This is a genomic window from Lactobacillus pasteurii DSM 23907 = CRBIP 24.76 (assembly GCF_000297025.1).
GTDB lineage: Bacteria > Bacillota > Bacilli > Lactobacillales > Lactobacillaceae > Lactobacillus > Lactobacillus pasteurii.
On record NZ_CAKD01000023.1, the window covers coordinates 173,014 to 288,356 of the forward strand.

At 38.3% G+C, this 115,343-nt stretch carries 118 protein-coding genes, 1 tRNA gene and 3 other annotated features (2 of these 122 only partly in view); of the genes, 11 read left to right on the forward strand and 108 right to left on the reverse strand.

The annotated features are described in order from the left end of the window. From pyrH to BN53_RS07025, 4 genes are all read right to left on the reverse strand, one after another. On the reverse strand, positions 1–417 hold the 5' portion of the coding sequence (gene pyrH / locus BN53_RS07010; protein ID WP_009560250.1) for a UMP kinase. The gene continues 312 nt to the left of window position 1, outside the view; only the first 417 of its 729 coding nucleotides appear in the window; it begins with the start codon at positions 415–417; its stop codon lies off the left edge, out of view. Between the two features lie 139 nt (positions 418–556). Beyond that, positions 557–1,432: a translation elongation factor Ts gene (gene tsf / locus BN53_RS07015; protein ID WP_009560251.1), complete on the reverse strand. Its 876-nt coding sequence runs from the start codon at positions 1,430–1,432 to the stop codon at positions 557–559. 37 nt (positions 1,433–1,469) lie between these two features. Continuing rightward, positions 1,470–2,243: a 30S ribosomal protein S2 gene (rpsB, locus tag BN53_RS07020; RefSeq protein WP_009560252.1), complete on the reverse strand. Its 774-nt coding sequence runs from the start codon at positions 2,241–2,243 to the stop codon at positions 1,470–1,472. Between the two features lie 145 nt (positions 2,244–2,388). Next, positions 2,389–3,429 (reverse strand): GIY-YIG nuclease family protein, encoded by a 1,041-nt coding sequence (locus BN53_RS07025; protein WP_009560253.1) that lies wholly within the window; start codon positions 3,427–3,429, stop codon positions 2,389–2,391. A 60-nt stretch (positions 3,430–3,489) separates the two neighbouring features. Here BN53_RS07025 and BN53_RS07030 point away from each other — a divergent pair, with 60 nt between their 5' ends. Further along, complete coding sequence (locus BN53_RS07030) at positions 3,490–4,104, forward strand: lysophospholipid acyltransferase family protein (RefSeq protein WP_009560254.1); 615 nt, start codon at positions 3,490–3,492, stop codon at positions 4,102–4,104. 32 nt (positions 4,105–4,136) lie between these two features. On the opposite strand, the gene BN53_RS07035 is transcribed toward BN53_RS07030, so the two are convergent. From BN53_RS07035 to ylxM, 15 genes are all read right to left on the reverse strand, one after another. Further along, positions 4,137–6,080 carry a M13 family metallopeptidase gene (locus BN53_RS07035; protein WP_009560255.1) on the reverse strand — a complete coding sequence of 648 codons (1,944 nt, stop codon included), beginning with the start codon at positions 6,078–6,080 and terminating at the stop codon, positions 4,137–4,139. A gap of 1 nt (position 6,081) precedes the next feature. After that, complete coding sequence (locus BN53_RS07040) at positions 6,082–7,881, reverse strand: ABC transporter ATP-binding protein (RefSeq protein ID WP_009560256.1); 1,800 nt, start codon at positions 7,879–7,881, stop codon at positions 6,082–6,084. Continuing rightward, positions 7,882–9,636, reverse strand: a complete 1,755-nt coding sequence (locus BN53_RS07045) for an ABC transporter ATP-binding protein (RefSeq protein ID WP_009560257.1) — start codon at positions 9,634–9,636, stop codon at positions 7,882–7,884. 76 nt (positions 9,637–9,712) lie between these two features. After that, a complete protein-coding gene (locus tag BN53_RS07050; RefSeq protein WP_009560258.1) occupies positions 9,713–9,934 on the reverse strand; it encodes a YneF family protein in 222 nt (73 codons plus the stop codon). Positions 9,935–10,004: 70 nt separating this feature from the next. Then, positions 10,005–10,253, reverse strand: coding sequence for a DUF896 domain-containing protein (locus tag BN53_RS07055; RefSeq protein WP_009560260.1), 249 nt, complete (start codon positions 10,251–10,253; stop codon positions 10,005–10,007). 62 nt (positions 10,254–10,315) lie between these two features. Then, entirely contained in the window at positions 10,316–11,101 is a 786-nt protein-coding gene (locus tag BN53_RS07060; RefSeq protein ID WP_009560262.1) for an SGNH/GDSL hydrolase family protein, read from the reverse strand. Then, positions 11,101–11,964 carry an NAD(P)-dependent oxidoreductase gene (locus tag BN53_RS07065; RefSeq protein ID WP_040537380.1) on the reverse strand — a complete coding sequence of 288 codons (864 nt, stop codon included), beginning with the start codon at positions 11,962–11,964 and terminating at the stop codon, positions 11,101–11,103. The genes BN53_RS07060 and BN53_RS07065 overlap by 1 nt, the downstream gene beginning before the upstream one ends. A gap of 107 nt (positions 11,965–12,071) precedes the next feature. Continuing rightward, positions 12,072–12,416 carry a 50S ribosomal protein L19 gene (gene rplS / locus BN53_RS07070; RefSeq protein ID WP_009560264.1) on the reverse strand — a complete coding sequence of 115 codons (345 nt, stop codon included), beginning with the start codon at positions 12,414–12,416 and terminating at the stop codon, positions 12,072–12,074. Positions 12,417–12,524: 108 nt separating this feature from the next. Beyond that, positions 12,525–13,931: a PH domain-containing protein gene (locus BN53_RS07075; protein WP_009560265.1), complete on the reverse strand. Its 1,407-nt coding sequence runs from the start codon at positions 13,929–13,931 to the stop codon at positions 12,525–12,527. Continuing rightward, the gene (locus tag BN53_RS07080; RefSeq protein ID WP_009560266.1) at positions 13,924–14,424 is read right to left on the reverse strand and encodes a PH domain-containing protein; all 501 of its coding nucleotides are present in this window, start codon (positions 14,422–14,424) and stop codon (positions 13,924–13,926) included. The genes BN53_RS07075 and BN53_RS07080 overlap by 8 nt, the downstream gene beginning before the upstream one ends. After that, positions 14,405–15,130 carry a tRNA (guanosine(37)-N1)-methyltransferase TrmD gene (gene trmD / locus BN53_RS07085; RefSeq protein WP_009560267.1) on the reverse strand — a complete coding sequence of 242 codons (726 nt, stop codon included), beginning with the start codon at positions 15,128–15,130 and terminating at the stop codon, positions 14,405–14,407. The genes BN53_RS07080 and trmD overlap by 20 nt, the downstream gene beginning before the upstream one ends. After that, positions 15,120–15,632 (reverse strand): ribosome maturation factor RimM, encoded by a 513-nt coding sequence (gene rimM, locus BN53_RS07090; RefSeq protein ID WP_009560268.1) that lies wholly within the window; start codon positions 15,630–15,632, stop codon positions 15,120–15,122. Before rimM ends, trmD begins: the two co-directional genes overlap by 11 nt. Before the next feature lie 65 nt (positions 15,633–15,697). Next, positions 15,698–15,970 carry a 30S ribosomal protein S16 gene (rpsP, locus tag BN53_RS07095; RefSeq protein ID WP_009560269.1) on the reverse strand — a complete coding sequence of 91 codons (273 nt, stop codon included), beginning with the start codon at positions 15,968–15,970 and terminating at the stop codon, positions 15,698–15,700. Positions 15,971–16,059: 89 nt separating this feature from the next. Further along, the gene (gene ffh / locus BN53_RS07100) at positions 16,060–17,490 is read right to left on the reverse strand and encodes a signal recognition particle protein (RefSeq protein ID WP_009560270.1); all 1,431 of its coding nucleotides are present in this window, start codon (positions 17,488–17,490) and stop codon (positions 16,060–16,062) included. Positions 17,491–17,492: 2 nt separating this feature from the next. Further along, positions 17,493–17,834: a YlxM family DNA-binding protein gene (gene ylxM / locus BN53_RS07105; RefSeq protein ID WP_009560271.1), complete on the reverse strand. Its 342-nt coding sequence runs from the start codon at positions 17,832–17,834 to the stop codon at positions 17,493–17,495. A gap of 145 nt (positions 17,835–17,979) precedes the next feature. Between ylxM and BN53_RS07110 the strand changes: the two genes are divergently transcribed. Beyond that, entirely contained in the window at positions 17,980–19,398 is a 1,419-nt protein-coding gene (locus BN53_RS07110; RefSeq protein WP_009560272.1) for an APC family permease, read from the forward strand. Between the two features lie 65 nt (positions 19,399–19,463). Here BN53_RS07110 and BN53_RS07115 read toward each other — a convergent pair whose 3' ends face one another. The 15 genes from BN53_RS07115 to BN53_RS07185 form a co-directional block, all read right to left on the reverse strand. Next, positions 19,464–20,888, reverse strand: a complete 1,425-nt coding sequence (locus tag BN53_RS07115; RefSeq protein WP_009560273.1) for a C69 family dipeptidase — start codon at positions 20,886–20,888, stop codon at positions 19,464–19,466. Positions 20,889–20,926: 38 nt separating this feature from the next. Continuing rightward, positions 20,927–22,144 carry a signal recognition particle-docking protein FtsY gene (ftsY, locus tag BN53_RS07120; RefSeq protein WP_009560274.1) on the reverse strand — a complete coding sequence of 406 codons (1,218 nt, stop codon included), beginning with the start codon at positions 22,142–22,144 and terminating at the stop codon, positions 20,927–20,929. After that, positions 22,145–25,705: a chromosome segregation protein SMC gene (gene smc / locus BN53_RS07125; protein WP_009560275.1), complete on the reverse strand. Its 3,561-nt coding sequence runs from the start codon at positions 25,703–25,705 to the stop codon at positions 22,145–22,147. Between the two features lie 10 nt (positions 25,706–25,715). Beyond that, complete coding sequence (gene rnc, locus BN53_RS07130) at positions 25,716–26,399, reverse strand: ribonuclease III (protein WP_009560276.1); 684 nt, start codon at positions 26,397–26,399, stop codon at positions 25,716–25,718. 155 nt (positions 26,400–26,554) lie between these two features. Further along, on the reverse strand, positions 26,555–28,327 hold the full coding sequence (locus BN53_RS07135; RefSeq protein WP_009560277.1) for an oligopeptide ABC transporter substrate-binding protein: 1,773 nt from the start codon (positions 28,325–28,327) through the stop codon (positions 26,555–26,557). A gap of 217 nt (positions 28,328–28,544) precedes the next feature. Continuing rightward, complete coding sequence (locus BN53_RS07140; RefSeq protein ID WP_009560278.1) at positions 28,545–30,308, reverse strand: oligopeptide ABC transporter substrate-binding protein; 1,764 nt, start codon at positions 30,306–30,308, stop codon at positions 28,545–28,547. A 279-nt stretch (positions 30,309–30,587) separates the two neighbouring features. Beyond that, positions 30,588–31,511, reverse strand: a complete 924-nt coding sequence (locus tag BN53_RS07145) for an ABC transporter permease (RefSeq protein WP_009560279.1) — start codon at positions 31,509–31,511, stop codon at positions 30,588–30,590. 14 nt (positions 31,512–31,525) lie between these two features. Beyond that, positions 31,526–32,485 carry an oligopeptide ABC transporter permease gene (gene opp4B, locus BN53_RS07150; protein ID WP_009560280.1) on the reverse strand — a complete coding sequence of 320 codons (960 nt, stop codon included), beginning with the start codon at positions 32,483–32,485 and terminating at the stop codon, positions 31,526–31,528. Between the two features lie 2 nt (positions 32,486–32,487). Further along, positions 32,488–33,474, reverse strand: coding sequence for an ATP-binding cassette domain-containing protein (locus BN53_RS07155; RefSeq protein WP_009560281.1), 987 nt, complete (start codon positions 33,472–33,474; stop codon positions 32,488–32,490). 14 nt (positions 33,475–33,488) lie between these two features. After that, positions 33,489–34,505 carry an ABC transporter ATP-binding protein gene (locus BN53_RS07160; protein WP_009560282.1) on the reverse strand — a complete coding sequence of 339 codons (1,017 nt, stop codon included), beginning with the start codon at positions 34,503–34,505 and terminating at the stop codon, positions 33,489–33,491. 125 nt (positions 34,506–34,630) lie between these two features. After that, the gene (acpP, locus tag BN53_RS07165) at positions 34,631–34,873 is read right to left on the reverse strand and encodes an acyl carrier protein (RefSeq protein WP_009560283.1); all 243 of its coding nucleotides are present in this window, start codon (positions 34,871–34,873) and stop codon (positions 34,631–34,633) included. Between the two features lies 1 nt (position 34,874). Then, positions 34,875–35,888, reverse strand: a complete 1,014-nt coding sequence (gene plsX, locus BN53_RS07170; RefSeq protein WP_009560284.1) for a phosphate acyltransferase PlsX — start codon at positions 35,886–35,888, stop codon at positions 34,875–34,877. Positions 35,889–35,909: 21 nt separating this feature from the next. Then, a complete protein-coding gene (recG, locus tag BN53_RS07175; protein WP_009560285.1) occupies positions 35,910–37,949 on the reverse strand; it encodes an ATP-dependent DNA helicase RecG in 2,040 nt (679 codons plus the stop codon). Then, a complete protein-coding gene (locus BN53_RS07180) occupies positions 37,949–39,607 on the reverse strand; it encodes a DAK2 domain-containing protein (RefSeq protein ID WP_009560286.1) in 1,659 nt (552 codons plus the stop codon). Before BN53_RS07180 ends, recG begins: the two co-directional genes overlap by 1 nt. 20 nt (positions 39,608–39,627) lie before the next feature. Beyond that, on the reverse strand, positions 39,628–39,990 hold the full coding sequence (locus BN53_RS07185; RefSeq protein WP_009560287.1) for an Asp23/Gls24 family envelope stress response protein: 363 nt from the start codon (positions 39,988–39,990) through the stop codon (positions 39,628–39,630). A 164-nt stretch (positions 39,991–40,154) separates the two neighbouring features. Here BN53_RS07185 and rpmB point away from each other — a divergent pair, with 164 nt between their 5' ends. Further along, entirely contained in the window at positions 40,155–40,340 is a 186-nt protein-coding gene (gene rpmB / locus BN53_RS07190) for a 50S ribosomal protein L28 (protein ID WP_009560288.1), read from the forward strand. A 150-nt stretch (positions 40,341–40,490) separates the two neighbouring features. On the opposite strand, the gene BN53_RS07195 is transcribed toward rpmB, so the two are convergent. The 28 genes from BN53_RS07195 to BN53_RS07330 all read right to left on the reverse strand — a co-directional run bounded on the left by BN53_RS07195 (position 40,491) and on the right by BN53_RS07330 (position 66,155). Next, positions 40,491–41,180, reverse strand: coding sequence for a thiamine diphosphokinase (locus BN53_RS07195; protein ID WP_009560289.1), 690 nt, complete (start codon positions 41,178–41,180; stop codon positions 40,491–40,493). Next, complete coding sequence (gene rpe, locus BN53_RS07200; RefSeq protein WP_009560290.1) at positions 41,177–41,836, reverse strand: ribulose-phosphate 3-epimerase; 660 nt, start codon at positions 41,834–41,836, stop codon at positions 41,177–41,179. Before rpe ends, BN53_RS07195 begins: the two co-directional genes overlap by 4 nt. A gap of 12 nt (positions 41,837–41,848) precedes the next feature. After that, entirely contained in the window at positions 41,849–42,745 is an 897-nt protein-coding gene (rsgA, locus tag BN53_RS07205; RefSeq protein WP_009560292.1) for a ribosome small subunit-dependent GTPase A, read from the reverse strand. Further along, entirely contained in the window at positions 42,742–44,730 is a 1,989-nt protein-coding gene (gene pknB / locus BN53_RS07210) for a Stk1 family PASTA domain-containing Ser/Thr kinase (protein ID WP_009560294.1), read from the reverse strand. The genes rsgA and pknB overlap by 4 nt, the downstream gene beginning before the upstream one ends. Next, positions 44,727–45,476 (reverse strand): Stp1/IreP family PP2C-type Ser/Thr phosphatase, encoded by a 750-nt coding sequence (locus tag BN53_RS07215; protein ID WP_009560295.1) that lies wholly within the window; start codon positions 45,474–45,476, stop codon positions 44,727–44,729. The genes pknB and BN53_RS07215 overlap by 4 nt, the downstream gene beginning before the upstream one ends. Positions 45,477–45,479: 3 nt before the next feature. Then, the gene (rsmB, locus tag BN53_RS07220; RefSeq protein ID WP_009560296.1) at positions 45,480–46,802 is read right to left on the reverse strand and encodes a 16S rRNA (cytosine(967)-C(5))-methyltransferase RsmB; all 1,323 of its coding nucleotides are present in this window, start codon (positions 46,800–46,802) and stop codon (positions 45,480–45,482) included. Beyond that, complete coding sequence (gene fmt, locus BN53_RS07225; RefSeq protein WP_040537381.1) at positions 46,795–47,736, reverse strand: methionyl-tRNA formyltransferase; 942 nt, start codon at positions 47,734–47,736, stop codon at positions 46,795–46,797. The genes rsmB and fmt overlap by 8 nt, the downstream gene beginning before the upstream one ends. An 11-nt stretch (positions 47,737–47,747) precedes the next feature. Continuing rightward, the gene (gene priA, locus BN53_RS07230; RefSeq protein ID WP_009560298.1) at positions 47,748–50,141 is read right to left on the reverse strand and encodes a primosomal protein N'; all 2,394 of its coding nucleotides are present in this window, start codon (positions 50,139–50,141) and stop codon (positions 47,748–47,750) included. A gap of 78 nt (positions 50,142–50,219) precedes the next feature. After that, on the reverse strand, positions 50,220–50,429 hold the full coding sequence (gene rpoZ, locus BN53_RS07235) for a DNA-directed RNA polymerase subunit omega (RefSeq protein ID WP_009560299.1): 210 nt from the start codon (positions 50,427–50,429) through the stop codon (positions 50,220–50,222). A gap of 2 nt (positions 50,430–50,431) precedes the next feature. Then, positions 50,432–51,046, reverse strand: a complete 615-nt coding sequence (gmk, locus tag BN53_RS07240; protein ID WP_009560300.1) for a guanylate kinase — start codon at positions 51,044–51,046, stop codon at positions 50,432–50,434. A gap of 84 nt (positions 51,047–51,130) precedes the next feature. Further along, positions 51,131–52,828: a DNA repair protein RecN gene (gene recN / locus BN53_RS07245; RefSeq protein WP_009560301.1), complete on the reverse strand. Its 1,698-nt coding sequence runs from the start codon at positions 52,826–52,828 to the stop codon at positions 51,131–51,133. Positions 52,829–52,842: 14 nt separating this feature from the next. Further along, entirely contained in the window at positions 52,843–53,655 is an 813-nt protein-coding gene (locus BN53_RS07250; RefSeq protein ID WP_009560302.1) for a TlyA family RNA methyltransferase, read from the reverse strand. Further along, positions 53,655–54,524, reverse strand: a complete 870-nt coding sequence (locus BN53_RS07255; protein WP_009560303.1) for a polyprenyl synthetase family protein — start codon at positions 54,522–54,524, stop codon at positions 53,655–53,657. Before BN53_RS07255 ends, BN53_RS07250 begins: the two co-directional genes overlap by 1 nt. A 1-nt stretch (position 54,525) precedes the next feature. Continuing rightward, positions 54,526–54,768, reverse strand: a complete 243-nt coding sequence (locus tag BN53_RS07260; protein ID WP_009560304.1) for an exodeoxyribonuclease VII small subunit — start codon at positions 54,766–54,768, stop codon at positions 54,526–54,528. Then, positions 54,749–56,116 carry an exodeoxyribonuclease VII large subunit gene (gene xseA, locus BN53_RS07265; protein WP_009560306.1) on the reverse strand — a complete coding sequence of 456 codons (1,368 nt, stop codon included), beginning with the start codon at positions 56,114–56,116 and terminating at the stop codon, positions 54,749–54,751. Before xseA ends, BN53_RS07260 begins: the two co-directional genes overlap by 20 nt. After that, positions 56,103–56,954 carry a bifunctional methylenetetrahydrofolate dehydrogenase/methenyltetrahydrofolate cyclohydrolase gene (locus BN53_RS07270; RefSeq protein WP_009560307.1) on the reverse strand — a complete coding sequence of 284 codons (852 nt, stop codon included), beginning with the start codon at positions 56,952–56,954 and terminating at the stop codon, positions 56,103–56,105. The genes xseA and BN53_RS07270 overlap by 14 nt, the downstream gene beginning before the upstream one ends. Positions 56,955–57,007: 53 nt before the next feature. Next, a complete protein-coding gene (gene nusB, locus BN53_RS07275) occupies positions 57,008–57,403 on the reverse strand; it encodes a transcription antitermination factor NusB (protein ID WP_009560308.1) in 396 nt (131 codons plus the stop codon). A 5-nt stretch (positions 57,404–57,408) separates the two neighbouring features. After that, positions 57,409–57,837, reverse strand: a complete 429-nt coding sequence (locus tag BN53_RS07280; RefSeq protein WP_009560309.1) for an Asp23/Gls24 family envelope stress response protein — start codon at positions 57,835–57,837, stop codon at positions 57,409–57,411. Positions 57,838–57,855: 18 nt separating this feature from the next. After that, positions 57,856–58,425: an elongation factor P gene (efp, locus tag BN53_RS07285; RefSeq protein ID WP_009560310.1), complete on the reverse strand. Its 570-nt coding sequence runs from the start codon at positions 58,423–58,425 to the stop codon at positions 57,856–57,858. A 52-nt stretch (positions 58,426–58,477) separates the two neighbouring features. Continuing rightward, positions 58,478–59,587 (reverse strand): aminopeptidase P family protein, encoded by a 1,110-nt coding sequence (locus BN53_RS07290; RefSeq protein WP_009560311.1) that lies wholly within the window; start codon positions 59,585–59,587, stop codon positions 58,478–58,480. A 120-nt stretch (positions 59,588–59,707) separates the two neighbouring features. Then, positions 59,708–59,998: a 50S ribosomal protein L27 gene (rpmA, locus tag BN53_RS07295; protein ID WP_009560312.1), complete on the reverse strand. Its 291-nt coding sequence runs from the start codon at positions 59,996–59,998 to the stop codon at positions 59,708–59,710. A gap of 18 nt (positions 59,999–60,016) precedes the next feature. Continuing rightward, complete coding sequence (gene rplU / locus BN53_RS07300; protein ID WP_009560313.1) at positions 60,017–60,328, reverse strand: 50S ribosomal protein L21; 312 nt, start codon at positions 60,326–60,328, stop codon at positions 60,017–60,019. Between the two features lie 14 nt (positions 60,329–60,342). Beyond that, positions 60,343–60,422: a sequence feature (ribosomal protein L21 leader region), on the reverse strand. 77 nt (positions 60,423–60,499) lie between these two features. Beyond that, positions 60,500–61,813, reverse strand: a complete 1,314-nt coding sequence (locus BN53_RS07305; RefSeq protein WP_009560314.1) for a DUF2325 domain-containing protein — start codon at positions 61,811–61,813, stop codon at positions 60,500–60,502. 59 nt (positions 61,814–61,872) lie between these two features. Next, positions 61,873–62,052, reverse strand: coding sequence for a 2-hydroxymuconate tautomerase (locus tag BN53_RS07310; protein ID WP_009560315.1), 180 nt, complete (start codon positions 62,050–62,052; stop codon positions 61,873–61,875). Positions 62,053–62,089: 37 nt separating this feature from the next. Then, positions 62,090–62,689 carry an ECF transporter S component gene (locus tag BN53_RS07315; protein WP_009560316.1) on the reverse strand — a complete coding sequence of 200 codons (600 nt, stop codon included), beginning with the start codon at positions 62,687–62,689 and terminating at the stop codon, positions 62,090–62,092. A gap of 125 nt (positions 62,690–62,814) precedes the next feature. Continuing rightward, the gene (locus BN53_RS07320) at positions 62,815–63,384 is read right to left on the reverse strand and encodes a uracil-DNA glycosylase family protein (RefSeq protein ID WP_009560317.1); all 570 of its coding nucleotides are present in this window, start codon (positions 63,382–63,384) and stop codon (positions 62,815–62,817) included. Positions 63,385–63,402: 18 nt separating this feature from the next. Beyond that, the gene (locus tag BN53_RS07325; RefSeq protein WP_009560318.1) at positions 63,403–65,784 is read right to left on the reverse strand and encodes a Xaa-Pro dipeptidyl-peptidase; all 2,382 of its coding nucleotides are present in this window, start codon (positions 65,782–65,784) and stop codon (positions 63,403–63,405) included. A 14-nt stretch (positions 65,785–65,798) separates the two neighbouring features. Continuing rightward, positions 65,799–66,155 (reverse strand): arsenate reductase family protein, encoded by a 357-nt coding sequence (locus BN53_RS07330; protein WP_009560320.1) that lies wholly within the window; start codon positions 66,153–66,155, stop codon positions 65,799–65,801. 211 nt (positions 66,156–66,366) lie between these two features. Between BN53_RS07330 and BN53_RS07335 the strand changes: the two genes are divergently transcribed. Beyond that, positions 66,367–66,440: transfer RNA gene (locus BN53_RS07335), tRNA-Arg, on the forward strand. Positions 66,441–66,558: 118 nt separating this feature from the next. On the opposite strand, the gene BN53_RS07340 is transcribed toward BN53_RS07335, so the two are convergent. From BN53_RS07340 to BN53_RS07405, 14 genes are all read right to left on the reverse strand, one after another. Beyond that, a complete protein-coding gene (locus BN53_RS07340) occupies positions 66,559–66,960 on the reverse strand; it encodes an OsmC family protein (RefSeq protein WP_009560321.1) in 402 nt (133 codons plus the stop codon). 11 nt (positions 66,961–66,971) lie between these two features. Further along, positions 66,972–68,252, reverse strand: a complete 1,281-nt coding sequence (locus BN53_RS07345) for a sensor histidine kinase (RefSeq protein WP_009560322.1) — start codon at positions 68,250–68,252, stop codon at positions 66,972–66,974. Between the two features lie 12 nt (positions 68,253–68,264). Next, a complete protein-coding gene (locus tag BN53_RS07350) occupies positions 68,265–68,930 on the reverse strand; it encodes a response regulator transcription factor (protein ID WP_009560323.1) in 666 nt (221 codons plus the stop codon). 5 nt (positions 68,931–68,935) lie between these two features. Next, the gene (locus BN53_RS07355) at positions 68,936–69,547 is read right to left on the reverse strand and encodes a GTP pyrophosphokinase (protein WP_009560324.1); all 612 of its coding nucleotides are present in this window, start codon (positions 69,545–69,547) and stop codon (positions 68,936–68,938) included. A 103-nt stretch (positions 69,548–69,650) separates the two neighbouring features. Then, positions 69,651–70,109, reverse strand: a complete 459-nt coding sequence (locus BN53_RS07360) for a hypothetical protein (RefSeq protein ID WP_009560325.1) — start codon at positions 70,107–70,109, stop codon at positions 69,651–69,653. A gap of 124 nt (positions 70,110–70,233) precedes the next feature. Beyond that, complete coding sequence (glnA, locus tag BN53_RS07365) at positions 70,234–71,571, reverse strand: type I glutamate--ammonia ligase (protein ID WP_009560327.1); 1,338 nt, start codon at positions 71,569–71,571, stop codon at positions 70,234–70,236. A 182-nt stretch (positions 71,572–71,753) separates the two neighbouring features. Then, a complete protein-coding gene (locus tag BN53_RS07370; protein WP_009560328.1) occupies positions 71,754–73,001 on the reverse strand; it encodes a methionine gamma-lyase family protein in 1,248 nt (415 codons plus the stop codon). Next, on the reverse strand, positions 72,994–73,914 hold the full coding sequence (gene miaA, locus BN53_RS07375; RefSeq protein ID WP_009560329.1) for a tRNA (adenosine(37)-N6)-dimethylallyltransferase MiaA: 921 nt from the start codon (positions 73,912–73,914) through the stop codon (positions 72,994–72,996). Before miaA ends, BN53_RS07370 begins: the two co-directional genes overlap by 8 nt. Before the next feature lie 45 nt (positions 73,915–73,959). Beyond that, entirely contained in the window at positions 73,960–74,361 is a 402-nt protein-coding gene (locus tag BN53_RS07380; RefSeq protein ID WP_009560331.1) for a rhodanese-like domain-containing protein, read from the reverse strand. Between the two features lie 54 nt (positions 74,362–74,415). Continuing rightward, a complete protein-coding gene (locus BN53_RS07385; RefSeq protein WP_009560333.1) occupies positions 74,416–74,640 on the reverse strand; it encodes a YqgQ family protein in 225 nt (74 codons plus the stop codon). Continuing rightward, entirely contained in the window at positions 74,640–75,362 is a 723-nt protein-coding gene (locus BN53_RS07390; RefSeq protein WP_009560334.1) for a rhomboid family intramembrane serine protease, read from the reverse strand. The genes BN53_RS07385 and BN53_RS07390 overlap by 1 nt, the downstream gene beginning before the upstream one ends. 25 nt (positions 75,363–75,387) lie before the next feature. Beyond that, on the reverse strand, positions 75,388–75,933 hold the full coding sequence (locus tag BN53_RS07395) for a 5-formyltetrahydrofolate cyclo-ligase (protein ID WP_009560335.1): 546 nt from the start codon (positions 75,931–75,933) through the stop codon (positions 75,388–75,390). Between the two features lie 53 nt (positions 75,934–75,986). Continuing rightward, positions 75,987–76,136 (reverse strand): 50S ribosomal protein L33, encoded by a 150-nt coding sequence (gene rpmG / locus BN53_RS07400; RefSeq protein WP_009560336.1) that lies wholly within the window; start codon positions 76,134–76,136, stop codon positions 75,987–75,989. A gap of 72 nt (positions 76,137–76,208) precedes the next feature. Continuing rightward, the gene (locus tag BN53_RS07405; protein ID WP_009560337.1) at positions 76,209–78,290 is read right to left on the reverse strand and encodes a peptidoglycan D,D-transpeptidase FtsI family protein; all 2,082 of its coding nucleotides are present in this window, start codon (positions 78,288–78,290) and stop codon (positions 76,209–76,211) included. Positions 78,291–78,359: 69 nt separating this feature from the next. On the opposite strand from BN53_RS07405, the gene BN53_RS07410 reads away from it, so the two are divergent. Beyond that, entirely contained in the window at positions 78,360–80,933 is a 2,574-nt protein-coding gene (locus tag BN53_RS07410) for a YfhO family protein (RefSeq protein ID WP_040537382.1), read from the forward strand. A gap of 71 nt (positions 80,934–81,004) precedes the next feature. Next, entirely contained in the window at positions 81,005–81,928 is a 924-nt protein-coding gene (locus BN53_RS07415; protein WP_009560339.1) for an N-acetylglucosamine kinase, read from the forward strand. An 81-nt stretch (positions 81,929–82,009) separates the two neighbouring features. Here BN53_RS07415 and greA read toward each other — a convergent pair whose 3' ends face one another. The 5 genes from greA to BN53_RS07440 all read right to left on the reverse strand — a co-directional run bounded on the left by greA (position 82,010) and on the right by BN53_RS07440 (position 87,508). Then, the gene (gene greA, locus BN53_RS07420) at positions 82,010–82,486 is read right to left on the reverse strand and encodes a transcription elongation factor GreA (protein WP_009560340.1); all 477 of its coding nucleotides are present in this window, start codon (positions 82,484–82,486) and stop codon (positions 82,010–82,012) included. A 70-nt stretch (positions 82,487–82,556) separates the two neighbouring features. Further along, complete coding sequence (gene pheT / locus BN53_RS07425) at positions 82,557–84,971, reverse strand: phenylalanine--tRNA ligase subunit beta (protein ID WP_009560341.1); 2,415 nt, start codon at positions 84,969–84,971, stop codon at positions 82,557–82,559. After that, a complete protein-coding gene (locus BN53_RS07430; protein WP_009560342.1) occupies positions 84,971–86,020 on the reverse strand; it encodes a phenylalanine--tRNA ligase subunit alpha in 1,050 nt (349 codons plus the stop codon). Before BN53_RS07430 ends, pheT begins: the two co-directional genes overlap by 1 nt. Before the next feature lie 37 nt (positions 86,021–86,057). Beyond that, positions 86,058–86,264 (reverse strand) — a binding site (T-box leader). A 44-nt stretch (positions 86,265–86,308) separates the two neighbouring features. Then, positions 86,309–86,659, reverse strand: coding sequence for a winged helix-turn-helix transcriptional regulator (locus BN53_RS07435; RefSeq protein WP_009560344.1), 351 nt, complete (start codon positions 86,657–86,659; stop codon positions 86,309–86,311). Between the two features lie 81 nt (positions 86,660–86,740). Continuing rightward, entirely contained in the window at positions 86,741–87,508 is a 768-nt protein-coding gene (locus tag BN53_RS07440; RefSeq protein WP_009560346.1) for a TrmH family RNA methyltransferase, read from the reverse strand. A 94-nt stretch (positions 87,509–87,602) separates the two neighbouring features. Here BN53_RS07440 and BN53_RS07445 point away from each other — a divergent pair, with 94 nt between their 5' ends. Then, positions 87,603–87,938, forward strand: coding sequence for an acylphosphatase (locus tag BN53_RS07445; RefSeq protein WP_009560348.1), 336 nt, complete (start codon positions 87,603–87,605; stop codon positions 87,936–87,938). Between the two features lie 27 nt (positions 87,939–87,965). After that, entirely contained in the window at positions 87,966–88,946 is a 981-nt protein-coding gene (gene yidC / locus BN53_RS07450; RefSeq protein WP_009560349.1) for a membrane protein insertase YidC, read from the forward strand. Positions 88,947–89,000: 54 nt separating this feature from the next. On the opposite strand, the gene BN53_RS07455 is transcribed toward yidC, so the two are convergent. The 26 genes from BN53_RS07455 to BN53_RS07580 form a co-directional block, all read right to left on the reverse strand. Then, positions 89,001–90,596, reverse strand: a complete 1,596-nt coding sequence (locus tag BN53_RS07455) for a HAMP domain-containing sensor histidine kinase (protein WP_133286440.1) — start codon at positions 90,594–90,596, stop codon at positions 89,001–89,003. Then, positions 90,574–91,296 (reverse strand): response regulator transcription factor, encoded by a 723-nt coding sequence (locus BN53_RS07460; RefSeq protein WP_009560351.1) that lies wholly within the window; start codon positions 91,294–91,296, stop codon positions 90,574–90,576. The genes BN53_RS07455 and BN53_RS07460 overlap by 23 nt, the downstream gene beginning before the upstream one ends. A gap of 134 nt (positions 91,297–91,430) precedes the next feature. Next, positions 91,431–91,979, reverse strand: a complete 549-nt coding sequence (locus tag BN53_RS07465; protein ID WP_009560352.1) for a DUF177 domain-containing protein — start codon at positions 91,977–91,979, stop codon at positions 91,431–91,433. 1 nt (position 91,980) lies between these two features. Next, positions 91,981–93,132 (reverse strand): nucleotidyltransferase, encoded by a 1,152-nt coding sequence (locus tag BN53_RS07470; RefSeq protein ID WP_009560353.1) that lies wholly within the window; start codon positions 93,130–93,132, stop codon positions 91,981–91,983. Between the two features lie 4 nt (positions 93,133–93,136). Beyond that, positions 93,137–93,484 carry a ribosome silencing factor gene (rsfS, locus tag BN53_RS07475; protein ID WP_009560354.1) on the reverse strand — a complete coding sequence of 116 codons (348 nt, stop codon included), beginning with the start codon at positions 93,482–93,484 and terminating at the stop codon, positions 93,137–93,139. 12 nt (positions 93,485–93,496) lie between these two features. Continuing rightward, positions 93,497–94,093, reverse strand: coding sequence for a bis(5'-nucleosyl)-tetraphosphatase (symmetrical) YqeK (gene yqeK, locus BN53_RS07480; protein WP_009560355.1), 597 nt, complete (start codon positions 94,091–94,093; stop codon positions 93,497–93,499). Next, complete coding sequence (locus BN53_RS07485; RefSeq protein ID WP_009560357.1) at positions 94,086–94,724, reverse strand: nicotinate-nucleotide adenylyltransferase; 639 nt, start codon at positions 94,722–94,724, stop codon at positions 94,086–94,088. Before BN53_RS07485 ends, yqeK begins: the two co-directional genes overlap by 8 nt. An 8-nt stretch (positions 94,725–94,732) precedes the next feature. Continuing rightward, positions 94,733–95,842: a ribosome biogenesis GTPase YqeH gene (gene yqeH / locus BN53_RS07490; protein WP_009560358.1), complete on the reverse strand. Its 1,110-nt coding sequence runs from the start codon at positions 95,840–95,842 to the stop codon at positions 94,733–94,735. Beyond that, positions 95,832–96,359, reverse strand: a complete 528-nt coding sequence (locus tag BN53_RS07495; protein WP_009560359.1) for a YqeG family HAD IIIA-type phosphatase — start codon at positions 96,357–96,359, stop codon at positions 95,832–95,834. The genes yqeH and BN53_RS07495 overlap by 11 nt, the downstream gene beginning before the upstream one ends. 96 nt (positions 96,360–96,455) lie before the next feature. Then, positions 96,456–96,812 (reverse strand): 50S ribosomal protein L20, encoded by a 357-nt coding sequence (gene rplT / locus BN53_RS07500; protein ID WP_009560360.1) that lies wholly within the window; start codon positions 96,810–96,812, stop codon positions 96,456–96,458. Positions 96,813–96,846: 34 nt separating this feature from the next. Continuing rightward, the gene (rpmI, locus tag BN53_RS07505) at positions 96,847–97,047 is read right to left on the reverse strand and encodes a 50S ribosomal protein L35 (protein WP_008471945.1); all 201 of its coding nucleotides are present in this window, start codon (positions 97,045–97,047) and stop codon (positions 96,847–96,849) included. A 20-nt stretch (positions 97,048–97,067) separates the two neighbouring features. Further along, a complete protein-coding gene (gene infC / locus BN53_RS07510; protein WP_081495933.1) occupies positions 97,068–97,601 on the reverse strand; it encodes a translation initiation factor IF-3 in 534 nt (177 codons plus the stop codon). 25 nt (positions 97,602–97,626) lie between these two features. After that, positions 97,627–97,741: a sequence feature (ribosomal protein L20 leader region), on the reverse strand. Between the two features lie 51 nt (positions 97,742–97,792). Continuing rightward, complete coding sequence (locus tag BN53_RS07515) at positions 97,793–98,107, reverse strand: heavy metal-binding domain-containing protein (protein WP_009560362.1); 315 nt, start codon at positions 98,105–98,107, stop codon at positions 97,793–97,795. Positions 98,108–98,240: 133 nt separating this feature from the next. Then, positions 98,241–100,172 carry a threonine--tRNA ligase gene (gene thrS, locus BN53_RS07520; RefSeq protein WP_009560363.1) on the reverse strand — a complete coding sequence of 644 codons (1,932 nt, stop codon included), beginning with the start codon at positions 100,170–100,172 and terminating at the stop codon, positions 98,241–98,243. 272 nt (positions 100,173–100,444) lie between these two features. Continuing rightward, positions 100,445–101,350 carry a primosomal protein DnaI gene (gene dnaI / locus BN53_RS07525; protein ID WP_009560364.1) on the reverse strand — a complete coding sequence of 302 codons (906 nt, stop codon included), beginning with the start codon at positions 101,348–101,350 and terminating at the stop codon, positions 100,445–100,447. 10 nt (positions 101,351–101,360) lie between these two features. Next, on the reverse strand, positions 101,361–102,704 hold the full coding sequence (locus BN53_RS07530) for a DnaD domain protein (RefSeq protein WP_009560365.1): 1,344 nt from the start codon (positions 102,702–102,704) through the stop codon (positions 101,361–101,363). Beyond that, positions 102,704–103,174, reverse strand: coding sequence for a transcriptional regulator NrdR (gene nrdR, locus BN53_RS07535; protein WP_009560366.1), 471 nt, complete (start codon positions 103,172–103,174; stop codon positions 102,704–102,706). The genes BN53_RS07530 and nrdR overlap by 1 nt, the downstream gene beginning before the upstream one ends. 2 nt (positions 103,175–103,176) lie before the next feature. Beyond that, positions 103,177–103,773: a dephospho-CoA kinase gene (gene coaE, locus BN53_RS07540; protein WP_009560368.1), complete on the reverse strand. Its 597-nt coding sequence runs from the start codon at positions 103,771–103,773 to the stop codon at positions 103,177–103,179. Beyond that, positions 103,770–104,600 (reverse strand): bifunctional DNA-formamidopyrimidine glycosylase/DNA-(apurinic or apyrimidinic site) lyase, encoded by an 831-nt coding sequence (gene mutM / locus BN53_RS07545; RefSeq protein WP_009560369.1) that lies wholly within the window; start codon positions 104,598–104,600, stop codon positions 103,770–103,772. Before mutM ends, coaE begins: the two co-directional genes overlap by 4 nt. Before the next feature lie 8 nt (positions 104,601–104,608). Beyond that, positions 104,609–107,269, reverse strand: coding sequence for a DNA polymerase I (gene polA, locus BN53_RS07550; protein ID WP_009560370.1), 2,661 nt, complete (start codon positions 107,267–107,269; stop codon positions 104,609–104,611). Positions 107,270–107,372: 103 nt separating this feature from the next. Further along, the gene (murC, locus tag BN53_RS07555; RefSeq protein ID WP_009560371.1) at positions 107,373–108,680 is read right to left on the reverse strand and encodes a UDP-N-acetylmuramate--L-alanine ligase; all 1,308 of its coding nucleotides are present in this window, start codon (positions 108,678–108,680) and stop codon (positions 107,373–107,375) included. Positions 108,681–108,774: 94 nt separating this feature from the next. After that, positions 108,775–109,422 carry a YtpR family tRNA-binding protein gene (gene ytpR / locus BN53_RS07560; RefSeq protein WP_009560372.1) on the reverse strand — a complete coding sequence of 216 codons (648 nt, stop codon included), beginning with the start codon at positions 109,420–109,422 and terminating at the stop codon, positions 108,775–108,777. A gap of 19 nt (positions 109,423–109,441) precedes the next feature. Further along, the gene (locus tag BN53_RS07565; protein ID WP_009560373.1) at positions 109,442–109,762 is read right to left on the reverse strand and encodes a thioredoxin family protein; all 321 of its coding nucleotides are present in this window, start codon (positions 109,760–109,762) and stop codon (positions 109,442–109,444) included. A 62-nt stretch (positions 109,763–109,824) separates the two neighbouring features. Then, on the reverse strand, positions 109,825–110,490 hold the full coding sequence (trmB, locus tag BN53_RS07570; RefSeq protein WP_009560374.1) for a tRNA (guanosine(46)-N7)-methyltransferase TrmB: 666 nt from the start codon (positions 110,488–110,490) through the stop codon (positions 109,825–109,827). Between the two features lie 8 nt (positions 110,491–110,498). Further along, positions 110,499–111,674, reverse strand: a complete 1,176-nt coding sequence (locus BN53_RS07575; protein WP_009560375.1) for an ABC transporter permease — start codon at positions 111,672–111,674, stop codon at positions 110,499–110,501. Continuing rightward, positions 111,667–112,407: an ABC transporter ATP-binding protein gene (locus tag BN53_RS07580; protein WP_009560376.1), complete on the reverse strand. Its 741-nt coding sequence runs from the start codon at positions 112,405–112,407 to the stop codon at positions 111,667–111,669. Before BN53_RS07580 ends, BN53_RS07575 begins: the two co-directional genes overlap by 8 nt. Positions 112,408–112,594: 187 nt before the next feature. Here BN53_RS07580 and BN53_RS07585 point away from each other — a divergent pair, with 187 nt between their 5' ends. The 3 genes from BN53_RS07585 (at position 112,595) to BN53_RS07595 (ending at position 114,380) form a co-directional block, all read left to right on the forward strand. Beyond that, complete coding sequence (locus BN53_RS07585) at positions 112,595–113,026, forward strand: HIT family protein (RefSeq protein ID WP_009560377.1); 432 nt, start codon at positions 112,595–112,597, stop codon at positions 113,024–113,026. A 10-nt stretch (positions 113,027–113,036) separates the two neighbouring features. Next, the gene (locus BN53_RS07590; RefSeq protein ID WP_009560378.1) at positions 113,037–113,366 is read left to right on the forward strand and encodes a hypothetical protein; all 330 of its coding nucleotides are present in this window, start codon (positions 113,037–113,039) and stop codon (positions 113,364–113,366) included. A 105-nt stretch (positions 113,367–113,471) separates the two neighbouring features. After that, the gene (locus tag BN53_RS07595; RefSeq protein WP_009560379.1) at positions 113,472–114,380 is read left to right on the forward strand and encodes a peptidylprolyl isomerase PrsA; all 909 of its coding nucleotides are present in this window, start codon (positions 113,472–113,474) and stop codon (positions 114,378–114,380) included. Positions 114,381–114,447: 67 nt separating this feature from the next. On the opposite strand, the gene BN53_RS07600 is transcribed toward BN53_RS07595, so the two are convergent. Beyond that, positions 114,448–115,343 carry the 3' portion of a 3'-5' exoribonuclease YhaM family protein gene (locus tag BN53_RS07600; protein ID WP_009560380.1) on the reverse strand. Its footprint extends 85 nt past the window's final position, so 896 of the gene's 981 nt are visible here — the last part of the coding sequence; the start codon falls outside the window, past its right edge; it ends in the stop codon at positions 114,448–114,450.

Here is a 115,343-nt window from a genome sequence, read left to right on the forward strand (position 1 = left end):
GTAAGGGTTTCCTGTACCACCACCAAAGATAACTACGCGACCCTTTTCAAAGTGACGTACAGCCTTTCTTCTGATGTAAGGCTCTGCCACTTGGCGCATTTCAATTGAAGTTTGTACTCTAGTTGGAACACCAACATGCTCTAAACCATCTTGCAAAGCAAGAGCGTTCATAATAGTTGCCAACATTCCCATGTAATCAGCTTGTGCACGTTCCATTCCGAGCTTTGCACCAGTTTCGCCGCGCCACATATTTCCGCCGCCAACTACGATACCAACTTCGACTCCTAAATCGTGTACAGTCTTAATTTCTTTTGCCAAGTGAGCGATAACTGCTGGATTAATTCCAACCTTTTCTTCACCTGCTAATGCTTCACCTGAAATTTTTAAAATTATTCTCTTGTACTTAACTTGACTCATAGCAACCTCCTGTTATAGCTTTAAATATTCTACCATTAAAAACAGTTGTTGTGGAATATCTAAACAAACTCATTATTAAATTTTTTACAAAAACAAAAAAAGAGAATGGAAATCATTCCATTCTCCACAAAGAAATTTATTATCTCATTTGTTCACGAACTTCAGCAGCAAAGTCTTCTTGCTTCTTTTCGATACCTTCACCAACTTCGTAGCGAGTGAATGATACTACTTCAGCATTTTGTGACTTAGCGTATTCACCAACAGTCATGTCGCCATCCTTAACGTAAGCTTGATCTACTAATGAGATTTCGCTCAAGTACTTGTTTACACGACCTTCTACGATCTTAGGAATAATGTTAGCTGGCTTACCTTCGTTTTCAGTTTCCTTAGTAAATACAGCCTTGTGTCTTTCCAATTCAGAAGCTGGTACTGAGTTCTTGTCTAAGTATTCTGGGTTGATTGCTGCTACGTGCATTGCGATGTTCTTAGCAGCTTCTTCGTTGCCACCCTTTAAAGTAACAACAGAAACAATAGCACCACCATTGTGCTTGTAAGCACCAAATACTTCGTCATCAGTCTTTGAAATAAGATCGAATCTTCTCAAAGTAATCTTTTCACCGATAACTGCAGTCATGTTAGTGATAACTTCACCCATAGTTGAGTCACCCATAGGTGCCTTCAAAGCTTCTTCAACGTTAGCTGGCTTGCTTGCCAAAATAGCGTCAGTAATGTCGCCAACTAAGTTGATGAACTTGTCGTTAGTAGCAACGAAGTCAGTTTCTGAGTTAACTTCAACCAAAACAGCGTTGTTGCCATCGATAGCAAATGCAGCTAAACCTTCAGCAGCAGTACGGCCAGCCTTCTTAGCAGCCTTAGCGATACCACTTTCTCTTAAGATATCGATAGCCTTTTCGATGTCACCGTCAGCTTTAACTAAAGCCTTCTTTGAGTCCATCATACCTGCGCCAGTACGTTCACGCAATTCCTTAACTTGCTTTGCAGTAATTTGTGCCATTAGCTAGTCCTCCTAGAACTTGTAACAGTAATAAAAACTATTCTTCTTCTGAAGCTTCAGGGTTTACGATACCTTCTGAATCGTCAGCGTTTTCTTCAAAGTCTGCTTCAACAGCTTGGCTGTCGTCTTGACCTTGTTGACCTTCGATGATAGCATCAGCCATAGCACCTGCGATCAAACGAGTTGCACGAATTGCATCGTCGTTTGATGGAATTACAACGTCAACTGGGTCTGGATCAGTGTTAGTGTCAACCATAGCAACAACTGGAATACCCAAGATGTTTGCTTCGTGAACAGCAATCTTTTCCTTCTTAGGGTCAACTACGAACAATACATCAGGAATTCTTGGCATATCTTCGATACCGCCCAAGAACTTTTGAAGCTTGTCCATTTCCTTAGTCAAAAGAGCAACTTCCTTCTTTGGAAGTACTTCAAAAGTACCGTCTTCTGACATAGTCTTCAATTCCTTCAATCTCTTAACACGACTTTGGATAGTGGTCCAGTTAGTCAAAGTACCACCTAACCAACGTTGGTTAACGAAGTATTGACCAGCGCGAGTTGCTTCTTCAGCAATTGAGTCTTGAGCTTGCTTCTTAGTACCAACAAACAAGAATACGCCACCATCTTGAGCTACAGCCTTAACAAAGTTGTAAGCGTCGTCTAACATCTTGATAGTCTTTTGCAAGTCAATGATGTAGATACCGTTTCTTTGAGTGAAAATGTAAGGAGCCATCTTAGGGTTCCATCTTCTAGTTTGGTGACCAAAGTGTACACCAGCTTCAAGCAATTGCTTCATTGATACAACTGTCATAATAAAAATTCCTCCTAGGTTTTAATCCTCTCAAGCGTTCATTTCAGTACCTTACCACTACCTTGGGCACCGTGGTACCGATCGCTCTTGATGTGTTATATGCATGCAAATACAGCATACTTGCATATTTTACTAAAAAATTTTTTCAATTGCAAGAATTCCAATCAACATTATGCTCATTTAAAAATTTTTCTTTCCATTTGCGATCATGATGTTTAAACCAGTATTCTCGCTTAAGCGCAGCACTTTTATTGTCGAAAGTTTCAAAATAAATCATTTGAACCGGTCTGCGCGACTTAGTATATTTTGCACCCTTGCCTAGATTATGCATTTGCAAGCGATGCTTCAAATCATCAGTATATCCCCCATAAAAGCTACCATCATTGCAGAGCAAGACATAGAAGTAATAATTTTTCTGCTCCCGCTTTTTTCGTTCTTCATCGCTTTCGCGGATTACTTTTTGAATGGCTGGCAAAAATTTTCCTTCCTCATCGTGGACTTCAATTGCATCTTTTAAAACTGTTCCATCAGAGGCAGTATGTTTTACAGCTTCAACAATGATCAAGTTGGTATTTTCGCTGTGGTGAGAAACAAATGGCTGGATGAGCTTTACACTCAAGTCATGCTTCATACAATAGTAGCAAATTTCGCCTAAACGCTCTGGCCGATGAACCATGAACATTTTTCCTTTCATTTTCAAAAGCGAGCTGGCCGTTTCAATTATTTGCTCTAAATTGATCAAAATTTCATGCCGAGCAATCGCCTTTTTGGGATCAGGATTGATCTCATGGCCTTCCTGCATCTTGAAATATGGCGGGTTGACCGTAACTACGTCATAGCTATCTTTTCTCAAAAAATTAGGTGCATTCAATACATTGTCTTGGTAGACTTCGATTCGATTCTCGTAGCCATTTAATTCAATTGATCTTTTAGCTTGAGAAACAATCTCGGGTTGAATTTCAATTGCATCATATTTCGCCTCGTTAAAATAGGCCATGTAAATAGTTGCCGCACAATTACCAGCACATAGATCCGCTACTTTCGAGCGATTTTTGATTGCTTCTTTTGCCCAGTTGGCTAGCAATAGTGTATCCATTGAAAAGCTAAACGCTGTCTTGTTTTGGATGATTTTTAAGTTGTCGCTGTATATATAATCGATTCGTTCATTTTCCTTAAGTTCAACCATAAAATTCTTGTCCTCTCGTTTTTGTTTGCTATAATATTTTACATCATTGGAGGGTTTTATATGTTTTATCGAATCATCAGACCAATCGCCCGTTTTATTGTTTGGGTATTAAACGGTCATTTGCATGTTTATCACAAAGAAAGAATTCCCAAAGGAAATTACATCCTAGTAGCACCCCACAGAACTTGGTGGGAGCCAATTTTATTTGCCTTGGCTGCTAGTCCAATGGAATTTATGTTTATGGCAAAAATTGAATTGTTTAAGAATCCGGTTCTGCGCTTTATCTTAAAGCATGCTCATGCATTTCCAGTTGATCGCGAGCATCCTGGTCCATCTGTATTAAAAATCCCAGTCAAAGGGCTCAAAGAAGGAAAAATGTCTTTGGTTATCTTTCCCTCAGGCACCAGGCATTCGGCCGAATTAAAAGGTGGAGCTTTATTAATTGCCAAGATGTCACAAAAACCCTTGTTGCCAGTAGTTTATCAAGGACCTTTGACTTTTAAGCAATTATTATTGCGCAAGCCATTAAAAGTCAACATTGGCGAGCCTATTTCAATTGATAAAAAGACTAAATTGACTAAAGAAAATGAAGCCAAAATTTATGGCCAGCTAGAGGCAGCTTGGGATAAAATCGATCAAGAACTTGATCCTAATTTCTATTATGTAGCTAAATAAAAGAGGCGGTGATGATCACCGCCTCTTTATTTTTACCAAATGGTTACGCGCTTGTCTTCGTCTAGCCACATTCCATCTTCTGGTTTAACTTCAAAAGTCTCATAGAATTCAGCCTGACATTGAACTGGAATATTAACTCTAGTAGGTTGTGGTGCGTGAACGTCAACTGCAATTTCTGTCTTGATGGCTGCAGGTCTTTGCTTTTGTGCCCATGAACGAGCGTAGTTTTCAAACAATTCCTTCATGCTGCCTTGATCTAGCTTGTTAGCTTGAATTGCACAAGTCAAACCACCTAAGTCAGCAATATTTTCCGCTACAACTTGCTTTCCGTTCAATTTAGCTGGACCATATTCTAATCCATCATAGATGTCGATGGCTGCTTGAGTACGCTTGTTAAATTCTGCATAATCAGCATCAGTCCACCAGTTAGTCATGTTGCCGAGTTCATCAAACTTTGCCCCATTGTTGTCAAAAGCATGTGATATTTCATGAGCAATAGTTGCACCAATACCACCATAATTTTGACCACGACTTTGATGAAGGTCATAAAATGGTGCTTGCAAAATCGCAGCTGGGAAAGTAATGTCGTTTCTTTGTGGATCGTAGCAAGCATTGTTCAAGTTTCCTGGCATTAACCAAACTGAGCGATCTACTGGTTTAGCTAAACGAGACAAGCCGTATTGAGTAGCTACCTTAGCCATTGCTGCTTCATTCTCGTATAAACTCTTTGACTCATCAACAGGCAATAGGTCGTAGATTTCTTCAATCTTTTCTGGATAACCAATCTTCAAAACTAATGCGCGCAATTTAACGATTGCCTTTTTCTTAGTTTCTTCAGATAGCCAGTCATTGTTGCTAATTCGATCTTCATAGACGTCAATCATCTTCTTGATCATATCAGTCACGTCCGCCTTAGCAGCTTCACCGAAATACTTCTTGCCATAGTAAACGCCAAGAACTTCATCAAAGCTGGCATTAGTCAGATTATAAGCATGACGGTCAGCTGAAATTAGTTCTGCTTGGCCGCTTAAAGCTTGGCTATATGGAAAGGCTGCTTCACGAAATTCTTGTGATAATAGACCAGCTATGCCATTGATATACTTCAAGACCATCCAACCCTTAATTTCAGCAAAGTTTTCCTCATTGATCAACTCATCAGCGTGATCTAAGAAGCGTGGTTCCATTACGATAACTTTGTCTGGCTTAACTGGCAGCAATTCAGTCAAGAATTCTTCCATTGGGAAGGACTTAAACTTGCTTACAAAGTCTGCAAATGAATATGGATTATAAGCTGCAGGATAGTCTGACCATTCTTCAGTTGACTTAACCACTTTGGCAAGCTTTTGGTCAAATAAAAGCGCCTTTTCAACGTACTGACTAGCTTCTTCTTCAGAAACACCTGCCATTTTAAGCAAATTAATTGTTTGCTTTTGCAAAATTTTGAGTAAATCTGCTGCGTCAGGAGCTTGATATGAAGTAGTGTCTGGCAATAAAGTTCCTGGTCCAGCAAATTGCAAAACATGAACTTTAGTATTCTTCATATCAGTTTCAACATCAAAATAAAATGGTAGGCTGTACATCCCTGAAAATAGCTCTACTGCTTCAGCCTTCAATTCAGCAAAAGATTTTAACTCAAGCAAATGCTTCAAGTCAGCTTGAATTGGCTCAGCTCCATCTGCATTGCGCTTTTTAAAGTCTTTAGCTAATTTGTAAAGTGCAACAGCCTTAGCGAAATTAGGGATTTCTGGCAAAGCCTCTTTTTCATTTGCAAAGTTATCAAGATCACCCATCATGCGCTTTTCAATTCGCATGTCGATTTCAGTATTAACACCAATTTCAGTCCGGTCAGCTGGGATTTCTGCATCCTTTTGCCAAGCTGAGTTAACTGAAAGATACAAATTATCTTGTGGTCTAGCATTAACATCTGCCACAGTTAAATCGCCAGAACCGCCACGAACTGCAAAATATTTTTTCATTTTAAACCTCACTATTCTTATTATTCTGCAAAGTATACAAATTGTAGTAGTATCCTTGCTGGGCTAAGAGTTCATCATGAGTACCCTTTTCAATTATTCTACCCTTATCAAGCACAATAATCTGATCAGCATCAGCAATTGTTGATAAACGGTGAGCAATTGCTAAAGTTGTTCTACCCTTACGCAATTGTTTTAGACCATTTTGAATCAAGGTTTCTGTTTCCGTATCGACATTAGCAGTTGCTTCATCCAAAACCAAGACCTTCGGATCAGCTACCAAAGTCCGTGCAAAAGAAATCAATTGTCTTTCACCCTGACTAAATTCGCTGCCACCCTCAATTACCTTAGCATGATATTTGCCTGGCATCTTTTCGATGAAGCGATCGGCTTGAACGGTTTTAGCAGCTGCCACAATTTGCTCATCTGTTATTTGATCATTATACATGCGAATATTTGATGCAACATCCCCATGAAACATGAAAGGCTCTTGCAAAACCAAACCTAATTTTTGACGGATTTCTGCTTTTGGATAGCTGCGAATATCTCTGCCATCAATCAGGATTTCGCCTTGACCAAATTCATAAAAACGCATCATTACGTTAATGATGGAGCTCTTCCCTGATCCAGTATGACCAACAATTCCTAGCGTTTCACCTGGTTGAACCGTAAAGGAAATATCATGTAAAATTTCATGCTTTCCATCATACGAAAAGCTCACATGCTTAAATTCAATCTTGCCTTGATTGATTTCAAGCCCTTGGACTTCGTTTTGCTTTGGTTCATATTCAGTTTCATCAAGAATCCTAAAGATTCTCTTACCAGCTACAATACCATCTTGGAATAAAGTCATTTGGTCCATCATATTGGCAATTGGGTTGAAAAATTGCGAAATATATTGAGAAAAAGCATAGACTACCCCAGCTGGAACGAAAGTTTCATTTAAAGGATAGCCAAAATACACCAAGGCTGCTGCCAAAGCAAAAGAGTACAACATACTAGTTAAAGGAGAAAGCAAGAAAGAGTTAACCTTGATCATTTGGAAACGAGTTTTCATCAAGGCACCGTTTTCTTCTTCAAATTCTGCAATCTTTCTTTTTTCCTGTTTGAATTGCTGAATTAATGAAACTCCTTCAATTGATTCATTCAAATTAGTATTGATTCGGCTCAACCGCTCACGATAGCTTCGGTATAATTTGGAACTTTTTTGCGAATATAGCCACATAACCCAAAGCAAAATCGGCAAAAAGATAGTAACTAATAAACCTGCCACTTTGTTGGTTGAATACATGGCCACCAAGGCTGAAACAATCGCAAAGAAACTCACTACAACGCTAGCCAAAACCGTCAAAAAGCTGGATAAACTCATAGTATCATTAGTAACTCTAGATACAATTGAGCCAGCAGGTGTTTGGTCAAAATAGCGCATCCCTAAACTATGCAGCTTTTGATAAAGCGCCAGACGAACATTTTCTAGTGACTTTTCAGAACCAAGGGCAAAGAAATAGCCATAGGTAAACTGAATAAATGCCTTTAAAATTGAGCCTAAAGCATATAAAAAGCCTGCATAGACAATAATTCGAACAGTTACATTTCCTTTAAGTAGGAAATTGTCCATAAAATATTGCAAACCAAATGGCAACAGCATGTTGATTACGCTTAAAAGCAAGGCGGCAATGGTTGCAGTAATCATTTCAGCTTTAAAGCGACTAACAAACTTCAATAGTCGTTTAAAAATTTGCCATTGTTCTTTGACAGGAATAGCCTGGGCCCAAACAGATTGTTGTTTATCTTCGTTTTCCACTTACTCTCCCACCTTTTCTTCTAATTCCTGGCGACGCCACATTTCTGCATACCAACCGTCTAATTCCAATAATTGATCGTGATTGCCTCGTTCAACGATCTTTCCGTCTTTCAAAACCAAAATCAAGTCAGCGTTCATCACTGAAGTCAAACGGTGGGCAGCAATCATAGTCGTCTTGCCTTGACGCTCTTTCTTCAGTGATTTCAGAATTTCAGTCTCAGTTCTAGCATCAACAGCAGATAAGGCATCATCCAAAATCAAAATCTGACTTTGTTTCAATAAGGCTCTAGCAATTGACATTCTTTGCTTTTGACCACCTGAAAGCGAAACGCCATTTTCTCCAACCAAGGTATTATAAGATTTTGGCATTTGCAATATATCTTCATGCAGATCACTCTTTTTAGCAGCTTCTATTATTTGATTTTCATCGGCTGCTGTATCAGAAAAGGCAATATTCTTCTGAATCGAAGTTGAGAATAAGAAGTTATTCTGTGGCACGTAAGAAATTTGTCTAAGCAAGACATTGAGCGGAATCTTGCGAATATCGATCCCGTTTAAAGTTATTTCACCATCATAATTGTCAAATTCGCGAAGCAATAACTGAATGATTGTAGTTTTACCTGCACCAACTCGTCCAACTAAGCCCAAAGTCTGACCTTGCTTCAAAGTAAAGTTGATTTTGCTCAAAACTTCAACTTCAGGCTCATCTGGATAAGCAAAATGATCGATATTGTAGCTAACATCCCCAGCAATATCTTCAGCTGAAATAGATTCATCTGCATTATCATCAGTGATCAATGGCTTTTCTTGCAACAACTTTTCAATTCGATCGTAACTAGCGCTACCACGCTCTAAAATATTGAACAAATAACCAATCGCAAACATTGGCCAAACCATGTTACCAATATAAGCCACAAAAGATACTAATTGTCCGATCGAAAGGCTGTGATTCATCACCAAAATTCCGCCATAAACGATGGTGATCGAGTAAGTTAAACCAATAATAATTGAACCAAGTGGATCAAACAGCGAATCATAGAAAAAGACCTTTTTATTGATCTTAATCGTATCCTGAATCATTTTATTAAATGAAGCCGTGTCTTCTTTGCCTTGACCAAAAGTCTTCAAAACCTTGATTCCGGAAATTGATTCTTGCGTTTTATTGTTTAATCGTGAAAAAGCTGCCTGCGACTTATCGAAGGCATCATGCAAACGGTCACCCAATTTTTGCGCACCTAAAGCCAAAAATGGCAAAGGAATTAAGGCAATAATGGTCAATCGCCAGTCGACAAAGATGATCATGGCAATGATTGTAGTCAAACCCATCATCAATGAATCGACCAAAGTTAACACACCTGCTCCAGCTACTTCCTGCAAAGCAGATATGTCGTTAGTTGCATGGGCCATCAAGTCCCCTGTTCGGTGACGCTGATAAAAAGTCCGATCCATCGCCATGAAATGACTAAACAGCTTAGATCTCATTTGCCTTTCAAGCTCCGCTGCCCCGCCCCAAATTTGCTTTCGCCAAAAGAAGCGAAGAATGTACAAAACAACAGCTGTCAGAATAATCAAACCGATATAGGTTAGGTACTGCAACCAGCTAATCCTTCCTTGATCGAGTTGATCTGACATCAGACCTAGGACCCTGGGAGGAACTAAATTTGCTAGTGAAGTCAAAGCCAAGAATACAATACCCAGAATGTATCGTTTCTTCTCCTTTTTGAAAAACCACCCTAGCTTACCAAAAATACCCATATAAAATTTTTTCTCCTTATCTACACAAAAAAAGAGACGAAGAAATTTCCTCGCCTCTTTAGTCCAATAAGTGAATCTATTTACGTTGTTGATGCTTCATCATGTTCATCACTTGGTTAACCTTCTTAGCTGAAGGCTTTTGACCCATTTGTGACATCATAGCAACAATCATATCTTCATTAATTGGGGGATTATCTTGGAAATACTTCTTCATGTATGCTCTTGCACCATAAAAGCCTGCAACAAGGCCAATACCAAGTGCAACAATAATTAAAACAATAGCTAAACCTAAGTTCATAATTTTAAAAATCCTCCATAACTAACACTATCTATGCTACCTAATTTTTTGTCTTTTTTAAAGTGGAAAATTAATCTTTTCTAAGACCTTTTTTCCTTTGAATTCTTTTTACCTTTTCAGGAGTTACATCTTTGCCGTGTTTATCAACAATTACTAGATTTTCAACTTGTTGTCTAAATCCAGCTCTAAAATTGTCAATGAACTTCTTATGCAACTCTTTGCGTTCTGCTTCTTCTTCAGCAGTTAGGCCTTCATTTTCTTTCTTGTGGTACAAAAAGTTGATGCGGTCAACAACTGCTTTTTCTTCATTCTTATCCATAAAAAGTTCCCTTCTATGTCAACTGTATTTTAGTTTACAGTATTTAGTCTAATAAAAAAAGATCATGACAGAATTTCCTTAAATTTTGCTTCAAAAACTGGCAACCAAAGATCGCGATATCCTGCTCTAGTTGGATGAATTTCGTCTGCTTGATAAAGTTCACCCTGATTCATAAATCGTTGATCATGATACAAGTCAAGCAATTGAACTTGCTTTTTTTGACAAAGAATAGTAGCTGCTTGGACCATTTTGGCATAATTTTCATTAGCAAAATAAGGATTGCTATAAATCAAAATCGGACACTGCCATTTGATTTTGGCAGCCGAAATCACATAATTCAAAGCACCACGGATTGTCTTGGTATTTCTTGCTGCCTCATCTTGATCGCTACCTAAAGGAAGACCTTTTTGCGCATCATTAGTCGAAAGCTGCAATACTAATAGATCTAAGTCTTCATTTTGCATCAATTCTTGCTTAAAGCGTCCAATATATGAATCTCCTGGATAATAACTATCTTTTTCTGTCAAAGTTGTTCCATTTTCAGCATTTTTAATTGCTTCAAGGCCAGTCTTCTTCCAAAGATAATCGACAAATGATTCACCTAATGCCCCATAACCCAAAGTAACTGATGAGCCCAGGAAAAGGACCTTCTTGCCAGTTAATTGATTAGCCTGACTAGTTAGCAAGTTAATTCCATATTGACGGCTATTGCCAGCTAAAGCCGCTAATTCAATATAATTGCGCTGATGGAGCGGATGAAGCAAAAGATCCATTCTTAGTTCGGCAACAGCAATATCTGATAGGTCATTATTTTGTCTAACCGAAATCAAAAAAGTTTCATTGCTCATTATGACCACCACAGTTTAATCAAAGCTTGCGTGCCGTCGTTGCCTAAGCCCTTCTCATTGACCAATAAATCATATAGTTCTTTAGCCTTAGCAGTATTTGGCAAATTCAAATTTATTGCTTCAGCTTCTTCAAGGGCTATCCTTAAGTCTTTCAAAAAATGTTTGGCAAAAAATCCTGGCGTATAATCTTCGCGTAAAATTCTTGGTCCATAATTTCCCAAACTGAAGTTTTCAGCAGCTCCACCTTGCAAGGTCTTCATTACTTTCTCTAAGTCCAGACCAGCAGCTTTGGCGTAGACAAACATTTCACACATTCCAGTCATAGTACCGGCAATCATAATTTGGTTGGCCATTTTAGTATGTTGCCCGCTACCATAGCCGCCAAAATATGTGATTTGCTGGCCGAATTTCAAGAAGATTGGCTTCAAATATTCTAAAGCACTCTCTTGTCCACCAACCATAATTGTTAAGGTGCCTTTTTTGGCCCCAATATCACCGCCAGAAACTGGCGCATCAAGCACATAAGTACCTATTTCTTCGCCTTTCAAGCCGATTTTGCGCGCTAAACTAGGCTTACTAGTTGTTAAGTCGACCAAATATTGTCCAGGCTTTGCAGCTGAAAAAATTCCTTCTTCGCCAAAATAAATTTCCTCAACATCTTGTGGAAAACCAACCATCGTAAATACGATTTCAGCTTGCTTAGCTACATCTTTTGGCGTGTCTGCCCATTTTGCACCGGCATCTATTACTTCTTGCGCATGGGCTTTAGTGCGGTTAAATACTACGACATCTTCGCCTTTTGCCAATAGATTTTTGATAATACCTGTGCCCATAACGCCTGTTCCAATAAAACCAATCATAATCTGACGACCTCTTTTCCAGCAAATATATAACTTAGTTTACTACTTTTTCTTAGAAAAAATAAAAAGGAACCGAAAATTCGGCTCCTTCTTTAGCGTCAATATTAAGATTAACGACGTTCTGCAATTCTTGCAGCCTTACCATGACGGTTACGTAAGTAGTAAAGCTTAGCACGACGTACACGACCGTGACGCAATACTTCAACCTTAGCAACACGTGGAGTGTTAACTGGGAAAGTACGTTCAACACCAACACCAGAAGCGATCTTACGAACAGTGTAAGTTGCACCAATGCCAGTACCCTTCTTCTTGATTACGACACCTTCGAACATTTGGATACGTTCGTGAGTACCTTCTACAACACGTACGTGAACACGAACAGTGTCACCTGCACGGAAAGTAGGCATGTCGTCACGCAATTGTTCTTTAGTTAATTCAGCAATTAATGGATCCATATTATTTTTTCTCCTTCTTCGGCATTCTTTCACACACCCTGTGCCAGCGGAACACCCATAATCATTATGTGTTTTCACACGTCTAATATCATACCAAGCTTTATCTTGCTAATCAAGATAAAAATCCTGAATCTGCTTAAAATCTGCTTTATCGACAAACTTCTGCCGAGCAGAAATTTCACCATTGCCAGATTTAGCCACAACGATTACATGCCCGAGATTCTTTTTAAGCAAAAAGGGAGTTGTCATATATTTGACCGCTTGAATTTTATCCTTGATCATCAAAACTTGCCGGCGATTCAAATAAGAATAGTATCTAATCCAAATGCTATCAGGGTTAATTGCATAGCCCTGGCTTTGCTTTTGAAAAATGCGCTGCATCCCATAAATCAAAACTGCAAATAATAAAACCAGCCCAATAATGAGGCTAAATCTTAACATCAAACAGCTGACTAAAGCCCAAAGATAAATCCAGCGCGTAAAATACCAAATTCCTCGCCCAGTCAGCTGATAATTTGGCTTTTCTAGTTCCCATTCTGGCAAAAATTCAGCCATCAATTCAAAACAGGAATCTAGCCTAATCAAAGGCAAAAAGTAAATCGCGTCATAAAGACCTTCATCATCTTCTTGCCCGCCAGCTAATTGCAAACGCACACTAGCAATTTGCAGTATTTGTTGCAGCAATGATTGCTCAATGATAATTGTTTGAATCTTATTCAAAGGAATTTGCTTATTAACCCTTTTTATGAGTCCGTGGCTAAATTCCAAGCTATTTTTTGTTCTTGTAACAGTAAAATTATAGAAGCTGACAATTTGATAGACGAAATTGAGCAAATAGATGATCAAGGCAATTCCAACGATTATTGCCATTTCTACTCGGTTAAACTTGAAAATGCCTTCAAGCAGGTTGGAACGGTTTTGAACAATTGTTTTAATAATATCAACAACATTGTCTAAAACAAGTGCAATTAAAAGATAGCCGATTTCTCTACCTGGCGTTGACAAAACTCTAGCAATATTCTGACTCAAAGACATACTATAGCTAGCTTGACCACGCTTTTCTTTTTCAGCGGCAATTTGACCGTGATTCATTTTGAGCAAAAGCTCATCTTGCAAGTTGATCGGCACTACTTCTAGGCTTGCTTCTGCCTTATCGCTACCACCAGCAGCCGTCTCGATTTCTAATTTGGTTAAATCAAACGGTCTAAGTAAGATATTTTGGCTATTTTTGATATTTTGCATCCTTGTATAAGGAATAATAGCCTGGTTTTTATTGATTAAACCGGTCCGAATAATCAAACTATCGTCAGTTAATTGATATTTGGTAAAAAAATACTTAGCCAGGCAAGAAAAAATAAGAGCAAATAATAAAACTAGGCCTGCTGGCAAAGCAAATTTATAAGGGACGCGGTCATTGGGAATAAATATTATCAGTAGGACGAAAAACCACTCTCGCAGCTTTTTTAAGAAAAAGATCAACAAGGCAAGTGGGTGCAAGCGTCTTTGATCAGACATCCTTTTCCACCTGCCTTACTTTATCCATAACCTGTTTGCGCAGTCTGGTCGCCTCATCATAATTCAAGCCGGCAATCTGATGCTCAGTTGCTGCAGTATGGATAGTTATCGTGGCAAGATTTTCCATTCGCAAAAATGGCCCTTGATCGACTGTAATATGCTGAATTCGCAAAAATGGAACATAAGTTGTCGTCCTAAAAAACCAGCCCTGCTGAAAAGCGATGTATTCATCAAAGACTTGGTAGCGGTGGAAATAATATTCCCAAGGAATGGCAAGTAGACGGACTCCTATAGCTAAAATCACAATAACTAGATAAACAATCAAAGCTAGATTTACCCAGTTATTGTTTATCTTCATCAAAATAGTAGCAATTTTTATCCCCAGTCCAAGCAAAATAAAAATTGCAAGGGCAGTTAATCTAGCTAAAAGCCAAACTTTTTTGATTTTTTCAGGCGATTGATTTTTTAATAAATCAGTTTGTCTGCTCCTCATCCTTAATTTCCTCCAGCAGTTTTTGCTCCTGCTTAGTCATGTCGCGTCCTGCCAATAAATCTGGGCGATGCAAATAAGTTGCTCTAAGTGCCTCTTTTAAGCGCCATTCAGCAATTTTTTGGTGATTGCCGGAAGTTAGAATTTCTGGAACCTTTTTTCCTTCAAACTCAGCTGGACGCGTATATTGCGGATATTCTAACAAGCCATGTGAAAAGCTTTCTTCCACACTTGAAAAATCATTTCCCAAAATTCCTGGCATCAAACGAATTGTTGCATCAATCATGCTCATAGTTGGCAATTCGCCACCAGTTAGAACGTAATCGCCAATTGAAACAGCTTCATCGACATAATCGTAAACTCTCTGGTCAAAGCCTTCAAAGTGGCCACAAATAAAGGTCAATTCCTCTTCTTGTGCCCATTCTTGCGCCATTTGTTGGTTAAAGGTCTTGCCTTGAGGGGCAGTGATAATTACCTTGCCCTTTGATGGCAATGAATCCAAAGCAGCCTTAATTGGCATCAATTGCAAGACCATTCCTGCACCGCCACCATAAGGAGTGTCATCAACTGAATGGTGCTTGCGCTCAGAGAACTCGCGAAAATTAACTATATTTAACTCCCACTTTTTGTCTTCCAGCCCACGACCTAAAATTGAAGTTTGAATAGGTGTAAACATTTCTGGAAAAAGAGTTAAAACGTTAATCCTCATCCCTTAAGCCCTCCATTAATTCTACGTAAACCTTCTTTTCGGCAATATCGACTTTTTTAACCACTTGATCGATATATGGCAACCAAAATTCTTTGCCATTATCTTCTTTTACTAGCCAAATGTCATTGGCACCTGGAGTTTCTATTTCGACAATCTTGCCAATTTTTTCTCCGCTTTCTTGGTCAAGCACCTGGCATCCCAAAATATCGTGGTAGTAATAAAAGCCTTCTGGCAATTCTTGTTGATCCTCTTCACTAATTACCAAAATCTGACCGCGTAATTTTTCAGCTTGATCAATGCTGGTAATTTCTTCAAATTGAACTAGCCAAAATTGTTTAAACAGGCGCCCCGCCTTAACAGTCAAAACTTGCTCACTATTTTTAAGCTTTAATTTGACTCCAGTTTCAAAACGATCTTCGGGAAAATCAGTAATGACTTGTACTTTAACTTCACCATTCAATCCATGGGTAGTTAAGATTTTTGCTACATCATAAAATTGCATTGTCTTCCTCGCATTTAGTTATAACAAAAAAAGTTTGAAGTTAAGACTTCAAACTTTTTAAGTGATTACTTGCTGTACTTTTCGTCGTGTAACTTCTTCAAGATACCTGCGCCAGAAATAAGTGACTTAACAGTATCTGAAGGTTGTGCACCCTTCTTAAGCCATTCGTAAATCTTGTCTTCATCAAGCTTCAATTGCTTTGGAGTTGAAACTGGGTTGTAGTAACCAACTTCTTCGATGAAACGACCGTCACGTGGCATACGTGAGTCTGCAACAACGATCTTGTAAAATGGCTTTCTCTTGGCACCAGCACGGTGCATACGAATCTTAACTGACATAGATTTATTTCCTCCTAAAACTTAACGATTAATAATATACCATCAAAAAACTCAGGTGTAAAGTATTTTTACTTAACACCTGAATTTTTTTATGAATGGAATCGTTTAACGTTCTTAAGACGCTTTTTCTTATTCTTCTTAAAGCGTTTATTCATGCTTCGCATGGCCATTCTTCCCATTGGTGAATCCATTCCTGGAAGATTTGCTAAAGCCTTGGTATTTCCATTAGTAATCTTTGACATCAAGTCACGTGCTTGCTTGAATTGCTTGATCATTCGATTAACTTCGACAACTGGACGACCAGATCCGGCAGCAATTCTTCTTCTTCGACTTGGATTCAAGATGTCTGGATTTTCTCTTTCTTCTTCAGTCATTGAATAAACAATGGCCTTAGTATGGGCGATTTCCTTTTCATCGATAGAAAGATTTTGAAGTTGAGGATTGTTAGCCATACCTGGGATCATTTTCATAATTTGATCAAGTGGTCCTAGCTTTTGAACTTGCTCAAGCTGATCAATAAAGTCATTGAAGTCGAAGGTATTCTCGCGCATCTTTTCTGCAACCTTCTTAGCTTCTTTGACATCATAGTCTTGTTGAGCCTTTTCAATTAATGTTAAAACATCCCCCATGCCCAAAATTCTTGAAGCCATTCTGTCTGGGTGGAAGTCTTCTAAGTCGGTTAATTTTTCGCCTTGACCAGTGTAGATAATTGGCTTACCAGTAACTGCACGAATAGATAGAGCAGCACCACCACGGGTGTCACCATCAAGCTTAGTCAAGATAACACCAGTTACGTCTAGGCGCTCATCAAAGCCCCTAGCAACATCAGTTGCAGCTTGACCAGTCATGGCATCAACAACCAGCAAGATATTTTCAGGCTTGGCTACTGCCTTAACTCGTTCCAATTCGTCCATCAACTTTTCGTCAATTTCCAAACGACCGGCCGTATCGATGATTACATAGTCATTCTTGTTCTTGTCAGCCTCTGCTAAACCTTCTTCAACAATCTTGGCTACGTCTTTTTCATCAGGCTTGCTAAAAACTGGAACTTCAAGTTGTTCACCGATCTGCTTCAATTGGTCAATTGCAGCTGGACGATAAATATCGCCTGCAATTAGCAAAGGACGCGCATGTTCAGTTTTTTGTAAGTGGTAGGCTAATTTACCAACAGTGGTAGTCTTACCAGTACCTTGCAAACCAACCATCATAATAATAGTTGGGATGTGCTTAGACTTGGTCAGCTTAACCGAGCTTTCACCCATCATCTTGGTTAATTCATCATTAACGATCTTAATAACCTGTTGGCCAGGGTTTAAACTCTCTTGAACCTCTTTGCCCAAAGCTTCTTGCTTAATCTTCTTAATGAAATCCTTAACCACTTTAAAGTTAACATCAGCTTCAAGCAAGGCCAAACGGATCTCACGACTGGCAGTATTGATATCTTCTTCAGAGATCTTACCTTTACCGGTTAAATTTTTTAATGCTTTTTGAATACGTTCGCTTAGATTTTCAAATGCCATTATTATTCTCCCTTTAATTGATTAAGTAGCCCTTCAAGCCTGTCCTTTGCTAAAAGCAGCTGATCTTGATCTAAATCCTCAATTGCTTGGCTAAGTTCAGTTTCAATCCGATTAAAGTCCTGCAGCATGTGTAATTTAGACTCAAAATTTTCTAAAATTTTGCTTGAACGCTTCAAATTATCATAAACAGCTTGTCTAGATACTTGATGATTCAAAGCAATTTCCCCTAAGGAAAAATCATTGTAATAGTAATCTTCAAAATAGCTTTGTTGTCCCTTGGTCAACAAATCACCATAATAGGCATAAAGATCGCCTAATCTTTCACTTTTCTTAAGTTCATCCATAAGATTTTTCACCGTACATAAGTATAACAAAAACAAAGCTAAATTTCGATTGACCAGCACAAAAATGCTTGCTAAAATAATTCTTATTATATTTTTAAGATTTTTATAATTGCAATAAAATTGAACATGGAAAGAAGAGTTCGAGATGAATCTTTGGAAAAATATGAATCGGAAGACCGACCCGGACATGTACCGGATCAAAGATGGTCATCTGGTACGATCTTTAAAAGTAAAGGATATTTTAGCTTTAGGGGTTGGAACAATTGTTTCTGCATCTATTTTTACCCTTCCCGGTGAAGTAGCTGCTAAGCATACGGGACCGGCTGTTACAATTTCATTTTTACTAGCTGCAATCGCTGCCTGCTTAGTTGCTTTCACCTACGCTGAAATGTCAGCTGCAATGCCTTTTGCTGGTTCTGCCTACACCTGGATCAATATTGTTTTAGGCGAGTTCTGGGGATGGGTAGCCGGCTGGGCGCTTTTAGCAGAATATTTCATTGCTTTAGCCTTTGTTGGATCAGGCTTATCAGCTAATTTGCGGGCCTTGCTTGCACCGCTAGGAATTAAAATGCCAGCAATCTTTGCCAACGCTTTTGGCGTTGATGGCGGAATCGTTGACTTGATTTCTCTAGTTTCAATCTTAATTGTTGCAATCTTGATATCCCATGGTGTTGGTAAAGCTGCTAGAGTAGAAAATGCTTTAGTTGCCCTAAAGGTCTTTGCAATTATTCTCTTTGTAGTTGTTGGTGCAACCGCAGTTAAATTTCAAAATTACGTTCCATTTATTCCTGAATATCAGAAAACAGCTCATGGCGCTTTTGGTGGTTGGCAAGGAATCTATGCTGGTGTTTCAATGATCTTTTTGTCATATATCGGCTTTGACTCAGTTGCTGCTAATTCCGCTGAAGCAATTGATCCGCAAAAAACTATGCCTCGCGGAATTATCGGTTCCTTGGTTATCGCGGTAATATTATTTATTTCCGTAAGTTTGGTTTTGGTTGGTATCATGCCATACAGCAAATATGCTAATAGTGCTGAACCTGTTGGTTTGGCTTTGCGTTACGCAGGGCATGGCATAATTGCAACAGTTATTCAAGCAATTGCAGTTATGGGGATGTTTACGGCTTTAATCGGAATGAGTATGGCTGGATCAAGACTGATTTATTCATTTGGTCGTGACGGAATGCTTCCTAAGTTTCTCGGCAAGCTTGATAAGCACCATCGTCCAAACAATGCAGTTGCAGCCATCACTATCGCAGCAATTTTAATTGGAACAATCTTCTCATTCTCAGCCTTGTCCCAGTTGATTTCGGCTGGTACATTAATTGCTTTCATGTTTGTTTCCTTATCAATTTACCCATTGAGAAGCCGCGAAGGAAAAGATATTGCTGATCCTGCATTCAAGGTGCCATTTTATCCTGTATTGCCATTCTTGGCATTTTTAGCATCATTGATTGTCTTTATTGGACTAGATCATCAAGCTAAGTTATACGCTTTGCTTTGGTTCATTCTAGGCTTAGTAATTTATCTATTCTATGGCATTCGCCATTCTAAAGCTAAATAAATAAAAAACTGGTGAAAAAGCAAAAAAGAAATTTTGCTTATCACCAATTTTTTTACGCTTTAAAATTAAAGATTTTCATCCATGTTAAAAGTCAACTTAGACATCTTGATTGACTCAATCATCATTTGGCCCCAAAGCTTTTCAGATTCTTTCTTAGTATGAGCCACAGTCTTTTGATTTTCAGCAGTCAAGTATTCAGTTAATTCTTCACCGCTCTTGCCTTCAGCACCAGCAATAATTTCTTCTACGCGTGCACGGTACCAACGGTTAAGTTCAGTCAAGTAAGTAGTGTCTAATTGAACAAATTGTGAGTAGTGGCTTTCTACAATGGTTGCAAGTGACTTGTAGTACCACCAAGCATCGCTCATGTTGTAGTCCATTGATGTGTTGTTGTATGAAGGATCAGTATCGTTCATATTTGCAAAGAATGGAACAAATGGGGTAAATGTTGGTCCACCAATACATAACCACATAATAGCTGCGCAGTCAGCAGGTACATCTGTTCTAATTTGCAAAATGTGTGCATTTTGAGTTCTGTTCAAACCAATTGGGCGGTAGCGGTGCTTTTCTTCATCAGTTCCCTTACCAAATGGATCGTATGGAGTATCTTGATAGTGTGAACCCAAGACAAATTGAATGTCTTCGCGAGTAATCTTCTTATTAGCCTTGCGGATAAATGGCAAGTCACCATCTTGTGGGTCTTGTTCAATATCAGGATTGAAGTAGCGTTGACCATACCATACACGGTTAGTGTTGTAGTGACGGTCTTGTTCAGTGTAAGTACCAAAAATGTGACGGAAGTTCCAACCTTCGTGATCAGGGTTCAAGTGATGCTTTTCAACAAATTCTTGAATGCCTTCGCTCCACATAAAGTTGTCAGGATCATCAAAGTCAACTTGTTCAATTGAAACGCGGTTAGCAGCAATTGCGTAGCAATCATCTGGAATTCTTTGTGCTACCCAGTGGTGACCGGTAACAATTTCCATGTACCAAATTTCATCCTTGTCGCTGAATAAAACAGAGTTTCCGGCAGGTGAACCATACTTTTTGATTAAATTGCCCAAGTATTCAACCCCGTGGCGAGCAGAATGAATGTATGGCAAAGTAACAGTTTGCATACAGTCTTCATCTAAGCCGTCCTTAACAAGTGGGTCAAAAGCTAATACTCGTTCATTTGAGTAAGTAGATTCTGTACATGACATTGCCACGTTTTCTTCGTTAATACCACTTTCATCGTAGTAACCGCGATGTTTGTAATCGACATTTGGTACAGCAGGTACTCTTTGCGCATCTTCTGGCAAATCCATTTCAAACTTGTTCAACCATGACTTGATATGACGGCCCTTTTCGCCTTTAGTAGCTGGTTGAATTACAAATTTTTGTGGGGTAATTGGTCTAAAAGTATCATCGTTACGAGCAATCATAGTAGTGCCGTCGATTGATGCTTTTTTACCAACTAAGATAGTTGTACATGCACTTGGTTCGATCATAATATTACATTCTCCTTCTTATATCATACTTCTCTATACTATACCAAACCATGGAAAAGTCCAATAGCATAATCCGCTGCTGAAAAGTCTGCAAGATCTTCTGGCTTTTCTCCTAGACCTACCAATTTAACTGGCAACTTCATTTCGTTTCTAATTGCCAAAACTACCCCACCCTTGGAGCTTCCATCTAACTTGGTCAATACAAGGCCTGATAATTTAGTAGTCTTATCGAAATCTTTAGCTTGCATTAAGGCATTTTGACCTGTCGATCCGTCTAGAACAAGCAAGGTTTCAGTTGGCTGATTTGGAGCCAACTTTTGGATTGTTCTTTCAATCTTCTCTAGCTCATTCATCAAATTCTTCTTGTTTTGCAAACGTCCAGCTGTATCTACCAATAAGTAGTCTGCCTTTTCTTCGATTGCCTTTTGAGTTGCATCAAAAACAACTGAAGCTGGATCTGCTTTTTCAGGACCGGTTACCACTGTAACGCCTACGCGCTTGCCCCATTCACATAATTGTTCAACTGCACCGGCTCTAAAGGTATCAGCTGCTGCCAAAATAACCTTTTTGCCTTGATCATTGTAGCGCTTAGCCAGCTTACCAATTGTTGTAGTCTTACCTGCGCCATTTACCCCAACAAAGAGATAAATATTTGGCTTTTCATCTGCACTGTAGCGCAACTTTTCATCTTCTTCATCGCCGTTTTCGTCATACAATTCAACTAACTTTTGGACGATTACTCGCTTAAGATCATCACGGCTCTTGGCCTTTTGAAGCTTGGCTTCGTTGCGCAATTCTTCAGTCAAAGTTTCTGCTGTTTCAAAGCCAACATCTGATTCAATCAGCAATTCTTCTAGATCGTCAAAGAAATCTTCGTCAACTGATCTAAATTGGGCAAAGAAAGCATTCAAACGTGCACCAAAACCTTTATTAGTCTTTTCTAGTCCCTTTTCATAAAGTTCTGTTTGACTTGGTTTAGCTTCTGGTTCAACCTTAGTTTGTTCTGGCGCTTCTTCTACTTCTTCACTAACTGTTTCAGTGGCTTCTTCTGCATTAGTTTCTGTTGTTTCTTCGAGCTTGGTTTCTTGCTCATCAGATTCATTTGCTGTTTCAGTTGCTTTCGTATCTGCTTCAGGTTCGACTTCGGCTTCAACTTCAGCTTGCTCTGATTCGACTTGTTTTTCTTGTTCTACTTTTTCTTCTTCATCTTTTTTATTTGAAAAAAGTGATTTCTTTATTCGGTCAAATAGTCCCAATTATTCCACCTCATCTTTAAGATCTTTTAATGATACTGACAAAACTTGTGATACACCTGATTCTTGCATCACCACACCAAATAATTGACTAGCTTCTTCCATTGTTCCATGGCGGTGCGTAATCACGATAAATTGCGTCTTCAGATCATAGCGCTTTAAGAATTTGCCAAATCTTGTCACATTCGCATCGTCTAAGGCAGCTTCCACCTCATCCAAAACGCAGAATGGTACAGGACTAATCTGAATCATCGCAAATAATAAAGTGATTGCCGTCAAGGCTCTTTCCCCACCTGATAGCAAACTTAGGCGCTGCAATTTCTTGCCAGGTGGCTCTGCAATAATCTCAATCCCAGTCTCTAGCGGATTATCTGGTTCAGTCAAAAGTAATTTAGCGCTTCCTCCGCCAAAGACAATTGGGAAAATTTGACTAAAGCTGTCAGCAACATTATTAAATGTATCCATGAATCGTTTTTCAACTTCTTGATCCAGCTTCTTCATTGATTCTTCTAAGTTCTTGCGAGCCGATAAAAGATCTGATTGCTGCTGACTCAAGAATTCATAACGACTCTTGATATTTTTATAATCATCAATTGCTTTTAAGTTAACTGGGCCAATTTCTTCAATCGACATCTTGCATAATTTGACCCTTCGATGTAAATCTGCACGATTTTCAGGAGTATTCTCTAGTTCTACTTCTGCTTTAGCTGCTTCATAGGTCAAGGAGTATTCCTGACTTAAAAGGTCTAACTTCTGCATCATTTGACTGTTGATCTTTGCAAGTTTAACTGAATATTCTTCCTGCTCAATCGCAACATCTTTGCGCAGTTCATAATTTCGACTAGCCACTTGATCAAGACTATTAATCTGAGCATTGGTTTGACCCAATTCACTCGAAAGATCAGCCAGCTGCTCTTCAAGCTGAGTCTTTGCTATTTGCATGCTCTTTAACTCTACTTGAATTTCAGCTTGTCTTTTGCCTGAAAGTTGACTTTCTTTAGTCAAATTAGCAAACTTTTCCTTCAGCTTGGTTAGCTGCTGGTCAAGTGCTTGAACTTGCTTTTGTTTGTCACGCTTTTGCTTATTGATATTTTCTAACTTGTTGTCATAGACTGCGATTTGTGGGTCAATCTTGCCAACTTCTAGCTGCAATTTTTGATTCAAAGCGGTAAAGTCTTTGATTCTGAGCTGAATTTGACTGATTTTATCTTTTTGAACCTGAGTTAATCGTTCAAACTCGACCTGTTGCTTGGTTAATTTTTCTTGCTTAACAAGTAATTTGTCAATTTCTGCTTGTCTTTCCTGCAACTCATTATTGTAGAGTTTTACCAAATCTGACAGACGCTTTACTTCCTTATCTTGGCTTTGATAAGAAATAGCTAAAGAATTAATCGCCTGATTTTGTTCAAGCAATTGCTTATTTAATTGCGCATGCTTAGAAGCTAATTTCTCAAGTTCTAATTCTAGATCTGCCAAACTAGTATTATCTATTTCTAGTTGCTTTTTGGCATTTTCGATTAATTCAGTTAGCTTTGAAATTTCTGCCATTGTTTGCAATGGCGAATTAGAACGCTCATTGCGCATCCCACCAGTCATTGAACCACCAGGAGAAATAACATCTCCATCCAAAGTTACAATCCGGTAGCGATTGATCCTGCTTGAAACTGCCATAGCTGTTTCAATCTTATCGACAATAATGACATTAGCCAAAAGATAATTGATTGCAACACTAATATCCGCATCCCGGCTAGTTACCAAGTCGCTTGCAATTCCAATAAAGCCTTCAAAAGATTGCAGACTGGTAATTGTTGATGCTGGTATTTCATATTGACGCAAAGCATCTAGAGGCAAAAAAGTTGCCCGTCCAGCATGATTCTGCTTCAAGCGATTGATTGCATCTCTGGCACTTTCTCTATTGTCAGTGACTAAATTCTGCACGCTAGAGCCTAAAGCAGTTGTCATTGCTGCTTCATATTCATTTGGAAAACTTAATAGCTCCCCAACAACCCCGATCACGCCAGGATATTCCTCAAGATGATTCAAAATATTTCTTACGCCATAATAGTAACCTTCATGACGCTTTTGAATATTGACCAAAGCTTCTTGTCTAGCAGTAAGTTGCTGTAATTTGCCTCTTTGATTGTTAACTAAGGATTTAAGATTTGAACTGTCTGCCTGCTTTTTTTGCAATCTACTTGCTATATTCGTTAGCTCACTATTAGTTTTTTGCCTTTGAGTTTTCAACTTGCTACCTTGCTCTTCTAGCTTAGCAAGCTCTGCTTTGGCTTTTTCAAGTTGCCCACTGACATCATCGCCTTTATATGAGCGATCTTCTTGAGCACGTTTTAATTCAGTTTTTAGGTAGACTAATTCATTGTTATTTGATGTCTGATCTTGCAGAAGTTGAATATAATTATTTCTTTCATCTTCAAGCTTTTGATTTAAACTTTCAGGATCATCTTCTAACTTGCCCAAAATTTCTAACCGTTGATCTTGCAATTGCTTGCGCTGAGCTTCAAACTTCTGCTCATCGCTAACAAAAGTTTCTAACTCAAGATGGAGTTGCTTCAATTGCGCTTGTAAATCGACAATTTGCTTTTGGTATTCATTTTGCGTAGCTTGATCAAATTGCTTAGATTGATTGCTGATTTGCAATTCAGTATTTAAGTCTGACAATTTGTTGCTAATTTCCAGCAATTGCTTTTGCAAGTCTTCACTCTTTTGGCGCAAGCTTTCATATAGATCTCTTTTTTGGCTAACTGCTGTCTGCGACTGTTTAACTTCTGCATCCAATTTATTCAAAACTAACTGATTCTTATCAGCCTTATCCTTTAAAGTCGATTTTTGACCAGCTAAATCTTCGATTTCAAGTGCTAATAAGATCTTCAAGTCATGATCTAATTTATTTTTTTGGAATAAGTATTCTTTAGCTAAGGAACTTTCTTCATGTAGTGGTTCCAGCTGCTTTTCTAATTCTTTAACAATATCGTTAATTCGAATTAAGTTGTCGCTTGTCTTAGCCAGTTGATTAGCAGCTGATTCTTTTTGATTTTTGAAGTGTAAAACTCCAGCAGCTTCTTCAAAAATGAATCTTCGATCCTCAGGCTTAGAATTTAAGATCTGATCAACTCGGCCTTGAGAAATGATAGCTAAACTGTTTTGAGAAAGTCCTGAATCTAAAAATAGTTCACGAACATCTTTTTGGCGAACTTGTTGCTTATTGATTAAATATTCGCTGTCGCCGGATCTCAATAAACGTCTAGTTACAGCTACTTGATCGCTATCAAATTTGAGCTGTCGATCGCGATTGTCAAAAATAAGGGTTACTTCTGCGCGATTCATCGGCTTTCTAAATTGACTTCCAGCAAAAATCACATCTTTCATGTTGTCTCCGCGAAGTGATTTAATTCTGGATTCACCCATTACCCAGCGCAAAGCTTCAGTGATATTACTCTTACCACTACCATTTGGTCCAACGATTCCCGTAATCCCTTGATTGAAATGAATCGTTGTCTTATCCGCAAAAGATTTAAAACCATCAATAATTAACTCTGTTAATGGCACAAAATCGCTCCTACTCTAATTCAGCTAAAGCCGCCTTGGCTGCTTGTTGTTCAGCTGATTTCTTATTATGACCTTCACCATGAGATTGCAACTTGCCATTTACCTTCAATTCAACTACAAAGTGTGATGGCAATTGTGACTCGCTGATCGTGTTGTATTCAATCTCAACTGGTCCATTTTGTTGTAAAAATTCCTGCAAATCAGTCTTGTAATCACGTGAATCATCGAATTCGCCTCGATCAATCAATGGATAGACTGTCAAGTGAAGGAATTTTTGCACAGCAGGTAAACCTTGATCAAGGAAAAGTGCGCCATTAAACGCTTCAAAAACATCTTCAAGTAATGTTTTTCGGTTACGTGATCCTGCTTTTTCTTCACCCTTACCAAGATTTATCTGATCTTGAAAGCCACATTCAATCGCAAATTCTGAAAAGCCTTCAGTTCTAACAATGTTAGAACGCATTCTAGTCAATTCGCCTTCATTCAATTTTGGATAATGGCGATAAAGGTAGTCAGAAATTGCCAATTCCAAAACAGCATCGCCCAAGAATTCTAGCTTTTCATAGTCTCTAGAACCTTCTGGATGTTCATTTGCATAAGAAGAATGTGTAAAAGCTTCTTCTAAAAGTTCGATTTTATGAAATTTAATTCCATATTTTTCATCTAATTGCTCAATAAATTCTTTGTTTACCATTTTTCCAACCTTTCATTCAATCCTTAATTATACAGGGTTTTTAAAATATAAAAAAGATTATCTAATCGAAATTAATTCATAAATTTAGTAGCAAAAAAACGCCCTTCAAATAGAGGGACGTTTCTTGTAAAAAAACAAATTATCAATTTGCCAGATTATTTAACTAAAGCTACATCGTACCAGTTTGGATAACCATTACCCATTGATTTTGATGGCTTGAGTGAGTAACCAGTAAGCTTCTTGTTTACAGCAACGATCTTGTAGCTGTTTGAAACTGGAACTACGTAAGCTTCATCATTCATGTACTTTTGCCACTTGTGGAAGGCCTTTACACGGTATGAGTTATTAAATGCCTTAGCTGAGTCGATTTCATCCAATAGCTTTTGGTTTTCAGCAGTTGCAAAACGGCTGTAGTTGAATGGTGAAGTCTTGCCATAAAGGTCGGCTGGTGATGGTTCACTTGACAATGACCATGCTGCCAAGAACATGTCTACTGACGGGTCGTCATTCTTAACCTTGTCGTAGAATGAGTTGAATTCGATCAAACGACCACCAGTCAACTTAACATTCAAACCTAACTTCTTCCATTGTTGGATGTAGTTTTGAATGATTGGTTCTTGATTAGAGTTGCCTGACATAGCTGCCAAGTAAATAGTCAAAGGCTTGCCGTTTGGTTGTACACGGTATTCACCCTTCTTCTTGTAGCCAGCCTTGTCAAGAATTTCGTTACCCTTCTTAAGGTTGTAAGTGTAACCCTTGATGCTGCTGTCGTGGTATTCACCAAATGATGATGGAATTAAAGTAGGAACTCTAAATGAAAGTCCAAAGCTGTAACGCTTACCAACTTGTTCTACGTTCATGCCATAAGCAATGGCTTGACGAAGAGCCTTGTTGTTCATCTTGGAGTTCTTGTCCATGACATTTTCGCCCTTCTTAGAATCCCACTTACCTACCTTAAAGCCAAGGTATGAGTATGCCAAAGGAATTTGAGCGATAAAGTTAACATCTTTGGTGTTCTTAACGTTTTGCCATTGTGACTTAATAACTTCAGTAACGTCAAACTTTCCAGACTTGATTGATTGAGCAACAGAGTTTGGTGAAATAACTGTAGCAACAATCTTGCTAATCTTTGGCTTACCCTTGTAGTAGTATTCGTTTGGTACCCAGGTAACTGATTGACCACGAACGATCTTGTCAAGCTTGTAAGCACCAAAGTAAAGAGGCTTCTTACGGATCTTGTCGCTTGCCATCAAGTCCTTAAATGCAACATCCTTCAAGTAGTGATAAGGAGCTGCAGTTTCCCAAATGTAGCCACTTCCGGAAGTGTTCATTCCTGGTGCCATGTGCTTAAAGTGCAATACTACTACGCGACCATTTTCACCATCTGGCATTTCAATACCGGAAATAGTCTTTGACTTGCCATCATGGTATTCTGCTAAACCTTCAAGCTCAGCTAAACTTGAAGAATAGCGTTGTGAGCCACTATCCTTGTTAGCAATGATTTCATAGGCATATTCATAGTCTTTAGCAGTTACTTGCTTGCCATCTGACCACTTAACACCCTTCTTGATAGTAATGGTAGCAGTCTTTGCCTTTTGATCGATCTTGATAGTTGCTGCACCCTTGTCAGTAAACTTGTAGTGATCGTCAGTTGCAAATAAACTTTCTGAACCGTATTGTGAAACTTCGCTATCGATAGCTGAAGTTGACAATTCGTCGTTGAAGATGCCGGTAAATGGAGTATCTGTTTCAACTGCAACCTTTACTGTACCGCCATCTTTAGTAGCTTTAACTGGAACAGTGTCACTGAACTTTGAAGCAGTTTTGGTTTCGTCAACTGATTGATTATTTGACTTACCACAAGCTACTAAAGTTAAAGCAGCACCTGATAAAAGAGTGATGCCTGCAAAAATTTTGGCTTTTTTCATTAAAAAATCCTCCAATAACTGGAGCAAGTTGATAAAAAAGATCTTATCATTATTGCAGAAAAATTACAAGTCCTGTTATTTTATTATTATTTATAACAAAAAAGCGAAACCAGAATAAGTCCTGATTTCGCATGTTAGTTAAGTAAGAATTATTAGTTAGTAAATTGTGTTAGTTAAAGGATTAGATATATTGTTATGATTTTTAGGTTATGTGTGACTACTTAGCAAATCCAACCTTGTACCATAATTGGTTAGAATCACTTGGCTTAGTTGAGTAGCCAGTAAGCTTGCTGTTAACAGCACTGATTTCGTAGCTGTTAGTCATTGGAATTACGTAAGCTTGATCGTTCATGTACTTTTGCCATTCCTTGAAAGTCTTAACACGGAATGAGTTGTCAAAAGACTTATCTGAATCGATATCGTTGAGCAACTTAGTGTTTTCTGCAGTTACAAAACGTTCAAAGTTAAATGGAGCTTCTTTTGAGTAAAGGTCGGCTGGTGATGGTTCACTTGACAATGACCAAGCAGCCATGAACATGTCGATACCCTTAGCATCGTTTTGAACCTTGTCGTAGAATGAGTTAAATTCTGACAAACGGCCACCAGTCAATTTAACGTTCAAACCAATCTTCTTCCATTGTTGGATGTAGTTCTGAACAATTGCTTCTTGGTTAACTCTTCCTGACATTGCTGCCAAGTAGATAGTCAAAGGCTTGCCATTTGGTTGTACACGGTAAGTACCCTTCTTCTTGTATCCAGCCTTGTCAAGCAATTCGTTAGCTTTCTTAAGGTTGTATGGGAATCCCTTTAGATCGCTGTTGTAGTACTTGGTAAATTGCTTAGGAATCAAAGTGTTAACTCTGAATGTCAAACCTTGAGTGTAGTGTTCTTGAACTTGGTCGATGTTCATTGCGTAACCAATAGCTTGACGAAGAGCCTTGTTACCCATCTTGGAGTTTGGATCCATGACGTTTTCGCCCTTCTTAGAATCCCATTTACCTACCTTAAAGCCAAGGTATGAATATGAAAGTGGAACTCTAGCAACGAAGTTAACATTCTTGGTGTTCTTAACTTGCTTCCATTGTGCGTTAACAACTTCGGCAATGTCGAACTTGTGACTCTTAATAGCTTGAGTTGCTGAGTTAGGTGAAACTACAGAAATAGTAATCTTGTCAAGGTTTGGTTGACCTCTCCAGTAGTACTTGTTAGGAGTCCAAGTAGCTGATTGACCACGAACAAGTTTAGATAACTTGTATGGTCCAAAGAAAATAGGATTCTTACGTACCTTATCAGATGATTGTAATTTGCTAAATGGAACATCCTTTAAGTAGTGGTATGGGTCAGCATATTCAAGGAAGTAGCCGTTACCTGATTGAGTCATACCTGGTGTCACTTTCTTGAAGTGGATTACCAAAGTTCTACCATTTTCGCCATCTGGCATTTCAAGACCTGAAATAGTCTTTGCCTTGCCGCTGTGGTACTCTGCAATACCTTCAATGTTAGCTAAAGCACCAGTATATCTTTGTGAGCCTGAATCCTTGTTTGCAACAACTTCATAAGGATATTCTAAGTCTTTGGCAACAACTTGCTTACCATCTGACCACTTAACGCCCTTCTTAACAGTGATAGTAACAGTCTTTGCCTTACGGTCGAGCTTAAAAGTAGCAGCACCATCATTAGTAATTGTGTATGAGTCAGTTACCGCAAACAAGCTTTCATCACCAAATTGGCTAACGCTTGAGTCAATTGCTGAAGTTGACAAACCATCTTCAAAAATACCAGTAAATGGAGTATCAGTTTCAAGGGCTACGTTAATTGAGCCACCCTTCTTAACTGCCTTTACAGGAGTCTTTGCTGGGAACTTTTCTGCTTCTTTTGAGCCAGAATTATCCTTAGTATTACTCTTATTGCCACAAGCTACTAATGCTAAAGCTGCACCAGTCAATACACCAACGGATGCTAAAATCTTCTTTGTTTTCATAATTGTACTTACCCCAATTCTAAAAGTTTTGTTTTTTTGTTCTTTGGAATCAAGTTGATGATTTAATATTAACACATTTATGAAAGAATGCAACAGTTTTATTAAATAATTTTTAGCTTTGTATTTTTCATAAATTGGACAACTTTGCTATTTATGATAAATAAAGTCAGTCTTATGAGACTTTATCTTTATTTATATTATTGAATGACTAAACAAAATAGGCAAAAAAATAAGCTGGAAACTAGTTCCAACTTATTTTTTATTTGTTAACTTCTAAAGTTAGTTTTCACGTTGTCTTGCGTCACCGGCACGTTGCAAGGCACGACCAACGTAGTTAACGCTCAATGAAATTATCAAAAGCAAGATAGTTGCAGGTAACCATAACCATGGACGGTTAATAACGTTAACTGGGTCATTGGCAAAGGCAATCAAGCTTCCTAGTGATGGAGTTGTTGGTGGCAACCCGTAGCCCAAGAATGACAAGGAAGTTTCAACACCGATATTACCAGCAATACTCAAAACAACGTCGATGATAATCATTGAGGTAATATTTGGCAGTACTTCACGGAACATAATCTTCAAGTCAGATGAACCAGAAGTCTTAGATGCCAAAACGTAGTCACGTTCTCTTTGTGAAAGAACAAATGAACGGAAGTATCTGGCAGTTACAGTCCAACCAAACATCGCAATCAACCATACTAAAGTTACCGCATTGTAGTGAGAAAGCACAGTAGTCAAAACAATGATAATTGGGAATCTTGGCAAGATTTGAATAAAGTCAACTATTCTCATAATAATTGAGTCAATCAAACCACCGTAGTAACCAGCTACCAATCCAACTACCAACCCTACTAATTCAGTAATCACAGTAACTGAGATACCGATCAGGATAGAGTTACGTCCACCCATGATCAACATGTTAAGGATATCACGTCCACCATCATCAGTACCAAACAGGTGTCCATTTTGACCCCAACCATAGTAGGACTCAACAATGTTAATTTCAGAAACGCTACTCTTGCTTAAGAATAGTGAGCCTCCGAAAGTGAAAATTAAAATTAAAACAATGAGGATAAAGGCAGCAAGCGCAACCTTATCTTTCACAATCTCTCGTACAATAACTTTGAAACCCGAAGGTGGAAGAGAGACTTTAGTTTGATCATCTTTTACAGCATCATTTTGCTTCTTAGTTTTCTTAGCCATTTTCTCTCCTCCTCCTATTGAATTCTAATACGTGGGTCAATGATACTCATGATAATATCTGAAAGCAAGTTACCAACAAGTGTCAAAATACCAAAGATAAGAATTAAAGCTGTCAAAGTAGTGTAGTCACGTTGTCCAATTGAATCCATAAACAACTTACCCATTCCTGGATAACTGAAGACAGTTTCAATAATCATTGAACCACCAAGCAAACCAGTAATAGTGTTACCTAAGAAGGCAGCAATAGGAAGCAATGAGTTTCTCAAAATGTGCTTATTAAACACAACGTTTTCTGGAACACCCTTACTTCTAGCAGTTCTTACGTAGTCTTCAACCTTGTTGTCAACAATACCTGTTCTCAAGTATTGAACAGTACCTGTAGTTGTGATCAAAGCGTAAAGAATTGCTGGCAAGATCATGTGATACAAACGACTGCCTAGCACTCCCCAGAAACCAGAAGCACTTGCAGAAACTGAACCTGAGATTGGGAACCAACCTAAAGTAAATCCGAATAACCACAAACCTAAGATGTAGAATACGAAACCTGGAATAGCAAAAGTAATGTAGTTAAATACTTGAACTGCAGTATCTTGCCATTCATCTTGGTGACGACCAGCAGTAATACCCAAAGGAATTGCGATTGCGTAAGTGATAATAGTAGTTAAGAGTGACAACCAGAAAGTGTTCACAGCACGGTCCCAGATCAATGATGAAACTGAAACGTGTTGAATATAACTAGTACCTAAATCACCATGGAATAGATTTCCAACCCATCTACCATATTGAATGTACCAAGGATCATACAATCCAGCAGCACGCTTTAAGGCTTCAATTTGCTTAGGGTCAGTGTTTGGGTTGATAGCACCAGTAAATGGGTCACCAGGCATCATCTTAGCTAAGAGGAAGACCAACATACTCAAAATGATCAACTGAGGGATCATGATTAACAAACGACGTAAAACGGTTTTCCACATACTTAATCACTCTCCTTTTCATTTTGTTCTTCTTGAATAGCTGCTCGAATTCCGCCTTCTGGAAGCGCAACAAGGTGGTTTGGCGTAACTTCTTGAAGTGGGAATACGCGACCATCTGCATCATACCATTTGCTTTGGTTTTCCAAAAATTCGTGTTCTACTCGTTCACGTTCTGCCTTATGAGCTTCACGGTTTGCTACATCAACTTGCGGAATAGCTGAAAGCAATCTCTTAGTATAAATGTGCATTGGATGCTTGTAGATCTCATCACGGCTACCAAGTTCAACCAAACGTCCGCGGTGCATAATTGCAAGGTTTTCTGACATGTGCTTAACCACACCAAGGTCGTGGGAAATGAACAAGTAAGCAATATTGTATTGTTGTTGAATATGCTTCATAAAGTTCAAAACCTGAGCTTGAACAGATAAGTCTAAAGCTGAAGTTGGTTCATCGGCAATGATCAACTTAGGATTAGTAGCAACGGCTCTAGCAACACCAATTCTTTGTCTTTGTCCACCTGAGAATTCATGTGGATACTTGTAAATTGCGTCGCTTGGCATACCTACGATATCCAAAAGTTCTTGTACGCGATCTCTTTCTTGATCAGTAGTCAAGTTTTCGAAGTTTCTAATAGGTTCAGCAATGATGTCTTCGATTCTCTTTCTTGGATTCATACTTGACATTGAATCCTGGAAAATCATCTGAACATCTTTGTTGTAGTTAAGCTTCTTTCTGTTAGAAGCCTTAGTAATGTCAACGCCCTTGTACATAATTTGACCGCCAGTAACCTTTTCGATCCCAACGATTGCCTTACCAGTAGTTGACTTACCTGAACCTGATTCACCAATCAAACCATATGTTTCGCCTTCATTAATTGAGAAGTTTACTCCATCTACGGCACGAACGTAGTCAGTGATTCTATTCCAAAAACCTGATCTGATTGGATAATAAACTTTTAAATCTTTGATTTGAATTATTTCTTTACCCATAAACTTCTCCCCGCTTATGCTTCAGTTTCAGCATTTTGATCTTCAAAACGGAAACTCTTCCAGCAAGTACATCTTACAAAATGTCCTGGTTCAACTTCGTGAATTTGTGGATTCTCTTCGTGAGCACTAGCTGGAATCCAAGGAATTCTAGCAGCAAAACGGTCACCAGTTCTTGGCATGTTCTTAAGTGATGGAACTGTACCTTGAATAACGTGCAAGTCCTCATCTTCATCCTCGTTTTGTGGCATAGAATTTAATAGTGATCTAGTGTACGGATGTAATGGATTTTCGAAAATAGTCTTAACATCAGCACGTTCAACAATTTGGCCTGCGTACATAACTGCAACTTCATCAGCAGTTTCAGCTACAACGCCCAAATCGTGAGTGATCAAAATAATACCTGAGTGGGATTGTCTTTGAATATCTTCAAGCAAGTCCAAAATTTGAGCTTGAATAGTAACATCCAAAGCAGTAGTTGGTTCATCGGCAATGATAATTTCAGGCTTACATGCAATCGCCATCGCGATAACTACACGCTGACGCAAACCACCAGACAATTCGTGTGGGTAGTTCATGTACATTTCTTCAGGTCTTGGCATACCAACCTGGTTGAACAATTCAATAACTCTTGCATGACGTGCCTTTTCATCCATATCAGTATGGTAATAAAGAGTTTCAGCAACTTGATCACCAACACGCATCAATGGATTTAAACTGGCTAGCGGATCCTGAAAGATCATTCCAATCTTATCGCCACGAACCTTATTGAACAAGGCTTCATTCAAGCCTACCAAATTCAATTCATTGTATAAGATATCGCCAGTAACTTTGGTATTTTTGTGGTCATACAAACCAATGATACTTGATGCAATTGTACTTTTACCTGAACCAGATTCACCTACAATGGCTAAAATCTTGTCACGCTTTAAAGTCAAACTAACATCATCGGCGGCATCATAAAAATCCCCTTGCAAACGATATGCCGTATGCAAGTGTTGGATATCTAATAAGAGATCACTTTGCTTCTCCAAGGGTCATTCCTCCATCTCATTGTACCGTCCAATAATTAAAGTGCGGTTAATTTCCTTAATTTAATTTCTAATTATAAACACAAAATCGTTCTCTTGCAAATAGAGAACGACCTTTTTTTGAAAAATTATCCTTGATGTGCCTTGATATAAGCCACTGCATCACCAACAGTTTTTATTTTTTCAGCGTCCTCGTCTGAAATTTCTGCACCAAATTCATCTTCCAATTGAAGAATAAACTCTACCAAATCAATTGAGTCTGCTTCGAGATCTTCTGCAAATTTGGTTGAAAGAGAAATGTTGTTGCTATCAATATCAAAATTATCAGAAATTAATGAACTGATTTTATTAAAAATTTCGTCTTCTGTCATTTTATTTCCCCTCTTCTTGCTTGCTAAATTCGTGCTTGAAGCCTTCGATTAAGTCTTCTGCTAGAATCTTGTCAATTTGTTTCAAAGTGTAGTAAACAGGTCGAATATCTGATCGGCCATGTGTTTTGACAACTGGGGCATTGAGTCCAAGTAAAACGGCTCCGCCGTGGCGAGCAGTATCATACTTCTTTCTCAAATCGCCAAGTGCCCCCTTTATCATTAAAGCACCAACTTTGGTCTTAAGTCCATTATTAAGTAAGCTGTCCTTTAATGAATGCAATAACACGCTAGACATCCCTTCAACGCTCTTTAGGGCAATATTCCCACTGAAGCCATCAGTTACGACAACATCTGCCTTGCCTGTCATCAATTCATTACCTTCAATATTCCCGATAAAATTCAAATCGCTATCAGCTAAAAGTTGGTAAGTTGCTTGGTGCAAATCGTCCCCCTTGTCGCTTTCAGCTCCATTGTTGAGCAAGGCGACCTTAGGATTATTTACTCCGCGCACTTTTTCGGCATAGTAAGCAGCCATTTTGGCCCATTGAATGAGGTATTCTGGCTTACTCTTGGCATTTGCACCAACATCGATGATATTGAAGCCATTTTCAGAATTGCTTGCTGGTAGAGTTGGCATCAAGCCTGGGCGATTTATTCCCTTTATTCTACCAATAATAAAAATTCCACTAGCAAGCAATGCCCCAGTATTTCCAAGTGAAAATAGGGCATCCGCTTTACCTTCTTTAACATATCGAGCAGCTACAACCATTGAAGAATCTTTCTTGCTACGGATGGCCTTAACTGGTTCATCTTCATCAGAAATGATTTCGCTAGTTGCGACTATTTCTAATTTTTCGCCCAATTTATCTGCAGGAATTAATTCTTCAAGCTTAGCTTGATCTCCAAATAAGATCATTTTAGTGTCTGGCAATTCAGGTTGAACCTTTAAAACAGCGTCAACGATTGCCTTAGGAGCATTTTCTCCCCCCATTGCATCAATTGCAATTGTCTTCATAAATAATCATCACAATCTTTTCTATAAACGATTTTGTTCTAACTTCTTATAATCCAAAATTTCTTGCAGAACTTGGTGTTCAGGTTCTTGCAAATCCGGATCAATTTCAACAATGTCTTTAGCCACTTTTTGAGCTACTACCATTGTATTGTAATCATTGACTACATTTCCAACTTTAAACTCTGGCAAGCCCGATTGCGCACGACCAAATAAATCCCCTTCTCCGCGCATCTTCAAGTCCTCTTCAGCTAATTTAAAGCCGTCCGTAGTCTCAGAAATTATTCTCATTCTAGCTTTGCCTGAATCAGTTTTAGGGTCAGCAATGAAATAGCAATAACTCTGCGTTTGGCCACGACCAATCCGCCCTCGCAGCTGATGCAACTGGCTTAAGCCAAAGTGATCCGCATTGTAAATAATCATAATGTTGGCATTAGGAACATCCACCCCAACTTCGATCACACTGGTGGTTACCAAAATATTGACCTTTCCCGCAGCAAAATCAGCCATAATCTCATCTTTTTGAGCTCCGGGCATTTGTCCATGAAGCAAAACCACACTTTGATCTGGAAAGTCTGCTTTCAAGTTTTCATACAAGACTTCTGCATTCTTTAGATCCAAGACTTCTGATTCAGAAATCAATGGCGTAACTGCATAAACCTGAAAACCTTCTTGCAATTGCTCTTTAACCTTTTGGTAGACCTCATCTAATTGACTACTGGTTCGCCAGTTAGAAATTATCGGTTTACGACCTGATGGCAGGTGTTTAATTTCAGATACTGCCATTTCGCCATAAACGGTCAAAGCAAGAGTTCGCGGAATTGGCGTTGCTGTCATCGCCAAGATATCTGGACAAGGGCCTTTATTAATTAAACTTTGCCTTTGAGCAACGCCAAAACGGTGTTGCTCATCAATAATTACCAAGCCCAAATTCTTAAAAATGACATTAGGTTGAATCAAAGCATGAGTTCCAATTACAACATTAATCGTTCCGTCTAATAATTCGCGATAAATCTCTCGTCGCTCCAGCGTTTTAGTGTTTCCTGTCAATAAGGCTACCCTAACGCCAAGAGGCCGCAGAAGCTCTTCGATTTTATCAAAATGCTGCGTAGCTAGAATTTCGGTTGGAACCATCAAAGCGGCCTGATAGCCAGCCGTAATGGCCGCAAAAATCGCATAAACAGCTACAATGGTTTTTCCTGAACCTACATCCCCTTGTAATAGCCGCCTCATTTGCCTACCTGAGTGCATATCAGCGTAAATTTCATTGATTACTTGCTTTTGATCATCAGATAATTCAAACGGCAGAGAATTAGTTAATTCTTTTATCTCATTAAGATCGTACTTCTTAGGAATACCATTGATATTTTCTTTGATCTGGTGACCTAATTCTGCCAGTTGCAATTGAAAAATGAAAAACTCACGAAAAATTGCACTTCTTTTGGCAAGTTGCGCTTCAATTCCGTTTTTAGGATGATGCATGCGCAAAACCAAATCTTTTTCATTCATCAAGCGATACTTGCTTCTGATAGATTTAGGCACTAGATCAACAATTTGATCGGCAAATTCTTCTAAAGCCAGATCAATTAAGCCAACTAACTTTTTTTGCTTAATGTGACGATTAACCGAATAAATCGGCGCCATACCCGATTCATTTTCTTTTTTGGCAATTAACTTGAAAGCCGATAAACTCTGCCGAGAGAGCTCATATTTTCCATAGACAGCTATTTCTTGGCCAACTTCTAGTTGAGATTTTACCCATGGCTGATTAAAAAAATTGACCATGACAATATCATGGTCAATTTTCAACTTAAAGCTTAAGCGGCTTTTTTTATAGCCAAATCGACTAAGATATGGTTCAGTGGCAATTATTCCCTTTAATAGGACTTTTTGACCATCCATAAGTTGGTCAAATGGCAAAGTCTGCAATTCATCATACCTAAATGGAAAATAGTAAAGCAAATCATAGATGCTGTATATTCCCAGGCTTCCTAAATCAGCTGCAGTCTTTGTCCCTACGCCCTTTAAATCAGTCACAGGTTTGAATAATGCACTGCTTGTCATTATTCTACCGAAACTAAGAAATTGTAAACCGGTTGACCACCATCATGAATTTCAAATTCAAGATCTTCAAATTCTTCTTCAAGCTTAGCTTGAATTTCTTCTGCTTGAGCTTCGTTAGAATCGCGGCCATACATAATAGTTACGATTTCTGAATCTTCATCAAGCATCTTCTTGATCATTTCCACGCTGGCATCTACCAAGTCGACATCGGCTACCTTAATCTTACCATCGACAATACCAAGGTAATCATCCTTATGGATTTCTACATCATCAATATTAGTATCGCGGTTAGCTCTAGTTACTTCACCTGAAACAACTGAGCCAAGTTCTTCAGTCATTGCTTCAACATTTTCATCTACTGAAGCTTCTGGGTCAAAGGCGAGCATTGCAGTCAAGCCTTGAGAAATTGTCTTGGTTGGTACAATTCCTACTGGGATATCACTAACTTCTGCAGCTTGACGAGCAGCCATAACAATGTTGCCGTTGTTTGGAAGCAGGATGGCTTGCTTAGCACCGGATTTCTTAATTGCATCAACAATATCCGCAGTTGATGGGTTCATTGTTTGACCACCAGAGATAATGCGGTTTACGCCTTCGCTTTCGAATAACTTTCTAATACCGTTTCCTGAGCAAACAGCAATAACTGCAAATTCAACTGCTTCTTGCTTTTCTTCATCATCGTTGACGATGGTTTCGTGTTGGATTCTCATATTGTCAATCTTGATCTTTCCAAGTTGACCGAATTGGCTTCCGTATTGGAAGACATCGCCTGGGTGTTCAGTGTGAACGTGAACCTTAGCAACTTCGCCATCAGAAACAGCCAATAAGGAATCACCTAATTTTGAAAGGTGCTTTCTGAATTCTTCAAGATCAAATGGCTTTTTATCTGGAAGATCAGCCTGCAAGTCGACCATGATTTCAGTACAGTAACCATTAACGATGTCCTTGGTAGAAAGTTGAGAGATAGTACCCTTGTGGTGTTCTGCCTTCAGCATTTCATCCATTTCTTCTGAGCTAGGTTGATATTTGTCGGCAAAGTTTTCGCCTAATAAACCTTCTAAGAAGCCTTCATAGATGAAGAGCAAGCCTTGACCACCTGAGTCAACAACTCCAACTTGCTTCAAAACTGGCAATAAATCTGGCGTAGTCTTAAGAGCTTTTCTAGCACCTTCAACAATCGCCTTCATAACTTCTTCAATATCGTCAGTTTCATTAACCTTGTTGGCACCTTCTAAAGCTGCTACTCTAGCAACAGTCAAAATTGTACCTTCAACTGGCTTCATAACCGCCTTATAAGCTGTGACAACACCATTTGAGAATGCATCAGATAATTCTTGAGCATTCAAGGTCTTCATACCTTGAGTTGCTTTATAGAAACCTCTAAATAGCTGAGAAGTAATAACCCCACTATTTCCACGTGCTCCCATCAACATTCCCTTAGCAAGGCTTTCGGTCAAATCGCCAACATTTTGACTATTGTTTTCGGCAACTGCCTTAGCACCAGATTCGATAGTCAAATTCATGTTTGTTCCAGTATCGCCATCTGGCACTGGGAAGACATTCAATGAATTGACAAACTCTGCATTCTTGCTCATACGGTGAGTAGCTACACGCACCATATCTCTGAATTGTTTACTACTTATTTCCTTTAAAACCAATCTTATAACCTCCGCTTGTGTTATTCGTCAAGTACCTTAACGCTCTGAACGATGACATTAACGGCCTTGGTATCTATTCCAAGCTGATTCTTCAAATTGTACTTAACACTACCTTGAACGTTACGGCTTACTTCTGAAATCTTTAAGCCGTAACCAACAATGATATAAACATCAACCGTAATTTCATTATTTTCTGACTTGACAACAACACCGCGTTTGTAATTTGCTCGATTAAGTATTCCATCAAAACCATCGCGAATAGCATTTTTTGATGCCATACCAACAACGCCGTAATTAGACGTAGCTGCACTACCAACAACAGTTGCAATTACTCCGTTTGAAATATCAATCAAACCATCTTTTGTTTTGATTTTAACAGCCATGTTTTTCCTCCGTCTTTATTGTCTTTACATATGAATCAATTTTATCATAGTAAAAAGAAAAATTTTAGTGAAAACAACAGAAGTAAAATACTTTTTTGGTTGAATTGAATTTAAAGTTATGCTATCGTTATAAAGTATGATTACAAGTAAAGGGGGTTTAGCAAATGGCAAAGGATTTTGTAACTGGCAAGAAGACTACTTTCGGTAACACTCGTTCACACGCCTTGAACTCAACTCGTCGTGCATGGAAGCCAAACCTTCAAAAGGTTCGTATTCTTGTTGATGGTAAGCCAAAGCGTGTTTGGGTTTCAACCAAGACTTTGAAGTCAGGTAAAGTTACTCGCGTTTAATGCGAAGAGAAGCTTATCTATCATTTATTTGATAGGCTTTCTTTTTTGTTTGAATTCAGATAAAAAAGGCGCTTGTGCTTGTAGTACAACGCAACAAAACACCCTATCCGGTCGATTTAGACTAGATAGGGTGTTTTATTGTGCAATTTTTTAATTGTTAAGATGATAAAAGCGCTCAAGATCCTTTGAAAAAATTACGCTAACCATCCCCTTGGCAAAAGATAATTTGAAATCTTTGCCCTTATCCGCAAATTCATTTGAAGAAAAGATTTGCGGATAAGCTACTGAGTAATTTTCTAAATGGTATTTAGCTTCAGCTATGGTCAAATTATCCACTGCAGACAAAGTAGCCACGCCAAAGTAAGGATAATTCTCCCAGGCAATCTTATGTTGTCCTGGCAGATAATAGCGGATCTTATTTTGGCGATCTAGCAAAACAATCTTTTCACTATACTGACGAACGTCTGGATTAAGCATCATGAACATATTAACCAAGAAATGGTCAATTCTTCCGCCAGTGGCACCCAAAATTACCAAGGAATCGACTTGATATTCTTCAAAAGCAATTCGAATCATTAACTCCGAATCAGTGTAATTTTTTATCGGGTTGGAATATCTAATATCTGCCACTGAATGTTCAATTTGAGCTAGTTCAGCCTTTTTTAAAGAATCATAATCGCCAACAGCTAAGTCTGGAGTTATTCCTAATTCTTCTAAAAGCAGACTCCCTCGATCCACTCCAATGATCAAATCATGATTGTTTTGCGCTTTTAGCAAAATATCTTTAATATCTATGGGCCACTCTTCTTTTGGGCCTCCTAATAATGCGTAAGCTATCATGCTAGAATCTCGTTAAGTTTATTAACCTTGCCTGCAACATCGCCATCTTTGAATAAGTAAGAGCCAACCACAAAAACATTGGCTCCAGCATCTTTAGCAAGCTTGATTGTATCTGCATTAATGCCGCCATCGACTTCAAGGGTAATTCTTGAGCCAGTTTGATCAATAATTTTTCTAGCTTCTTTAATTCGATCAATTGATGCTTCGATGAATTTTTGACCGCCAAATCCAGGATAAACAGTCATCAATAAAACCTGCTTCAATTTTGGCGCAAACTTGTCTAAAACTGAAACTGGCGTATCAGGATTCAAAACCAAACCCGGTCTTACTCCATTTGAAGCTAAGTAATCTAACCAATAGCTAACTTGGCCTTCGTCCATTGCTTCATAGTGAAATTCCAATAAATCAGCTCCTGCTTGAACAAAAGCTGGAATCAAATCCTTAGGATTGTCACTCATCAAGTGGATTTCTGCATCAGTCATTGGGAATTCGCGTTTAAAATCCTTAACCAATTGTGGGCCATATGACAAATTAGGAACGAAATGTCCATCCATAATGTCAATATGAAATCTCGTAATTCCAGCTTCTGAAGCCTTCTTAATATCGTTTCCTAATTGTAAATTATTTGCATTCAAAATTGATGGTGCGATTATCATTTTTTACCTCAATCACTTCAAATACTCGGGAATTCTTCCCTCACTAATCTCTTCTCTTAGCGCCAAATAATCTTCATAGCGACTTGCTAGGATAACTTCTTCTTCTAATAGGCGCTTTACTTCGCATTTAGGCTCTTTTAAATGTTGGCAACCCCGGAATTTGCAGTTGCTGCTTGCTTGAACAAATTCCACAAAATAATTGGCCAAATCAACCAACTTAATTGGCGTTAAATCAATTGCTGAAAATCCTGGCGTATCTGCCAAAAAGCCCTGTTCAAGTCTGAAAAGCTGTACAACTCTTGTCGTATGCTTTCCGCGGTTTAAAGCTGTTGAAATTGCCGCTGTAGACTGGTTGGCATCTTGCTTCAAATAATTCAATAAAGTTGACTTTCCAGCTCCTGATTGGCCGGCTAAAGTCCAAATTTCATCCACTCCAATCAATGATGGCAATTCTTGCTCTAAAAGCTTCTTATCAGTGAAAACCGGGTAGCCAATCTTAGCATAATAATTCAGATTTTCTTTTATCTCAGCCAATTTTTGTGGATCGACTAGATCGGCTTTTGATAAATAGATCGTCACTTTAACATTTTGCCAGGCAAAGAAAGTCAAAAAACGATCTAACAACTGTACAGAAAAATCTGGTTCAACTGCTGAAATCACTAGCAAAACATGACTAACATTGGCTACAGCAGGCCGACCGATACGGTTTTTTCTAGGCAAAATTTTTACCAAGTAGCTGGTACCTTGTTCATCATGCTTGATCTCTACTTTATCGCCAACAGCAGGTTTTTGGTTTTTTTGACGAAAAACACCTCTAGCTCTTGTTCTAATTACTTCTTTATCAGTTTGAACATCATAAAAGCCTGCATTTAGACTAATAACTGTCCCTTGCTCTATTTTGACTGTCATTTAGTCACCTTTTCATTTAAGATGGTTTCCCCATCGCGAATAACCTTTAATTGACCCGATCCATTCTTCAAATAAAACGGAATTGAGAAATTCATATCGTCATGAATATATAGATCGCGGTAAATATTACTCAAGGAATGGTTGTCGTCTTTAATGTAAATTTGAATATGGTTGCCTAAATTATCGCTGCTTTGACTGCTATCGTCGGCATCTTTGTCTATATCTTCAGAAGAATTGTTGTCAACGTAATTAACCGTGAAAGTCTTAGTAATCTCGGTTGTCACTTCGTCAGCCTTACCCTTAGATACAGTGATCGTTATTGTAGATCCTGGATGAACTTCTGTACCAGCTTCAGGTTTCATCGAAATGATATGATCTTTTTCAACCGTATCAGAATAGTCTTGCGTGATCTGCAATGTTAGGTCATTCTTTTCAGCGTATTCTTGGGCGCTTGACAAAGTTTCACCAGTCAAATCTTTCAATTTAATGGTGTCTTTGTCATCTTCCTTATTATCGCCTTGTGAGACAACCAAGGTTATCGTAGTTTGACTTGGCTTTACTTCAACTCCAGCAGCAACGCTTTGAGAAATAACTTCATCTTCTGGCACAGTAGTTGAATTCTGATTTTCCCGGATTACGCTAAAGCCCAATTTTTCAAGCTTATTGACGGCATCTTCATAGTCCATACCTGTTACATCGGGTACTTTAACCATTCCAGCTCCCTTTGAAACTACCAGATCAACGCTTCGACCCTTTTTGACGGTTGAGCCGGCAGATGGATTAGTTGAAATTACCTTGCCGGCATCAATGCTGTCGGATTCTTTATGCTGAATCTTTCCAGCAACTAGCCCTGCCTTTTCAAGCTTGGTCCTTGCCTTGCCCTCAGTCATGTTAGTGACATCTGGTATACGAACCACGGTGGTATTTTTGCCTGTTAAAGCAAAAGCCATAATTGAAACAATCAACACCGCTGCAATTCCAATAAAGACAAACCAAAGCCAATGCTTTCTAACATTCTGCCAAAACGGCACTTTTTCTTGAGTCTTAGGAGCTTTGCTGTCAGCTTTTGGCTTATTTTTGGCATTAATATCTGATAAAACAATCGTCGGGTCATCGTTTTTTAAGCCATATTGCGGTTTAAAAATTGGTTCATCCCTGCGACTAAGTTCCAGACTGGTGTCCAAATCTGCTTGCATCGCTTGGGCAGAAGCATAACGATCTCGTGGATCTTTTGAAGTTGCTTTTAAAACAACATTTTCAAGCGCCTGTGGTACTTTCTTATCTTTTCTTCTAATCGAAGGTATTGGCTCTTGGGCATGCTTTAAAGCTACAGAAACCGGGGTTTCTCCACTAAATGGCACAGTCCCCGTAATCAATTCATACAAAATTATTCCTAAAGAATAAATATCTGATTGAGCTGTAACTAACCCGCCACGAGTTTGCTCAGGCGACATATAATGAACCGAGCCCATAACTGCATTGGTTTGAGTAATCGAACTTTGATTTAAAGCTACTGCAATTCCGAAATCGGCAATTTTAACATTTCCTCTTTGATCCATCAGAATATTTTGTGGCTTCAAATCTCTATGAATCACATTATGTTTATGAGCTAGGGCAACCGCGCTCAAAATTTGATCCATAATTCTGATTACTTCATCCAGATCAAGCGGCGAATTTTCGCGGATATAATCCTTCAAATCCGGCCCATCTACGTACTCCATTACCATGTATGGCAAGCCTTGATCTGTGCCAACATCTAAAACCGAAACAATATTAGGATGACTTAGTTCGCTAGTCGCTAGAGCTTCTCTTTGAAAACGAGACTCAGTTTGTGGTTCTTTTCTTAGATCCAGTCTTAAAAGCTTTACTGCGACTTTTCTTTGCAAAATAATATCTTCGGCCAAATAGACATTAGCCATGCCACCTTCGCCTAATATATCAATTATTCGATAGCGCTCTCCCAGCAAATAACCTTTATCGATCATTTACCGTCTTCCTCCTTGCACCATACTAGGCAGACGGTAATATTATCCCCGCCTCCGAGTCTATTTGCTTCGTTGATTAATTTAATGCAGCGATCCTTTAAAGTCAGATCTTTAGTTGCTAAAATCTGCTGAATCTGTGGATCAGACAAGGAGTTGGTCAAACCATCCGTACAAAGCAAGAGCGCATCGCCAGCTTTTAGCTGAATTTCAGCAAACTCAGGATCAATTGTGCTAGAGACGCCTAGTGCTTGCGTAATAATATTCTTTTGTGGGTGATGCTTAGCTTGCTCTTTGGTAATTTGACCCATCTTTACTAGTTCATTGACTAATGAATGGTCTTGAGTCAATTGCACGAACTTGCCATCAGCATAGCTGTAAGCCCGTGAATCTCCTAAGTGGGCAATTAAGGCGCTATCTTCAAAGGTAAAAGCAAGCACAATGGTTGTGCCCATGCCATTTAAATCTGGGAAGCGGTCTGCTGCCTTCAAGATTGTTTCGTTTTCAGAAGTAAGTTGTACCTCAAGCCACTTGCGCGCAGGTTTTGGATCAGTAAAATCGGTGGCAATAAAGTTATGTCCTAAATGACTAACAGCCATTGTCGAAGCAACATCCCCACCTTGGTGTCCACCCATGCCATCACACACAATCGCTAATGTAACACCACTTTTATTTTTAAATACTTTTACAAAATCTTGGTTGCTTTTACGTATTCTACCAATACTTGAAGCATATGCTGTTTCTATCAAAACTTAACCTCGCAATTTTAACTTTGCAATAAAAAATCCATCGCTTCCGAATTCATCTGGCAAAATCTTGAGCATGCCTGAATCGGATTTTAATTTTGCGACTTCAAATTTTTCCAAACTATAAGCTGGATGCGCCATCAAGAATTTTTCAATTACGTCTTCATCTTCTTGCCGGGAAATCGTACAAGTTGAATAAACTAATTCTCCGCCTTTATTTAAAAGCTGGCTAACATGGTCCAGGATTGCTAGCTGAATTTTTTGCAAATTAACTAAATCTTCTGGCTTTTTAGTATAGCGAATCTCTGGCTTTCGTCTCATCAAGCCTAAACCAGAACATGGTGCATCCACCAATATTTTATCAAATCTTTGATCTGAGAAATAACTATCTGACGCTCTAGCATCGATTGCGGCTACTTTAAGCTTGTCAGCCACTTTCATTCGCTGAGCGTTTTTCTTAACCAAATTCAACTTATTTTTGTGAATGTCTAAAGCGGTCACTTGACCAGTAGTTAAATGTTCAGCAATTTGAACTGTTTTGCCGCCAGGAGCACTGCAGGCATCTAATACTTGCTCATCCCCTTTGAAATCAAAGGCTTGAACTACTAAGCCAGCTGCTTCATCTTGAATGGTAATATCACCATTTTTGAATAAGTCTTCCTTAATAACCCCACCATGTTTCAAAATTAGGTTGCTTGGCGAAAGATCAGACTTAACTGGCTCATAGCCAAGCTGAGTCAATTGCGTAAACACTTGTTCTTGATCAGCTAAGCTAGAAACTCGAATAGAATTTTTGGCCGTTTCATTAAAGCTAGCAAACATTGCTTGCGCTCTTGGTCTGCCCCATTCTTTAACGAAATATTCTACTAGCCATTGCGGCATACTTTCTTTGACGCTTAGATATTCGATGCTATTTTCATCATCTGGCAAAACTACCCCTCGTCTAGTCAGTGAGCGCAAAACTCCATTGACGATTCGATAGCCATTTGAGCGCTTAGAGCCATAGCTTTTGGCTAACTTGTTTGCTTCATCCAAAACGGCACGAGCTGGAACTTTATCCAAAAAGATTATTTGATATGCGCTCATGAGCAAAAGTGGCATTAAATGTTTCTCAGTTAACTTAGTTTGAATCAAGTCTTTTAATTGGTACTCCAAGAAAATTCTGTGCTGGATTGTCCCATATACAATATTTGTAGCCAAGTTTTGGTCGGCTTGACTTAATTGGGCATTTTCCAAGCTATGATTCAAACTGATATTCGAATATGAATTTTTGGTCAAAATATTGATCAGAATATCTAGGGCAACTGAACGAGCTGTATTCTTAGTCAAAAATTCTCTCTCCTGCTACAAATTTGCTTCCCTGTCCATTAAGAAAGTTCTTTACATTCATTGCTTTCTTACCAGCAGGTTGTAATTCCAAAAGATTCAAAACGCTGCCACCGGCAAAGCTAAGTGCAAAACGGCCTTTGTTGTCAACTAAGCAGCCTGGCTCAATATTAGTTGATTCTTCAGCCACTTCTGCTTTCCAAACCTTCAAACGCTTGCCATTCATTTCAATGTAGGCACCTGGATCTGGATTCAAGGCACGAATCAAGTTGTTTGCTTGCGTTGCAGTCAATTTTGAACTGATCTTTTCTTGATCCTTTGAAATATTTGGTGAAAAGACAACCTTGCTTTCATCTTGAGCAACTTTTTCGATACTATTATCGATAATTTTTGGCAAAGTTTCTAAAAGCAAGTCTCGACCAACTAATGACAATTTGTCAAATAAACTACCAGTAGTGTCTTCTGGCAAGATGTCGATTGCCTTTTGGGCATACATATCACCAGCGTCCATCTTCTTTACCATTTCCATAATGGTAATTCCAGTTTGAGCGTCGCCGTTAAGCAATGAATATTGAATTGGTGCACCACCGCGATATTTTGGAAGCAATGATCCGTGAACATTTACGGCTGCGATTCTAACTGAATTCAAGAACTTAGTTGGCAAAAATTGTCCATAAGCTGCTGTCACGATCAAATCGGCTTGAAGTTCCATTAATTCTTCTAATTCTGGCGAGCCAGATAGTTTTACTGGTTGATATACCTTTAAATCATGAGCCTCAGCTGCAATTTTAACTGGAGTCTTGGTAACAATTTGCTTGCGACCAACCTTTTTATCGGGTTGAGTAACAACAGCCTTGATGTCATATCCTGCTTCAAGCAAGCCTTCCAAAATTGGAACAGCAAAATTAGGTGTTCCCATAAAAATGATTGATATCATTAATTCTCTCCTTAAAGTATTCGTTCTGGTTCCTTATCTATGTAGATATTTAACCCATATTTTTTAACGCCTTGCGCATCATCTTGAATTTGATGCAATAACTTATTTAGGTTGTCTTCTTTTTTATATTTTACCAGTATTTGGTAATAATATTGATTTTTTAATCGAGAAATTGCACTCGGGGTCGGACCTAAAATAATCGTATCTTTATTTAGATTTCCTTGCAACTGACGACGAATCTTAAATGCTTCCTTAGCTGCAACTTGTTCATTTTTAGAAGCAATTGAAATCAAAACTGTGTAGAAATATGGCGGATAGTTGCCCATATGACGCACACGCATTTCATAGCGATAGAATTGCTCATAATCCTGAGTTTGAGCCAATTTTATTGCATAATGTTCAGGATTATAAGTTTGAATCAGGACTTCGCCAGTTTTTTCTGCTCGACCAGCTCGACCTGAAACTTGCGTCAACAATTCAAAAGTTCGCTCAGACGAATTGTAATCTGGCACCCACAAACCAGTATCGGCGTTGACCACGCCAACTAGGGTTACATTAGGGAAATCCAGACCCTTGGCAATCATCTGTGTTCCTAATAAAATATCAGCTTCATGATTAGCAAAGCTGTCTAAAATCTTTTTATAGCTTCCCTTTCTTCTGGTTGTATCTACATCCATCCGCAAAATTCGGGCATTTGGAATCAATTCAAGCAATTCCTCTTGAACTTTTTGCGTTCCCGTTCCTAAGAAACGAATTTGCGAGCTTTGACAATTTGGGCAGCGATAAGGAATCTGCGTTGTATAGCCACAGTAGTGGCATTGCATGCTTTGGCTGTCTTTATGCATAGTTAAAGACAAGTCACAATTTGGACACTTTAAAACAAAGCCGCATTCTCTACAAAGCATAAAATTCGCAAAGCCCCGGCGATTGAGCATCAAGATCACTTGTTCTCTTTTTTCTAGTCGATTGCGAATTGCTTCAACTAGTCCTACTGAGAGATCAAATTGTGATCCGGCAAACTGAACCTGCTTTAAATCAATCAAGTTGACCTGAGGCAATTGCTTTTTATTTGCTCTTTGAGTAAGAGTCAATAACTGATAAACATTCTTTTGCGCTCTAGCTCGGCTTGCTAGTGATGGGGTTGCACTACCAAGAACCAAAGGGCAATGATTAAAGTTGCTACGCCAAATGGCAACATCCCTAGCGTGATAACGTGGTTCAGTCTCTTGCTTATAAGACGATTCATGTTCTTCATCGATAATGATCAAGCCGATATTGGTCAATGGTGCAAAAATCGCGCTACGGGCTCCAACAACAACTTTGGTTTTTCCTTGTCTGATCTTGCGCCATTCATCATAGCGCTCTCCTTCTGACAAACCGCTATGCAAAACGGCAACTTCTTGTCCAAATCTAGCCTTGACTTGCGACACCATCTGCGGAGTAAGCGAAATTTCTGGCACCAGCATCAGTGCAGTTTTTCCAAAATCAAGCGTACGGGCAATCGCATGCAAGTAGACTTCAGTTTTTCCACTACCAGTAATACCTTCCAAGAGAAAAGTTTTATTTTCAGTTTGTAAAATGCTCTGACTAATTTTTGACAAAGCATCTTGCTGCTGTAAATTAAGCTCAATTTTTTTAGCAACAAAATTTGATTCATCTTTTAGCGGATCACGATAAACTTCAACTTCATTTTTCTTCAGCCAGCCCCTTTTAACAGCATTAGTCAAAGTCGCACCATTGACCTGTGCATCTTGTTCTAGCTGCTTTTGTCTTTTAGGATACTGATCAAAATTCTCAATCACGTCCATCAAGAGTTGCTTTTGTTTGACAGCATTTTGACGCAAGGTGTTGTATATCTTGATGTACTCATCCTTATCAACTAGCAGTTCATATTGATTTTCAGTTTTACTTTTAGCCCGATTTTCGATAATGTATTCAACTTTTGCTTGTTTATTTGCCAGTAACTTTCTAACTTGGCCAGCTAGTTTGGGATCCATTGCTTGATTCAAGTCTAGTGGATCTCCTTGAAAAATTGGCAAATTGGCCGCTTGCTCATCAGCTGGCTGCAAAATTTTATGATAATTAGCACGCATGACGCTTGGCAGCATGGCCTTTAGAATACTAATTCGATATGAAAAAATATCCTTAGAAAGATCATCTGACAGCTGTACCAATTCCTTAGTTAGTGGCGGCATTTCATCCACGACTAATAAAAGATCCTTCAATTCTCCCTTATATTCACTACTATCGGTTAAACCGACAACAAATCCCTGTAATTTTCGCGGACCAAATGGGACATAAACTCTTGAACCAATCTCAATATCAGCTAGTTCGTCAGGAACATGGTATTCAAAAATTCGATCTGTTTGTTTGGCAGCAATATCTACGATTACCTGTGCAATCATTTTCCCTCCTGACCAAAAACAGGCCGGGATTAATCCCAGCCTGTCTTATCTTAGTAACCAATTTTCAGATTAATCTAGTTAAGCTTCAATTGATAAATCAACTGTAACCTTACCAGCTTCGATTTCTTCTAAAGCCTGGCCTACAGCCTTATCACATTTGAAGATCTTCAAAGCTGATGGATCGCCAGCTTCTAATTGATGAGCTCTCTTAGCTGCTAAAACTGACAATGAGTAACGTGAATCAACCTTTTCAAGTAAATCATCAATTGATGGATATGTAATTCTCATAATTAATCCTCTCTAACCATTTGGCGATAGTCATCAATAACGCGCTTAACGCTAACATGCTCTGCATCAACAATTGCCTTAATATGATCAACTGCATTAGCAACGGTGTCATTAACAACCGCATAATCGTAATCTTGCATCACAAGGATTTCTTTACGCGCTTGCTTGATTCTGCCAAGAATTACTTCTTCAGACTCAGTTCCACGATTTTCTAGTCGTAAATGAAGAGTATGTAAATCTGGCGGGGTCAAAAAGATGAAGACACCATCTGGCATCTTTTCTCTAACTTTTTGTGCACCATTTACATCAATTTCTAGTAAAACATCTTTGCCTTCTTTAAGCAAGTTCTTTACCGGTGCTAATGGAGTACCGTAATAATTGCCAACATACTTGTTATATTCTAGCAATTCTCCATCGGCAATTGCCTGCTTGAATCTTTCTTCGGTTACAAAGTAGTAGTCTTTGCCATCCACTTCGCCTGGACGAGGCTTGCGAGTAGTCATTGAGACAGAATACTCAAATGGAAAAACCTTGTTATCAACAATTGAACTCTTAACAGTTCCTTTTCCAACACCTGAAGGACCTGATAAAACTAATAATAAACCTTTATCTGCCATGCCGCGCTCTCCTACAAAATACTAATATGTCTATTTTGCACTAAGGATAAGGGTTTTTCAAGTATTGTCTTGTTTTTGACGATATTAATTCTGAGTATCAGTATCATCTTTAAAACTCTTCATCAAATCAACCGCATTTTGCTTAGCCGCATCAGTAACATTGCTGCCGGCCATCATTTGAGCAATGGCAGTGATTGTTTCTTCTTTGCTTAATGGTCCAACCTGGGTGAAAGTTGCACCATCTTTGACTTCCTTAGCTACCAAATAACGCTGGTCACCCGCTGCAGCAACTTGCGGTGAGTGAGTAATTGCAATAACTTGCTTATTCTTGCCAATTGAATGCATCTTTCGACCAATAGCAGCTGAAACTCGTCCCGAAACTCCTGTATCAATTTCGTCAAAGATCATTGTTCCAACGGGTTCTACCTTACTAAAGATCGACTTCAAGGCCAATATCAATCTAGACTGCTCACCACCAGAAACGATTTTAACTAGTGGCATCAAATCTTCGCCAGGGTTAGGAGCAATCAAGAAAGTAATTTTGTCTGTTCCTTTTGAGGTAAAAGTCGTCGTTTCTTCAAAATTAATTGAAAAACGGGCCTTTTCCATATATAGATCAGCTAATTCTTCCTTGATTTGACTTTCTAGCGAATGAGCAATTTCCTCGCGAGTCAAATGAAGCTTACGGGCCTTTTTTTGCAAACGATCTTCAATCTTGCTCAATTCTTGCTGCAATTTTTCTTCATCTAAGCCGCCAGTTTCAAATTGACCAAGCTCTGTCTGTACCTTTTCGTAAAATTTGAACACATCTGGCAAAGTCGGACCATATTTTTTCTTGAGAGTATTCAAAGTATCAATTCGGTGAGATACATACTGGAATCTTTCTTCATCAAAATCTAGCTGATCCATCAAATCAGACAATTCTGATCTAGCATCGCTTAAAGCGTACACTCCTTCTTCAACCGTAGTTGAAAAATTCTTGAACTTGCTGCCATAAGAAGCCAAATCAGCTGCAGCATCTTGGGCATCGCTTAACAAAGTGGCGATCCCATGCTCGTCATCATCATACATTTGCATAAAGTATGATGCAGTATCGGCAATTTTTTGGAAATTGGATAATTCACTATATTCTTCTTCTAGACTCTCATCTTCATGTGGATCTTCAAGATTGGCTGCTTCTAGCTCATCGTTTTGAAATTGTAAAATATCTTGCTTTTGGGCTAATTCTTGTGCATTTTGACGCAATGATTTCAATTGACTAGAGACTTTCTTCCATTCTTCATAATCAGTAAGATAAGCTGCTAGATCAGCCTTAAACTCAGCTGGTGCATAGTCATCGACTAAGTCAATTTGTCGATCCTGATCCATCAAAACTTGCTGATCATTTTGACCATGGATATCGACTAAATAATTGCCTAATTCGCGCAAAACATTGATCGTTGTCAGTTGACCATTGATCCTTACGACGTTGCGACCTTTGTTAGCTAGTTCCCGGCTAACCACTAGTTGACCATCGTCATAAGGTAGACCGTATTTTTCACATAGATCGGCAATGATTTCTTTTTGATCGATTGGCTCAAATAATCCTGTAATAACTGCTTTAGTTTCGCCAGTCCGGATCATTTCTTTTTGGCCGCGGCCACCCATCAATAATGAAACGGCGTCGATCAAGATGGACTTACCTGCACCAGTTTCACCAATTAAGACAGTCATATTTTCTTGGAAGCGAACTTTTAGGCTCTTGATGATTGCAAAATTTTGAATATCGAGTTCAACTAGCATATGACATTCCCCTTCTATAAGCCAGCAACTGCTCGAGCAACAACATCTTGAGCTGTTTCCTTAGCTAAATATTGGCCGCCATTTTGTTCATCTTTTTGCAAATGAATCAAGAATTCAATATTTCCTTTTCCACCCTTAATTGGGGAATAATCTAAGCCTAAAACGTTAAAACCGATCTCTCGAGCTACTTGAACCGTATGCTCAATTACTTGCTGATGGACTGCATGATCATGCACGATTCCATTTTTGCCGACATTTTCAGGACCAGCTTCAAATTGTGGCTTAATTAAGCAAACAGCATCGCAGCCATCCTTGAGAATTTCAAACATTGGAGGCAGAATCAAATCCAATGAAATAAAAGAAACATCAGTCATGGCAAAGTCTGGCATTCCTTGTTCAAAATCTTCTGGCTTGCTATAGCGGAAATTCTGCTTCTCCATAACGATAACTCGTGGATCATCGCGCAATTGCCAAGCTAGTTGATTGTAACCAACATCCAAGGCATAAACCATTCTCGCACCGTTTTGCAAGGCTACATCAGTAAAGCCTCCAGTTGAAGCACCAATATCCAAGCAAAGCTTATCAGTTAAATCAATTTCAAAAGACTTCAAGGCCTTTTCTAGCTTAAAGCCTCCACGTGACACATACTTTTTGCCATCCTCTTTAACATAAAAGACTTCATCAAGTGGAAACTTGGTTCCACTTTTGTCAATTCGTTGATGGTTATGGTCTGAAACAAGCCCTGCCATAATTGCTCTTTGAGCTTGAGACCTTGAATTAAACAACCCTTGTTGGGTTAACAATACATCTGCGCGTTCTTTTGCCATTACAATACCTTTTTGTATAAGTCTAAAATGCCTAGCAAGACTTCTCCATTGACTGCTGCAAGATCTGCTTTAGCCTTGTCAATCAATCCTTGCAATTCCTGACGACTCTTATCAATGCCTAAAACCGTTAAGGTGTTGTTCTTACCAACTTCTTGGTCTTTGTGAGTTGCCTTGCCTGCTTCTTGGGAAGATTCAATGATATCAATCAAATCATCATAGATTTGGAAAGCTCGACCAAATGCTCGAGCAAAGTCAACTAACTTTTCGCTCGATTCTTGGGACATGTTTGCATGAACTGTGGCCATTTTGACGCTAGCTTCAATCAAGCAGCCCGTTTTAAGCCATTCCATCTTGTCGATCAAGGCTTCGTTTTGTGCTACGGCATCATTATTAGTTGAATCAATATCTAAATATTGTCCGCCAACCATTCCATTAGGGCCAACAGCTTTAGTAATAATTTCTACTAAACGCCAATCTTGACTACCTTGGGCAATCCATTGAATTCCTAATGGAAGAAGGGCATCTCCAGCTAAAATAGCTTCAGCTTCGCCCCACTTTTTGTGACTTGTTAATCTGCCACGGCGATAATCATCGTTATCCATTGCTGGCAGATCGTCATGAATGAGCGAATATGTGTGGATAAGTTCTATTCCGCAGGCAATTTTCAATTCATTTTCGCCAATTTCCATTCCAGCTACACTGGCAGTAGCCAAAAATAGCAATGGGCGCAATCTTTTCCCACCTGCAACAACTGAGTAAAGCATGATTTGACGGAAGGTTTCGTCTTCAACTTCTTGACTCAGTTTTTCTTCTAAATATTGATTAATAGTTGGTGTCCAATGTGCTTGAAATTCTTTAAATGTCGTCATTTTATTCCTCTGGTGCGTTTGCGTTATTAGGATCTAGTTGGTGAACTGTTCCATCCTTATCGATCAACTTAGCCACAGTTTCTTCTGCTTGAGTCAACTTTTGATCAAGTTCTCGGCTAAGCTTTATACCTGTTTGAAATTGCTTCAAGGCGTCTTCCAAAGGTACGTTGCCATTTTCTAGACTGGTTACGATTTTTTCTAATTCAACTAATTGATCCTCAAAATTATTCTTCTTTGTTGCCATAAGTTTCTTCCTTAATTTCTGCAATCTTCGCTTCAATCGCTCCATCCTTAAAGTGAACGGTAATTGAATCATTTACTTTCACTTGCTCTACCGAACTAACCGCTTTTCCATCAGCAACAGTTGTATAGCTATAGCCACGATCCAAAGTCTTTAGCGGGCTGTAGTCATCAAGCTGCTGCATTTTCTGACGCAAAGTAGTCCTTTTGCTCGTTAGCAAGTTCTTCATACTGGAGACAATTTGTTTAGCCAAAAATTCTCTTTGTTGCTTGAAGCTAACAATTTGTTGTTTAGGGCTGCTTGCCAGCAGTTTTTGCGTTAATAATTGGTAATTTTGCCGATCCGTAAACAACTGTTGCTGCATACTATTATTCAACCGCTTATTTAAAAGATCAAGGGTTTGAATTTGTTGATCATAAAGTCTAGCCGGCTCTCGCATTATCACTGAATTATTGATTCGGTTCAAGACTTCCCTTTTTCCTCTAATGATATTTTGGATATTAGCTAGTAATCGGCTCTGCAATTGATGGATATTAGCTAGTTCATCGGCTAAATTTGGCGTCGCATATTCGGCGGCTGCTGTTGGCGTAGCTGCCCGCACATCTGCTACCAAATCGCACAAGGTGGTATCTGTTTCATGGCCGACAGAAGAAATAACCGGCATTGGCATGTCGTAGACCTGACGGACAACTATTTCTTCATTAAACGGCCATAAATCTTCTAGCGATCCACCACCACGACCAATAATCATTACGTCATATAAATCAGCCTGCGCCAAAATTTGTTTCATTGCATCTATTAGGCTTTGGGCAGCACTATCACCTTGAACTTGTGCAGGAAACAGGTCAATTTCAGCATGTGGAAAGCGCCGATTGGCTGTAACCATAATATCGTGAATAACCGCACCAGAAGCCGAAGTAACAACTGCAATTCTATCAGGAAAATGAGGTAATTTTTTCTTATGTTCAGCTGCAAATAGTCCTTCTTTGCTTAGCTTTTCTTGCAATTGTCTCAAGCGTTCATAAAGTGCACCTAACCCCGCTGGCTCCATGCTTTCTGCATAAAACTGATAAGACCCTTGGGCGCCATAAACTGAAACGTAGCCTGTTAAATAGACTTTCATACCTTCTTCTGGCTTGAATTTCACCTTATCAAAATAGGTCCTAAACATAACCACATTGATTTTTGATTTTTCATCTTTAAGCGAAAAATATTGGTGAGAATTTCTCCGAAAACGAAAGTTTGATAATTCACCTTGCAAAAAAACCTTGTGCAAGTATGGATCATTTTTAAATTTTTGAGTAATGTAATAATTTAAATCCGTTACGGTAAGATATTTATCTTCTCTCATCTTGTCTTTTGGCCAATTTAACAACCTGCTCCATCAATGACTCAACAGTCAAAGGACCAACTCCACCAGGAACAGGGGTAATCAAATTAGCTACCTCCTTTACTTCATCAAAAGCAACATCTCCAACCAAATGATTGTCGATTCGGTTAATGCCCACATCGATTACAATTGCGCCAGGCTTAACCATATCTGCTTTAACTAATTCAGGTTGACCTACAGCAGCTACCAATAAATCGGCTTGACGGGTATAGTCAGATAAATTGTCGGTTTTTGAATGTAAAATTGAAACTGAAGCGTTCTTTTCAAGCAAAAGTGCAGCTAATGGCTTACCTACAATATTGCTTCGGCCGATAATAACTGCCTTCTTGCCAGTTAAATCAATGTCATATTCCTCTAGCAAACTAATGATTCCAGCTGCTGTTGCAGGCTCAACGAAATGATCCCCTTCCCAAAGACGACCAATATTAGTTGGCGTCAAGCAGTCCACGTCTTTTTCAGGATCGATGGTATCCATTAATCTCTTAACATTGATATGGTCTGGAGCAGGCAATTGAACCATCACGCCGTTGATTTCTGGATCAGCATTCAATTTTTTGATTAAGGCAACAACTTCATCTTCAGAAACCGTCTTTGGTAATTGAATATTTTCCTGCAAAATACCAATTTTTTCTGCCATGCGAGTTTTTGCACGGATGTAAACTTTGCTGGCTGCATTGTCCCCAATATTAATTACGCAAAAATGTGGTTGTTTTTTCTGATCAATCAAATTCTTAACAAAATCTTTAAGTCTTTGACTTTTTAATTCTGCTACTTTTTTTCCATCGAGTATTTTATCCATATTTTCACCTATTTTCTTGTAAAAAATAGCCGGCAAACGCCGGCTATCAATTATTAATTCATAAAGTTCGCCAAAATTCCATTAACAAATGGTTTTGTCTTTGGATCTGCAAACTCATCGCATAAATTCAAAGCTTCATTAACAGCTACTTTCGGCTCAATATTTTCGCTATATTTAATTTCGTACAAAGCAATTTCGATAATTGCTACAACAATAGCGTTAACCCTCTCTAGTCTCCATCCAGATTTAAGGTGCTTAGTAATATCTGCTTCTAATTGAGCTCTATTTTCGATTACACCAGAAATCAAAGATTGACTATAGGCAGAAAGTTGCTTCAAATTAAAGACTGTCAATATCTTTGATTCAACTTCTTGCACAGTCAAATCCTTATCTTGATTAGATAAAAAGATTGCCTGTAGTGCAATTCTACGACTATCATGTTGATTCATTGTCACTATTCATCGTCCTCCGGAAATAGTTCAGTAGTATCATTCTCGTCTTGGATTTCACTATCTTTGAAAACTAATCCAACGACATGAATATTGATGGCCTTTAATTCTAAATCCGTCATTTGAATCAATTGCGTCTTTAAGACCTTTTGCAATTTTAAGGCAACCGCAGGTACGTTAACTCCTGCTTCAACATATACATAAACATCTGCGATCAATTTTTGATCTTGATCGATACTGATATTTACACCCTTGCCGCGATCTGTTCTACCTAAAGCTTCCTTGATGCCTGATGTTAAATTACCACGCATTCCAACTACGCCATCAACTTTTTCAGCGGCAATGCCCAAAATAACTTCAAGGACACTGGGATCAATTTTTATTTGTTCACCATTTTCTTCGCCACTTAAGAGAATTTTTGAACTATCTGCCATTTTTTTACCTCGAATTTACTACTTGTTTGCACGTGATACGTACGTACCATCACTGGTGTTAATAGTTAAAACATCACCTTCATTGATGAAGAATGGTACAGTAACAACCAAACCTGTTTCCATAGTTGCTGGCTTACCACCACCAGATGAAGTGTCACCCTTGATATTTGGTTCAGTCTTAGCAACTGCTAAGTCAACTGTATTTGGCAATTGTACTCCCAAAGTTTCGCCTTCGTGAGTAACTACTGAAACAGTCATGTTTTCCTTCAAATACTTAGCTTCTTCTTGAATTTGTTCAGTTGGGATTGCTAACTGATCGTAAGTATTGGTATCCATGAAAACATAGCTACTGCCATCGTTGTACAAGTATTGCATAGACTTAGTTTGAATATCTGCAGTATCAACTTTAGCAGTTGAACGGAAAGTATATTCTTGAACAGCACCGGTTCTCAAACTCTTAAGCTTTGAACGAACGAAAGCACTACCCTTACCTGGCTTTACGTGTTGGAATTCAACAATTCTCCATAAGTCATTGTTGTATTGAATGGTCAAACCGTTCTTAAATTCGTTAACTGAAATCATTGTCATAATAGGTACCTCATTTCTACATATCTATGTTACCAATTTAAAGCATGTTTGGCTATAGAGAAAGTAACTCGTCTTTTGGCAAAGTTGATAAGACTTCTGGAGTGGATCTTGAAATAAGCACATCATCCTCAATTCTTACTCCGCCCTTATCAGGAAGATAAATTCCCGGTTCAACTGTATGCACCATATTGTCTATCAAAACCTGCTTTTTAAATGGAAGTGCTGGTTGACAAAGTTCATGAATTTCTAGTCCAATTCCGTGACCAATTCCATGGCCAAAATATTGACCATATCCTTGCTCGGTAATATAATCACGGGCTGCTTTATCAACGTCAAAGCCAGTATTGCCAGCAACTGCTGCTTCAATTCCTCGCCTTTGTGCTTCATGAACAATTTTGTAAATTTTATGAAGTTCTGGCTCTACTTTGCCCAAAGCTACTGTTCGAGTAATATCTGCCGCGTAGCCATGATAAAAGCTACCAAAGTCGATCACGATTAATTCGCCCTCTTTTAGACGCTTGTCGCTAGCTACGCCATGTGCCCAGGCACTTCTTACGCCAGATGCAATAATTGTATCAAAGGATGGACCATCTCCGCCATGCACTTTGAACAAGTAATCTAATTTTGCGCCAATTTCTCGCTCTTGCACGCCTGGCTTTAACATTGGCAAAATTTCCTTGAAACTCTCCATTGAAATTTCGATTGCCCTGCGCAAGGTTGCTATTTCAAGTTCATCCTTAACATTGCGAACTTGCTCGATTAATTCTTGGCAAATTTCAAAAGTGATTTGGGGATTCAATTCCTGCAATTTTTGGTAATCAATCGCTGAAGTATACTCGCCTTCAACTAACACCTTAGATAACCCCAGTTTTTTTAAAATCTTGCTAATCTCATTGACTTCATAATCCCGCTTCATAATCACGGTCATCTCGCCTGGAGCTTGAGCCTTAATTTGTTCTTTAAAGCGCGAATCTGATAACAGATATCTTTCGCCACTACTAGTTAAGATCAATTGTGCTTCTTCGCCAGTAAAGTTGGTCAAATAGCGGTAATTAGCTTGATTATAAACAATCATTGCATCTGCATTTTGATCTTTGATCAAATCACAAGTAGCAGCAATTCTTTTTTGCAATAAGCTTAACAAATCTTGTTGTGCTTCCATTCAAAAGCCCCCTTCATAATTGAACTTGTTAGCTCAATTATACAAGATAGGGATTGCAATAGACAAAAAATTACCTTATAAACTAAAAAAGCGAGGCAATGCCCCGCAAATTTATTTCTATTACTTAGCTTCGTCAGCTGGAATAACTGAAACTTGCTTCTTGAATTTACCAAGACGTTCAAACTTAACAACACCATTTACTAATGCAAATAAAGTGTCGTCGCCACCTCTACCAACATTCTTACCTGGGTGGATCTTAGTACCACGTTGACGGTAAATAATAGTACCTGCGTGGATAGTTTGACCATCAGCAGCCTTAGCGCCTAAACGACGACCAGCTGAGTTACGACCGTTGGCAGTAGAACCGCCACCCTTGTGGTGGGCAAATAACTTCAAACCTAAAATATTCATTATCATTTCACCTCTAAATTAAGCTTCAATCTTTTCAACTGTAACCTTAGTGTAAGGTTGACGGTGACCATACTTAGTGTGAGAGTGCTTCTTTGGCTTGTACTTGAAAGTTACAACCTTCTTTTCCTTGCCTTGCTTTTCAACTTTAGCAGTTACCTTAGCACCTTCAACTAAAGGAGTACCTACTTTTACATCCTTGCCATCTGAAACAAGAACAACTTCATCAAAAGTTACTTCTGCGCCTGCTTCAACATCAAGCTTTTCAACAAAGATAGCTTCGCCTTCAGTAACCTTGTATTGCTTACCACCGGTCTTAATAATTGCGTACATTTGTACACCTCCGTAAAAATACTTAGACTCGCCAACCGAGGTGTCTTCTACCTCAAAGAACTTCTTACCTCGTTATGTGCGGTTGCAGATGTGGAGGTTCCCACAAATACAACTCCTACATTTTACAACGCTATGGAGCTTTTATCAATGAAAAAGCACAAAAAAACTTAATTATTCGTTTTTTGTTTTGTATTCAATCGTCTGATTACCCTCATAAGCTGGCAAGCCATTAGCCGCTCGGTAAAGTGCCCTTTCAAAAGATTGATAGCCTTTGCTTGAACTAACAGCGAATTTTACCCCATACTTACTTGAAAACTCGCGAATATTCCAGGTTGAATCGTGGGCTGCAAAAGCCGTCACTAAAATCACAATATCCAAGTCTTTGATTTGTCGCTCCATGGCCTTTTTCTTGCCATCAAAGGCATTGATTGGGATCGGAATTCCATTGTAGCGCTGAACTATTCCCTCTAGCATTTGTTCATTTTGGTTGTCGCCAACTGCAATACCCACGCGCTTGTAATGCAAGTCTAAATCAAGCAAGGTAAGATTTTGCTCGGTTTCAGTTTTTTCTTTGCTTTTCTTCTTAGTAGAAGCTCTTTTTTCAGCTTCAGTTTGATAAATCCAGCGAATTTGCACTGCATCGGCTGGATTTTTCTTTAAACGAATATCGCCAGTATACCAAGCCAGATCAACGATTGATCCATCTTCAAGGTGAATATTTTCACCTTGATAATAGCTGCTATCAACCGGAATAACGACATTTTTGCCCCGAATCTTCAATTTTTGTCCATTGATATTGCGCGTAATCGCTAATTGCCCGGCCTTGCCTTGAACAACAGCATACTTAAAATCTTCAATCTGGTCATAATCTCGCGTGCGCAACTTGCGATAGCCAACAACTCTAAGAATCTCTGCTTCATAATTTGGATTTTGCTTATCCTCAAGGGCTTCAACAATGTCGCCGCTCTTCAAGTTAAGAGTATGAACTTGAGATTCTTTAACTGTATAAACTACATCGCCATTATCATTGATCAATTCAGCTCCAGAAACCAAGCGAATAACTGTATATCTGCGTCCCTTGCGATAGTCTTTACTGATGGGCTTTTTTGGAGTCACTGCATCCCTAAAGATCTTAGAATTGATTGCTTCTTTTGTTGTAATCGACTTTTGAATTGCTTGTTCTAATTTGCCTAAATCCTTGCCGTATTTTTTGCTGACGCCTTTGACAAAGGTCAATTTATGGATTGTACTGACAGCTTGTTCTTTGGCTGCGTTATCTCCAGGCACTATTAAAAGCTGCGTCAATGCAGCTATCAATTTTTGAACTAGTTCTGTATCTTCTTGACTTTCTGCTATAGTTTGATCAGTTTGATCATCTGTCATCTGCAAAACTGTCTTGATGGCTGCGAGTCCATTTTTTAAGCTTTTGTCATCGCCATCAGTATTTTGCAAAATTAGCTTTAAGTTATTTCGGTAATCAAACAAATTTTCTCTTCCCTTCAAAAAAGAACTTGGGATCAAGTCTCAAGTTCTTGTTCATCAAATTAAGCTTTCCATTCGCCGTTATTGCCGTAGCTGTGCTTGCCAAGTTCATCGATAATAACATGGATGTGTTCTTTAGGAGCTCCAGTATTCTTGTGAACAGCTTCAGTTACATCTTTCATCAAGTTAGTGAGTTGTTCGTCGGTTCTTCCTTTGATCAATTGAATATGTACAAATGGCATAATGAGGTCCCCTTTCAAAAAATATTGCCTAGCTAGATTATATTCCATTTTTTCGCAAAATTCTTGTCAACGGCTTTAAAATTATTGGCGTTAAAACTCCAGTAAAAATCAACTCAAGAATTCCATTGCTGCCAAGTGCCACCAGCAAAATCAGAATCAATGGTTTATCGTTAATGGCTCCAAGACTAGTTACTAATTTTGCAGAATTTTGCAAATAGCAAAGATCTGTTAGCAAGATTACTAGCAAAGTATTGGCTAAAGATGCACTCATACCTGCAAATAAGTAGGTCCATGTGCCGGCATTCCTTTTTTGAGTAATTAGGCCTGGCATTAAACCGGCTGCTACTCTCGGAACTAGTGCGATCAGCGGATTTTGAAATAGCATGATCGTAATCAAGTCGCTTGGGGCAGTATAAGCCATTATTAATCTAGTAATTCCCCAAAATAGGCCAAATAGCGCCCCGGCTTTAGGTCCCATCAAGCAAGCATAAATAGCAATCGTCAAAGGGACGGTAGTAACTGCTGGAAGACCTGGCAGAATTCGAATATATCCAATTAAAGGGACAAACGTTTGCAATAATAAAATAGCCGAAAAAATCGCTGTTAAGGCAATCCTTTGGGTTTCTTGTTTGCGCATAAAATTCAAACCTTTTCTAAAATACTGTATCTTTTGATCTTAACAAAAATGTTTTTTGATCACAATTTTAATACTTAAATCGTCAAGCAAAAAGGCGCGCTTTATACGCACCTTTTGTTGCTTGCTTAAGCAATAATCTGTCTTACTAATTCTTGCAAAGCTGGAACAACATCTTGTTCAAACCAAGGGTTCTTTCTCAGCCAAATATTATTCCGCGGAGATGGATGAACCAATGGAAAGTATTCTGGCAAATATTGATCAAAAGATTGAACGACATTGGTCAACTTCACCTTTGATGGCAAGTTCAAATAGTATCTTTGGGCATAATTGCCAACTAAAATTATCAACTGCCGCTTAGGCATTGTTTCCAATAATTGAGGATGCCATTTTTGAGCAATATTTTTTCTAGGTGGCAAATCTCCACTCTTGCCTTTTCCCGGATAATAAAAGTCCATCGGAATATTAGCAAAATCTCCCGAATCGTAAAACTCGCTCCGATCAACGCCGAGCCATTGTCTTAATCTGTCCCCAGAAGCGTCATTCCACATCAAACCAGTATCTTGCACCCGCTTGCTAGGGGCTTGTCCGATAATGACAATTTTAGCAGTTTCTGGAGTAAAAAAGACTGGTTTCCAATTTTTAGCAGTAAACTCCTTATTTTCAGGAGCTGCCATAATTTCATCGATTAGGGTCATTAAAACAACTTCTTTTCTTTATTTTTGATAAAAACGCAATTCAGTCTTAGCCAAATCGATTGTGTAAGTTTCGTCTTCTAATGGTCGCTTGGTCATGCCTTGGTCAGTTGAGTAAATAATCAAAGCAAGCTTGCTACCAACCGGCATGCGGTAGTAAGTTGGTTGCAACTTGAAGTTCAATTCTACAAATTGACCTGCTTCAATCTTGCTTGGCTTGTGCATATCTGCATAATTTTGCAAGTTCATGTGAGATTTGCTAATTAATTTAGCATGGGTCAACTTGTCTGGAACAAATTCTTGCAAAGTATCGGTACCAAAGCGGTAGCCTAACTCTTGACCACCACGCATCAAGAACTTAGGAGTTGGAGTCAAACGCTTGCGATCGCCTAATTCTACTAAAGCAACAGAAATTTGTCCCTTTGGAAGAGAACCTGCCACAGTAATAGTTACTTCTGGACGTCCGACTAAAGTTACTGGGCGGATAAATTCGTCAGTAGTAAAGCGAAGACTTGGCTTAGCCCACTTTTCATCGCCACAGATAAACTTGTATTCCCAGTCGCTTTCAGAAATCTTGGCTTCCTTAAATTCTTTTCCACCTACATCAGTGAATGAAAGCTTAGCCTTACCATTGCCATCCTTGAATAATTCACCTTCGTCAGTTGGATAGTAAACAACTTCTTGGCCCAATTCATCTGACCAATCTGCTTCTTCATGCCAGTAATCTGCTTCAAGGTTGTCTTGAATCATTACAGTTGGCCATTGCTCAGGAGCATGGTTATCAATTTCAAGCAATTCGTGAACAAACCACAAGTTCATCAAATCAGTGAAGTCGATTGATACCAAGTTATTCATGTTGTAGTGAGGGCCTTGGTGCAAGAAGAGGTGGTGATCCTTAGGTAAAGTCTTGACCAATTGCCAAATCTTATAGACATTCTTTGGTTTAACATTCCAGTCGTTTAAACCGTGAACGCTGATCCATGAACATTTAATTCCATCAGTATGGTGACGGTAATTACGAGCTTCCCAGTAATCTGAATATTGACCAGTTACTCGGTCGCCTTTTTCAAGGAGTTCCTTTTGCATTTCTTCATATTTTGGCTTGATCTTGAGGTATGAACCTGCATCCCAAAGATTTGATTGGCAAGTTTCAGCTAGCAAGTCTAAGTCTTCGCCTTGACATGCTTCTGGAGCAATAACCAAACCATGTTCACGGTAATAGTCGTACCATGAAGAAATAGCAGCTTCAGATACAACAGTCTTAAGACCAGCAACGCCAGTGGTTGCGACAGCAATTTGCAAAGTACCTAAATATGAACGACCTGTCATTCCGATATTGCCATTGCACCAAAAAGCCTTAACTTCATGCTTTTTGCTTCGATCAGTATAAGCAATGCGGTCGCCGTGAAGCCATTCAACTACAGCTTTGGCTGATTCGGTTTCTTCAGGAGCACCAGTAATTCTTAAGCCGTCGCTACCTCTAGTACCGATTCCTCCTGCAAATACAGAAGCAAATCCGCGAGCTAAAAGGTATTCGTTTAGTGGATAAGATGACTTGTGGACAGCTTCTTCAGCCGAAACGCCTTCTCCAGCAGCTGGATGTGGAGCTTCAACAATTTGAGTATGCTCATATTTTGGATTTGTCCAAACAGTAGCATCAGTTAGGTTTTCATCAACGCTGTGGTTGCGAGCAACATTTTCAATGATTCCACCAAAATATGGGCTAGCTGTGTATAAAGCTGGAACCTTTAAATCTTTGCCTGATTCTGCTGGACGGAAAACTGTTACTTGAATTAAGTCGCTTTGACCATCACGATCAGTATCAAGATCAGTTTCAACGTAGACAACTTCTCTAATTACCTTATTGGTGTCAAATACAGGCAAGGCTTTTCCATTGAAGAAAATAAACTTTCCTTCTCCCCAGAATTGAGTGAAGTAACCTTTCCCAGCCATAACATCGATCAATAATTGACCGTTCTTACTTCTAGTGTTGAGCAAACGATAAAAGGCACTAATCAATTCATCGATGCTACCAATTTTTGAAACAAATGGCAAAGCTTGCTTCTTCATGAAAGCAGTCGGATCTGAGAAGTCGTAATCATAGCCGACGTGATAGCCTAAAAGTTGAAGCGCAACGTTGTAGAATTCTTGTACAGAAATTGTTTCGCGCTCAGTTTGCAAATATTCAGCTAATGTTTGATTTTCAGATACAGCAAATTCAATCATCTTAGCTTTCTTGCTTTCATCGCTTTTAGCTTCAGCAATAGTCATTTGAACTAACTTAGCAAACAATGCTGTCAAAGAATATGATGAATAATCATCAGGCAAGAAGTTTATTGCCTTTAATTCAGCCACTTGCTTTTCAAATGGAGTTTCAACATAAGCATATTGATTATATTTCATAAGTGCTTCCTTTCTTACAACCAAGTCTGGGTATAAATATCCTCTTTAAATCCACAGGTCAATTTGTCCCCGTCTACTACCAAGGGACGCTTGATCAATTTTCCATCATGTGACATCAACTCGGCAGCTTCATCAATTGTCATAGCTGGCAGCTTGTCCTTTAATTTCTGTTCACGATAATGTTGACCGCTAGTATTAAAGAAGTATCTCAACCCGCGATCAGTATGCTGAGTCATCCAGTTTACCAAGTCTTCCTTTGCAGGAGGTTGTTCAACTAAATCTTGAAAATCATAATCCACATCATGATCTTTTAGCCATTTTTCTGCCTTTTTAGAGGTAGAACAACGTGCGTATCCGTAAAATTTAATCATAAAAAGCCCCTTTCAAAACGAGATATTAAGTCTATTTTAACAATTTTTAGAGTGTGATGATAGTTCTAAGGAAATAATCAAACAAACTCAGCTGAAAGATTATTGACTTTAACCGAGAATCGGACAAAAAATATTTTCTTGAAAATTAACCTTGCTATTTTAAAAACTTTTGCGTATAATAATTTATGTTCTGTTGAGGACAAACATATATGGTCTGGTAGCTCAGCTGGATAGAGCAACAGTCTTCTAAACTGTGGGTCGTGAGTTCGAATCTCACCCGGATCATGATATATTAAGGGCTATGACTTATTGTCGTAGCCTTTTTTATTGCTTCAATCACCAAACAATCACCAAAACCAAAATACCCCAGCTAATCATTCAAAGACTAGCTGGGGTATTTTTTCTACCCTAATTCAACCTCAATCTGCATCCCTTGTGCTACAGTCTGATACACCGTCGAAACGTGCAAAACATGCTTCAAAAAGCTTTGTCTTTCTTCATCATCCAAATCCGAATCAAAGCTTACATTCAAATGCATCTTGCTAACGATCGATTTGCCATGGCCAAGATTGCTGGTTTCCGCATTATTTTCTACAGCAAAATTAGTCACATTCATCTTATGCGCCTTAATAATCATTGCTGCCGACATACAAATACAAGAATTAACTGCACCGCACAACAGTTCAACTGGGCTTGGGCCTGTTTGATGCTTAGCATCATCGCTAACAAATACATGTTCGCCAGCTTGGTTAAACTGCTGCCACTCCTGCTTGCCAACTTCTGTTTTGACTAAATACTTACTCATTTTAAAGCCCCCTATTTAGCTAAATGCAAGGATACAACAAACATAATTTGTCCATCCTTGTAGTTGACTGAAATCTTGCCTTTGAAGACATTAACCAACTCTTTCGCCATCGACAAACCAATTCCAAAGCCACCAGTCTTTTTGTTGTTATTATGCGATTCATCTTCGCGATAGAAACGTTCAAAGAAGTTTCGGTAATCAACATCTTTGCCTTCTGCATAACTATTAGCAACTGTCAAAGTTGCCATCTTATTCCAATTGCTCGTACTCAATTTTACACTGATTTTTCCATTTGGATCACAATACTTCTGAGCATTATCAAGCAAGATATTGGTCAACTCAGTTAGGCTTTTTTCCTCTGCCATCACCTGAATTTCCTTTTGAATATTTACTTGATATTGCAATTGCTTATTCTTAATGACTGAAGCAAAACTTTGGGTAGTCTTTTCAAGAATTTCTGAAAAATCTACCTTGCCCAAAGTCAGCGTTTCTGTTTCATTCATTCTCGCTAAAGCAATCAAATTATTGATCAGTTCAGTTAGTCGCTGAGTCTGCTCCTTAGTAGACTTTGTCCATTCTGACTCATTACCCATCATTTCTTGCATTTCAGTATTTGCCGAAATAATTGCAAGTGGAGTCTTCAATTCGTGGCCTGCATTAGTAATAAATTGCTTTTGCTTGTTGTAGACATTAGCAATCGGCTTAATTGCGTATTTAGACACGATAATCAAAATAATTGCAAAGAAAATCAACGCGGCACAGCCCAATAAGGTTGCCAGCCTCAACAGCATCCAGGACTTTTCATAGATCAATGAGGTATTTAAAAAAGCTAAGATTTTTTCTCCTGCCGGGGTATTTTTGATCTGATACTCGTACAAATTATCTTCAATTGTAATTACCCCGCGTTTTTTCTTGCCGTTTGCTACCTTTTGAGAAATCTGTTTAATCTGAGTTTGTGATACATTAAAGATCTTTTGATTGTTCAAAACAGTAATCTTTTGATTAGGATCAACCAAAACTGAAATATAACGATATTGGTAAACAGATTCTGGATTAAACCGTCCTAGCAAAAAATCCTGTGTGATCAGCGTTTTCTGCCGGTCAAAAGCTCCTCTCGTCCGCTCAGGGGTCAATTGACCATTATTATTAACTAGAACTGATAAAACTCGATTGCTTTCGTTTTTTGCTTGAGAAAAATTGGTATATACCAAGCTACCAATTGAAACAAATAAAACTAAGGCCAGAGATAAAATCGAGATAATTATGAATCGCCAACGAAATTTTTGAATCATCTTTGAACCTCACTAAGCAATTAATTCAAAGCTACCATCCTTTTCTCCTAAAATTTCGACTTTGCTTTGAATAGACTTCAATTTTTGACGTAAATATGAAATATAAACCCAAACAATTTGCTCATCAGCTTCGCTATCATTCTTCCAAACATGACGCAAAATTTCTTCAGTCGACAGGCTCTTGCCTTGATTCATGATCAAGTAAGACAGCAAATCTGTTTCCTTATTAGTCAATCTAATAGAATTATGGGCTAATAATTCTTGTTGATCAGCCTTTAATTCCAGATCACCAAAAGTCATATGCGGATTAGAGTAGTTGTCGCTTCTTCTTTCTCTAGAGCGCAAGCGAGCAATCAATTCTTTCAAAGAAAATGGTTTAGTCAAGTAGTCATCGGCACCAGATTCTAGTCCATTTACTCGGTCATCGATTTCTGCCTTGGCCGTTAACATAATAACGTAACTTTTATCGCCCATTTCTCTAATCGTCTTTAAAGCTGTTACTCCATCCATCACCGGCATCATGATGTCTAGAATCAAGACATCAAAAGCATTTTCTTTGACCGCGTCAACAGCTTCTTGACCATTGAAAACTGAAGTTACGTCATAACCGCTGCTAGTTAAAGCTACCGTAATAACGCGGTTTAATTGTGGTTCATCTTCTGCAAGTAAAATCTTCATTGTAATTAATTTTCCTCTCTAATTAATTGCCGGATCGTTTGCATGCTTACATCACAAGAAGCTAGCTCATCAGCAACCCGTTTTAGTTCTTTACCAATTAATTCTGGATTCTTGATGTTGTGTTTATACTTCATTTCATGCTCTAAACTGGCCCAAGTATCCATCGCAATCGTTCTTAATTGAATTTCCACATAATACTTTCCAGGCAAATTTCCTTCGCAGTCTGCTTCTGGCAATTCCATTTCAATAATTAGGTGATAAGAGCGATAGCCGTTGGGTTTGGCATTAGTAATATAATCTTTCTTTTTGACAATCGTTATATCTGGCATTTGTTCAATCATATCAATGCATAGATATATATCATCAATAAAATTGCAAACTATTCTCAAACCAACGCTATCCTTATTAACCTTCAAAGCTGAATGAGTATTAACCGGCAAATTTTTTCTCTGACATTTTTCGATCATGCTCTCATTGCTCTTAACTCGGCCAATCAAATGTTCAAACAAACTCTGATGATGTTCTTGTTGATAGCTAGAATTTAAATTTTTGAAGCGATCAAGCAACTCTTCCAAAATTTTATCTAAGGTTACTTGATATGGTCCATAAATATTCATACTTATCACCTTTTCTAATTTTATCTATTGTTGCATGATAATTTGAAAGTTCTGTGAACAAAAAACAAAAAGTTTGGAATAAAATCATTCCAAACTTTTTGAACTACTTATTATTAGCAATCAATGTATTGAAACTTTCATTAGTTTCTACGATTTTACCCATTATGACGTTAATCCAATTATTCAACTTGTCATTGTCATAATTAGCAAGTCCACCTTCAGTAGAGCCGATAGCAGCAATGCCGTCATTGTAAGTCTTCATTTCAGATAGAAGCTTTTCGGCAAAATCCTTAGTATCTCCACCAAAGTTAGCAGCAAAATTCTTGACGTTAGAATATTCTTCAACAATTTCATTGAAAACTTGAACTGATTTGGCAAAGGTATCACGCATATTATCAACATCTTCTTGGGTTGGAACGGTTAATTCTTCGCCTGAAGACAATTGGCGGTCCAATCTGACACCAATATCATTCAAGACCAAGTGTCTTTCGTATAAACGGTTCAAAAGTTTGATTCCACTTGGATTAATGGCCTCAAAAGTTACATTAATATCTTCTGACATTTTTACACCTACTTCTTTTTTCTATCATTGTACCGTAAATTCATGTCTATTGCCCTATTTTTGCAAAAAAATACCAACTTGATTTTTAAAGCAAGTTGGCATTTATAATTATCTTTTTAAAATATTAGTAACCCATGTAACGGTCTCTTTCCCAATCTGAAACTGATTGAGTGTATTGTGACCATTCGAGTTCCTTAGAATCAATAAAGCTTTGAGTCAAGTGTTCGCCAATAGCTGATTGGATCAACTTATCTTCCTTGAAGGCCTTGATAGCATTGTGAAGAGTTGACGGAAGTGGCTTAATACCACGTTCTCGTCTTTCAGCTTCAGACATTTCAAAGACGTTTGAATCGATTGGATCCATAGGCTTCTTTTGTTCCTTAATACCTTGTAAACCTGCTGTTAAGCATGCAGCAAGCAAAAGATATGGGTTAGCTGTTGGATCAGCTGAACGCATTTCCAAACGGGTATTAACTTCTTCTGCAAATGGAATTCTAACAAGTGGTGAACGGTTCTTTGAAGCCCATGAAATATAAACAGGTGCTTCAAAACCAGGAATTAATCTCTTGTAGGAATTTACAGTTGGGTTGCCGATTGCTGTAATGGCACGTGCATGTTCCAAGATACCGTTTAAGAAGTATAATGCAGTATCTGACAAGTGGTATTCATTGTCTGGTGAATAGAAGGCATTCTTCTTGCCTTTGAATAGGGACATGTTAGTGTGCATACCGTTACCAGCTTGGCCTTCAACAGGCTTTGCCATAAAGGTTGCAAACAAGCCGTGTTTTCTAGCGATTTCGCGAACAACCATCTTAAATGTTTGAACACGGTCAGCAGTAGTTAAAGCGTCATCAAATCTAAAGTCGATTTCTTGTTGGCCATCACCAACTTCGTGGTGAGCAGCTTCAACTTCAAAACCAATGCTTTCCAAAGTTTCAACAATATCGCGACGGCATCTTGCGCCTTCATCATCGCTAGTCATATCAAAGTATGAAGCGTGATCTGGAACTTCAGTAGTCCAGTTTCCTGATTCACTAAGCTTGAACAAGTGGAATTCAGCTTCAAAACCGATATCAAAATCAGTGAAGCCCATTTCTTCCATTTCTTTCAAAACTCGCTTCAAATTGTTTCTTGGGTCACCTTCAAAAGGCGTACCATCAGTCTTGTGAACTGAACAAACTAAACGGCCGATCTTGCCACCACGTTCATCAGTCCATGGCAAAACTGCCCAAGTTGAAAAGTCTGGGTACAAAACCATGTCACTTTCTTCCAAACGAACAAAGCCGTCAATTGAAGAACCATCAAATTTGATATCATTTGCCAATACCTTGTCAAGTTGGCTCTTAGGAACTTCAACTGCCTTAGAAGTACCATTGATATCAGTGAATGACAATCTTAAAAAGCGAACATCGTTTTCTTCAACACTTTTTCTAATTTCATCTGCAGTAACTGTTTTACTCATATTTTTCCACCCGAATATAAAAGTAACTATAAATTGGTACATTCCAATAATCAGCTACCCGCCTCATATCAGAACTGTATAATACAATAGCAGAACCAAGACCAAATGTCAAAATGGTCTAATGATTTTTTGCATTCTTTATAAGTTTTTTTAAAAATATGACCGCATGATATTCGCTAAGATTAATCCTTAAAGAAAGTATCCTTAACAGCATTAATTACAGCTATCTTATCATGTGCGTAAGTCAAGCCGCCTTGCATGTAGACAGCGTAAGGTGGACGAATTGGACCATCAGCAGAAAATTCAATGGTTGATCCAGAAACAAAGCTACCGCCAGCCATGATTACCTTGTCTTCATAGCCAGGCATGTTGTAAGCTTCTGGTCTAACGAAAGAGTCAACTGGAGAATTCTTTTGAACTTCGCGAATAAATTGTTGCATCTTGTCAGGATCGTTGAAAATAATAGTTTCAATTACGTCACTGCGAGTATCCTTCCAGCTAGGGGTTACATCCATGCCCATCTTTTCAAACAAGGCAGCCGCAAAGATCATTCCCTTTTCTGCCATACCAGTAACGTTTGGTGAAAGGAAGAATCCCTGATAGAAGTCGCGCAAATTTGTTAAAGTGGCACCTTCTTCGATACATCCTGGTGCAGTCAATGCAATCTTACTGTTTTCAACAAGTTCTTTTTTACCAACAATATAACCACCAGTCTTAGCGATACCACCACCGGCATTCTTGATCAATGATCCTGCCATAAAGTCAGCACCATATTCTGTTGGTTCGTGCTTTTCAGAAAATTCGCCATAGCAGTTGTCGATAAAGACTAAACTCTCAGGACTAACTTTCTTGACAAAGGCAATCATTTCCTTAATCTGATCAACCGTGAAAGTCTTTCTTGTTGAATATCCACGTGAACGTTGAATAGCAACAACCTTTGGCTTGTCTCGATTTAAAATAGTTTTTGCTTGGTCATAGTCAATCAAGCCATCTTCAGTCAATGGAACATAAGAGAAGTTTACGCCTCTTTGGGCTAAAGTTCCGCGCTTGTCAGGAGTAAGTCCAATTACCTTTTGTAAGGTGTCATATGGTATCCCTGTCAAATAAGTCAAAGTGTCCCCAGCAACTAAATTTCCGCTTAATGCAGTAAACAAGGTGTGAGTTCCTGAAACAAATTGCGGACGAACTACTGCATCTTCAGTTTGAAAGACTTCTGCATAAATTCGATCTAGCTTATCACGACCCATATCATCATCGCCGTAGCCAGTAGCACCAGTTAAGTCAGCTTCTGCAACTTCTTGATCTTGAAAAGCCTTCAAAACTTTTGCTTGATTGTACAAAATTTGGTCATCAATTTCTTTTAGCTTTGGCGCAATTTGTTCATCAACTTCTGCAACCAATTTTTGCAATTTTTCTGGGATATCAAACATTTAACCAATCCTCCACTTTTTCAATTATTTTGGCTTCCACATCTGGATCATCTAACGAATCAAACCAAACCACCGGCAATTTATTTCTAAAGTAGGTCAATTGCCGCTTAGCGTAGCGACGCGAAGCAGACTTCAATTTTCTAACGCACTCTTCTAGGCTAGCTTTTTGCTCAAAATAAGGGAAAAATTCCTTATAAGCAATTGCCTGCAAGACTTGATGTGCTTGATCTTTATGTTGATAAATATATTCTGCTTCTTGAAGCAAACCCTGCTCCATCATCAGGTCAACTCGTTGATTAATTCGATTATAAATTTTTTCGCGCTCGGAATTCAATCCAATTATCAAATAATCATAGCGTGGCTTGATCTGCTCTTGTTGCTTGGAAAATTTCTCCCCTGTTCGGTCAATTACCGTCAAAGCACGCAAAGCCCGTCTAGAGTCTGTTTTAGGAATTTTGTCGGCTGCATCTTGATCGCGTTTAGCTAATTCTTGCCATAAACGTTCTGCTCCATTTTCAGCTAAAAAGTCTTCCCATTTTTGATCAACGCTTGATTCTTGCTCGGTCTTTTCTCCTAGCTGCATATCGTTTAATAGCGCATTGACATAAAAGCCTGTCCCGCCAACTAGAAAAGGCAATTTGTCCTTGCTAGAGATTTGATCGATTGCTTCCATTGCTTGATCGACAAAAATTTTTACTGAATATTCTTCAAAAACGGACTGCGTATCAACCAAATAATGCTTGACCTGCTTTTGCTCCTCAGCAGTTGCTTTGGCCGTGCCAATTGCAACTTCTTGGTAGATTTGCATTGAATCGCCCGAAATAATCTCTGCGTTCAATTTCTGAGCTAGCTTAATCGCTAAGGCAGTCTTGCCAACAGCAGTTGGGCCAATTAAGGCCAGAACTTTTTGCATAAAAACCTCCCATAGAGAAAAAAGCAGACACTAAGTCTGCTTTTCTTAATATTTGGATGCCTTAGTACGGCCATCCCAACGTTCAAATCCGCCCTTGAGCCACTTAATGGTAGTAAAGCCATTCTTCTTGAGAATGCGGGCAGCTCTCATAGTGATAGTTTGAGAATCGGAATACAAATAAACCGGCAAATCAGCTCTTAACTCGCCGTATTGGTACTTAAGCATAGTATATGGGAGATTGCGGGCACCATCAATATGCTTACGCTTAAAGGCTTCCTTCTCTCTCAAATCAATGATTTGGGCCTTGCGCATACCTTCTTTAAATTCATCGTTAGTCAGCTCTCCGCCGATAGACTTAGCTTGAATCTTGTTCCAAGCCCAAACTGCAACAAACGCGATGATAATTGCCAATAGGATGGCGTCTAAAATTATAAGAAATTCATTCATAAATTATTTAGCCCTTCTAAAAACTTATACTAACTATGATACCGCTAAAACAAGCTATAGACCATGATTTTTTTGCTCTTTTTCGTTTCGTTCTTCAATTTCATGTTCATGTCGCAAAATTAACTTTGCGGTCAAATAATCTTGCGTATCGATCAGGCCAGATTTGTTGATATTCTCAAGTTCAATTGCCATTAATTCGATATCCCAAATTCTTTTGCCAACATGAACTAAAATTCCATACTTCTTAAGAAGTTGTTGAACATCATATAACGTCTTCATTACCAGCTAAGCCCCGTCATTGAAATAAACATGCCTTTTCTAAAGGTAAACACTACATAGACGATCATCAAGGCAGCCATAATTATTCTAAACTTGGTATTTTGCTTAATTGGCAACCGATCGCCTAAAACAGCAGTTGCCATAAAACCCATCAGCAATCCGCCGATGTGACCTTGAATATCGACATTTGGCATAAAAATATCAATTGCCAAATTGATAATCGCTAAAGCTGCCGCTTGACGGCCAAAATAATTTAGCATGGCAGAAAGCGAAGAATTTGGGCTGGCGCTTGCCCGGCGTCTAGAAATAGCAATAACCGCTCCCAAAAGGCCAAATAAGGCTGTAGAAGCACCTGCACTAAGCGAATTGTCACTACCAAAGGCAAAACTCATCAAGTTACCTCCAACGCCAGATAAAAGATAAATTACCCAAAAGCGCCAATGTCCGATTATGCTTTCAAAGTAATTGCCTAGATAAAAAATCATTACAGCATTGGAAACCAAGTGCATGATTCCTATATGCAAAAATTGGGCTGTGAATAACCGCCACCATTGATGGCCAGCAGCTACAGCATAATTATTCATCGCACCTAGTTTCATCAAAGTAGCCGGATTCTCTGACCCACCCATAAAGGTCTCTGCTAAATAAAATCCAAGCAAGACGACTAAGATAAAGACTGTCATATAGCACGATGATAAATCTAACTTACCTCTATTATTCATTATCTTTACTTTCTAAATTCTATCTTTAATAAGGATCGATAATTCGATCGATTTTAATATCAGTTGCCACTACTGGCCACTGAGTTTGCGGATAAAACATGATTGAATTGGCTAAAGCAACCGTTGAAGTGGGCAATTTTTCTAAAAAGCGATCATAGTAGCCTCCGCCAAAACCAAGCCGATCTCCATTTGCACTAAAGGCTAAGCCAGGCGCAATTATCAAATCCAATTGATTCTCAATTGAGGCAGATAGATCTGCCACTTCAGCTACGCCGAATTTTGAGATTTTCAATTGGGCATCTGGGGTATATCGCTTGAAGCACATTGTCTTATCTGAATTTGCCGTCGGCAAATAAACCGATTTTCCCATCGACCATAACTTCTCAATTATTCCTTGAGTTGACACTTCAATTGGCAGTGACCAAGTAATGCCAATTTTTTGGCTATTTAGCAATTCTGGCAACTTCAAGAGTTTATTCAATAAGATCTGATCCTCTTGTGCTTTTTGCTTTGTATTAGCGAAATTTTTTAAAAGTTCAATCTGCTTTAGTCTTAGTTCTCTTTTTTCCAATAAAATCACCTAACAAAAAAATAGCAGGCATGGAACCTGCTATTTTAATTTGATTACTTAGTTTCACGGTGAAGAGTTGCTCGTCTTTCAACTGGGCAATACTTCTTTAAAGTTAAACGTTCCGGATGCTTACGCTTGTTCTTCTTAGATAAGTAACTTCTATCGCCACATTCGGTGCATTCCAAAATGATGTTGTCTGCCATTTCTTTCACCACCTACAAATTTAATTCTGACTGTATTAGAATAGCATTTTTTTGTCGTTTTGGCTAGCACTTTTACTTATATAATTTGAAATAATCTTGAACCATTGCTTTTGCAACCTGCAAAGTGTACTTTCCTTCTAGGTCTGGATCAAGTCCAGGGAAGACGACAGCTACTGCTAGCTTAGGCTTATTTGATGGTGCAAAGCCAACAAAAGTGGCATTAATTAATTCTCTAGTGTTCTTGCTATTAGGATGCTTAGGGTTGTAGTAGAATGTTTGCGCCGTACCAGTCTTACCTGAAATTGATGGCTTAACATCCTTTAAGAAGTGAGCTGTTCCCCAACCGTTAGTTCCGTGAACTACTCGGTACATCCCTGTTCGAACAACATTAAGTTCAGCTCTAGTCCATGGAATCTGCTGTTGAACATTTGGTTTTTTATCGTAACTGATGTAAACCTTCTTGCCATTGCTACTAGTTTGACCAATTGACTGCACAATATATGGTTGAACGCGATATCCGCCAGTGGCAATCGTTGAAATGTATTGAACTAATTGAATTGGCGTGTAGGCATCATAGTTACCATAGGACAAGTCCAGCAATGAACCTGACAAAAGATTGCCATTGGAGTCATAAGATCTACCTTGAATACCGGCAGTTTCTCCTGGCAAGTCAACGCCAGTCTTTTGACCAAGACCAAACATATTGAAGTTTCTTCTTAGAATTTCAAATGCATTATCTGGCATTGAAATATATTGCTTAGGTACATATTTGGCCTTAACCCAGTTCAAAGCCAAGTGCATCATGTAAATGTTACTTGAAACTTCTAGAGCAGTTTCTGCATCCAAAGAGCTGAAAGTTCCGATTGGATAAACAGACTTCTTAACTGCAGAACCTGGCAAGTAAATTGGCGTTTCTGGCATGGTGTTGCTATAAGGCGTAATTACCTTATTGATCAAACCACCAGCAACTGTCGCACCCTTAACGACCGACCCCATAACAAAGGATTGATTGATTACGCCCAAGGCATTATCAACCGTCTTATTGGTATCAGGATCATGGCTAAGTCCAGCTACTGCTAAAAGCGCACCAGTTTGCGGATTCATCGCAATAGCATATGCGCCGTTTGAATAAGTAGCAGCACCTGAAGCCAAGGCTGATTGATAAACGCTCTTCAAAGCCGCTTGTACTTTCTTTTGATATTGAGCATCAATAGTCAAGACTAAACTTGCACCAGCTTGTCCTTTATAGACTGTCTTAGTTTGCTTAATATCGCCATTTGACTTAGTGATAATTTGATTTTCGGATTTAGAACCCTTTAACAAAGCCTCGTATTCTTTTTCAAGGTAAGAAGTTCCTACTCGATCGTTTCGAGAATATCCTTGTGCTAAGTAATAATGCAAATTGTCGCTAGGCAAACCGGACTTTTCAGTTGAAACAGAACCAATAATACTTTGAATTGACGAACCATTTGGATAAGATCGCTCCCAGTCCGTTCCAATTCCTACACCAGGAAGTTCAGACAAGTGCTCACCAACTAGAGCCAATTCTCGATCAGTTAAATTCTTATTCTTAACATAAATCGTCGACAAAGTATAAGCTCCAGAAATCTTGTTAAAAATAATTGCAGCAGTTTTTTGCTTAGCTGTGTAATGCAACTTTTCGCGCTTAACTTCCGCAATCAAATTTTGCGTTAAATTCTCTGAATCTGCTTGCTGAGCTTTTGGCAATTTTGCCTGAATTTTAGTACTATTAGCTTGATCAGCTAAATAATATTCAGCTAGCATTTCTGACGTTGGTTTTTCGTCGGTAATGCTAATATAATTGCTCAAAGCAGTCGAAATCTGATAAACCTGACTAGTAGAAGTTGAGGCACCTTTGGTATAAGTTATGGCATTGTTGGCTTTATTGCCGACCAATACGCGTCCGCGGGAGTCATACATAACCCCACGAGGTACCTGACTTGAAACTACAGTCGAATCTGTTTTTTCGACTTCTGCTTTAAATTTTGAACCGTATCCTAATTGGAGATAAGCTAATTGGCCAATTAATAGACCAAAAAGCACAAAAATAACTCCAAGAATAATTTTCATTCTGATTGGCGTAGAGCTCTTCTTTTTAGCTCCTGTACCACTATTTTTTCTAAAGTAATCCACGTAAATCGCCCTTCATTGAAACTGCAATTATTTTAACAAAAACCAAAAATTATTTCTATGATTGGATGTATGGCTTTGAAAAAACTTATAACACTAACTCGTTTAAAAACTAATTTCCTAAAAAATTGGGGCTACTGGCTAAGCTTTTTGTTGCCCCTTTTAATATTCTTGACCTATTTTCTGACTAAGGGATTCGACTTTTTAACCGTTGATCTTGGTCAGCAATATATCGACTTCTTAGCCCATTTTAAGCGCTATTTGTTCTCTGATCCTGGAAAATTGATCTACAGCTTTAGCAATGGGCTAGGCGGATCGATGATCGCAACAGTCGCTTATTATCTAACCAGTCCATTCAATTTGCTGTTAATTTTTAGCCCAAATTTACCCATCGCTGTTTTAGTAGTAATCAGCTTGAAAATTGCCACCGCTGGTCTTAGCAGCTTTTATTATTGGAGACATAAATTCAATTTATCGCAAATAGCTACCTTGGCTGCTGCAGCCAGCTATTCATTATGTGGCTTTGCCGTAGCCAACTATTTAAACCTAATGTGGCTAGATTCGGTAATTTTACTGCCAATTTTGTTGAAACAGCTCGACAACTTGCTGACAAAAAAATCCGATAAACTAATTCTGATAACCTTTTTGGCTTGGTTTACCAACTTTTATACCGGATATATGATTTTGCTGTTTGGGTGTTTATATTTTATTAAGGAATTATGCCTCAGCTCAAATACAGCTAAAATTGAACTAATCAAAAAATATTTATGGAAAAGCATTTTAGGTTCATTTTTAGCAAGTTTCATTCTTTGGCCGACATTTTTGGAGCTATTAGCTGGCAAAGCTAGCACTGGAGCGAAATGGAGCCTCAACTTCCAATTCCCTCTAAGCCAAGAATTGAGCAAGCTACTTCCTGGAGCTTACAACTACAGCGAAATGGAAGCAGGGATGCCTAATATTTTTATTTCTTCGTCGCTATTTTTATTAGCTATCGCCTATTTCTTGAATAAAAATATTCTGTGGAAAAAAAGACTAGCTGATGGATTGCTTAGCTTAATTATGATCCTATCGCTAAGTTTTACCCCCCTAGTATTAGTTTGGCATATGGGGCAATTTCCTATTTGGTATCCGGGCCGCTTTAGCTTTATTTTGAGTTTTTTGCTAATTGATTTAGCCTTAACTTGCCTAAAAAATTCCATCAGCTTACTAAACAAATTTGTTTTAGTAGGCTTAGCTGCAGGCTTAGAGGCGTATTGGCTTTGCATCCACAATTCTTTTTCTTTTATAAATGAACAGACCTTAATCCTAGCTGGATTATTCTTGGCATTAAGTCTTTTATATATTTGCTTTATCCATCAAAATATCAGATTTGACACGAGCTTTTTAGCAATTAGTGTTTTGATCGAAATCAGCGCCAATTTAATTTTATCGCTGAACAATATAACTTACCAAAACAACCGTGACTATGAAAATTTTTCCAATAATATGGTCCAAATTAGTAGCCAATTGCCCAAAAATAGTTTTTTCCGCGTCGAAAAGAATTTTTATCGATCAGACAACGACCCCTTTACGGCAAACTATTATGGAATTTCGATTTTCAACTCTGTCAGCGACCAAAAAACTCTAACCCTGCTCAGTCAGCTAGGGTATTTACATAATAGCAATTCTGTCACAAATAATGGTGGCAGCCCAATTTCTGATGCAATTTTGGGAATAAAATACTACATTGAGCCTAATTATGCTCATGATCAAATTAAGGCTAATCAGCAGATGCGCTTTGACAATCTCAACAACCGAGTGGATTTAATCAATTATCCAGTTGAAAAAGAATATCCTCAGTTATTATTGCTCAAAAACAATTTTGCCTTGCCTTTAATTTTTCTAGATAATAATGACTTTAAAAAAGTTCACTTTATTTCAGATAATCCTTTATACAATCAACAATTGCTTTTGCAAAAAATGATTGGAACATCAGCTGACTTTATTGATTATTCTTATTTGCCTAAGCCAAAAACGCAAAATGCCTTAGCAGTTAATACTTCTAGTCTTGAATTTCAAAAATCGCCAAAGGTAAATAATGCCAAAATTATTTTTGAATTAACTATCAAAGACTATAATGACTACTATTTGCAATTGCCGATGGGCATTTCTCCTAAAAATGCCAACCTTATCATCAACGGCCGAAGTATCAATCTTGATATTCGCGATGATCAAAGTAGACTCATCAATATCATCAACCATAAAAAGGGAGAAAAGGTTTCAATTGTTTTTGAAATGCTCAATAACGAACTGAATTTAAACGAACTTAAGCTATGGAAAATTGATACCAACAAATTAGCCAAAAGCCTAATTAAGTTCAATCAAAAACAACCAAGCTTCAAGCAAACTTCAGCCTTTACTCTTAAAGCCAATTTCAAGACGACTACTGAAAAAACCTTGGCCAGCACCGTCCCTTATAGCAAAAATTGGCTTATTTTCGATAATGGCAAATTAATTTCCTCAAAACTAATTTTCAACGCCTTTTTAGGTGGAAAATTAGATAAAGGTCAACATCAATTGTTGTTGGTTTATCTTCCAATTAACCTGATAATTGGCTTATTTTTAAGTTTAATCAGCTTGCTTTTGATTAAATTACATAAAGACTAGACTAATCCGCGTTTGGTTTGATAAAATGAATCCGTATACAGACAAATTTTATATAGAAAGAAGAGTAGAGAATGACTCTTAAGTTTCAAATTGGTGTCGATGCAGGTGGTACCCACTCAACTGCAATCGCTTATGACTTAGAAGGTAAAGAACTTGGCCGTGCTGAAGGCGGTCCTGGTCAAATTAATGCAGATTATGAAGGCGGAATAAATAACATCGCCTCAACAGTCAACGAACTTTTAAACAAGATTGACGGTGACTGTGTTCGCGTTTTGGCAGGTATTGCTGGTTTATCAGTTGTTGGTAACGCTCCTGAAGTTGCTGCAACTATTTCATCAAAGATCAACAACTTGCCAACTAGAGCAATTACTGACTCACTCTTAGCCCTTTACAACGGTCTTGAAGGTGATGATGGTGCTTTAGTTATTGCCGGAACTGGCTCTGTTTACAACGGTTTACAAAACGGTCACTTAATCGCTGTTGGTGGTTACGGCAACATCTTAGGTGACGAAGGTTCTGGTTATGCTATTGCTCGTAGCGCTATGCAATCTGCTTTATTAAGCTGGGACAAGCGTGAAGAAAATGGTTTAATCAAGATGTTTACTGAATTGATGGGCGTTGAAACCATGGGCGACTGCACTGCTAAGTTCTACCGTATGGCTAACCCTGAAGTTGCTGGTATGGCTGTTCACGTTGCTAAGCTTGCTGATGCTGGCGACAAGGATGCTTTAGCAATTATCAAGGAACAAGCACACTTGCTTGCTAGAGACATTATTATCGGTTTAGACCGCTATGAAGATCCTAAGCCAATGAAGATCGCTTTGACTGGTTCTGTTTTAGCCAACAACGAAATGATGCGTGGCTTAATCGAAGATGAAGTTAAGAGTCAATACCCTGACGCTGTCTTTTCAGTTTCAAACGGTGAAAATGCTCGTGGCGTTATGTTCGACAAGAGCAAAGACTACCGTTACTTCACTAATCACGAAGATAGATAATATATACATTTAAATTTTATATTTATAGAAAACAAAAAATGTGAGCTGTTTAGCTCACATTTTTATTTTATTTAATTCGTATTAAGCCTTAACGTCGTTGATAACAACATCAAACTTACCACCAGGAGTAGTAATTGATACTGTTTCACCCTTTTTCTTGCCTAATAAAGCCTTAGCGATTGGTGAATCGTTAGAAATTTTACCGTTCAATGGATCTGATTCGTCACTACCTACGATAGTGTAAGTCTCTGATTCACTTTCACCAACTTCAGTATAAGTAATAGTCTTACCTACTGAAACTTCGTTTGGATCAACAGAGTCAGCGTCAACAACATCTGCATACTTAAGCATTTCTTCAACTTGAGCAATTCTGTCTTCTAAATGACTTTGTTCATCCTTAGCTGCATCGTATTCAGAGTTTTCAGATAAGTCACCAAATGAACGTGCAACCTTGATTCGTTGAATAACTTCTGGTCGCTTAACTAACTTCAAGTTCTTTAATTCTGCTTCTAGCTTTGCTTTTCCTTCAGCAGTCATTGGAAATGATTTTTCAGCCATATTTATTCCCCTTACTAATAATTTATATCACTGATCAATAATATGTTTTTACGCGATCAAAGTCAATAAATTACCGAACTTTAACTTCAAGTTCTTCGACTAGGGCATCAGTAATCTTGTCAACGCTGTTAGTTACGACTTCATCTGTCAAAGTATCTTTTTCATTTAAGAAGACTAACTTGTATGCAAGTGACTTAGCATCATTGTCAATGTGGCTACCTTCGTAAACGTCGATTACCTTCACATCGTGTAGGTATTTTCCACCGTTTGCCTTGATGACATTTTCGATTTGACGGCTAGAAATCTTCTTGTCTACTAATAGTGATAAATCACGTTCAATGCTTGGGAATTTTGGAGCTGGCTTAGCTGTCATACCCTTAGTAATATATTGGCTTAAAACGTCCAAATCAAGCTCGTAAACGTATAATTCAGATCCTCTCAAGCTCTTATCAGCAAGAGTAACTACTCGGTCAATCATTCCAATCAAACCTAAGTATTCCTTGTTGATGTAGATAGCAGCTGTTCTAGTTGGGTGCATGCCTGAAACTACTTCTGCCTTGTATTCAACTTGATCTTGATCAATACCTAAGGCAAGGAACAATTCTTCTAGCTTGCCCTTTACGTAGTAGAAGTCAATTGCTTCGCCTTGATGTTGCCAGTTTGCATCAAAAGTTTCACCAGCAAATAAAGCAGCTAGGTGTTCGCGTTCGTTGTAGCTGCCACCTTCATGGTCATATACTCTACTTTGTTCGAACAAGTTTAATTGCTTTTCTTTTCTTGCCATGTTGTAGCTAGCTGCATCAACCAAACCAGTTATCAAGTTTTGACGAAGAGCTGATCTACTTGAGTTAAGTGGCCATTCAACTTCAACTACAGACTTAGGATTCATAGTGTAGCGAATTGCTTTTTCTGGTGAAGTCAATGAGTAAGAAATTGTTTCGAGCATTCCTTGGCCTTCAACGAACTTCTTGATTCGACGAATTTTTGATTCAAATTCAGTGTAGCCACCAATAGTTTCAGCCAATAATGGTTGAGTTGACTTGATATTGTCATAACCATAGATACGACCTACTTCTTCAACTAGGTCTGCTTGAATTGAAATGTCCCAACGTCTATTTGGCACAGTTACAGTTAACTTATCGCCAGCTGATGCGCACTTAAAGTTCAATTGGTCAAAAATCTTTACGATTTCATCTGAGCTAAGTTCAGTACCCAAAACCTTATTGATGTAGCTGCCAGTTATTTCAATTTCAGTTTCTGGACGCTTGGTGTCAGTAGCCTTCAATAAACCTGCTTCAATAGTTGCACTTGCATCGTTTCTTAGCAACAAAGCTGCCATGTTGATTGCTTTTTCAACATTGTCCCAGTTCACGCCCTTTTCAAAACGGCTTGAAGCTTCTGTTCTGTTAGCATGACGCAAAGCTGACTTACGAACTAAAGTACCATCAAAAATAGCTGCTTCCAAAATCACATCAGTGGTATCAGCTTCAACTTCTGAGTTCTTTCCACCCATGACTCCTGCCATCATAACTGGCTTTTCGCCGTTGGTAATTACGATGTCGTGTGAATCTAATTCTACTTTCTTGTCATTCAAAAGGGTTAGCTTTTCGCCATCGTTTGCTAGTCTTACTTCCAACTTATTATCAGCAAAACTTCTTGCATCATAAGCATGCATTGGTTGACCAGTTAAAAGCATTACATAGTTAGTAACGTCAACTACATTGTTGATTGGTCTGATACCTGCATTCCACAAACGTCTTTGCATCCATAATGGACTTGATGAAACCTTAACGTTGCTTAATTTTCTTAAGTAGAATTTAGGAGCTAACTTTTCATCAATCTTAGCTTCAAAACCATCAGTCCATGCATTGCCGTCTTCTTTTAAGACTACTTCTTCAATCTTTGGCTTTTGATCAACAATAGCAGCAACTTCATAAGCTGCACCTTCCATTGATAAAGTATCAGCACGGTTAGGAGTGATATCGAAGTCTAAAATGTAGTCGTCCATTCCTAAAGCTTCGTATACATCATCGCCTGGCTTAACTTCAGCATCTTCAGGGAAGACATAGATACCATCGGCAAATTCTTTAGGCACTACGCTATCAGGGAAGCCAATTTCTTGTAAACCACAGATCATACCAAGAGATTCAATTCCGCGAATCTTTCCCTTCTTAATCTTGTGATTGCCAGCAACTCTTGCACCTGGCAAAGCTACAATTACTAATTGTCCTGCAGCTACATTTGGTGCACCACAGACAATTTGAAGTGCTTCTTCTTCGCCAACATTAACATGAGTCAAGTGAAGGTGAGTTCCTTCAATGTCTTCACAATCAAGCACATGACCAACTACTAGCTTCTTTAAACCATCTTGAGGGTGTTCAACTGAAGCAATTTCAACACCAGTTCTAGTAATCTTTTCGCCTAAATCCTTAGGATCAATATCTAAATCTAAAAAGTCTTTTAACCAATTGTATGAAACTAGCATTAATTTTCCTCCTTACGGAATTGCTTTAAGAAACGAACGTCATTAGTGTAGAAATCACGAATGTCATCAACACCATATTTAAGAATGGCTAAACGATCCAAACCAACACCAAATGCAAAACCACCATAAACTGATGAATCTACGCCAGCATTTTCCAAAACGTTAGGGTGAACCATACCTGCACCTAAGATTTCAATCCAGCCAGTATACTTACAAATTGGGCATCCCTTGCCATCACAATTGAAGCAAGAAACATCCATTTCAACAGATGGTTCAGTAAATGGGAAGTAACTTGGACGCAAACGAGTTTGACGGTCTTGACCAAACATGTGCTTGGCAATAAGTTCAAGCGTTCCCTTTAAATCACCCATAGTAACGTGCTTGTCGATAACTAAACCTTCCATTTGCATGAATTGGTGTGAGTGCGTAGCATCGTCATCATCGCGGCGGTAAACTTTACCAGGACCAACCATCTTCAAAGGACCCTTTGAAAAATCATGCTTTTCTAAAACTCTTGCTTGGTCACCGGAAGTTTGACTTCTAAGCAAGTTTTCGCCATCAACATAGAAAGTTGCTTGCATATCGCGAGCTGGGTGATCTTTTGGCAAGTTCATCATTTCAAAGACATAGTGGTCAGTTTCAACTTCTGGTCCTTGAACAACTTGGTAACCCATTGCAATGAACAATTCTTCCAAGTCATCTAAAATAACGTAAATTGGGTGCTTTGCGCCAACACTTGATTTTCTTCCGGGAAGAGTAACATCTACTCGTTCATCTTCAAGCTTCTTTTGAATCAAAGCGCTTACGATATTCTTCTTGGTTTCATCTAATTGAGCATTGAACAAATCACGAAGTTCGTTTACTCTTTGACCAACTTCGCGACGGTTTTCTGGTGCGACTTCCTTCATTGAGTGCAAAATGCTAGTCAATTCACCTTTTTTACCAACTAATTGTACGCGAACTTCATTCAAGCGCTTTTCGTCGGTTGCCTTTTTAATTTCTTCTAGACCTTCTTCGCGAAGCTCTTTCAACTTATCAAATAAGTCCATTTACTCTTTCCTTTCACAAACAAAAAAGCTTCATCCCAATAGGGACGAAGCTTCGCGGTACCACCCTCATTTGGGCCTGGTAAGACCCACACTCAAGTTTTCGATAACGGTGAAATACCGGAATTTACTAGATCCTACTAACAAGATGAAATTCACAAAATCCATTAAAATCTCCCTTGCAGCCGATGGAGAGATCTCTCTAAGCAAATGAATTTTTGCTACTAGTCTTGCTCACTGTAATTAAGTACTAGGATAATTCATTTCTTGCACTCTTGCAAGTGCTTTTTGTTAGACCCACTTATCTGCCCAATGGTGAACTTGATCAAAAACAGGCTTTAAATCGGCTCCTTTTTGAGTAAGGCCATATGAGATAATGCCACTGTCACTATCAACCGTTCTTCTAACGATCTTCTCTTCTTCTAGTTCCTTCAATCTTTCAACTAAAACTCGATCTGAACAAGCGGTAATAGTTCTGGCTAAATCCTTAAAACGCATGTCTTCTGTATCGCACAAAGTGCTGATAATCAAGCCATTCCATTTTTTGCCAATAATTTGGAAGGCATTGATAAAGTGATTACACAATTCATATTCTTCTGGCGTACATCCGCCAGCTTTTTTGTTTTTTGTTTCCTCAACCATCAAAAATACTCCTTATCCTATCTAAAAAAGTATCTTACTAATAGTAATTATAGAAAATCTACTTACTAATTACAAGTGATATTATTTAGAAAAATGGTAAATCATAATTCCAGCAGCTACAGCCGCATTTAACGACTCTGCTTGTCCGATAATTGGAATGTATAATTTTTCATCAGCAAGTTCTGCCACATCTAAAGCGACTCCATGTGCTTCATTGCCAATAATCAAAGCTAATTGAGCGACAAGATCAAAATCATTCAATTTCTTTGCTTCTGGATCTAGCATACTGGCATAAACTGGAACAGAATAATTCTTGAATTGCTGAATTGCATCCTTTACATCATTAATGATCAAACTAATATGGAATTGACTTCCTTGCATCGCGCGTTGAACCTTTGGATTATAAATATCTACGCTTTGTGGAGAAATAATCACTCCATCAAAGCCAGCCGCATCAGCAGTTCTAATGATGGTGCCGACATTTCCCGGATCAGCTAAGTCAGCCAAGATTACCCATTTACCAAAATTAAAGTTGAAGTTCTTAGGTTGAAAAATTTTCAAAACCATAAAAATTCCCTGGGTTGTCTTGGTTGCACTCAAATGTTGGGCAATCTTCTCGCTAATTTCAATCAAACGCTGATCATCAGGCAAGTCGTATTTTTCAATCACTTTGGCCAATTCATCAGCCGTACCCAAGATATATAGGTACTTTTGCTTAGATTTAATCGCTTCGTCGATTAAGTGGAAGCCTTCAATCATGTATTGGCCGAAGCTTTCGCGATATTTTTTCTTTTCAAGTTTGGCCAAAGTTTTTATCAACTTGTTATTAGTAGAGTCTATTTTTTCCATTTGTCGTTCCTTATTTTGGTTTATTTATCAATTCTGCTATAATCACATTAACACAATATTATATAATATCAGATTTTTTAACAGGAAAAAACAAATGAGTATCTTCGATAGATTTTCTTCTAAATTATCAAATAATAATTCAAATGACCCCAAAGTAGAAACTTGGGAATTGATTGCCTCTGGAACTGTTCAAGGCGTAGGATTTCGCTGGAGTGTTCAGACGCTAGCACAAAGTTGCAAATTACACGGTACAGTACAAAATAATCCAGATTTAACTGTTACCATTCGCTTGCAAGGAAGCAAAGATGAAATCAATCATTTCATTGAACTTTTGCCAAGTCAGCTTTCACCCTTTGCCCATTTAGAAAAAATTGAGATAAATAGTCTTGGAAAGCTAGCAAAGATGCATGGATTTCATGTATTATATTGATGTTATACTTTTTAATCAGGTGGTTTAATGAAAAAAATACAAAAATACTTTTTCCTTATTGCAATGCTAGCTTTGCTGGCATTAATCGTTACTGGATGTTCCGGTAGTGGCAATCCTAATACCAACACTCCACCTTCAAGTGGTGTCTATGGCTGGATCTATCAATGGATCGGTTTACCTATCCAAAATATTATGATCAAACTTGGCCATCAACTAGGTGGAGCAAATGGTATTGGTTGGTCAATTGTGATCATTACCTTAGTAGTTCGTTTAATTTTACTTCCTTTGATGGTTTACCAACAAAAAAAGGGTGTTACTCAGCAACAAAAGATGGGGCGTTTGCAACCACAGCTCACTTTAATTCAAGAAGCTATGCGTCGCAAATCAATTACGCCTGAGCAACAAATGCAACTATCTACTTGGCAAAGGGAACTTTATTCTAAGAACCAGGTATCACTAACTGGTGGAATGGGCTGCTTGCCTTTATTAATTCAAATGCCAATTATGATTGGTATTTACCAAGCTGTAGCCTACTCTGCAGATTTAAAGAGTGCTAGTTTCTTCGGAATTTCGCTAACTTCTAAATCATTGCTCTTAGCTATCTTGGCTACCTTGTTTGCGGTTATTCAGTCATACATGTCAACTATTGGCGTTCCAGCTGAGCAAAAGAAGGCTATGCAATCTGTTTTGATTATCAGCCCAATTACAACCATGTTCTTTGCTCTATCATTCTCTGGAGCATTGGCGCTTTACTGGACAGCTGGTAACTTCATGATGATTATTCAACAAGCAATCACTACTTTCATTGTTACTCCAAGAGAAAAGAAGAGAATTGCTAAAGAGCTTGAAGATAGCCCTGTTCAAGTCGTAGTTACCCAAAAAGATATTGATGATCTCTTCAGTGGCAAGACTGCTACTACTGAAACAGCTCAAAATAGTGAGCTTCACCAAGATCTTCGCAAGCGTAATCAAGGTAAGCAACAAAGAAGCGACAAAAATTCTAAATAACAAAAGAAGTTGATAAATCGTTTTAAATACGTTTATCAACTTCTTTTTGTATGCTTACATTTGGGTATCGTTTCGATCACCGTGAACTTGCTTTTGATCAAGTTTTTCTAGGCGTAGAGCCTCTTTTTTGGAAATAACAGGAAATTCCATAATAAATTGACTTCCTTGTCCTAGGACTGATTTCACGCTAATTTCGCCATGATAGCTAGTTACTAGCTTCTGGGCAATAGATAAGCCTAAACCATTGCCACCCTTTTCTCTGGTGCGGGCCTTATCAACTCGGTAGAAACGATTGAAAATCTTATCCTGATCTTCTTGGGAAATTCCCTCGCCGAAGTCTTGGACAATAATTCTCACCTTATCTTGAGTCAAACCGGCTGAAACATTGATTTGCTTGAGATCGGTCGAATATTTGATTCCGTTATCGATCAAAATTACCAATAACTGCTCGAAATGTCCCTGATAAATCTGAATCTTGGTTTCTTCTGGTAGATCTTCCATATCAAGCTGAACATTGAAATCTGGATGAACCATCTGCATATCACCAGTTACTCTTCGTAAAATATCACTTACAACAGCTGTTTTGTTAGGATATTGAACATTGATTTGCTCTGCTCTAGTCAAGTCGAGCATTTCCTGAATCAAATGTTTCATTCGATCAGCTTCTTGAATTGAAGCGTCGATTGATTCATCCAAAATTTCAGGATCTTCCTTTCCCCAACGCTTGAGCATATTCAAATGTCCCTCAATTACTGCAACAGGAGTTCTCAATTCATGAGATACATCGCTAACAAATTCTTTTTGTTGCACGATATAACGCTGCATTCTATCTAACATACTATTAAAGCTTTCCGCCAATTCTTCAAGTTCATCATGGCGATGAAGGTCTTGAATTCGAACCTCACTATTAGGATCGTTGTTAACTTCTCTAGCGACTGCAGAAATCTGGTTGATTGGATCAACCACATCGCGAACAACCAAAAAGGCAATGATAGTAAAGATAATAATCGCAGCTACTGAAATGACCAACATCCAGATCAATAGATTATGCATCAACTTGTTATAGTAAGTCATTTTATTCAAAACAACGATATAGCCTGTAACTTTTCCTGAACGAGAGGATATTACTTTGCTATAGGTAACCAGAATTTGCTTACCTTTGACAGTCTGCTTCTGGAATTTGGTGTCGGCCTTAAATTTCTTCAATTTAGGCGTACCCATGCCATTTGAAAAGACTATCTCATTGTGTTTGTTATAAACTGCCACTAACACATCTGGATTAGTAACCGAAGACAGTAAATCATCGCTAAAAGCAGATGATACATCTTTAGGTTTTCTAATGACACTATTAGCCCCACTCTTTAAAACATCCCTAGTAGATGGAGATAGCGCTGGTACAACGTTAGCGATCTGCAATTCGCTATCAATTGTATTCAATCGACTATCTAAATTAGTAACTACCTTTTGTGATGTTTCTTTTTGTTGGCTAATAGATTGCTGGCTTACTGTTGAATAAATTACTATCGAAAAAATAGTAAAAGAGACTACTATCGTCAATGCAACGATAATAACCCAACGCACGATTAGCGATGAGTGTTCAGTCTCTTTTTTAATAGCTTTAATTTTTTTATCGGCGGACATCGTCTTCATCTCTTACCATGTAGCCAGTTCCGCGAACAGTCTTGATGTAAGATGGACGACCAGGAATATCAATCTTGTTACGCAAATAACGAACATAAACTTCAACAACGTTAGTTTCAATATTTGATTCTGGACCCCAGATCTTGCTTAGCAACTGATTACGGCTAACAACATTGTTCTTATTATCAATTAATGTCATCAATAAGTTGTATTCACGCTTAGTTAAGTCAACAACTCGACCATCGCCGCGGTGAACAATTCTATTAGCAGTTTCAATAGTTAAGTCTTTAAAACGAACGATTTGTTGCTTATTTGCATAACCAACATTTTGTACGCGCTTTTCAATCTTTACTCGGCGTAAAACGGCACGTAATCTAGCAAGCAATTCTTCAATTGCAAATGGCTTAATAATGTAATCGTCTGCACCGTGATCAAGACCTGACACACGGTCAATTACAGAATCTCTAGCAGTCATCATGATAATTGGAGTGGTCTTAACTTGACGAACCCGACGAGCAATTTCCAAACCGTTAAGGTCTGGCAACATTAGGTCTAGCAAAATAGCATCGAAGTCTTCATTCAATGCAAGTTCCAAACCCTTGCGTCCGTTAGTTTCTACAACCGTTTCGTAGTTTTCGTGTTGCAATTCCAATTCCACAAAACGGAGTAAATTCTTTTCATCTTCAATAATTAAAATTCTTTTTGCCATGTCTATCAAGTTCCTCATCAATAAATTTACTAATTGTATATAAGCTATTAAAAAAAGGTTTCGCTTTAATAATATGTTAAATAAGTTAGAATGACAAGAAGAAATCTTCATTCTACTAATTATCTTAACAATTTTTAGTTCTCTTCATCCTCAGAAAACAACTTTTTCAATTCTGCAAAAGCTGGATTAATCTGATTCTTCTTTCCTGCTTCGAAATCTTGTTCAGATACTACTTCCCAGTCATTTCCTTCTGGAAAAATATCTTCATTTTCCTCTTCTGGCGTCAGGATAGTTTCAGGGATATTCAATAATATGTTGTCCTCAATAGCAGTTTGCAAATCAATTAGATCTTTATCAACTTTAACAATTGGATCTGCTTCATCTAACATTTCCTGTTTAGTTGGAGTTTGCAAAGAATAGTTCTCAGTAAAAGTGAATTCTTCGTGGTAGTCAACTGCTTTCAAACTTCTACTTGATGGAACAACTAAATCAGCTACAACCTTAAAATTGCCAGTAACATAAGGTTCTTGATAGAACATGTCACCAGTTACTTTAACGTTTTTAGCTTCAAACAATAAATCTTTTGCCCGCTCAAAAAATTCTGGACGCATTTGAACGTCTTCTTCAATATGAGTTAGTGGAGCAGAGCTTTTTTTAATCGTAGAAAAATTAATAGTTAACATCTTACACCTCAATTGGTCTTTGACCAAAGTTCTGGTCATCCTTCATCAACTGTTCAAATAAGCGATCCACACGTACTTGCAGGCCTAATGAACCGCTTTTTGCTTCACGACGGTCTACTTTTGAAATAATTTTCGTCTTGAAATTCTTTCGATTCTTTTTTAGATATTGACGGCCTCTTTTGCTAAATCCTAGCAAAATCAATTTTTCATCGTTGAAGCTATCAACCATATCATCCTGAGTAACATTTAGCAAAGTGAATAGACTTAATCTGCGCAAACGCGAATAAGTGTAGCGCTTTGACTTAACGTGACGCAAGAATTCCGTGAAGTCATTAGCCAAATGAATCTCTTGCTTAAATTTATACTCCAAGCCTTCGCTCATTTGATAAATATCTCTAAGTTCGGATAAACTTGCTGACTCTACGCGATACTTGAAGAATGGATATAGCAAATCCCAGTTAGGATAAATTTCCTGCGCCATCAACTTTTTAGCTTCTTCTTTAGGTAGCCATTGCGAAAGTTGTGTTTTATCTTCATTATGCAAAAGTAAATTGCGAATTGCACTGGCACTTTGAACTGCAGCCGTTGTTTTCAAGATATCGTCATGTCCAGCTCCAATTCGATTGATTGGATGCAATTTCATCGGCGAACCTAGATTATAATTCGCCACCGAATAAGCCAATCCTAAAATCGCATTAGGAGCATTGACTTCAAAGCCTACTTCTCTAGCAACCATTTGATTATACTGGGTTGAATAAGTTTGACTATAATCATTAAAATCCATATGATTTTGCGGAATTTCTGCAATTTTGCTACCAAGATAGGCAAAATTCAGATTGGCATTTTCCACACCAAAAACCAAGGTCTCTGCACCTAATCTATATAGTTGATCCATGCCACCTAAAGCAAATAGGTCAGCTGCTTGAACTGCAGTCGAAAATGGCAACTCCAAGACTAAGTCAGCACCAGCTCTTAAAGCAGCTTCTGCTCTAGTATGCTTATCCATAATTGCCATTTCACCGCGTTGAACATAGTTGCCTGACATCAAAACAATAATTGGATCTTTGCCAGCCACTAGCCTAGCCTGATTCAGCAAAAACTCATGACCACTATGAAATGGATTGTATTCAGCAATGATTCCAACGACACTCATTAAATTAGTCTTCCTTCAATTCGACTGACTTGCCATCCATCCACAATTTTTCAAGATTGTAGAATTCACGTGCATCCTTAGTGAAAATGTTGACAACTACGTCTTTTAAGTCAATCAACAACCAATTTGAATCTCTAGTTCCTTCGATTCGGTAATCGCTGTATTCATTTTGATGAGCTTCTTCGATAATTGCATTAGCAATTGCGTGCAATTGACGGTTTGAACCTGCACTAGTTACTACATAGTAGTCAGCCAAAATACTGATGCCGCGCATATCGTATGCTTCAGTATCTTCACCATGACGGTCGCTAATTGCTTTAACAACAAAGTTTAAGATTTCTGTACTAGTCAAAATTTTTTCTCCTTATTTCTTTATACTCCAAACATTATATGCCTCTAAAGTGCGAGGATATATCTTGTTTCGCTTTTCTATCAAAAATTCCAAAGTATGTGCCAACTGATATCCAACACCATCGTCTAAGTTGGCATAAGTTATTTCTCTAGCTTCCTCTACGCCTTCGAAATCTCGACCCGGCTCGATAAAATCGGCCATAAAAACTATCTTGTCTAAGGTAGTCATTTCTACATCTGCAGTAGTATGTCTGTAGACTGCTTGTAAGATCTCTGGATCAGTAATGCCCAGATCCTTTTTAATGAAGTAGCTACCAACAATTCCGTGCCAGATTGCTCTATTCCAATTTAACAGGTCTTGATCAAAGTTTTGACTTTTGATTACTTCAATATATGTTTCAACTGGAACTTGCTTTGCATAATCATGAACAAAACCTGCTAAAGCCGCCTTTTCTGGATCATAATCATTTAACTCTGCTAATTTTCGAGCAGTCTCACTAACCCGAACGCAATGATTGAATCTATTTTCATCCATATTAGCTTTTTCTTTGGCAATCAATTCCTCACTACTAAGTGGAGAATAAGTATTGGCAAAAACTAACTTAGTCAAGATAGAGCCCCTTTTCTTCAATATATTTTCTAACATCTTCAGGTACTAAATATCTAATTGAAGTACCAGTCTTTACTGACAAACGAATAGCCGTTGAACTTAAACGCATATCTGGCGCATCAACCCAAATCATTGGATAATGCGGATCTTGTGGATATCCTGGCCTGCGAATTCCGACTAAAGTCGCCATCTTAGCAATTTCATCAGGATCTTTCCATGTATGGAAACTATTAACTTGATCACTACCCATAATTAGGTAATAATCATTCTCTGGTGCTTCTTTTTTTAGATAGCGTAAAGTATCAACAGTGTAAGAAATGCCGCCTCTAAAGAGCTCTAGGAGCTTAACACGAAACTTAGGATTGTCACGGGTAGCCAAATTAAGCATCGCTGCCCGATCCCTAGCAGACGTTAAAGGAGCGTTTTTATGAGGTGGAATATTATCAGGAATAAACCATACCTCATCTAGCTTTAGTTTGGTCATTGCCTGCTCAGCAGCAACTAAGTGAGCCAGATGAACTGGATTGAATGTTCCGCCCATAATTCCGATTTGTCTGCCATGTCGTTTTTCATTAATTTTAGGCTCAACTTTAGTAATTGGGCCTTTTTCAAAATATGTATGCCCTGCCATTTTTACCTCTAAATCAATGCTCTTCTAATTCCTAAGCCAATTTGTCCTGGTGTATAAGCCTTTACCACACAACCTTCTGGTACAGTAATAAAGCCAATTCCACCAAACAACAAGTCGCTCTTATACGTCGTTTTAAATTCTTTACCCTTCATTTCAGGCAAGTCTTTGGTTGTTTTTGGTGGCGTCAACATTTCGCCAAAATGCTTTTGGTAAAATTCATCTGCCTTTTCCAATTTAGTTCGATGCACATAAACTTCTCTTGGCACATAAACTGTGAAACTAGTTGATTCGCCCTTAACGTAATCAATTCGACCTAAACCACCTAAAAATAGAGTGTTTCCAGGCAACAATTGGTATGTTGCAGGTTTGAGCGGTTTTTTAGGGGAGACAAGCGCTAAATCTTTTGCATCAAGATAAGTTGCCAATTGATTTTTGGTCATGATTCCTGGCGTATCTACCAAGAAGTGACCATTATCTAATGGAATCTCGATTCTATCTAAAGTAGTACCAGGAAACCGTGAGGTGGTTATCAAATCCTTAATGTCACCCATCTTATCAATGATAGCGTTGATCAAAGTTGATTTACCTACGTTAGTGGTTCCAACGAAGTAGACATCGCGATCAGTCGAAGCTTTATTCAAGTATTCGATCAATTCGTCAAGGTACTTTTGCTTAGCTGCACTAATCAAAAATACTTCTTTAGGATACAAACCCATTCTATTAGCTTCTTGTCTCATCCAATCCTTAATTCGACTTTGACGAGAATTTTTTGGGAAAAGATCAAACTTATTTCCAACTAAGATAAAATCATTATCCCCAACAAATCGCTTCAACGAGGTCAAAATTGAATTAGAAAAATCAAACAAGTCAACGACATTAACGATTAAAGCCTTTTTATTTGCTAAAGAATTCAAAAGATTTAAGAAATCATCATTATTTAGCTCAACTGGCATGATTTCGTTGTAATGTCTTAAACGGAAGCATCTCTGGCAGTAAACATCTGCTCTTTCATCTTCAATTGCCTTTTTTAAGGCACTTGCTGGTAAATATCCTGCCTTAGTAACATCTTCAGATTGTAATCTGGAGCCGCAACCAATACAGATAATATCATTTTCCATTTTTTAGATCCTCCTCAAATACTACCTTATGCGTCAAGTTTAAAAAGAAGAAAATGATCTTTTCAAAGAAGCGATTAATTCTAGTATTCCATTTATCAGTTTCAACTAACGGTCTAACCAAAACAGATTTGACGCCTGCCAAATTTCCGGCTTGGATGTCTGTGATCAGTTGATCTCCGACCATCATAACTTCATCTTTTTGCAAGCCTAAGCTTTCCCGTTCATCGTTAATTGCAAATGGTAGAGGCTTTCTTGCCTTAGCAACAAATTCAATTCCGTATGGATCTAGGACTTTGCCAACTCTTTGCGCATTGTTGTTAGAAATAACTACTAGTCTTATACCGGCCTTAGCCAATCTTTTGTTCAACCTGTCCATTTCCTGAGCTGTTTCAAATTTATTCCAGGCTAACAGGGTGTTATCTAGATCTGAAAAAACCGCCCTAATCCCCATTTGCTTTAGCTTATCTGTTTTTAAATTATAAATCGAATTTACTGTGTACTTAGGTCTAAATAACATTCAGTCTTTCCCTTCATTAAATTACTAATTTAATCTTATCAGAAAACCGGACAATTATGGCATAAAAAAAACGCGTTTTCACGCGTTCCTTATAAATTAGTTCAAAGCCTTCTTAGCAGTTTCAACTAATTTTGCAAAAGTTTCAGCATCGTTGTAAGCGATGTCTGCTAACATCTTACGGTTGATGTCAACGCCAGCTACCTTTAAGCCGTGCATTAACTTAGAGTAAGAAATGTCATTTTGTCTAGCTGCTGCGTTGATACGAGCGATCCATAACTTTCTAAATTCGCTCTTGCGCTTTCTACGGTCACGGAATGCGTACTTGTAGGAAACAAACAATTGAGTGCTTGCAGCCTTAAATTGCATATGCTTTGCGCCACGGTAACCCTTGGCAAGCTTCATAATCTTCTTACGACGTTTACGTGTTACAGTTCCACCTTTAACTCTTGGCATCAGTAATTCCTCCTAATATCGTTCTAAATTTAAATTAACGCATTTGGGAAAGCATCTGTTTGATGCGCTTAATGTCACTGCGTGAAACCATAGCAGCTTTTCTCAAATGACGACGTTGCTTCTTAGTCTTACCGTGGAAGCGGTGACCAGTAAATGCGTGATGACGCTTCAATCCACCATTAGCAGTTCTCTTAAAACGCTTTGCTGAAGCACGGTGTGTTTTCATTTTTGGCATTGTCTATTTCCTCCAATTAACTACTTTTTCTTTTTGTCCTTATCACTCTTAGGGGCAAGCATCAAGAACATTGAACGGCCTTCCATCTTTGGCTTGCTTACAACGGTAGCAATATCAGATGTAGCTTCTGCCATCTTTTCCAACACTTGCTGACCTAATTCCTTGTGAGTGATTGCCCGACCTCTAAAACGAATTGATACTCGTACGCTGGCACCTTCTTTAGTAAGGAACTTTTGTACGTGTTTCAACTTAGTGTCGAAGTCATTGCCTTCAATTGTTGGACTAAGGCGAATCTCTTTAACACTGATAGTCTTAGACTTCTTACGGGATTCTTTCAATTTCTTTTGTTGTTCGAAACGATACTTGCCGTAATCCATAATTCGAGCAACTGGTGGTTTTGCATTAGGCGAAATAAGAACTAAATCAAGATCTGCATCAGCAGCTTGGCGTAAAGCTTCATCTCGACTTACTACACCTATCTGCTCACCATCTGCACCAATTAAACGAACTTCGCGAGAACGAATTCTATCGTTTAAAATTACATTCTTTGGTATGACTCTTCACCTCCGTGTTAATTTGAGGACAAGAAAAGAGCGGATAACCGATTTGCTACCCGCTCTTAATCAACAGAAATTATCGATCAGCCCAGAGGTTTCAAAACTTAGGCGAGAAGCGGGTGCTTCTTCTTGTTCTCAACTTATCTAAGTGTACGCTTATCGGATTTATATGTCAAGCAAATTTTAAATTAGTCGACAAATTTAACAGCAGTTCCATAAGCAACTACTGATTGCATGTCTTGAGCAATTGAACCTGAGTCAAAGCGCATCATTACTACTGCATCTGCACCCATTTCTTTGGCGTTGTCTTTCATGCGTTCGATTGCTACTTCTCTAGAAGTAGTTAGCATCTTGGTATAAGCCTTGATTTCGCCGCCAATCATTGACTTAAGTCCTGCGCCAACATCGCTGAACATGTTGCGAGATTGAGTTGTAACTCCAAATACTTCTCCAATTACTTCGTATTCTTTGCCTGGAATTCGTTCTGTTGTTGTTGCGATCATTTTTCTACCCTTTCTTATATCAACAAAATAATCAATGGCTATATTGTATCAAATTGCCTAAGCAATTTTTATCGGTTTGCAAAAATTTAAGGGAAAATAAAAAATTCGTGCCTGAGCACGAATTTCCTAGTGATTATTTTTCACGTGAGTATTCATTTACGTCAGCAGTGATTAAGTTAATGAATTCATCAAGTGACATAGTTTCTTGATCTTCGTTACCGTAGCGACGAACGTTAACTGAGTCTGAGTTCATTTCATCATCACCAAGTACCAAAGTGTATGGTACCTTTTGAGTTTGTGATTCACGAATCTTGTAACCCATCTTTTCGTTTCTTGAATCTACATCAACTCTAAATCCACGCTTAGCAAGTTCCAATCTAACCTTTTCAGCGTATTCGCCATGAGCTTCCAAGTTAACAGGAATAATTTCTGCTTGAACTGGAGCAAGCCAAGTTGGGAAAGCACCCTTGTAGATTTCGATCAAGTAAGCGATAAATCTTTCCATAGTACCAACGATACCACGGTGGATCATAACTGGACGGTGTTCTTCACCATCTTGACCTACGTAGCTTAAGCCAAATCTTTCTGGAAGCATGAAGTCAAGTTGGATAGTTGACATAGTTTCGTCGTTACCCAAAGCAGTCTTAGTTTGGATATCAAGCTTAGGACCGTAGAATGCTGCTTCACCTTCAGCTTCAACATAGTCAAGTCCAAGGTCATCCATAGCGCCCTTAAGCATCTTTTGACTTCTTTCCCACATTTCATCGTTAGCAAAGTACTTGTCAGTGTTCTTTGGATCACGGTATGAAAGTCTGAAGTAGTAATCAGTAATGTCGAAGTCCTTGTAAACATCCATGATCAACTTCAAGATCTTAGCAAATTCAGTTTGAACTTGGTCTAAGGTAACAAAAGTGTGGCCATCGTTCAAAGTCATTTCACGTACACGTTGAAGACCTGACAAAGCACCTGACTTTTCATATCTATGCATCATACCTAATTCTGCTACACGAAGTGGCAAGTCACGGTATGAACGAATGTGGTGCTTGTAAATTTGAATGTGTGATGGGCAGTTCATTGGACGCAATTCAAGCATTTCGCCGTCACCCATGTCCATTGGTGGGAACATATCATCACGGTAGTGAGCCCAGTGACCTGAAGTCTTGTAAGCATCCAAGTTCATCAAAACTGGAGTGTATACGTGTTGGTAACCGTCAGCTACTTCACGGTCAATGATGTAGCGTTCAACAATACGGCGAATAGTTGCACCCTTTGGCATCCAGTATGGCAAACCAGCACCAACCTTAGGATCAACGAAGAACAAGTCTAAGTTGTGACCCAAAGTTCTGTGGTCGCGTTCCTTAATTTCTTGACGACGCTTCAAATCTGCTTCTAAATCTGCTGCCTTGAAGAATGCAGTACCAGCAACTCTTTGCAACATTGGGTTTGAAGACTTGCCAAGCCAGTAGGCACCAGCTACTGACAACAACTTGAATTGCTTAATCTTACCAGTATTTGGCAATAAAGCCTTGAAGCCAAAGTCAATAAAGTCGCCAAGCTTGTAAGCATCAACTTGGTCAGCTTCTTTTGCAAGAAGTTCTGACTTAAATGGATCATCCTTGAAGATTTCAGCAAGTTCTGCCTTAGCAACTTGAACATGTTCAATCTTTTCACCGTTTTTGATTACCTTTTGCATTGCTTTTTCTAATTCAGGCAATTCAGTAACCTTGATTTGATCAGCCTTGTCAGTGTCAACGAAGAATCCATCTTCACCTGCTTCATGCAAACCTAAGCGCAATTCAGAATGCGCCTTCTTAGCAGTTGCTTCAAAAATAAAGGCAACAGTTTCGCGCAAAACTTCAAGTGCAGCTTCGTCCTTATCAGTTACGATGGCAACTTCACTATCTGCATCCAAAACAAAATCTAGTGGCTTAAGTTCGCCGTTAACCTTACCTGCTACAGCAGCCTTGCCCAATGAAGTAGCAATACCGCTAGCTAATTCAGCAATAGTTAAACTTGAATCAAAATCCTTCTTTGAGCCATCTGGCAATGTGATTGAAAAACTCATATATACCTCCAGAAAATAAAAAATCCCAGTGTCACAATGACACTGGGACGTTAATTAGCGTGGTTCCACCCAAATTCAGACCTAGTATGCTATCATACTGGTCTCTTTTAAGGATCTATAATGGGATCCAACCTTAATTTTAAGCTATTTGGGTAAAAGAGTTGGGGTCAATTTCGGTGAGGGCTTCCAGAACTAGGCCCTTCTCTCTGAATGAAATCGATCATGTCTCTCTTATTAAGTGCTATTATACCCGGATTAAAAATCTATGCAAGCTAATTTTCTAAAATTCTTTTATTAGGGCCACTAATAGTAATTTCTTTAGCTAAGAAACGAACTCTTTGCATTAGCCGGGCTGCCTTGACCTCATCAATTGAATTTTTAGTTTCCGCAAAATGGGCCTCTAATTCATTCATGCTAAAGTTGGAAGAAAAGAAAGTTGGCATAACATTGTCCATTCTTGCTTGCAAAATTACGCCAAGTACATCATCTCTTGACCATTGACTCAAAGTTTCTGCGCCAATATCATCCAAAATCAAGACATCGCACTTGATCAAGCGATCCATTTCATCAGACAAACTATTGTCGCTGATGTGGCGACTTAAGTTAGCGATAAAAGTAGGAACATGCAAAAAGACGACTGTCTTATTGGAATTGGCAATATTATTAGCTAAGCCTGCTAAGATGTAGGTCTTGCCAACGCCAAAGTCCCCAGACAGATATAAACCGCGTTGATGAGGATCCTTTTTAAAGGCTTGCAGAAACTTTAAAATTTCCATCAATGCAACAGCTCGCTCATTCGTCTTATCAACTTCGCTCAATTTTACACCGTATAGTCTATTAGGCAAGTTAACTAAGCGGAGATTATTTTTGACTTCGAGTTCATGATTACGGGCTAATTTTTCATCAGTTGGAGCATAGCGAACATCTATTACTTTCCCATTGATAAATAGTTCTGGACGATATCCTTGCATAATTTCATCTGGTTTATGAATTTGAGTGTGAAATTCATAAAGATTTGTTATGCTTGCTAAAATCATTGCTTTATCAACTTTATCTTTATGTTCTTTCAAAAACTTTCTAACTTCTGGATCTGCCAGAACTTCTTGGGTCAACTTATTTTGATCGCCTAAGTTCCGCTTTTTAACAATCTTATCAATAACATCCCCGATTGCTTCCATGCAAATTCACCTACTTTTCTTGTGAATCATCAGAATCCTCTAAATTCCTAAACATATTATCTAGCTGATTCAAATCAATATTGCTATCTGTCTTAGCCTTAACCTTGCTCCAATCAGTCTTTTGTTCATGACGTTTAACCGTCACTGCCCGACTTCTTCTGCTATTTGCTATCTTAGCAGGACGCTTTTCAATATAAGCTAAAGCCTGCTCAGCTGTAGCAACATGATTTTGCAACCAGTCGTTAGCTATCTTATTAGCTAAATTAGGCGCTAGTACAGAATCATATTGCAAGCATACGTAAGTCAAGATGTTGACAAATTCAACAGGCAACCCTCGATTTATCAAGCTATTCAAAACTTTATTTTCGCTAGCAGTAGTATAGCCACCCTTTTGAGATTTTAAGAAATACAAGAATTCAGCCGGCGTCTTTCTTCTAGCCTCAAGCAAAATTGCCTGATGCTCATCGGATAATTTAACTGACACTTGCATCTTTTGATTTTGCTGAACTGTTTGTTGAATTTGCTGCTTGCTATTTTGATTTTTGTAGCTTTCTGACAAAAGACGACTGATTTCGCGCAAGTTCAGCTGACTTTCTCCATGCAAAGTTGGCAAGGTTTCGTCGATAAACTCTTGTTCATTGATACCATATAGTTGCATTAAGCTAATGATCTCGGCCTTTTTGGCTTCAATTTCTTGGGGATCAATGTGATAGAGTCTAAAGCGATCTTTCATGTAATCCCAATCGATGCCAGTTTTTTCGTTAACTTGGGCTGATGCAATTTTTCCTACCTGATTAGCTGCAGCAGCTTCTTGCACTTCGACAGATGGCGTAATTGCCTCGTCTTCTGGCAGGCGGAAGACATCAAAAAATGAGGCTGAAATATCTTTGCCTTTTTTGACTGGCTGCTGGTGCATTCTAGCCTTAGTTGCAAAATATTGACTCAAATCATAGAAAGCACTTTGGCCAACTTTTTCTCTTAAAAGACTAGTCAACAAAGCTGTGGAAAAGAATTCCTGTGAGCTAGGAACCTTTAAAAGTTCGAATGCCAAAATACTGGATACTTCATTATCAACAAGATGGGTTTTAACTAAACCAACGGCTTCCAGTTTATGCAAAGACTTGAAAATATCCTTTAGCCCGCAGTCCATTTGCTCTTGTAAATAATATAGCCCTCGGCTATCTGACAAAATCATATGAGGGCTATAGTTATAAACTAGGGTTTGATATAAGCTGATGCTCATTGCACCAACCAAGGGTTGATACAATCGAACTAAAATTTGCAAAGTATCTGGATACAAGCGCACGCTATTGGCTACAAAAAATTTTTGCTTGGGGTCCGCTGTTTCAAACATTAATTATTTCCCTTCTCGCGCTTGGCCATCATGTCTTCCATTGTTTTCATGAAGCTCGACATATCCTTAAATTCACGATAAATGGAGGCAAAGCGAATGTAGGCAACATCATCAACATCAGCCAAGTGTGACATTACAAATTCACCAATCTTCTTTGATGAAATTTCACTGACACCTTGTTTTCTAACATCGTTTTCAACTCGATCAACCAATTGTTCGAATTGGCTACTGGAGATTGGACGCTTTTGACCAGCTGCCATTACTCCGTGCAAAATTTTTTCACGGCTAAATGGCTCTCTAGTACCGTCATTTTTGATAACTAATAAAGGTGCCTTTTCGACTCTTTCAAAAGTCGTAAAACGATATCCACAATTTTCGCATTCTCTTCTACGTCTAATCGCTCTATTTTCATCACTAGGACGAGAGTCAATTACCCTAGATGAATTTTCGTGACAGTTTGGGCATTCCATATTTAATCCTCTATTTTTCTTAAAACTTCTGCTAATTTATCTTCTAGTTCTATTATTGTACCAGTATTTTCAACCACATAGTTAGCTTTTGCGATTTTTTGCGCTAAGGGCATCTGCGATCTAATTCGATCCATGGCCTCTTTTTCGTCATAGTTATTGCGCTTCATCAAACGCTTTAACTGTTCTTGTTCTGGCAAAGCTATTACTAGAACTTGGTCGCAATCCTTTTCTCCACCAGTTTCAAATAAAACCGGAGCATCCAAAATTATCAAAGGAAGATTTTTTTGTTTTGCAGACTGGATTTGTTCGACAATTTCTTCATGGATTAAAGGATGGGTGATCTGATTGAGCTTCTCTAATTCAGACTTGTGGCTAAAAACATATTGACCCAATTTTCTCCGATTTACTGTTTGATCGGCATTGAAAAACTCTAATCCAAATTGCTGTTTAACTTGCTCCCATGCAGGTTTGCCGATATTTAGAATTTCTCTAGAAATCTGATCCGCATCAATTATTGGGATATTCTGCTTGCGAAAAAACTCATCTGCCGTGCTTTTACCAGTAGCAATTCCACCTGTTAAGCCTAATACAATCGTCATTTATACATCACCTGACAATTCGGACAAAAAGTCGTCCCACGTCCACTTACCTTTATCTTTTCTAGTTTACTTTGACAGCGACGACACTTTTCTCCAGCATGACCGTATGCTTTTAGTCTGTTTTGATAATGTCCAGTATCGCCATTAGCATCAAGATAAGTGTGAACCGTCGTTCCTTTATATTTGATTGCTTCTTCGATTGTGTGATTGATTTCATCCCGCAATATTGCAACTTTATCCTTAGGAATTTTATTACAGATGCTTAAAGGATGAATCTTGCTTGACCATAAAACTTCATCAACATAAATATTGCCTAAACCTGAGACCAAGCTTTGATCTAGCAAAACGTTTTTGATATTTTTATGTCTTTTGTTTAAACCAGCATAAAAATAGTCCAAAGTAAACTCTGGCGAGTCAGCTTCTGGGCCCAATTTGGCAATGCCAGTGACTATTTTTTCGCTGCCAGTTTCCACTAGCTGCATTCGGCCAAACTTTCTAACGTCGTTGTAGCGCAAGGAAGTTCCATCGGTAAATTCAAATTGGACATGGTCATGCTTGTCTTTAGGCGTTGCTGGCAGAGATAGATAATACTTTCCTTCCATTCGCAAGTGTGACACAATTGTCAAATCTTCCGACAATCTAATCAATAAAAATTTAGCGTAACGATCAATGGCTAGGATCTTTTTCCCAACAAGCTTATTTTTAAATTCTCGATGATCAGAACTAATAATGTTTGGATACCATAAGTCCACTTTCTTAATAACTTTACCAACCGCTAAAGGAGTCAAAGTTCTTCTAACTGTTTCAACTTCTGGCATTTCTGGCATATTATCACCTACTTTGCATCATACCAGCTGTGTCCCCAACCTGCATCAGCGATCAATGGAACGTCTAATTTAATAGCATTTTGCATCACTTCTGGCACAATCTTTTTAATAATTTCCAATTCATCCTTTGGTACGTCAAAGATCAATTCGTCGTGTACCTGTAAAACCATTTTGGTCTTAAGATTTAATTCAGTCAGCTTCTTTTGCATATTGATCATTGCAATCTTGATAATATCAGCGGCTGAGCCTTGAATTGGCGAATTGATTGCAGTTCTTTCCGCAAATGAACGCACATTGAAATTCTTGGCATGAATATCTGGCAAATAGCGACGGCGGTGCATAATTGTTTCTGCATAGCCTTTTTCGCGAGCAGACTTAATTGCCTGATCCATAAAGCTTCTAATTCCAGGATATTGTTCAAAATAGCTATCAATAAATTCTTTAGCTTGCTTGCGGGTAATGCCGATATTCTTTGATAAACCATAATCAGAAATTCCATATACAATACCAAAGTTAACTGCTTTGGCAGTTCTACGCATATCTGGAGTAACTTCATCGGTTGAATTTAAATGGAAAATCTTCATAGCCGTATGAGCGTGAATATCATAGCCAGTATTAAAGGCTTCTTGCATATTCTCATCACCAGAAACATGGGCTAAAACGCGAAGTTCAACTTGTGAATAGTCACAAGAGAAGATATAGCCATCCTCTTGACTAGGAACGAAGGCCTTGCGAATTTGCTTACCTTCTTCGCTTCTAGTTGGGATATTTTGCAAATTAGGATCGACTGATGAAAGCCTACCGGTTGCAGTCAAAGTCTGCAAATACCGAGTATGAACGCGTCCATCAGCTTGAACAACGTCTAAGAGACCCTTAACGTAAGTTGATTGAATCTTAGAAATTTGACGATAATTCAAAATCTTATCGACAATTTTGCTTTGACTGCGCAATTGATCAAGTACTTCAACAGAGGTTGAATAGCCAGTTTTAGTCTTCTTTAGTGGTGGTAAGTTCAACTTTTCAAATAAAATATGGCCTAATTGCTTAGGAGAGTTCAAATTAAAACGCTCGCCTGCTTCTAAATAGATTTCCTCTTCAAGCTTCGACAATTGCATGCCAAATTCATTCTCAAGCTGAATCAAAGTTGTAGGCAGGACCTTCATGCCAGTTATTTCCATCTTAGCCAAAACAAAGGCTAATGGAACTTCAATTTCATCATAAAGACTATCTTGTTCATGATCTTTTAGCTCTTCAAGCAATGCTGGCTTAAGCTTGTCGATTGCAACGACCTTGGCTGCTAGATGTGAAAAGAGAGTTTCATCATCTGGCACTGCTTGCTTTTTACCCTTGCCATAAACTTCAACGTCAGTTTTGACTGCATAGTTGTCGTATAAATGAGCAACCTCGCCTAAATCGTTAGAATTGTTCTCATTATTGATCAAATATGAGGCAAGCAACATGTCGTAATTAATGCCTTCTGCTTGAACGCCCAAGCGGTTTAAGCCAATGTATGTACGCTTCAAATCAAAGACATTCTTTTTGATGTCAGGATTTTGTAAAAATTCTTTCAAGGGTGATTCTTCAAGCAAAGCTACATCCTTTGACACATATATTCCATCACTAGTCTTCAGCGCAAAAGCAACAAATTGTGCCAAATGATAATTGTCGCCCAACATTTCTAAGTAAAAGGCAGCCTCAGAATCGTCCAACTTAAGCTGAGCAATATTGTCGCTGGTCAATTCAACGTAGTCATACTTTTGCATATCTTCACTACTTACATTGCCATCAGTTGCCACTGACATTTCTGCCAAAAACTTTTTGAATCCTAGGCGCTCATAAAATTCGCGCAAGCCTGCAATATCAACAGAATTGATCTTAGTATCTTCCAGACCAACGGCAATTGGTGAATCTCGATCGATTGTGGCTAACTTCTTAGCCAAAAAGGCCTTGTCTTTATCATTAATCAAATTCTCTTTGAGCTTAGATTTTTTCATTTCTTCAACATGCTCATAGAGGTTTTCAATTGAGCCATATTGTTGAATTAAATTAGAAGCTGTCTTTGGGCCAACCTTGGTAACGCCTGGGTAATTATCTGAACTATCTCCCATCAAGGCCTTCATATCGATATATTCAGTTGGAGTGACGCCATTGACTTCTTTCATGTGCTCTGGGGTGTATGCTTCCATTTCGCCTACGCCATTTTTGGTAATATAAACTGTCACATGCTTTGAAGCAAGTTGGGTCAAGTCTCTATCTCCAGAAACGACAGCTACTTCATATCCAGCTTCGTCTCCCATTTTGGAAAGGGTACCAATAATGTCGTCTGCTTCATAATTTTCAAGTTCGTAGCTCTTAACACCCAAATGTTCAAGCATCTCTTTAATAAAAGGCAATTGCTCAAGCAATTCATTTGGTGTTTTTTGACGGCCACCTTTGTAATCTTGAAACATTTCAGTTCTAAAAGTTACTTTACCTGCATCAAAGGCAACCAAAATATTGCTTGGTTGCAGTTGTTTGAGCATTGAGTCAAACATATTTTTAAAGGTATAAATAGCATTAGTGTGTAAGCCATCTGGGCTGGTAAATTTATCAAGTTGGCGATAAAGAGCATAAAAAGCTCTAAAGGCAACGGAATTCCCATCAATTAAAAGTAATTTTTTATCTGCCACAATAATCTCCCTTCTAAAATAGAAAAAACTGTCAAAATGGTACTAACTCATTTTAACAGTTTTTCACGAATTATTTTATTGATTGAGATTGATATTCAAACTTTTATAGCAATTTTTCAAATGCGTCTTCGTACTTAGGAATATCTCCAGCACCCATGAAGACAATTACACTATCGTGATGCTTAGTTAATTCTGCAATATTATCCAAATCGATAATTTCTGATCCAGGAATCTTAGCTACTAGATCTTCACTCGAAATGTCACCACTGGCTTCTCTAGCTGAAGCATAAATTGGCGTAATGTAGGCCTTATCAACTCCACTCAAGATTTCTTCGAAATCCTTTTGATATTTCTTGGTTCTTGAGTAAGTGTGTGGTTGGAATACAACAACCAACTTCTTATTTGGATACTTTTGACGAGCTGCTTGAATTGTAGCTCTCATTTCAGTTGGATGGTGAGCATAGTCATCAACAATATCGATATCGCCGAAATTCTTTTGACTAAAGCGACGCTTAGCTCCTTGGTAAGATAATAGTCCCTTCTTGATATCTTCCATCGGTACTTTTTCAGTATAGGCTACTGCAATAACTGCTGTAGCGTTCAAAATGTTATGATCGCCAAATAGGTGAATTTCAAATCGGCCTAAATCTTGACCATGAGCTAAAACATTGAAGCTTGATCCTTGAGTGCTGCGCTCAATATTAACCGCTTGGAAATCATCGCTATCCTTGAAGCCGTAAGTGTATTTAGGAATCTTGGCTTCGATTGTTTGCAATCTTGGATCGTCTCCCCAAACAAACAAAGCCTTCTTGGTTTGTTCAGCAGCAACTTGAAAAGCAGATGTGTAGTCGGCTTGATCCTTGAAATAATCTGGGTGATCAAAGTCGATGTTGGTCATAATTTGATAGTCTGGGTGGTAGGCTAAGAAATGACGACGGTATTCATCTGCTTCATAAACAAAGAATCTTGAATCCGCAATTCCTTTACCTGTACCATCACCAATTAAGTATGAGGTTGGAGCAGCTTCTGTCATCACTTTGGCAAGCAAGCCAGTAGTTGAAGTCTTGCCATGAGTACCAGAAACGCCAATTGAAGTATGCATAGCAATTATTTCTTGAACTGTGTCAGGATAAGATTGCCATTCAATGCCCTTATCTAAGCAAGCCTTAACTTCAATATTGTCTTCTTTAAAGGCATTTCCCTTAACTACAACTTGACCTGGCTTAATATTATCAGCTGAGAAATCCTTGACTGGGATGCCATTTTTTTCTAGTGGAACTTGGGTGAAAGTGAATTTTTCGATGTCACTACCTGCTACCGTGTAGCCTAAGTCGTGTAAAACCAAGGCCAATGAAGCCATTCCTGTACCTTTAATTCCAATAAACCAAATTTCTTTTGTTTTATCTAACATTTTTAAAAGTCTCCAAACTACGCGTCAAAATATTTCGTTTCTAATTTTATCATTTATTGAAAATAAAAAAACTCCCTCAGGGGAGTTTTTTAATCTATAAAGTGATGGTACCGTTGGCAAGCAATTCATCACATTTAGTTGGTTCAAATTCTGCTCCAACTTCAAATGTATCAGGTACAACCATGATACCGCGCTTTTGAGGAGCGTGAGCTAAACCAAGTTCGCGAGCTGAACAGATCATACCGTATGAAGCTACTCCGCGTAGTTCACCTGGCCAAATTTGTGCACCATTAGGCATCAAAGTGCCTGGAAGTGCTACAACAACTTTTTGGCCTTGAGCAATATTTGGCGCACCACAAACGATTTGATGTTCTTCATTTTCGCCAACTTCAACTGTAGTTACGTGAAGGTGATCTGAGTCAGGATGAGCTTCACAAGTCTTAACATAGCCATAAACCAAAGTTGGCTTGCCGTAAGCAAGTTGATCTCCAAAGCCTACTTCTGCAAGTTTTTTGTTAAGTGCAGCAACTTCTTCGTCGCTAAGCTTAACTTGGCCATTTGGCAACTTGTCATAGTCAAGCAATTGATCTACGTTAAAGAAATTAAAACCAATTACCTTGCCTTGAGAATCAGTAACTCTAGTTACATCAGTTTTTTCTTCAAAGTTGCTTCTACCGTCGTCTTCACCCAAGATTACGATCAAAGTATTAGGATATGCTACTTTATTTATGCTAGTAATCATCTAAAAATTCCCTTCTTAACTAGTCAAGTGATCGTAAAAAGTCTTCAACTTCTTGCTTAGTTTTACGATCCTTATTTACTAGTCTACCAATTTCTTGGCCATCTTGGTAGACAACAAAAGAAGGAATTCCCATAATCATCATTTCTTTAGCAAGATCCATTGATTCATCGCGATCAATTTCGTAGAACTTGGCATCTGCAAAGTCAGCTTCAATTGCTGGCATAAATGGCTTTAAAAAGCGGCAATCTGGGCACCAATCTGCAGTAAATTCTAAGACAGTTCTGCCTTCCTTGGTTAAATCAGTCAATTGTTCAGAAGTTAATTTCTTGATTTGTTCCATAATTTCACCCCGTCATTCATATTACTTACTTTTAATAAGTATTATAAATCATAAAAAATTTTTTACAAGTTTTTTGTTTTAAAAGTTGCATGCAAAGCATAAATTGGGTTGTCCTTTGAAGCAAATTTATGTTCATATTCAGTTTCAATATTATGATCCAAAATTTCATTTGCTTCATGGTGCAAATCAACACTGACGAAATCAAAGTTCATGCCATAGTTGTTTAAGCTTTGCAAAGAGTAAGCAAACAAACCTGAATTGTCAGTCTTAAATTCCAAATGACCTATATCTTTCAAGACATATTGATATTTTGCTAAAAAACTCTTGTAAGTCAATCTTCTCTTTTCGTGACGTGACTTAGGCCATGGATCACTAAAGTTTAGATAAATTTTGTCAGCACTATTTTCCGCAAAGAAGCTATCAATATCAGCAGCATCTGCACGCATAATTTGCAAATTAGTTAAATTCTTTTCAAGCTTCGTTCTTAAAATGATTCCCGCAGCCGTAGTTTGTAACTCTAAGGCAATAAAGTTCTTTTCGGGATATCGTTCAGCTAATGTGGTAATAAATTTACCCTTACCTGAACCAACTTCGATTTCTAATGGACGAGAAAAGTCTTCAAAGCGACTTTCCCAGTCAATTTTAACTTCTGGATTTGGATCCTGAATTACGCTTTCAGGATGTTCATTAACTAACTTAACTGCCCAAGGCTTATTTCTTAATCTCATTTCTTTTCCTAACCTTTAATTTTATTTGGTAAATAGAAGTGGCCTAGCAAAAAGCACATAACTAACAAGGTGCTGCTTGCAATTAACAAGTCGAAATTGATTGGCAAAATCAATAACCAGGAAATACTAATGCATAACCATTGCAATAGCAAGACCGAGTCCAAAACTTTAACCAAATCATTTCCCTTAGTTGAATAATCGATCGGCGCAATTCGATACATAATATTATTATCAAATTCTTTTGCTAGTGGCAATAACTGATAAGCTGTCAAAAAGACAATCAAGCAAGAAAGTCCACAAGCCCAGCGCCAATTAGCAGTTAGCCAAGATACTAGCACTGCAAAAATCGTCATTCTTACTAGCAAATTCAAGTACTCTGGATTTCTAAGCAATGAACGGCGATAAATAAAACTATTAGGCGTATCGCGCGCGAAAGTCTTTGGCAATAAAAAGTCTAGATACTTGCGACGCTTGATGACAACTTGCTTTTCTTCAACGTCGGTAAACATGCTAAAGAGCGAATAAATGCGGTCTTTGCGCACTCTTTCATTTTCGATGGCTAAATTCCAGTCAAAAGTGGTTATTTTTTTGCTTGCTCCTAAAGCGATTAAGCCTACCGCCACTAATGCTGAAGGCATAAAATACACTTCTAGCAACATCAAGGCCAAAATTATAGCGTTAAATATTGAGCTTGAATAAGTTTTTTCAAAATTCAAACCAACTTTTTCGTGCAATAACTGAGCATACTTATAAAGAATCAAACTAACCGGCATTGCCAAATATTGCCAAAGTGACAGATCGGCCTTCAAGATTGCAAAAGGATATAAAATTCCTCCCATTAACACGATCAAAATTGTCGGCAAAATCATGCTATATGAAATCATTGGCTTTAGATATTGTTCGATAGCTTCGCCATCTTGACTGAATAAAAACTGTAAATCAGCCGCTTTAAACAAAGTAACCAATCTTCCTGCTAAAAATGGCAACCACAAGACAAATGCCGTTAGTGGCTTATAAAACCATAAATTGTTGGGCATTGTTTTAAGAGTTTTGGCATACCAAAACATCAAAGCTCCAAATAGAAAAATCAGGGCCAAGATGAAGAAGTCATTGAAAACCAGCGTCAAATATTTGAGACTGCGTTTAAAGTTTTGCGATAAGCGTTGTTTTGCTAACTTATTCATGGCCAGTCACCTTATTCAAAGTCAGATATAACTTATCAAATGGGTCGTCAGCCTTTAAACCATAGAAGTCTCGAATCTCTGCCAAACTACCAACAATTTCAATCGTTCCATTGTTCAAAACTGCATAAGTTGAAATCGCCTGTTGGGCATCTGCCAAAACGTGAGTGGTCATCAAGACCATTTTATCCTGGGCGATTACTTGTTTGATCAAATCAATTAAATTAGCTACTGCTAAAGGATCTAATCCGGTAAAAGGTTCATCAATAACTAATAATTGCGTATCAGCCAAAAATGCCGTCACAATCATCACCTTTTGCTTCATCCCTTTAGAAAAGTGAATTGGAAGCCAATCTAACTTATCATCTAGCCTAAAGAGCTTCAACAATTCATGTGCTCTCTTCCAAGCTTGATCTGCATCCAGTTCATAGCTCAATATGGTCATATCAATATGTTCTTTTAAGCTTAATTCTGGATATAGCACTGGCGTTTCTGGAATGTAAGCTACTTGTTTCTTGAATTTTCTCGCCTGCGTACTTAAAGAAACTCCATTGAGACTAATTGATCCTTTTTGCGGTCTGAGCAAACCCAAAATGTGCTTGATTGTAGTAGACTTACCTGCTCCATTCAAACCAATTAGTCCCAGCGCCTGTCCTGGTTTAATTTCTAAGTTAATGTCTTTAATTACTGGAATTCCGGTATATCCTCCAGTTAAATGTTCAATTTTTAATGTCATAAATATTTTTCTTCCTATGCAAAAAATTTATATTAAAGATTATAACAAGCTGATTGCAATTGTAGAAAACAAATGTTCTAAAGTTAATCATTACATAAAATTTGCTTTTTAGCTACATTCTTAGGCCTTTTCCATGGTAGCATATATTTAAAGATTAGTTTTATTTAGAAGAATAGAGGTTCAAAATATGGAAAACTTAATCGATGATTGTTTATTCTGCAAGATCATTCGTGGAGAAATCCCTAGCTACAAGGTTTTTGAAAATGAAGATGTTTTAGCATTTCTTGACATCTCTCAAGCAAATCCTGGCCACACTTTGATGGTACCAAAGAAACACCTTGAAAATCTATTTGACTACACTAGCGAAGATGCTCAAAAATATTTGCAATATTTACCTGAAATTGCTCGAGCAATTCAAAAGGCTTTCCCTGAAGTTGATGGAATGAACATTTTAACCAATAACGGAAAAGTTGCCGGACAAATGGTAATGCACTCACACATTCACTTTGTACCTCGCTTTGAAGGAGATGGTCTTAAGATTATTTCTAGAAATAACGCTGATCAATACGACGAAGCAAAGTATCAAGCTGTTGCAGACAAAATTAAGGCTCAATTTTAGGAGTTAGATTATGAAAAAATTTACTTTAGGATTGATTTTAGGAGCCGGTGCTGGACTACTAGCATCATTTTTGAAAAATGAAGACGGCTCTAGAGTTGGCGCTCCTTTGAAGGCAGAATTCGATGGTCTTAAAGATGATTTTCAAGATTTATCAAGCGGCGTCGATTCTGCTAAAAGCGCCCTAGCTGATTTAGAAAAGAATTTGCCTGACGCAAGTAAGGCAATTGATGAAATCGGCGACGATATTCGTCATTATCAAGATCAAAGCAGTCGCACGATTGAAGAACTTGAAAAAGCTGCTGACAATCTAGAACAAAAAATGCAACAAAATTTCGAATAAAATGTAATTTTTTTGTGAATATAGCATTTTTAAAATTATTATGGGCAAAATTGTGTTATATTAATTGTCAGTTATTATAGATAAGGATGTGGAGATTTTATTTCTATGAAGAATTATTGGAAGAAAGCAGCAGCAGTTATTGCTGTAGCAGGTATCGCATTATCAACAGCAGCATGTTCTAAGAGCAACAACGCTACAGTTGCATCATACAAGGGTGGAAAGATCACTCAAGAAGAATACTACAATGAGATGAAGAAGTCTCAATCAGGTCAATCTACTTTGGCTAACATGATTATTAACCGTGCTTTGGAAGAACAATACGGTAGTAAAGTTTCATCTAAGAAGGTTGATAAGCTTTACAACAGCTACAAGAAGCAATACGGTTCACAATTTAGCTCAATCTTGCAACAAAACGGCTTAACTGCTTCAAGTTTTAAGCAAAACTTGAAGACTAGTTTGCTTTCAGAAGCCGCTTTGAAGGATGTCAAGAAGATTTCTAAGAAGCAAGAACAAAAAGCTTGGAAGAGCTATCAACCTAAGGTTACTGTTCAACACATTTTAGTATCTAAGAAATCTACTGCTGAATCAATCATCAAGCAATTGAAGAGCGGCAAGAGCTTTGCTTCATTAGCTAAGAAGTACTCTCTTGATACTGCTACTAAGAACAAAGCTGGTAAGTTAGCAGCCTTTGACTCATACGACACTAGCTTAGATTCAACTTTCATGACTGCAGCATTCAAGCTTAAGACTGGCGAAACTACTTCTACTCCTGTTAAGACCCAATCTGGTTATGAAATCATCAAGATGATCAACCACCCAGCTAAGGGTAGCTTTGCTTCTCACAAGAGCACTATTGACAAGCACATTTACGCTACTATGGCTCAAGATCAAGAAACAATGAGATCAGTTATCGCTTCAGTTTTGAAGAAGGCTAATGTATCTATCAAGGACAGCGATCTTAAGAACGTATTGTCTTCATACATTTCAACTACTTCATCTTCAAGCAACAAGTAATAATTGACGACAACTTGTAGACAATAAAAATGATCAGGAATTTTTTTCGATTCCTGATCATTTTTTGTTATTCTAATAATTTTGCTTGATCCAAAGCTTCATCTTTAGTTGGACGATAGAATCTTCTTCCATCCCTGCTTTTAATTGCATCCGTATAAGTTCCTGGCTTGGTATGTTGCAAAGCATTGGTAATGGCATAAACGCCTGCATCAAAGTCATCAATTTGGTGCAAAATTTCAGCTTCTAGTAGCTGGGGCAATTTTGGAGAGCCATACTCAAATTTGCCATGATGTGCTAAAACCATATGTCTCAAAAGGAGTAGATCTTCAGACTTAGTATCTAACTTTAATTCATTAGCTGCCAAGAAAATTTGTTCATCGATCAAAACCAAATGACCAATCATATTTCCTTCAACGGTATATTGGGTGGCAACTGGTCCAGATAGTTCGATCACCTTGCCCATGTCGTGTAAAATGCAACCAGCATATAATAGCGACTTATCAACTTGAGGATAGCAATTGACAATGGCTTTAGCTAAGCGAAGCATCGAAACGGTGTGATATGCCAGTCCGCCTTGAACAGCATGGTGATTGCTTTTGCCAGCTGGAAAACTGAAGAAATTGTCCTTCCATTTTTTCAATAAATAGCGGACAATTCGATTCCAAGTTGGATTCAAGATTTCAAAAACATAACTGTTAATCTCTTCTTCAATTGAGTCGCTCTTTTCAGGGGCCTGCTTCACAAATTCACTCAAATCATAGCCATCCTTTTCGGTGACTACTCTCATTGAATAAATTCTAATTTGAGCTTGGCCTTGATAAACTGTTCTTCTTCCGTCGATTTCCACAATTGTTCCAGCGCTAAAAACATTATCATCGCCAGCTTCAGCGCGCCAATAAATCCCCTTGATTTCGCCGGAAGAGTCAGCAAGTTGAACTATCAAAAAGGGATTATTATTGCTTT

Excerpts from the sequence above, each read along its gene's own strand:
- miaA (WP_009560329.1), bottom strand. The coding sequence starts at position 73,914 with ATGCAAAAAGTTCTGGCCTTAATTGGCCCAACTGCTGTTGGCAAGACT.
- BN53_RS07060 (WP_009560262.1), bottom strand. The coding sequence starts at position 11,101 with ATGAGCAATGAAACTTTTTTGATTTCGGTTAGACAAAATAATGACCTA.
- BN53_RS07110 (WP_009560272.1), top strand. The coding sequence starts at position 17,980 with ATGAATCTTTGGAAAAATATGAATCGGAAGACCGACCCGGACATGTAC.
- trmD (WP_009560267.1), bottom strand. The coding sequence starts at position 15,130 with ATGAGGATTAACGTTTTAACTCTTTTTCCAGAAATGTTTACACCTATT.
- pheT (WP_009560341.1), bottom strand. The coding sequence starts at position 84,971 with ATGCTAGTTTCATACAATTGGTTAAAAGACTTTTTAGATTTAGATATT.
- BN53_RS07435 (WP_009560344.1), bottom strand. The coding sequence starts at position 86,659 with ATGGTTGAGGAAACAAAAAACAAAAAAGCTGGCGGATGTACGCCAGAA.
- BN53_RS07430 (WP_009560342.1), bottom strand. The coding sequence starts at position 86,020 with ATGGACTTATTTGATAAGTTGAAAGAGCTTCGCGAAGAAGGTCTAGAA.
- BN53_RS07470 (WP_009560353.1), bottom strand. The coding sequence starts at position 93,132 with ATGAGTGTCGTTGGAATCATTGCTGAATACAATCCATTTCATAGTGGT.
- BN53_RS07260 (WP_009560304.1), bottom strand. The coding sequence starts at position 54,768 with ATGGCAACAAAGAAGAATAATTTTGAGGATCAATTAGTTGAATTAGAA.
- rpmB (WP_009560288.1), top strand. The coding sequence starts at position 40,155 with ATGGCAAAGGATTTTGTAACTGGCAAGAAGACTACTTTCGGTAACACT.
- BN53_RS07390 (WP_009560334.1), bottom strand. The coding sequence starts at position 75,362 with ATGAATAATAGAGGTAAGTTAGATTTATCATCGTGCTATATGACAGTC.
- BN53_RS07460 (WP_009560351.1), bottom strand. The coding sequence starts at position 91,296 with ATGGCAAAAAGAATTTTAATTATTGAAGATGAAAAGAATTTACTCCGT.
- ffh (WP_009560270.1), bottom strand. The coding sequence starts at position 17,490 with ATGGCATTTGAAAATCTAAGCGAACGTATTCAAAAAGCATTAAAAAAT.
- murC (WP_009560371.1), bottom strand. The coding sequence starts at position 108,680 with ATGTTAGATAAAACAAAAGAAATTTGGTTTATTGGAATTAAAGGTACA.
- BN53_RS07045 (WP_009560257.1), bottom strand. The coding sequence starts at position 9,636 with ATGGGTATTTTTGGTAAGCTAGGGTGGTTTTTCAAAAAGGAGAAGAAA.
- BN53_RS07590 (WP_009560378.1), top strand. The coding sequence starts at position 113,037 with ATGAAAAAATTTACTTTAGGATTGATTTTAGGAGCCGGTGCTGGACTA.
- trmB (WP_009560374.1), bottom strand. The coding sequence starts at position 110,490 with ATGAGATTAAGAAATAAGCCTTGGGCAGTTAAGTTAGTTAATGAACAT.
- BN53_RS07310 (WP_009560315.1), bottom strand. The coding sequence starts at position 62,052 with ATGCCATTTGTACATATTCAATTGATCAAAGGAAGAACCGACGAACAA.
- BN53_RS07080 (WP_009560266.1), bottom strand. The coding sequence starts at position 14,424 with ATGAGGAGCAGACAAACTGATTTATTAAAAAATCAATCGCCTGAAAAA.
- plsX (WP_009560284.1), bottom strand. The coding sequence starts at position 35,888 with ATGAAGACAATTGCAATTGATGCAATGGGGGGAGAAAATGCTCCTAAG.
- recN (WP_009560301.1), bottom strand. The coding sequence starts at position 52,828 with ATGCTAGTTGAACTCGATATTCAAAATTTTGCAATCATCAAGAGCCTA.
- BN53_RS07270 (WP_009560307.1), bottom strand. The coding sequence starts at position 56,954 with ATGGATAAAATACTCGATGGAAAAAAAGTAGCAGAATTAAAAAGTCAA.
- BN53_RS07445 (WP_009560348.1), top strand. The coding sequence starts at position 87,603 with ATGAGTATCTTCGATAGATTTTCTTCTAAATTATCAAATAATAATTCA.
- acpP (WP_009560283.1), bottom strand. The coding sequence starts at position 34,873 with ATGACAGAAGACGAAATTTTTAATAAAATCAGTTCATTAATTTCTGAT.
- greA (WP_009560340.1), bottom strand. The coding sequence starts at position 82,486 with ATGGCTGAAAAATCATTTCCAATGACTGCTGAAGGAAAAGCAAAGCTA.
- rpsB (WP_009560252.1), bottom strand. The coding sequence starts at position 2,243 with ATGACAGTTGTATCAATGAAGCAATTGCTTGAAGCTGGTGTACACTTT.
- BN53_RS07370 (WP_009560328.1), bottom strand. The coding sequence starts at position 73,001 with ATGTTTGATATCCCAGAAAAATTGCAAAAATTGGTTGCAGAAGTTGAT.
- rplU (WP_009560313.1), bottom strand. The coding sequence starts at position 60,328 with ATGTACGCAATTATTAAGACCGGTGGTAAGCAATACAAGGTTACTGAA.
- xseA (WP_009560306.1), bottom strand. The coding sequence starts at position 56,116 with ATGAGAGAAGATAAATATCTTACCGTAACGGATTTAAATTATTACATT.
- coaE (WP_009560368.1), bottom strand. The coding sequence starts at position 103,773 with ATGACGATTGTATTAGGCTTAACAGGTGGAATTGCTACTGGTAAAAGC.
- BN53_RS07025 (WP_009560253.1), bottom strand. The coding sequence starts at position 3,429 with ATGGTTGAACTTAAGGAAAATGAACGAATCGATTATATATACAGCGAC.
- BN53_RS07145 (WP_009560279.1), bottom strand. The coding sequence starts at position 31,511 with ATGGCTAAGAAAACTAAGAAGCAAAATGATGCTGTAAAAGATGATCAA.
- BN53_RS07385 (WP_009560333.1), bottom strand. The coding sequence starts at position 74,640 with ATGAAGACGTTATATGATGTTCAACAACTTCTTAAGAAGTATGGAATT.
- ylxM (WP_009560271.1), bottom strand. The coding sequence starts at position 17,834 with ATGGATGAACTTAAGAAAAGTGAAAGATTAGGCGATCTTTATGCCTAT.
- rplT (WP_009560360.1), bottom strand. The coding sequence starts at position 96,812 with ATGCCAAGAGTTAAAGGTGGAACTGTAACACGTAAACGTCGTAAGAAG.
- BN53_RS07565 (WP_009560373.1), bottom strand. The coding sequence starts at position 109,762 with ATGGAACAAATCAAGAAATTAACTTCTGAACAATTGACTGATTTAACC.
- recG (WP_009560285.1), bottom strand. The coding sequence starts at position 37,949 with ATGACAAGCAGTGCATTATTCAAACCTGTGACTGATTTAAAGGGCGTA.
- efp (WP_009560310.1), bottom strand. The coding sequence starts at position 58,425 with ATGACAATGATTTCAGTTAACGAATTTAAGAACGGTTTGACCATTCAA.
- BN53_RS07035 (WP_009560255.1), bottom strand. The coding sequence starts at position 6,080 with ATGAAAAAATATTTTGCAGTTCGTGGCGGTTCTGGCGATTTAACTGTG.
- fmt (WP_040537381.1), bottom strand. The coding sequence starts at position 47,736 with ATGATATCAATCATTTTTATGGGAACACCTAATTTTGCTGTTCCAATT.
- BN53_RS07580 (WP_009560376.1), bottom strand. The coding sequence starts at position 112,407 with ATGACATTAAAAATTGAACATTTAACTGGAGGATATACCGGAATTCCA.
- nrdR (WP_009560366.1), bottom strand. The coding sequence starts at position 103,174 with ATGGAATGCCCAAACTGTCACGAAAATTCATCTAGGGTAATTGACTCT.
- BN53_RS07185 (WP_009560287.1), bottom strand. The coding sequence starts at position 39,990 with ATGGCTGTTAAAATCAAAACAAAAGATGGTTTGATTGATATTTCAAAC.
- BN53_RS07465 (WP_009560352.1), bottom strand. The coding sequence starts at position 91,979 with ATGTTAACTATTAATTTTTCTACGATTAAAAAAAGCTCTGCTCCACTA.
- rpmA (WP_009560312.1), bottom strand. The coding sequence starts at position 59,998 with ATGAATATTTTAGGTTTGAAGTTATTTGCCCACCACAAGGGTGGCGGT.
- glnA (WP_009560327.1), bottom strand. The coding sequence starts at position 71,571 with ATGAGTAAAACAGTTACTGCAGATGAAATTAGAAAAAGTGTTGAAGAA.
- BN53_RS07315 (WP_009560316.1), bottom strand. The coding sequence starts at position 62,689 with ATGCGCAAACAAGAAACCCAAAGGATTGCCTTAACAGCGATTTTTTCG.
- rsgA (WP_009560292.1), bottom strand. The coding sequence starts at position 42,745 with ATGACAGTCAAAATAGAGCAAGGGACAGTTATTAGTCTAAATGCAGGC.
- BN53_RS07140 (WP_009560278.1), bottom strand. The coding sequence starts at position 30,308 with ATGAAAACAAAGAAGATTTTAGCATCCGTTGGTGTATTGACTGGTGCA.
- BN53_RS07075 (WP_009560265.1), bottom strand. The coding sequence starts at position 13,931 with ATGTCTGATCAAAGACGCTTGCACCCACTTGCCTTGTTGATCTTTTTC.
- rpoZ (WP_009560299.1), bottom strand. The coding sequence starts at position 50,429 with ATGAGAATTACATATCCATCAATTGATGATTTACTTGAAAAGGTTGAT.
- rplS (WP_009560264.1), bottom strand. The coding sequence starts at position 12,416 with ATGGATCCATTAATTGCTGAATTAACTAAAGAACAATTGCGTGACGAC.
- mutM (WP_009560369.1), bottom strand. The coding sequence starts at position 104,600 with ATGCCAGAAATGCCAGAAGTTGAAACAGTTAGAAGAACTTTGACTCCT.
- dnaI (WP_009560364.1), bottom strand. The coding sequence starts at position 101,350 with ATGGAAGCAATCGGGGATGTTATTGATAAGATTGTTAAAAAGCGGAAC.
- BN53_RS07485 (WP_009560357.1), bottom strand. The coding sequence starts at position 94,724 with ATGGCAGGGCATACATATTTTGAAAAAGGCCCAATTACTAAAGTTGAG.
- BN53_RS07530 (WP_009560365.1), bottom strand. The coding sequence starts at position 102,704 with ATGTTTGAAACAGCGGACCCCAAGCAAAAATTTTTTGTAGCCAATAGC.
- rpsP (WP_009560269.1), bottom strand. The coding sequence starts at position 15,970 with ATGTCAGTTAAGATTCGTATGCACCGTGCTGGTGCCAAGAGAAAGCCA.
- BN53_RS07345 (WP_009560322.1), bottom strand. The coding sequence starts at position 68,252 with ATGATTCAAAAATTTCGTTGGCGATTCATAATTATCTCGATTTTATCT.
- BN53_RS07030 (WP_009560254.1), top strand. The coding sequence starts at position 3,490 with ATGTTTTATCGAATCATCAGACCAATCGCCCGTTTTATTGTTTGGGTA.
- opp4B (WP_009560280.1), bottom strand. The coding sequence starts at position 32,485 with ATGTGGAAAACCGTTTTACGTCGTTTGTTAATCATGATCCCTCAGTTG.
- BN53_RS07455 (WP_133286440.1), bottom strand. The coding sequence starts at position 90,596 with ATGAAGACGATGTCCGCCGATAAAAAAATTAAAGCTATTAAAAAAGAG.
- BN53_RS07595 (WP_009560379.1), top strand. The coding sequence starts at position 113,472 with ATGAAGAATTATTGGAAGAAAGCAGCAGCAGTTATTGCTGTAGCAGGT.
- nusB (WP_009560308.1), bottom strand. The coding sequence starts at position 57,403 with ATGAATCAACATGATAGTCGTAGAATTGCACTACAGGCAATCTTTTTA.
- BN53_RS07585 (WP_009560377.1), top strand. The coding sequence starts at position 112,595 with ATGGAAAACTTAATCGATGATTGTTTATTCTGCAAGATCATTCGTGGA.
- BN53_RS07280 (WP_009560309.1), bottom strand. The coding sequence starts at position 57,837 with ATGGCAGATAGTTCAAAAATTCTCTTAAGTGGCGAAGAAAATGGTGAA.
- BN53_RS07250 (WP_009560302.1), bottom strand. The coding sequence starts at position 53,655 with ATGGCAAAAGAACGCGCAGATGTATTGTTAACCCAACAAGGGTTGTTT.
- tsf (WP_009560251.1), bottom strand. The coding sequence starts at position 1,432 with ATGGCACAAATTACTGCAAAGCAAGTTAAGGAATTGCGTGAACGTACT.
- BN53_RS07415 (WP_009560339.1), top strand. The coding sequence starts at position 81,005 with ATGACTCTTAAGTTTCAAATTGGTGTCGATGCAGGTGGTACCCACTCA.
- BN53_RS07050 (WP_009560258.1), bottom strand. The coding sequence starts at position 9,934 with ATGAACTTAGGTTTAGCTATTGTTTTAATTATTGTTGCACTTGGTATT.
- rpe (WP_009560290.1), bottom strand. The coding sequence starts at position 41,836 with ATGATAATCGCACCATCAATTTTGAATGCAAATAATTTACAATTAGGA.
- BN53_RS07355 (WP_009560324.1), bottom strand. The coding sequence starts at position 69,547 with ATGAATATTTATGGACCATATCAAGTAACCTTAGATAAAATTTTGGAA.
- BN53_RS07290 (WP_009560311.1), bottom strand. The coding sequence starts at position 59,587 with ATGGAAGCACAACAAGATTTGTTAAGCTTATTGCAAAAAAGAATTGCT.
- BN53_RS07135 (WP_009560277.1), bottom strand. The coding sequence starts at position 28,327 with ATGAAAAAAGCCAAAATTTTTGCAGGCATCACTCTTTTATCAGGTGCT.
- BN53_RS07255 (WP_009560303.1), bottom strand. The coding sequence starts at position 54,524 with ATGACGACATTTAAAGAATTTCAAGCACATTGGACACCAACTATTAAT.
- yqeH (WP_009560358.1), bottom strand. The coding sequence starts at position 95,842 with ATGGAAAATGATATTATCTGTATTGGTTGCGGCTCCAGATTACAATCT.
- BN53_RS07320 (WP_009560317.1), bottom strand. The coding sequence starts at position 63,384 with ATGACCCTAATCGATGAAATTATGGCAGCTCCTGAAAATAAGGAGTTT.
- BN53_RS07325 (WP_009560318.1), bottom strand. The coding sequence starts at position 65,784 with ATGAAATATAATCAATATGCTTATGTTGAAACTCCATTTGAAAAGCAA.
- priA (WP_009560298.1), bottom strand. The coding sequence starts at position 50,141 with ATGATTGCACAGGTAATCGTAGATATTGCTGCCAAACAAACAGATCGA.
- BN53_RS07360 (WP_009560325.1), bottom strand. The coding sequence starts at position 70,109 with ATGTCAGAAGATATTAATGTAACTTTTGAGGCCATTAATCCAAGTGGA.
- BN53_RS07195 (WP_009560289.1), bottom strand. The coding sequence starts at position 41,180 with ATGATAGCTTACGCATTATTAGGAGGCCCAAAAGAAGAGTGGCCCATA.
- ytpR (WP_009560372.1), bottom strand. The coding sequence starts at position 109,422 with ATGATTACTAGCATAAATAAAGTAGCATATCCTAATACTTTGATCGTA.
- BN53_RS07495 (WP_009560359.1), bottom strand. The coding sequence starts at position 96,359 with ATGTTATTTAGACCTAAGTACACAGTAAATTCGATTTATAATTTAAAA.
- BN53_RS07515 (WP_009560362.1), bottom strand. The coding sequence starts at position 98,107 with ATGATCGCAACAACAACAGAACGAATTCCAGGCAAAGAATACGAAGTA.
- BN53_RS07350 (WP_009560323.1), bottom strand. The coding sequence starts at position 68,930 with ATGAAGATTTTACTTGCAGAAGATGAACCACAATTAAACCGCGTTATT.
- rpmI (WP_008471945.1), bottom strand. The coding sequence starts at position 97,047 with ATGCCAAAAATGAAAACACACCGTGCTTCAGCAAAGCGTTTTAAGAGA.
- BN53_RS07575 (WP_009560375.1), bottom strand. The coding sequence starts at position 111,674 with ATGAATAAGTTAGCAAAACAACGCTTATCGCAAAACTTTAAACGCAGT.
- pknB (WP_009560294.1), bottom strand. The coding sequence starts at position 44,730 with ATGATCGATAAAGGTTATTTGCTGGGAGAGCGCTATCGAATAATTGAT.
- BN53_RS07115 (WP_009560273.1), bottom strand. The coding sequence starts at position 20,888 with ATGATCGAACCAAGTGCATGTACAACTATCTTAGTTGGTAAAAAAGCA.
- BN53_RS07330 (WP_009560320.1), bottom strand. The coding sequence starts at position 66,155 with ATGATTAAATTTTACGGATACGCACGTTGTTCTACCTCTAAAAAGGCA.
- rpmG (WP_009560336.1), bottom strand. The coding sequence starts at position 76,136 with ATGGCAGACAACATCATTTTGGAATGCACCGAATGTGGCGATAGAAGT.
- BN53_RS07380 (WP_009560331.1), bottom strand. The coding sequence starts at position 74,361 with ATGAATGAATTTCTTATAATTTTAGACGCCATCCTATTGGCAATTATC.
- thrS (WP_009560363.1), bottom strand. The coding sequence starts at position 100,172 with ATGAGTTTTTCAATCACATTGCCAGATGGCTCAAAGAAGGATTTTGAT.
- rimM (WP_009560268.1), bottom strand. The coding sequence starts at position 15,632 with ATGCAATTTTATGATGTAGCAAAAATCTTAACTACCCATGGATTGAAT.
- gmk (WP_009560300.1), bottom strand. The coding sequence starts at position 51,046 with ATGGCAGATAAAGGTTTATTATTAGTTTTATCAGGTCCTTCAGGTGTT.
- BN53_RS07155 (WP_009560281.1), bottom strand. The coding sequence starts at position 33,474 with ATGGGTAAAGAAATAATTCAAATCAAAGATTTAAAAGTTTATTATCCA.
- BN53_RS07440 (WP_009560346.1), bottom strand. The coding sequence starts at position 87,508 with ATGGAAAAAATAGACTCTACTAATAACAAGTTGATAAAAACTTTGGCC.
- BN53_RS07410 (WP_040537382.1), top strand. The coding sequence starts at position 78,360 with ATGGCTTTGAAAAAACTTATAACACTAACTCGTTTAAAAACTAATTTC.
- yidC (WP_009560349.1), top strand. The coding sequence starts at position 87,966 with ATGAAAAAAATACAAAAATACTTTTTCCTTATTGCAATGCTAGCTTTG.
- BN53_RS07055 (WP_009560260.1), bottom strand. The coding sequence starts at position 10,253 with ATGGATAAGAATGAAGAAAAAGCAGTTGTTGACCGCATCAACTTTTTG.
- rnc (WP_009560276.1), bottom strand. The coding sequence starts at position 26,399 with ATGGTAAACAAAGAATTTATTGAGCAATTAGATGAAAAATATGGAATT.
- BN53_RS07340 (WP_009560321.1), bottom strand. The coding sequence starts at position 66,960 with ATGAGTAAGTATTTAGTCAAAACAGAAGTTGGCAAGCAGGAGTGGCAG.